104 protein-coding genes, 3 tRNA genes and 1 pseudogene (2 of these 108 cut by a window edge) are annotated in these 114,395 nt (G+C 59.0%); 53 read left to right on the top strand and 55 right to left on the bottom strand.

Annotated elements, in window-relative coordinates:
• Positions 1-480: the 3' portion of a PTS cellobiose/arbutin/salicin transporter subunit IIBC gene (gene ascF / locus ACJ8OK_RS10775; protein WP_099032683.1), read on the top strand. Its footprint begins 963 nt before the window's first position; 480 of the gene's 1,443 nt are visible here — the last part of the coding sequence; its start codon lies beyond the left edge, outside the window; its stop codon occupies positions 478-480.
• 16 nt (positions 481-496) lie between these two features.
• Positions 497-1,927: a 6-phospho-beta-glucosidase gene (locus ACJ8OK_RS10770; RefSeq protein WP_442530579.1), complete on the top strand. Its 1,431-nt coding sequence runs from the start codon at positions 497-499 to the stop codon at positions 1,925-1,927.
• A 42-nt stretch (positions 1,928-1,969) separates the two neighbouring features.
• Here ACJ8OK_RS10770 and ACJ8OK_RS10765 read toward each other — a convergent pair whose 3' ends face one another.
• Positions 1,970-2,428 (bottom strand): very short patch repair endonuclease, encoded by a 459-nt coding sequence (locus ACJ8OK_RS10765; protein WP_071845097.1) that lies wholly within the window; start codon positions 2,426-2,428, stop codon positions 1,970-1,972.
• On the opposite strand from ACJ8OK_RS10765, the gene ACJ8OK_RS10760 reads away from it, so the two are divergent.
• Complete coding sequence (locus ACJ8OK_RS10760) at positions 2,411-4,072, top strand: DNA cytosine methyltransferase (protein ID WP_442530578.1); 1,662 nt, start codon at positions 2,411-2,413, stop codon at positions 4,070-4,072. The genes ACJ8OK_RS10765 and ACJ8OK_RS10760 overlap by 18 nt on opposite strands.
• 505 nt (positions 4,073-4,577) lie before the next feature.
• On the opposite strand, the gene mzaE is transcribed toward ACJ8OK_RS10760, so the two are convergent.
• The 9 genes and pseudogenes from mzaE to lptF all read right to left on the bottom strand — a co-directional run bounded on the left by mzaE (position 4,578) and on the right by lptF (position 17,844).
• Entirely contained in the window at positions 4,578-6,374 is a 1,797-nt protein-coding gene (gene mzaE / locus ACJ8OK_RS10755; RefSeq protein ID WP_131165151.1) for an MZA anti-phage system associated AIPR family protein MzaE, read from the bottom strand.
• A complete protein-coding gene (gene mzaD, locus ACJ8OK_RS10750) occupies positions 6,361-7,389 on the bottom strand; it encodes an MZA anti-phage system associated PD-(D/E)XK motif protein MzaD (RefSeq protein WP_442530577.1) in 1,029 nt (342 codons plus the stop codon). The genes mzaE and mzaD overlap by 14 nt, the downstream gene beginning before the upstream one ends.
• The gene (mzaC, locus tag ACJ8OK_RS10745) at positions 7,373-10,231 is read right to left on the bottom strand and encodes an MZA anti-phage system associated Z1 domain-containing protein MzaC (protein WP_442530576.1); all 2,859 of its coding nucleotides are present in this window, start codon (positions 10,229-10,231) and stop codon (positions 7,373-7,375) included. Before mzaC ends, mzaD begins: the two co-directional genes overlap by 17 nt.
• The gene (gene mzaB, locus ACJ8OK_RS10740) at positions 10,228-11,730 is read right to left on the bottom strand and encodes an MZA anti-phage system associated ATPase MzaB (protein WP_131165148.1); all 1,503 of its coding nucleotides are present in this window, start codon (positions 11,728-11,730) and stop codon (positions 10,228-10,230) included. Before mzaB ends, mzaC begins: the two co-directional genes overlap by 4 nt.
• A complete protein-coding gene (locus ACJ8OK_RS10735) occupies positions 11,727-13,775 on the bottom strand; it encodes a sigma-70 family RNA polymerase sigma factor (protein WP_442530575.1) in 2,049 nt (682 codons plus the stop codon). The genes mzaB and ACJ8OK_RS10735 overlap by 4 nt, the downstream gene beginning before the upstream one ends.
• A 388-nt stretch (positions 13,776-14,163) precedes the next feature.
• Positions 14,164-14,248 (bottom strand) — tRNA-Leu (locus ACJ8OK_RS10730).
• A gap of 1,063 nt (positions 14,249-15,311) precedes the next feature.
• Positions 15,312-15,500 (bottom strand): annotated as a pseudogene (locus ACJ8OK_RS10725) (helix-turn-helix domain-containing protein); the annotation flags it as partial.
• 179 nt (positions 15,501-15,679) lie between these two features.
• Positions 15,680-16,750, bottom strand: a complete 1,071-nt coding sequence (gene lptG, locus ACJ8OK_RS10720) for an LPS export ABC transporter permease LptG (RefSeq protein ID WP_004933350.1) — start codon at positions 16,748-16,750, stop codon at positions 15,680-15,682.
• Positions 16,750-17,844: an LPS export ABC transporter permease LptF gene (lptF, locus tag ACJ8OK_RS10715; protein WP_004933351.1), complete on the bottom strand. Its 1,095-nt coding sequence runs from the start codon at positions 17,842-17,844 to the stop codon at positions 16,750-16,752. The genes lptG and lptF overlap by 1 nt, the downstream gene beginning before the upstream one ends.
• Before the next feature lie 282 nt (positions 17,845-18,126).
• Between lptF and pepA the strand changes: the two genes are divergently transcribed.
• The 5 genes from pepA to ACJ8OK_RS10690 all read left to right on the top strand — a co-directional run bounded on the left by pepA (position 18,127) and on the right by ACJ8OK_RS10690 (position 25,820).
• Positions 18,127-19,638: a leucyl aminopeptidase gene (gene pepA / locus ACJ8OK_RS10710; RefSeq protein ID WP_004933352.1), complete on the top strand. Its 1,512-nt coding sequence runs from the start codon at positions 18,127-18,129 to the stop codon at positions 19,636-19,638.
• A gap of 308 nt (positions 19,639-19,946) precedes the next feature.
• On the top strand, positions 19,947-20,396 hold the full coding sequence (locus ACJ8OK_RS10705) for a DNA polymerase III subunit chi (protein ID WP_004933353.1): 450 nt from the start codon (positions 19,947-19,949) through the stop codon (positions 20,394-20,396).
• A 12-nt stretch (positions 20,397-20,408) separates the two neighbouring features.
• A complete protein-coding gene (locus tag ACJ8OK_RS10700; RefSeq protein ID WP_060558449.1) occupies positions 20,409-23,285 on the top strand; it encodes a valine--tRNA ligase in 2,877 nt (958 codons plus the stop codon).
• Between the two features lie 199 nt (positions 23,286-23,484).
• Positions 23,485-23,988: a GNAT family N-acetyltransferase gene (locus ACJ8OK_RS10695; RefSeq protein ID WP_004933360.1), complete on the top strand. Its 504-nt coding sequence runs from the start codon at positions 23,485-23,487 to the stop codon at positions 23,986-23,988.
• Between the two features lie 224 nt (positions 23,989-24,212).
• Positions 24,213-25,820, top strand: a complete 1,608-nt coding sequence (locus ACJ8OK_RS10690; protein ID WP_082997153.1) for a GMC family oxidoreductase — start codon at positions 24,213-24,215, stop codon at positions 25,818-25,820.
• 15 nt (positions 25,821-25,835) lie between these two features.
• On the opposite strand, the gene miaE is transcribed toward ACJ8OK_RS10690, so the two are convergent.
• Positions 25,836-26,600 (bottom strand): tRNA isopentenyl-2-thiomethyl-A-37 hydroxylase MiaE, encoded by a 765-nt coding sequence (gene miaE / locus ACJ8OK_RS10685; protein ID WP_015376459.1) that lies wholly within the window; start codon positions 26,598-26,600, stop codon positions 25,836-25,838.
• A gap of 54 nt (positions 26,601-26,654) precedes the next feature.
• Positions 26,655-27,080, bottom strand: a complete 426-nt coding sequence (gene rraB, locus ACJ8OK_RS10680) for a ribonuclease E inhibitor RraB (protein WP_004933365.1) — start codon at positions 27,078-27,080, stop codon at positions 26,655-26,657.
• Positions 27,081-27,242: 162 nt separating this feature from the next.
• On the opposite strand from rraB, the gene argF reads away from it, so the two are divergent.
• The 9 genes from argF to ACJ8OK_RS10635 all read left to right on the top strand — a co-directional run bounded on the left by argF (position 27,243) and on the right by ACJ8OK_RS10635 (position 36,435).
• On the top strand, positions 27,243-28,262 hold the full coding sequence (gene argF, locus ACJ8OK_RS10675; protein ID WP_021504215.1) for an ornithine carbamoyltransferase: 1,020 nt from the start codon (positions 27,243-27,245) through the stop codon (positions 28,260-28,262).
• A gap of 196 nt (positions 28,263-28,458) precedes the next feature.
• The gene (locus ACJ8OK_RS10670) at positions 28,459-30,027 is read left to right on the top strand and encodes an ABC transporter substrate-binding protein (protein WP_442530574.1); all 1,569 of its coding nucleotides are present in this window, start codon (positions 28,459-28,461) and stop codon (positions 30,025-30,027) included.
• A 298-nt stretch (positions 30,028-30,325) separates the two neighbouring features.
• The gene (pyrB, locus tag ACJ8OK_RS10665) at positions 30,326-31,261 is read left to right on the top strand and encodes an aspartate carbamoyltransferase (protein WP_019453297.1); all 936 of its coding nucleotides are present in this window, start codon (positions 30,326-30,328) and stop codon (positions 31,259-31,261) included.
• A 12-nt stretch (positions 31,262-31,273) separates the two neighbouring features.
• Positions 31,274-31,738, top strand: a complete 465-nt coding sequence (gene pyrI / locus ACJ8OK_RS10660; protein ID WP_004933377.1) for an aspartate carbamoyltransferase regulatory subunit — start codon at positions 31,274-31,276, stop codon at positions 31,736-31,738.
• Between the two features lie 98 nt (positions 31,739-31,836).
• The gene (gene ridA / locus ACJ8OK_RS10655; RefSeq protein ID WP_004933379.1) at positions 31,837-32,223 is read left to right on the top strand and encodes a 2-iminobutanoate/2-iminopropanoate deaminase; all 387 of its coding nucleotides are present in this window, start codon (positions 31,837-31,839) and stop codon (positions 32,221-32,223) included.
• Positions 32,224-32,483: 260 nt separating this feature from the next.
• The gene (locus ACJ8OK_RS10650) at positions 32,484-33,920 is read left to right on the top strand and encodes a circularly permuted type 2 ATP-grasp protein (RefSeq protein WP_015376454.1); all 1,437 of its coding nucleotides are present in this window, start codon (positions 32,484-32,486) and stop codon (positions 33,918-33,920) included.
• On the top strand, positions 33,914-34,840 hold the full coding sequence (locus ACJ8OK_RS10645; RefSeq protein WP_004933382.1) for an alpha-E domain-containing protein: 927 nt from the start codon (positions 33,914-33,916) through the stop codon (positions 34,838-34,840). Before ACJ8OK_RS10650 ends, ACJ8OK_RS10645 begins: the two co-directional genes overlap by 7 nt.
• Entirely contained in the window at positions 34,837-35,631 is a 795-nt protein-coding gene (locus ACJ8OK_RS10640) for a transglutaminase family protein (RefSeq protein ID WP_004933384.1), read from the top strand. The genes ACJ8OK_RS10645 and ACJ8OK_RS10640 overlap by 4 nt, the downstream gene beginning before the upstream one ends.
• A gap of 75 nt (positions 35,632-35,706) precedes the next feature.
• The gene (locus ACJ8OK_RS10635; RefSeq protein WP_015376453.1) at positions 35,707-36,435 is read left to right on the top strand and encodes a proteasome-type protease; all 729 of its coding nucleotides are present in this window, start codon (positions 35,707-35,709) and stop codon (positions 36,433-36,435) included.
• Between the two features lie 29 nt (positions 36,436-36,464).
• On the opposite strand, the gene ACJ8OK_RS10630 is transcribed toward ACJ8OK_RS10635, so the two are convergent.
• Positions 36,465-38,855: a beta-N-acetylhexosaminidase gene (locus ACJ8OK_RS10630; RefSeq protein WP_135637735.1), complete on the bottom strand. Its 2,391-nt coding sequence runs from the start codon at positions 38,853-38,855 to the stop codon at positions 36,465-36,467.
• Positions 38,856-39,122: 267 nt separating this feature from the next.
• On the bottom strand, positions 39,123-41,831 hold the full coding sequence (gene mgtA / locus ACJ8OK_RS10625) for a magnesium-translocating P-type ATPase (protein ID WP_442530573.1): 2,709 nt from the start codon (positions 41,829-41,831) through the stop codon (positions 39,123-39,125).
• 424 nt (positions 41,832-42,255) lie between these two features.
• Here mgtA and treR point away from each other — a divergent pair, with 424 nt between their 5' ends.
• The 3 genes from treR (at position 42,256) to treC (ending at position 46,488) form a co-directional block, all read left to right on the top strand.
• Positions 42,256-43,203, top strand: a complete 948-nt coding sequence (gene treR, locus ACJ8OK_RS10620; RefSeq protein WP_048325897.1) for a trehalose operon repressor TreR — start codon at positions 42,256-42,258, stop codon at positions 43,201-43,203.
• A 137-nt stretch (positions 43,204-43,340) separates the two neighbouring features.
• A complete protein-coding gene (treB, locus tag ACJ8OK_RS10615; RefSeq protein WP_442530572.1) occupies positions 43,341-44,756 on the top strand; it encodes a PTS trehalose transporter subunit IIBC in 1,416 nt (471 codons plus the stop codon).
• 67 nt (positions 44,757-44,823) lie between these two features.
• The gene (gene treC, locus ACJ8OK_RS10610; protein ID WP_442530571.1) at positions 44,824-46,488 is read left to right on the top strand and encodes an alpha,alpha-phosphotrehalase; all 1,665 of its coding nucleotides are present in this window, start codon (positions 44,824-44,826) and stop codon (positions 46,486-46,488) included.
• Positions 46,489-46,516: 28 nt separating this feature from the next.
• Here treC and ACJ8OK_RS10605 read toward each other — a convergent pair whose 3' ends face one another.
• Positions 46,517-47,041, bottom strand: a complete 525-nt coding sequence (locus tag ACJ8OK_RS10605) for an NAD(P)H-dependent oxidoreductase (protein ID WP_033631652.1) — start codon at positions 47,039-47,041, stop codon at positions 46,517-46,519.
• Positions 47,042-47,146: 105 nt separating this feature from the next.
• Between ACJ8OK_RS10605 and ACJ8OK_RS10600 the strand changes: the two genes are divergently transcribed.
• The 3 genes from ACJ8OK_RS10600 to nrdG all read left to right on the top strand — a co-directional run bounded on the left by ACJ8OK_RS10600 (position 47,147) and on the right by nrdG (position 51,076).
• Positions 47,147-48,061, top strand: a complete 915-nt coding sequence (locus ACJ8OK_RS10600; RefSeq protein ID WP_033631651.1) for a LysR family transcriptional regulator — start codon at positions 47,147-47,149, stop codon at positions 48,059-48,061.
• 244 nt (positions 48,062-48,305) lie between these two features.
• A complete protein-coding gene (gene nrdD / locus ACJ8OK_RS10595) occupies positions 48,306-50,444 on the top strand; it encodes an anaerobic ribonucleoside-triphosphate reductase (RefSeq protein WP_442530570.1) in 2,139 nt (712 codons plus the stop codon).
• Between the two features lie 167 nt (positions 50,445-50,611).
• Complete coding sequence (nrdG, locus tag ACJ8OK_RS10590) at positions 50,612-51,076, top strand: anaerobic ribonucleoside-triphosphate reductase-activating protein (RefSeq protein ID WP_041037638.1); 465 nt, start codon at positions 50,612-50,614, stop codon at positions 51,074-51,076.
• 5 nt (positions 51,077-51,081) lie between these two features.
• Here the strand turns inward: nrdG and ACJ8OK_RS10585 are convergent, their stop codons facing one another.
• From ACJ8OK_RS10585 to ACJ8OK_RS10575, 3 genes are all read right to left on the bottom strand, one after another.
• The gene (locus tag ACJ8OK_RS10585; RefSeq protein WP_033631648.1) at positions 51,082-51,357 is read right to left on the bottom strand and encodes a type II toxin-antitoxin system RelE/ParE family toxin; all 276 of its coding nucleotides are present in this window, start codon (positions 51,355-51,357) and stop codon (positions 51,082-51,084) included.
• An 8-nt stretch (positions 51,358-51,365) separates the two neighbouring features.
• Complete coding sequence (locus ACJ8OK_RS10580; RefSeq protein ID WP_013811307.1) at positions 51,366-51,653, bottom strand: type II toxin-antitoxin system RelB/DinJ family antitoxin; 288 nt, start codon at positions 51,651-51,653, stop codon at positions 51,366-51,368.
• A gap of 105 nt (positions 51,654-51,758) precedes the next feature.
• Positions 51,759-52,814, bottom strand: coding sequence for a permease (locus tag ACJ8OK_RS10575; RefSeq protein WP_060558431.1), 1,056 nt, complete (start codon positions 52,812-52,814; stop codon positions 51,759-51,761).
• 227 nt (positions 52,815-53,041) lie between these two features.
• Here ACJ8OK_RS10575 and phnF point away from each other — a divergent pair, with 227 nt between their 5' ends.
• The 11 genes from phnF to phnP are packed head-to-tail and all read left to right on the top strand — an operon-like array spanning position 53,042 to position 61,345.
• Positions 53,042-53,770 (top strand): phosphonate metabolism transcriptional regulator PhnF, encoded by a 729-nt coding sequence (gene phnF, locus ACJ8OK_RS10570; RefSeq protein ID WP_033633545.1) that lies wholly within the window; start codon positions 53,042-53,044, stop codon positions 53,768-53,770.
• On the top strand, positions 53,771-54,214 hold the full coding sequence (phnG, locus tag ACJ8OK_RS10565; RefSeq protein ID WP_033631646.1) for a phosphonate C-P lyase system protein PhnG: 444 nt from the start codon (positions 53,771-53,773) through the stop codon (positions 54,212-54,214).
• Positions 54,215-54,217: 3 nt separating this feature from the next.
• Entirely contained in the window at positions 54,218-54,799 is a 582-nt protein-coding gene (gene phnH, locus ACJ8OK_RS10560; protein ID WP_033631645.1) for a phosphonate C-P lyase system protein PhnH, read from the top strand.
• Positions 54,799-55,884 (top strand): carbon-phosphorus lyase complex subunit PhnI, encoded by a 1,086-nt coding sequence (locus tag ACJ8OK_RS10555; protein WP_442530569.1) that lies wholly within the window; start codon positions 54,799-54,801, stop codon positions 55,882-55,884. Before phnH ends, ACJ8OK_RS10555 begins: the two co-directional genes overlap by 1 nt.
• Entirely contained in the window at positions 55,877-56,737 is an 861-nt protein-coding gene (locus ACJ8OK_RS10550) for an alpha-D-ribose 1-methylphosphonate 5-phosphate C-P-lyase PhnJ (protein WP_004933420.1), read from the top strand. Before ACJ8OK_RS10555 ends, ACJ8OK_RS10550 begins: the two co-directional genes overlap by 8 nt.
• A complete protein-coding gene (gene phnK / locus ACJ8OK_RS10545; RefSeq protein WP_033631641.1) occupies positions 56,737-57,525 on the top strand; it encodes a phosphonate C-P lyase system protein PhnK in 789 nt (262 codons plus the stop codon). Before ACJ8OK_RS10550 ends, phnK begins: the two co-directional genes overlap by 1 nt.
• 16 nt (positions 57,526-57,541) lie before the next feature.
• The gene (gene phnL / locus ACJ8OK_RS10540; protein ID WP_442530568.1) at positions 57,542-58,246 is read left to right on the top strand and encodes a phosphonate C-P lyase system protein PhnL; all 705 of its coding nucleotides are present in this window, start codon (positions 57,542-57,544) and stop codon (positions 58,244-58,246) included.
• Positions 58,246-59,382: an alpha-D-ribose 1-methylphosphonate 5-triphosphate diphosphatase gene (gene phnM, locus ACJ8OK_RS10535; protein ID WP_442530567.1), complete on the top strand. Its 1,137-nt coding sequence runs from the start codon at positions 58,246-58,248 to the stop codon at positions 59,380-59,382. The genes phnL and phnM overlap by 1 nt, the downstream gene beginning before the upstream one ends.
• Positions 59,382-59,951 carry a ribose 1,5-bisphosphokinase gene (phnN, locus tag ACJ8OK_RS10530; RefSeq protein WP_060558424.1) on the top strand — a complete coding sequence of 190 codons (570 nt, stop codon included), beginning with the start codon at positions 59,382-59,384 and terminating at the stop codon, positions 59,949-59,951. Before phnM ends, phnN begins: the two co-directional genes overlap by 1 nt.
• Positions 59,948-60,550, top strand: a complete 603-nt coding sequence (locus ACJ8OK_RS10525; RefSeq protein ID WP_015376431.1) for a DapH/DapD/GlmU-related protein — start codon at positions 59,948-59,950, stop codon at positions 60,548-60,550. The genes phnN and ACJ8OK_RS10525 overlap by 4 nt, the downstream gene beginning before the upstream one ends.
• A gap of 12 nt (positions 60,551-60,562) precedes the next feature.
• Positions 60,563-61,345 (top strand): phosphonate metabolism protein PhnP, encoded by a 783-nt coding sequence (gene phnP / locus ACJ8OK_RS10520; protein ID WP_166730529.1) that lies wholly within the window; start codon positions 60,563-60,565, stop codon positions 61,343-61,345.
• Here phnP and ACJ8OK_RS10515 read toward each other — a convergent pair.
• Together ACJ8OK_RS10515 and ACJ8OK_RS10510 are read right to left on the bottom strand one after the other, a co-directional pair.
• Positions 61,302-61,934 carry an NAD(P)H-binding protein gene (locus tag ACJ8OK_RS10515; protein WP_261238953.1) on the bottom strand — a complete coding sequence of 211 codons (633 nt, stop codon included), beginning with the start codon at positions 61,932-61,934 and terminating at the stop codon, positions 61,302-61,304. The two genes, phnP and ACJ8OK_RS10515, sit on opposite strands and share 44 nt — an antisense overlap.
• A gap of 30 nt (positions 61,935-61,964) precedes the next feature.
• Positions 61,965-62,405, bottom strand: a complete 441-nt coding sequence (locus ACJ8OK_RS10510; protein WP_442530566.1) for a YhbP family protein — start codon at positions 62,403-62,405, stop codon at positions 61,965-61,967.
• A 433-nt stretch (positions 62,406-62,838) separates the two neighbouring features.
• On the opposite strand from ACJ8OK_RS10510, the gene speFL reads away from it, so the two are divergent.
• From speFL to ACJ8OK_RS10485, 5 genes are all read left to right on the top strand, one after another.
• A complete protein-coding gene (speFL, locus tag ACJ8OK_RS10505; RefSeq protein WP_004933443.1) occupies positions 62,839-62,943 on the top strand; it encodes a leader peptide SpeFL in 105 nt (34 codons plus the stop codon).
• Positions 62,944-63,216: 273 nt separating this feature from the next.
• On the top strand, positions 63,217-65,379 hold the full coding sequence (speF, locus tag ACJ8OK_RS10500) for an ornithine decarboxylase SpeF (RefSeq protein ID WP_015376427.1): 2,163 nt from the start codon (positions 63,217-63,219) through the stop codon (positions 65,377-65,379).
• 62 nt (positions 65,380-65,441) lie between these two features.
• Complete coding sequence (gene potE, locus ACJ8OK_RS10495) at positions 65,442-66,758, top strand: putrescine-ornithine antiporter (RefSeq protein WP_028127578.1); 1,317 nt, start codon at positions 65,442-65,444, stop codon at positions 66,756-66,758.
• A gap of 502 nt (positions 66,759-67,260) precedes the next feature.
• A complete protein-coding gene (locus tag ACJ8OK_RS10490; RefSeq protein WP_004933453.1) occupies positions 67,261-67,779 on the top strand; it encodes a nuclear transport factor 2 family protein in 519 nt (172 codons plus the stop codon).
• A gap of 136 nt (positions 67,780-67,915) precedes the next feature.
• Positions 67,916-68,212 carry a GIY-YIG nuclease family protein gene (locus ACJ8OK_RS10485; RefSeq protein WP_033631635.1) on the top strand — a complete coding sequence of 99 codons (297 nt, stop codon included), beginning with the start codon at positions 67,916-67,918 and terminating at the stop codon, positions 68,210-68,212.
• On the opposite strand, the gene ACJ8OK_RS10480 is transcribed toward ACJ8OK_RS10485, so the two are convergent.
• Complete coding sequence (locus tag ACJ8OK_RS10480; protein ID WP_261238951.1) at positions 68,199-68,702, bottom strand: GNAT family N-acetyltransferase; 504 nt, start codon at positions 68,700-68,702, stop codon at positions 68,199-68,201. The two genes, ACJ8OK_RS10485 and ACJ8OK_RS10480, sit on opposite strands and share 14 nt — an antisense overlap.
• Complete coding sequence (ubiT, locus tag ACJ8OK_RS10475) at positions 68,696-69,217, bottom strand: ubiquinone anaerobic biosynthesis accessory factor UbiT (protein ID WP_049187007.1); 522 nt, start codon at positions 69,215-69,217, stop codon at positions 68,696-68,698. Before ubiT ends, ACJ8OK_RS10480 begins: the two co-directional genes overlap by 7 nt.
• Positions 69,218-69,475: 258 nt before the next feature.
• Between ubiT and ubiU the strand changes: the two genes are divergently transcribed.
• A complete protein-coding gene (ubiU, locus tag ACJ8OK_RS10470) occupies positions 69,476-70,471 on the top strand; it encodes a ubiquinone anaerobic biosynthesis protein UbiU (protein ID WP_015376422.1) in 996 nt (331 codons plus the stop codon).
• Positions 70,472-70,482: 11 nt separating this feature from the next.
• Entirely contained in the window at positions 70,483-71,361 is an 879-nt protein-coding gene (locus ACJ8OK_RS10465; protein ID WP_442530565.1) for a U32 family peptidase, read from the top strand.
• Positions 71,362-71,571: 210 nt separating this feature from the next.
• Here ACJ8OK_RS10465 and ACJ8OK_RS10460 read toward each other — a convergent pair whose 3' ends face one another.
• The 3 genes from ACJ8OK_RS10460 to ACJ8OK_RS10450 are packed head-to-tail and all read right to left on the bottom strand — an operon-like array spanning position 71,572 to position 74,818.
• Positions 71,572-72,714, bottom strand: a complete 1,143-nt coding sequence (locus ACJ8OK_RS10460; protein WP_033631631.1) for an ABC transporter permease — start codon at positions 72,712-72,714, stop codon at positions 71,572-71,574.
• Complete coding sequence (locus ACJ8OK_RS10455; RefSeq protein ID WP_015376418.1) at positions 72,711-73,865, bottom strand: ABC transporter permease; 1,155 nt, start codon at positions 73,863-73,865, stop codon at positions 72,711-72,713. Before ACJ8OK_RS10455 ends, ACJ8OK_RS10460 begins: the two co-directional genes overlap by 4 nt.
• The gene (locus ACJ8OK_RS10450; RefSeq protein ID WP_004933479.1) at positions 73,847-74,818 is read right to left on the bottom strand and encodes an HlyD family secretion protein; all 972 of its coding nucleotides are present in this window, start codon (positions 74,816-74,818) and stop codon (positions 73,847-73,849) included. The genes ACJ8OK_RS10455 and ACJ8OK_RS10450 overlap by 19 nt, the downstream gene beginning before the upstream one ends.
• Positions 74,819-75,049: 231 nt before the next feature.
• On the opposite strand from ACJ8OK_RS10450, the gene ACJ8OK_RS10445 reads away from it, so the two are divergent.
• Positions 75,050-76,063: a luciferase-like monooxygenase gene (locus ACJ8OK_RS10445; RefSeq protein ID WP_033633542.1), complete on the top strand. Its 1,014-nt coding sequence runs from the start codon at positions 75,050-75,052 to the stop codon at positions 76,061-76,063.
• Positions 76,064-76,100: 37 nt separating this feature from the next.
• Here ACJ8OK_RS10445 and yedF read toward each other — a convergent pair whose 3' ends face one another.
• The 19 genes from yedF to rlmE all read right to left on the bottom strand — a co-directional run bounded on the left by yedF (position 76,101) and on the right by rlmE (position 95,660).
• Entirely contained in the window at positions 76,101-76,340 is a 240-nt protein-coding gene (gene yedF / locus ACJ8OK_RS10440) for a sulfurtransferase-like selenium metabolism protein YedF (protein WP_004933486.1), read from the bottom strand.
• Complete coding sequence (gene yedE / locus ACJ8OK_RS10435; protein WP_411750303.1) at positions 76,337-77,551, bottom strand: selenium metabolism membrane protein YedE/FdhT; 1,215 nt, start codon at positions 77,549-77,551, stop codon at positions 76,337-76,339. The genes yedF and yedE overlap by 4 nt, the downstream gene beginning before the upstream one ends.
• A 146-nt stretch (positions 77,552-77,697) precedes the next feature.
• Positions 77,698-79,620, bottom strand: coding sequence for a DEAD/DEAH family ATP-dependent RNA helicase (locus ACJ8OK_RS10430; protein ID WP_004933492.1), 1,923 nt, complete (start codon positions 79,618-79,620; stop codon positions 77,698-77,700).
• A complete protein-coding gene (yrbN, locus tag ACJ8OK_RS10425) occupies positions 79,610-79,684 on the bottom strand; it encodes a protein YrbN (RefSeq protein WP_223182019.1) in 75 nt (24 codons plus the stop codon). Before yrbN ends, ACJ8OK_RS10430 begins: the two co-directional genes overlap by 11 nt.
• A 122-nt stretch (positions 79,685-79,806) precedes the next feature.
• A complete protein-coding gene (gene nlpI, locus ACJ8OK_RS10420; protein WP_004933495.1) occupies positions 79,807-80,691 on the bottom strand; it encodes a lipoprotein NlpI in 885 nt (294 codons plus the stop codon).
• A gap of 128 nt (positions 80,692-80,819) precedes the next feature.
• Positions 80,820-82,937: a polyribonucleotide nucleotidyltransferase gene (pnp, locus tag ACJ8OK_RS10415; RefSeq protein WP_004933498.1), complete on the bottom strand. Its 2,118-nt coding sequence runs from the start codon at positions 82,935-82,937 to the stop codon at positions 80,820-80,822.
• A 256-nt stretch (positions 82,938-83,193) separates the two neighbouring features.
• Positions 83,194-83,463 carry a 30S ribosomal protein S15 gene (gene rpsO / locus ACJ8OK_RS10410; RefSeq protein WP_004933502.1) on the bottom strand — a complete coding sequence of 90 codons (270 nt, stop codon included), beginning with the start codon at positions 83,461-83,463 and terminating at the stop codon, positions 83,194-83,196.
• A 124-nt stretch (positions 83,464-83,587) separates the two neighbouring features.
• Positions 83,588-84,532 carry a tRNA pseudouridine(55) synthase TruB gene (truB, locus tag ACJ8OK_RS10405; protein ID WP_004933505.1) on the bottom strand — a complete coding sequence of 315 codons (945 nt, stop codon included), beginning with the start codon at positions 84,530-84,532 and terminating at the stop codon, positions 83,588-83,590.
• A complete protein-coding gene (gene rbfA, locus ACJ8OK_RS10400; protein WP_004933508.1) occupies positions 84,532-84,942 on the bottom strand; it encodes a 30S ribosome-binding factor RbfA in 411 nt (136 codons plus the stop codon). The genes truB and rbfA overlap by 1 nt, the downstream gene beginning before the upstream one ends.
• Positions 84,943-85,012: 70 nt before the next feature.
• The gene (gene infB, locus ACJ8OK_RS10395) at positions 85,013-87,700 is read right to left on the bottom strand and encodes a translation initiation factor IF-2 (RefSeq protein ID WP_004933511.1); all 2,688 of its coding nucleotides are present in this window, start codon (positions 87,698-87,700) and stop codon (positions 85,013-85,015) included.
• Between the two features lie 23 nt (positions 87,701-87,723).
• Positions 87,724-89,232, bottom strand: a complete 1,509-nt coding sequence (nusA, locus tag ACJ8OK_RS10390) for a transcription termination factor NusA (RefSeq protein WP_004933514.1) — start codon at positions 89,230-89,232, stop codon at positions 87,724-87,726.
• Positions 89,233-89,253: 21 nt separating this feature from the next.
• Positions 89,254-89,706: a ribosome maturation factor RimP gene (gene rimP, locus ACJ8OK_RS10385; protein WP_004933515.1), complete on the bottom strand. Its 453-nt coding sequence runs from the start codon at positions 89,704-89,706 to the stop codon at positions 89,254-89,256.
• A gap of 217 nt (positions 89,707-89,923) precedes the next feature.
• Positions 89,924-90,000: transfer RNA gene (locus ACJ8OK_RS10380), tRNA-Met, on the bottom strand.
• 60 nt (positions 90,001-90,060) lie between these two features.
• Positions 90,061-90,147 (bottom strand) — tRNA-Leu (locus ACJ8OK_RS10375).
• Positions 90,148-90,215: 68 nt separating this feature from the next.
• Positions 90,216-90,551, bottom strand: coding sequence for a preprotein translocase subunit SecG (secG, locus tag ACJ8OK_RS10370; RefSeq protein ID WP_004933519.1), 336 nt, complete (start codon positions 90,549-90,551; stop codon positions 90,216-90,218).
• Between the two features lie 220 nt (positions 90,552-90,771).
• Positions 90,772-92,109, bottom strand: coding sequence for a phosphoglucosamine mutase (glmM, locus tag ACJ8OK_RS10365; protein WP_004933522.1), 1,338 nt, complete (start codon positions 92,107-92,109; stop codon positions 90,772-90,774).
• Between the two features lie 4 nt (positions 92,110-92,113).
• On the bottom strand, positions 92,114-92,950 hold the full coding sequence (gene folP, locus ACJ8OK_RS10360) for a dihydropteroate synthase (RefSeq protein ID WP_021504257.1): 837 nt from the start codon (positions 92,948-92,950) through the stop codon (positions 92,114-92,116).
• A 92-nt stretch (positions 92,951-93,042) separates the two neighbouring features.
• A complete protein-coding gene (gene ftsH / locus ACJ8OK_RS10355) occupies positions 93,043-94,974 on the bottom strand; it encodes an ATP-dependent zinc metalloprotease FtsH (RefSeq protein ID WP_004933529.1) in 1,932 nt (643 codons plus the stop codon).
• Positions 94,975-95,030: 56 nt separating this feature from the next.
• Entirely contained in the window at positions 95,031-95,660 is a 630-nt protein-coding gene (gene rlmE, locus ACJ8OK_RS10350) for a 23S rRNA (uridine(2552)-2'-O)-methyltransferase RlmE (protein WP_004933533.1), read from the bottom strand.
• A 143-nt stretch (positions 95,661-95,803) separates the two neighbouring features.
• Between rlmE and yhbY the strand changes: the two genes are divergently transcribed.
• On the top strand, positions 95,804-96,097 hold the full coding sequence (gene yhbY, locus ACJ8OK_RS10345) for a ribosome assembly RNA-binding protein YhbY (RefSeq protein WP_004933536.1): 294 nt from the start codon (positions 95,804-95,806) through the stop codon (positions 96,095-96,097).
• Positions 96,098-96,209: 112 nt separating this feature from the next.
• Here yhbY and greA read toward each other — a convergent pair whose 3' ends face one another.
• The gene (gene greA / locus ACJ8OK_RS10340; protein ID WP_004933539.1) at positions 96,210-96,686 is read right to left on the bottom strand and encodes a transcription elongation factor GreA; all 477 of its coding nucleotides are present in this window, start codon (positions 96,684-96,686) and stop codon (positions 96,210-96,212) included.
• Between the two features lie 256 nt (positions 96,687-96,942).
• Here greA and dacB point away from each other — a divergent pair, with 256 nt between their 5' ends.
• From dacB to pmrB, 3 genes are read left to right on the top strand one after another with little or no spacing between them, the layout of a single operon-like run.
• The gene (gene dacB / locus ACJ8OK_RS10335; RefSeq protein ID WP_049243030.1) at positions 96,943-98,376 is read left to right on the top strand and encodes a serine-type D-Ala-D-Ala carboxypeptidase; all 1,434 of its coding nucleotides are present in this window, start codon (positions 96,943-96,945) and stop codon (positions 98,374-98,376) included.
• A gap of 8 nt (positions 98,377-98,384) precedes the next feature.
• Positions 98,385-99,047, top strand: coding sequence for a two-component system response regulator PmrA (gene pmrA / locus ACJ8OK_RS10330; RefSeq protein ID WP_033631626.1), 663 nt, complete (start codon positions 98,385-98,387; stop codon positions 99,045-99,047).
• Entirely contained in the window at positions 99,044-100,105 is a 1,062-nt protein-coding gene (gene pmrB, locus ACJ8OK_RS10325; protein ID WP_021504259.1) for a two-component system sensor histidine kinase PmrB, read from the top strand. The genes pmrA and pmrB overlap by 4 nt, the downstream gene beginning before the upstream one ends.
• 36 nt (positions 100,106-100,141) lie before the next feature.
• Here the strand turns inward: pmrB and cgtA are convergent, their stop codons facing one another.
• The 4 genes from cgtA to rplU form a co-directional block, all read right to left on the bottom strand.
• Entirely contained in the window at positions 100,142-101,314 is a 1,173-nt protein-coding gene (gene cgtA / locus ACJ8OK_RS10320) for an Obg family GTPase CgtA (RefSeq protein ID WP_004933553.1), read from the bottom strand.
• Positions 101,315-101,330: 16 nt separating this feature from the next.
• On the bottom strand, positions 101,331-102,302 hold the full coding sequence (locus tag ACJ8OK_RS10315) for a DMT family transporter (RefSeq protein WP_060558411.1): 972 nt from the start codon (positions 102,300-102,302) through the stop codon (positions 101,331-101,333).
• 105 nt (positions 102,303-102,407) lie between these two features.
• Positions 102,408-102,665 (bottom strand): 50S ribosomal protein L27, encoded by a 258-nt coding sequence (gene rpmA / locus ACJ8OK_RS10310; RefSeq protein ID WP_004933559.1) that lies wholly within the window; start codon positions 102,663-102,665, stop codon positions 102,408-102,410.
• 17 nt (positions 102,666-102,682) lie between these two features.
• Entirely contained in the window at positions 102,683-102,994 is a 312-nt protein-coding gene (gene rplU / locus ACJ8OK_RS10305; protein WP_004933561.1) for a 50S ribosomal protein L21, read from the bottom strand.
• Positions 102,995-103,264: 270 nt separating this feature from the next.
• Here rplU and ispB point away from each other — a divergent pair, with 270 nt between their 5' ends.
• Entirely contained in the window at positions 103,265-104,236 is a 972-nt protein-coding gene (gene ispB, locus ACJ8OK_RS10300) for an octaprenyl diphosphate synthase (protein ID WP_016929331.1), read from the top strand.
• Positions 104,237-104,286: 50 nt separating this feature from the next.
• On the opposite strand, the gene ACJ8OK_RS10295 is transcribed toward ispB, so the two are convergent.
• Positions 104,287-104,643 (bottom strand): DNA-binding protein, encoded by a 357-nt coding sequence (locus ACJ8OK_RS10295; RefSeq protein ID WP_033631624.1) that lies wholly within the window; start codon positions 104,641-104,643, stop codon positions 104,287-104,289.
• A gap of 181 nt (positions 104,644-104,824) precedes the next feature.
• Here ACJ8OK_RS10295 and ACJ8OK_RS10290 point away from each other — a divergent pair, with 181 nt between their 5' ends.
• The gene (locus ACJ8OK_RS10290) at positions 104,825-105,085 is read left to right on the top strand and encodes a helix-turn-helix domain-containing protein (protein WP_004933567.1); all 261 of its coding nucleotides are present in this window, start codon (positions 104,825-104,827) and stop codon (positions 105,083-105,085) included.
• A 66-nt stretch (positions 105,086-105,151) separates the two neighbouring features.
• Here the strand turns inward: ACJ8OK_RS10290 and mdh are convergent, their stop codons facing one another.
• Entirely contained in the window at positions 105,152-106,090 is a 939-nt protein-coding gene (mdh, locus tag ACJ8OK_RS10285; protein WP_033631623.1) for a malate dehydrogenase, read from the bottom strand.
• A gap of 464 nt (positions 106,091-106,554) precedes the next feature.
• On the opposite strand from mdh, the gene argR reads away from it, so the two are divergent.
• From argR to yhcN (ACJ8OK_RS10270), 3 genes are all read left to right on the top strand, one after another.
• Complete coding sequence (gene argR / locus ACJ8OK_RS10280) at positions 106,555-107,025, top strand: transcriptional regulator ArgR (protein WP_004933572.1); 471 nt, start codon at positions 106,555-106,557, stop codon at positions 107,023-107,025.
• A 403-nt stretch (positions 107,026-107,428) separates the two neighbouring features.
• Positions 107,429-107,692, top strand: coding sequence for a peroxide/acid stress response protein YhcN (gene yhcN, locus ACJ8OK_RS10275; RefSeq protein WP_004933574.1), 264 nt, complete (start codon positions 107,429-107,431; stop codon positions 107,690-107,692).
• Between the two features lie 120 nt (positions 107,693-107,812).
• Entirely contained in the window at positions 107,813-108,076 is a 264-nt protein-coding gene (yhcN, locus tag ACJ8OK_RS10270; RefSeq protein ID WP_004933578.1) for a peroxide/acid stress response protein YhcN, read from the top strand.
• A 196-nt stretch (positions 108,077-108,272) separates the two neighbouring features.
• Here the strand turns inward: yhcN (ACJ8OK_RS10270) and mpl are convergent, their stop codons facing one another.
• The gene (mpl, locus tag ACJ8OK_RS10265) at positions 108,273-109,652 is read right to left on the bottom strand and encodes a UDP-N-acetylmuramate:L-alanyl-gamma-D-glutamyl-meso-diaminopimelate ligase (protein WP_261440951.1); all 1,380 of its coding nucleotides are present in this window, start codon (positions 109,650-109,652) and stop codon (positions 108,273-108,275) included.
• Between the two features lie 169 nt (positions 109,653-109,821).
• Between mpl and fbp the strand changes: the two genes are divergently transcribed.
• On the top strand, positions 109,822-110,826 hold the full coding sequence (gene fbp, locus ACJ8OK_RS10260; protein WP_004933587.1) for a class 1 fructose-bisphosphatase: 1,005 nt from the start codon (positions 109,822-109,824) through the stop codon (positions 110,824-110,826).
• A gap of 45 nt (positions 110,827-110,871) precedes the next feature.
• On the opposite strand, the gene ACJ8OK_RS10255 is transcribed toward fbp, so the two are convergent.
• Positions 110,872-112,425 (bottom strand): methyl-accepting chemotaxis protein, encoded by a 1,554-nt coding sequence (locus tag ACJ8OK_RS10255; protein WP_260953628.1) that lies wholly within the window; start codon positions 112,423-112,425, stop codon positions 110,872-110,874.
• 260 nt (positions 112,426-112,685) lie between these two features.
• Here ACJ8OK_RS10255 and ppa point away from each other — a divergent pair, with 260 nt between their 5' ends.
• A complete protein-coding gene (gene ppa, locus ACJ8OK_RS10250; RefSeq protein ID WP_004933594.1) occupies positions 112,686-113,216 on the top strand; it encodes an inorganic diphosphatase in 531 nt (176 codons plus the stop codon).
• 52 nt (positions 113,217-113,268) lie between these two features.
• Here the strand turns inward: ppa and ACJ8OK_RS10245 are convergent, their stop codons facing one another.
• Positions 113,269-113,616 (bottom strand): gamma-glutamylcyclotransferase family protein, encoded by a 348-nt coding sequence (locus tag ACJ8OK_RS10245; RefSeq protein ID WP_004933596.1) that lies wholly within the window; start codon positions 113,614-113,616, stop codon positions 113,269-113,271.
• A 2-nt stretch (positions 113,617-113,618) separates the two neighbouring features.
• On the bottom strand, positions 113,619-114,395 hold the end of the coding sequence (tamB, locus tag ACJ8OK_RS10240; protein WP_260953625.1) for an autotransporter assembly complex protein TamB. 3,042 nt of this gene lie beyond the right edge of the window; the window shows 777 of its 3,819 coding nt (coding positions 3,043-3,819); its start codon lies beyond the right edge, outside the window — the gene reads right to left on this strand; it ends in the stop codon at positions 113,619-113,621.

The following is a 114,395-nucleotide window of genomic DNA, read 5'->3' as shown; positions in this document are numbered from 1 at the left end:
GCCGAGACCGGCAAAGAGGGCATGGTGATGCCTTCGGAGATCGGCGCCAATCTGTCGCTGGGCGGCGCTTCGCTGGCGGTGGCGCTGAAAACCAAGAACCGCGAGCTGCGCCAGACCGCGCTGGCCGCCGCCGCCTCCGCCATCGTGGCGGGGATTTCCGAACCGGCGCTGTACGGCGTGGCGGTGCGCCTGAAGCGGCCGCTGATCGCCAGCCTGATCAGCGGCTTCGTCTGCGGCGCGGTCGCCGGCATCGGCGGGCTGGCCAGCCATTCGATGGCCTCGCCCGGGCTGTTCACCAGCGTGCAGTTCTTCGATCCGGCCAACCCAATGAGCATCGTGTGGGTGGTGGCGGTGATGGCGCTCTCGGTAGTGCTGTCGTTCGCACTCACGCTGATGCTGGGCTTCGAGGATCTGCCGGAAAACGCCGCCGCGCCCGGCCAAACCGCACCGGCGGCGAACGCCGCCAGCGCAACGCATTGAGACACCAGAGGATTGCATGTCCGATTCAACATTCCCTAAAGGATTTTTATGGGGCGGCGCTTTGGCCGCCAACCAGGCGGAAGGCGGCTATCGCGAGGGCGGCAAAGGGCTGACCACCGTCGATATGATCCCGCACGGCGCCAACCGCATGGCGGTCAAACTCGGGCTGGAGAAGCGCTTTAGCCTGTGCGACGACGAATTTTATCCCAGCCATGACGCCATCGATTTCTACCACCGCTACCGCGACGACATCGCGCTGATGGCGGAGATGGGCTTTACCGTGTTCCGCACCTCCATCGCCTGGAGCCGCATCTACCCCAACGGTGACGAGCTGACGCCCAACCCCGAGGGCATCGCCTTCTACCGCAGCCTGTTCGAAGAGTGCCGCCAATACGGCATCGAGCCGCTGGTGACCCTGTGCCATTTCGACGTGCCGATGCACCTGGTGACCGAATACGGCTCCTGGCGCAGCCGCAAGATGGTGGAGTTCTTCACCCGCTACGCCCGCACCTGCTTCGAGGCCTTCGACGGGCTGGTGAAATACTGGCTGACCTTCAACGAGATCAACATCCTGCTGCACAGCCCGTTCTCCGGCGCCGGGCTGGTGTTTGAAGCGGACGAGAACCCCGAACAGGTGAAATACCAGGCCGCGCACCACGAACTGGTGGCCAGCGCGCTGGCGACGCGCATCGCCCATGAAGTGAACCCCGCCAACCAGGTGGGCTGCATGCTGGCTGGCGGCAACTTCTACCCGTGGTCCAGCAAGCCGGAAGACGTGTGGGCCGCGCTGGAGAAAGACCGCGAGAACCTGTTCTTTATCGACGTGCAGGCGCGCGGCGCTTACCCCTCCTACGCCGCCCGCGTCTTCCGTGAGAAAGACGTCAGCATCGTCATGGAACCGGAAGACGCCGACATCCTGAAGCACACCGTCGACTTCGTCTCCTTTAGCTACTACGCCTCGCGCTGCGCCTCCGCCGACATGAACGACAACAACAGCAGCGCCGCCAACGTGGTGAAATCGCTGGCGAACCCGCACGTGCCGCGCAGCGACTGGGGCTGGGGCATCGATCCGCTGGGGCTGCGCATCACCATGAACATGATGTACGACCGCTACCAAAAGCCGCTGTTCCTGGTGGAAAACGGCCTGGGCGCACACGACGAGCTCAATGCAGCAGGCGAGATTGAGGACGACTACCGCATCAGCTACCTGCGCGAACACATCCGCGCCATGGCCGACGCCATCGCCGACGGCGTGCCGGTGCTGGGTTACACCACCTGGGGCTGCATCGACCTGGTGGCCGCCTCGACCGGCGAAATGAGCAAGCGCTACGGCTTGGTCTACGTCGACCGCGACGACCAGGGCAACGGCACCCTCGCCCGCACCCGCAAGAAATCGTTCTGGTGGTATAAGAAAGTGATCGCCAGCAATGGGGGGGATTTGGGGTAGTGGGGAAGTTCTAACCAAGAACGAATAGAGCTTGTGGCCTGACTACATATCCCCACTGCAAACATAGTCAGGCCAACTGAGGGTCTGAACATCACTGTTGATAAACTCTGGCAACCAACTTAAGGAATCACCATCTTTCTTTCTAAGACCGCACTCCCAGATTTCGAAGACTCGCCATCCAGCGTCAAGCAGTTGCATCTTGACGCGAATATCGCGTTGTTTATTCGATGCAAGTTTTTTAGTCCAAAACTCTGTGCGAGTAGCCGGAGTCGTAGCATAACGACATCCTTCATGGCGATGCCAAAAACAGCCATGCACAAAGATGCACAATTTGTGCTTGGGAAGAACCAAATCGGGTTTTCCGGGTAAATCTGCAACGTGCAGTCTGAATCGAAAAGCTTTCGCATGTAAGTACTTACGTACGAGCATTTCCGGCCGCGTATTCTTGTTTTTGATGCCTGACATCATTCTAGAGCGTGTTTTTTGGTCGACGACATCCATGATTACTTCCCGTTTGCGCCTCTTCCTGGTATCCTGGTTACCTTATTAAAACTACAAAAAGAACTCATGAGTACAACTTCATTACCGATTCCAATAGTAGATCTTTTTGCCGGACCTGGTGGCTTGGGTGAAGGCTTCTCTTCGTTGAAAAACGGGACCGCGTTCCAGATCGCAGTTTCAGCTGAAAAGGATCCTATTGCTCACCAAACTCTCCGTCTCCGAGCCTTCTATCGATTACTCTGTAGTAGTAGACCAAGCAAACTGGGTGATTACTATCGCTTTTGCAATGGCCAAGCCGAAAAACCATACAGCTGTGAAACAGAAGATCTTTGGCATAAGGCCGGTAAAGAAGCTATGTGCATAGAAATTGGCAGCGTTGATGGAAATGCTACTCTTGATGCTTCAATTAAAGCAGCATTAGATAAACGCCCCACTGAAGAACCCTGGGTGTTAATTGGTGGGCCGCCTTGCCAAGCGTATTCACTGGTAGGTAGAGCCAGAAACAAAGGTAATGCTGATTACAAGGCAGAAGATGACCATCGCCATTTTCTCTATCGTGAATACTTGAGGATCATACAAAACTATCAACCGGATATTTTTGTCATGGAGAACGTTAAAGGAATTCTCTCGTCGACCATAAATGGCCAAAAAATATTCCATGAAATCCTGAAAGACCTTGCCAATCCAAATGCTGCCTTGAGTGCAGAAAAAAAAGGTCAGCGCTATCACATAGTGTCACTCGTCAGCGATCAAGTGTTTAGTGATGGTGATGATCCGAGTCAGCTGGATCTAACGAAATATATCATTCGTGCCGAAGACTTTGGCATACCGCAGGCTCGCCATAGGGTGATTTTGTTAGGGATAAGGGAAGATCGCTATCAAGACAAGTTGCCCAAGTTGTCCTGCCAAAACTCAGTATCAGTCAAAGATGCTATTGGAGGTCTCCCTGCTTTGAGAAGTTTGTTAAGCAAAGAAAAGGACTCCAATACTTTATGGGCGGAATTAGTTGGTAAGGAACTGCAAACACTGGCAGAGGCAGCATCGACATCTGACGATACCGTGAAAAATTTAGCACCTTATCTACAAAAAACCGCTTCCAGCATAGGCTGCGTCCAAGCTACAGGAAGTATAAGGCTACCTAGAAAATCCGGTTATTTAGGACAAACAGGACATGATAACTTAGATGAATGGCTATTAGACTCCTACCTAAATGTCTGGCTTAACCACGAAACTCGTGGTCATCGCATAGATGATCTTGCCCGTTATGGTTATGCCGCAACCTTCGCTTCTGTTCACAAAAGATCGCCAAAGGGACATAAGGAATTTAATTTGCCAAGACTCGCTCCTGCTCATAAGAACTGGGAGTCAGGCAAGTTTTCGGACAGATTTAGGGTTCAAATTAAAGATAACCCGTCGACAACGATTACAAGTCACATATCTAAAGATGGGCACTACTTCATTCATTATGACCCGATACAGTGTAGAAGCCTGACTGTGCGAGAAGCAGCTCGACTACAGACTTTCCCAGACAACTACTTTTTCCAAGGCGGTCGAACCCAACAGTACCACCAGGTTGGGAATGCAGTGCCACCACTGCTAGCAAATAAAATAGCCAAAATAGTTTCTGAAATTCTTCAAAAATGAATGTCTTATAGGTGCAGAAATAAATATTATAGAGCCCTCTAGGCTCTATAATACTGATAAATATCAAACTATTATGTTAAAATCTTAATTTACCCCCCTCATTAATATAATAAATCAGACATACATTATGAAAATGCTTCTACTTCTTATTCTAACATGACTCTGCAATATACTGGTTTAACTTTCCATTTCACGGAAGTCTAAGCATTCCACAATAGTGGATCGGACAATATATCTCACAACCAAACATCTAGCCCTCAACGCTGAAAATTCACGGGAAGTCATGCCATCTTATTATTCTGAAATCATCTCCCAATCAATTATTCAAAAGAAAAGCATCACAAAAAAACCTCGCCATTGCGAGATTTTGTGAATAATTACCGCTGAATTTTAAATTTCTTTGTTAATTATAAGTTAGCATTTCCATTTGGTATATCCTGAAAGAATATCCGCTGTGAGCAACCCACAACACACGCACAGTTTTTATACTAAACTCAATGCCAATTTAATCATGCGAGAGGCCATCCGTTTTTCCAGAAGTGGAGAAATAGATTTTATTGCGCACATAGTCCCAGCATTCAGGCTTCTTCGCCCATTCCGAAATCATCCTGCCGTTCGCGGATTCAGTCAGAAGACTATTCACCCGATGGGCTAAGCTGACAAGGCAGTTACCCATATTTTCCTCAATGCCCTGCTGATTCCAGATCTCTACCAGATCCGTTTGATTGCCGTAAAGATGCGAATAGGCAGCCACAGTATAGGCGGCGATGTTTGCCTTAAATGCGGGGAAAAGTGAATGAATCAACTTATAGGCTTTTTTATAAAGAATGGCCTGTGCGATGTAATTTTTAAAACTCTCAATGCTCAGCTCACCCCCGTAACGCTCAGTATCCTTGTCAATCATCGTCATTAATGCGGCAAAGTTCTTCTGTCCTCCGAGGCTGACTAAATCCGGACGTTGGAGCCAAGCACAGTGATATTTTGCGAAATCCGTTTTCGTTATCCGACGAGATGGTGGAATTGCGTCTTTTAACCGTTTGATTCCCGCTGGGGTTTTACCTTCTCGTTCCAGCATAACCTTATAACTACCGTTTGCTCGCTCGTAAAACCAACGACTGTATCCGTCCGGGCAATACACCGTATTTGCCATTTTTTCCAGTTGTACATGTACCGGTCGATTGGCTGACAGATCGGAAATATTGACCTTATTCTGGCTATTCGAGAAGCGCGAAATATCCGCAATTAACATCTCTTCTTGTGCATTATTCGTCTGTTTCAGCACAATCACTTTTGCGGGTACACGCACGTTGCGCAGATTAGTTGCCGGGAATTTCTTTTTGGTGAAAAACATGGAAGCCGTCGTCTGCCCACCGTTGACGATCTGCATCCCCTGCATCCACGCAATACCAGGGCCACCTCCCGGCGCTTCGCCAAGCCTAATCTGATCGACAACAATCACAATGCCGTTGTTATAAGCCATAAAACGCTCAGGCTGCTCACGTAAGGTGTCGCGAATCCCCTTGTTAACTTTCCCCGTCTGGCTCAAAAATGAGCGAACATTCGCTTCCAGAATCCGGTTGCCATATTTTTCATAGATAAATCGCAGTGTCTCACCTGGAACCACCGTCAGCGCATAATCGTACTCACCCATTTCATCCGGGATCCAGACACAGGGGAGCGCCCCCCCCGCCACCTCATCAAAATTAACCTGCAGTTCATCACGTGGTTTACCTTCCTGCCAGTGGTTAAACAGGCGGACAATGTCCATAACCTCTAACTTAATGGTTTTACCGGCCACGTCACGGGACTGATACCAGCGGTTTTTCACCTGACCATCAGTTAGTACATAAATTCTGATTTGCTCCAGTTCCGTATAGGACTGTTCGATGGTCGTCACCAGTTGCCAGGCATCATTGGATCGATCCAGCGTGGATGATAATTTACCATCAACACATTTCTGCAAAAATTGAATGCAGTGGCCGGCAATCGCTTTTGTCTCGGCATCCGGGACATGACAAAGTTCATCGCTGCCGTGATAAATACTGACAAAAAGGTCAAGTTGATCACTATCTTCTGAGAAGGCATAACCGCTGAGACGCACATTGTGCCCACTGACTTTCGCAATAAAGTGGCACGTTTCGGCATCGTCGAATGTCATGCCGATATCTGCCATGTGACGCATGACGATATCGGTAAAAATCAGTTCCTGAAAAGGCGACTCAACACCTGGCTGAGCCATCTGCTCCTGATATTCCTTTCGAATATCATTCTGCGTTTGACGTAAAAAATCAATAAGTTCCATGTGGTAATCCTGCAAAGTCTGACAAGCAATGGTTAAAATTTTGAGCCTGAGGAATAAGTGTCTTAAGTTCGAGCTGATAGCACGCACTCACCACTGGCAACGGGATGTTGGCATGCGTCAAAGAGGGAAAATCCGCTTCAATGGGTAGTGCGAACGCCTCTGTTAGCAAGAAATGACGTGTATAGAATTCAGCATGTTCAGTGAAATATCCGCCGTGACAAAGCGATCCCTCAAAAAGACAAGCCGCCAGAGAGTTTCCCTCGAACCGCTGACGGAGACGGTGAATGATGTCATTCAGGGTCGCGCCGGTGGGATGCTCGCTGAAGCGCAACCCGCACAATACAAGCGAACCAGTCCGCTGCCAGTCCAGTTGTTCAAGAGAGTGGATAGTTACGCAAAAACCCTGCTCTGCCGTGGTGCTTTTTACCTCAATGGCGCGTTCATCGAGTGCAAAATCCTGTAGGCCATGCTGCGGTCCTACCCATGCTTCGACTGCGATTGACGGCGCAAGACCGCTCTCGATCAACCGTTCCAGACACGTCAATTCGCCGATTAACCCCACTTCTTCTTCGTGACTGAGTGGACGGGTATCGCGCTCCATAAATGCCTGCCATAAACGAATCCGACGGAGCAGGGTTTCAAACAGACGCGGTTTCGAAACGTTCAGGAGCGAATGGAGAATATCCAGAATCATCGTCGTAAAGACATCCGCATTCCCCGTTTGCTGACGACGGATCATCAAACCATTCTGCCGCCCCTCCTCTGTTCCGGTCATCTCAATGCGAAATCCTTTACAGGACGGCAACGACGTCGCCCCCGGCGAAAGAGGATGAGGAAACATGGCAATCAGCATTTCTTCATTATCAGGCTGACGACGCCCGGCATGAAAGCTACAACCCTGGTGCGTAAAAAGCCGAATCCCGCGCCAGCCCTGAGCGCCAGGCTGTTCGTCGATCTGAGATCGATCCAAGGCTTTCCAGGCCGCTAGCAGATCGTCTTTACTCAGCCGCACCATACTCTTGCTCCCACAGTACGTTGTTCACTTTGTACTCCACCGTTACCCCACTGCGACTTCCCGGAAAACTGATGCCAAAAGCCACCACAGGTAAGGCATCGGCCTGATATTCCTCTGCCGACAATGCCTGTTGCGGGTCCAGTAAGTAAATAAGCAGTAGCCCTTTTTGACGCTGTGCTGGGATGTCGTCTATACCAAATCCTTTAATTCGACGCAGTACCACACCTCCCGGAATGACGGGCTCCTCTCTCCCTTCATTGCGTCCGGGATCGGCATGAAAAATACGCTGCGTTTCTTCCAGCGCGGCAAGCCAGGTCGATTCATCACAGTCAATCCCTTCATCGCGTGGGGAAAGTAAACGGCCAATGGAATAGCGGTCAGTGACCCCTTCAGACGCTTTACGCATCATAAGCGGTACGGGAAAGCCGCAAACATCGTGAGGACGATCGATGCCCCCCCCTATCACCGCCACCGTCCATTGGGTGAGTTCATCAACACGATTCATCCGCGTAATGAAATCCGCCAGCAGTTTGCTGTTGGCTTTTCTGGCCTGAACATGGGTCTCATATTCCGTTAAGAAATCGACGATCGGCTCAGGGGAGATATTTTGCCAAATGACCCCACTCCATTTTTCAATCTTCTCTCCGCGTCGCCTCTCAGGGATCTGCGCGCCAGCACCGATGCGCCCGGTCAGACGCTGGAAGGCGACGTAGTTACGCTTGTGATACTCCGGTTCTTTAAACAACGAAATTGTTTCAACCACCGTGCCACTGAAAGAGAGCCATAGTGAGCGCGCGCTACGCATTTTTAAGGGAGAGGTCACCATTAACACGGGGTGTGATTTCACTTTTAGCCCGAAATCACGTGGGGTGCCGCCGCTGGCGACCATATTGTCAAACTCTTCCCGCAGCTCTTCTGACGCATCAGCAATGTGCTCAAACCATTCAATCAGCTCATCGGTGGTATACAGCCGGCATACGTCCAGATATCCCTGGCGATAACCAAACCAGCGCCCCATCTGCATTAACGTGTCATACATGCGGGAGGCGCGTAAAAAATAACTAGTGCATAATCCCTCAAGCGTTAGACCTCGAGCCAGTTTGTCTCCGCCAATCGCAATCACTTTTAAGCCTGTCGCACTGTCCGAATAATCAAGCGCATCCTTCGCCGTTCCGTTTATCATTCGTACCGACACGTTTTCAATCACGGTATACAGCTTGTCGACGATCTCCTGCCACGCGAAGGCGTCGTCCGGAACCTGCTGCGGCATAACGTCACGGATCGTCTGACTCGTCGGCAGAAAATCGGCCAGCCAGAGTGACTCAAGCTGATTTAAAAAAGGTTCGTGTCCAATCCTTCGTGTCAGTCGCTGTCTCACGTCCTGAATGTAGGCATCAATATGCTCATAAACGACCGTTTGCACCTTATTGAAGCGAGTCACATGGACCAGCATCGAACTGTGTTTTTCTCCCTGACCACGTGATTCTCTGACGCAACATGCCAATAAAAAGCTGTCGATGGCGTGTTTTAACGAGTCCGGGAAATGCGTTAGCGTATCCAGTGTGGGATAGTGCGAGCTCTTATGAGAAACCGGCATCCACCCTCTTTTTCCGTCATCGCTACAGTGATCACTCACTCGCCTGATCAAAGGCAACTCTCCGGTCCGGCCTTCCGCGGTGGCCCGACCAAATACCCTCGCAGGGCCGATGTAGTTAGAGGGGGCACCGAGATTAATGATAAAGGCAGAAGGAAACAAATCCGGGCCTTCATCACGCGTTTCATTGCTCTCATGAATAAAAATATTGGCAAAGGGCGTGGCGGTATATCCGACATATGCCTTACGGCTGAACTGCATCAACAGCTTACGAATCAGGCTATTTATTGCCGTTGGCTGATGTTCAGAATCCGGTTTTCCATCGTCATCGTAGACTATTTCCCCCGTATCAACTGAGGCGTTATCCGCTTCATCATCAATCATTAACAGCGGTAATTCCGAAACAAAACGCTTTCCGGTGATGGGGTCAACGCTGGTGGCAACGTAGTTTTCAATCCAGGTATGCAGGCGCTTCAAAATAGACTTATTTTTCTTTACCACGAACAACCAGGGACGTTGCTCGGGGCTAATCCCTAGGTTCTTAGCCACTCCGGCACTGAAATCGCCCTTTTCAGATCGGTTAGTGACGTAATTTGGACGAATGACGGGATCGCTATCAATATCGCCCACCCCAATGATGGTCACCTTTTCTCTGAGTGGACTCGTCTCGTAGCCAAGAAATCCTTCATCAAGACGCATTTGGGTCTGTGAGCGGAGGTTGTTATGCAAACCAGCAAGTACAATGATTATCTTATATCCCGCATCCGCGGCTTTACAGATTAGTCCGGTATAATGGCTGGTTTTCCCCGATTGTACATGGCCGACCACCAGACCACGCCGGTCCCAGCACCCTTCCCGCCCCGGTTGCTCAAGTAATCCCAAGACACGATCCGTTGAACGGTCAAGGGTATCCAGAACTCCCCATGGCATCGTTTTGCCAAGCCATTGTCGATATCGATGCCAGTAGCGCCACTCGCGTTTTGCATCGGCGGTCAACCAAGGTTGATGCCCCTCGTCAGTACTCAGAGAGGTATCTTCTCCCATCCAGATGCTATAACGGCGAATCAACTCTTCGACCAGAATCTCCCGGTTATCAAGGCGGCTCCACTCCGGTTTCATCTGACAAACCATATCAATATGTTGTCGCAGAGTTCCGGGTGTGATAGTGCTTCTATCCAGACCTTGCAGGAGCGTCTGCACAATCTGCAATACACTCAATTGCGTGTCATCTAGGGGATTCAGACTCATAGCGATTTCTCTTGTTGATCGTCGGGGAGTTGTGCAATTAATTCGGGATAATTATCGAAGGGTTCCATATTTTGCAGATGCTGTTTCGCCAGCGCCGATGACATCGCCTGCTGACCAACCAGGGTCTGGTACATGACCTGCAATACAGATAACACCTCTGCGGGCTGTGCGGTTTCAAAGCCTGTCCGCGGCGTCTCTTTTGTCTCAGCCGTATCAAGCCAGATTTGCTGAACCGGAACGGTTTCCTCAATCAGTCTTAGCATGGCCTGAATTTGTGGAGATAACTCACCAGCCTGCGAAAGGACATTGCTGATGACAGGGTGTTGTAACGAAATCTGGTAACGAACACCTGATGACGTCTTCTGCGCCTGCCAGAGATGAACGAGTTCCTCGCCGGGCTTGCGCTTATTCATTTTCCCGCGTTTTGCAAATGTCCGTACCGCACGATCGCGCGTTGATTGCGCCAGTTGGGTTAACCAGGGACGCAACGAAACCGGCGGGCGCGCCATCGACTTACGAATATCAATCTTCCAGTCTATGTCGGCATCATTAGGGATATCCAGACGGATCCGCGCAAGGCGATGGGTTTCATCTTTCGTCCAGGGCCGGGGGCTACCGAGTCCAAGCCAGTTGCCCGCTACCAGCAATCGCTCATTCCGATATACATAGAATCCTTGCTGAGCAGTCCATCCTGCCGGTCCTTGGGACTGTTGATACTCCTGCGTCGTCAGGTGATCCTGATGCGGTAGGACATGACATTCCACCTTCACTGCGGGGGCACCTGGCGCCATTGCCGAAGGCGAATGCCAGGGTTTGGAAGGATGCCCGCTCAGGAAGGGATCCCAAGCTTTAATTTTATGACCATTAAGCGTGAGAGTAAGTCGGGGCCCCCCCCCTTCAAGGAATCGATGAAATACCATCCCCAGATGTTGTTCAACGCCATCCATCAGATTGAGGAAATCTTTCTCCCCGTAGCCGGATGTGACAATTCGGTCTAAAACGTCCCACAGCACCACCGTGCCGTTGGACTCAGGTTCCGCTTGCGCTAACACCTCCTGACTCCTTGGGTCAGCGCCTTCAAGCAAATACCAACCGTCGTCCGTACTTGCGGCGAGAATATCCAAATCCCACCGCAGGATCGTCGTTATCCCCTCTTTCCTGGAGGAGACCGTCAGGCGGCGGCATTGCGAAAAGGAGGCTGTTTTGAGCCCAAGACCGAAGCGGCCCAGATCGTATCCTGAACGCTTTGCCAGCGGATTTTTAACCCCCAAACGCATCGCAACATCCAGTTCAACGGCCGACATGCCGCAACCATTATCCCGGACTACGATATAGCTATCCGACTCGCGCCAGTGAAAGATAACATCGACCTTTCGGGCTCCAGCACTAATGCTGTTGTCGATAATATCAGCCAGTGCGGTGGCCGTGTTGTAACCAAGTCCTCGCAGAGCTTCGATCATAATTGCCGCATTCGGCGGCGCATGGCGCATGGTGGTCATTCTTCTTCCTGCATATCACTTAATGCGGTTGCCCACTGCTCGACGAAGCTGCCTAATTTCGACGCACGACTGTAATGGCGTAGCTTACGGAGCGCTTTGGCTTCAATCTGACGTATCCGTTCTCGCGTTACATCAAATTGTTTACCCACCTCTTCAAGTGTGGACTCTTGCGTCATTCCGATGCCAAAACGCATTTTTATAATCTGTTTTTCACGTGGTAAAAGCGTATCCAGCACCAATGAAATACTTTCTCTTAGCTCCAGATACTGAACGGGAGCGCTGGTGAAATCCTCTCCAGTCAGGATCGCGTCTCCGGACAACGCCGCTTTATTATCGAGAAAGTCCTCATGAAAATCGCCAATCAACACCGTTTGTTCTTCATATTTTGCCATCCGCTTGAGTAGATTTTCTGGAAGTTCAGTTAATGCTTGCAACCGTTTGAGCGTGGGCGTTATCCCTTGGACATACAGCAATTGATCCCGACTATTTCGCCAGCGCCTGAATTGCTCATAGAAGTGAACGGGTAAACGGATAAACTGCGCCCGATCGGCAATCGCGCGGGTGATCTTCTGGCGGATCCACCATGTGGCATACGTGGAGAATTTAAATCCGCGTCGATAGTCGAATTTTTCAACGGCCTTGATCAAACCAATATTGCCTTCCTGGACTAGGTCCTCGACATCTAATCCCCGCCCACGGTATTTATTCGCGATAGTAACGACCAGACGCAAATTAGCGTGAATTAATCCTTCCCAAGCTTCTCTGTAACTGCTGACATACCGACTCATTTTAAGACCTTCCTCAGGAATGAGTGTTCTGGCGCGCTCAACGAGCTCTTGCAGGTCTGCATACTCTGGGCGGGGAATATGATTATCTTGATACTCGTCTGCTTTCCCACTTCTCAGGAGAAATAACAGCTCGGTAAAGCTGATGATGTCATCCTTATCGTCATCGGATACGGGGGGCATTTCCTCATCCGCCCCATCCTCTTCGTCTTGCTCTTCAATAATCTCAGGCGTTGACGCTGGAAGGTGATTCGGATGCAACAGCTGCAAATATTCAGCTTCAGGTAAACCCGCCAGGATTTTCATCAGATTAATTAGCGCCGTATCCATGCGCTGTCCAAGACGTTCTTCTTTAGTCTTATCAATGAGATCCCACTGGCAGATGTCGACAAGATAGCTTTCCACAATGTCGAACAGCCCCAATGCATTGAAAGCATCAAACCAGGGCTCAAGAGGATCACTCGCCGCTAATGCCGCCGGAGCAGCGTCTGGCGGAGTAACATCATCGTCATCCACAATCAGAGGTAAGTCCCTGATCAATGCTTCTACGCTGATCCAGAATTCAGGCCACTGCATACCGAAATCCTCTTCCCCGGCATGCCAGATGTCACGGACAGAGATACGCCCCGTATCCAGTGCGCCAGTGAGCAATGTCGAGATATGAGGGTAATTTTGCGGAGAGTGAGAAACTGGCGTCAATGGTTCAGGAAGTGTGAGTTCAATATCGCGCCACTCAGCGGAGTCATCTTTCGGTCGATAGCGGGATAATAACTGCTGAGCCTCAGCGGAAACGTGCCGTAATGCCAGATTGTCCTCGGTGGGTTCCGATTCGACCTCGGCGTCCCACAGCATGAAATCCATCGCGGCTTCAGTTTCGGGAGGTTCTGTTTCAACATCGTTTTCGGCTTCAACTTCTGCATCATCAGCTGGCCCCCCTGCTGGTTGCTGCCCGGCAGGCGGAAGAGATTGCCGATAATGGGCCAACAGATCAAGCAGCGTTTGCTCCTGCGCGAGGTCACTGGCGCAAAACCCGAGGTTATTTTTATGTTCAACATCGACCCCCGCACGCAACAACATTTCGCAAATTGCGAAATGCCCATTCTGGGCCGCAATCATCAATGGGCTGTTTCCCAGAGAATCTCGTGAATCTTTCGGCAATCCCCTGCTGAGTTGAAACTCCACCACGGATGAGACTCCGCTTTTTAGCGCCCGAATAAGTAAAGGCGGAATGCGATAAAACTCAGAAACAGTGCGATGCATGTTGATAGTCTGTCCTTGTAAACCACACCCGCAGAAATACAATCTATCTTATAGGGAGAAATTCGAATTTGAAACCGTATATAAATAATCTCTCATTTTAGGTGATCTTTATCTCCAGATCTCTGATTTAACACTGTACTGATTTTGGGCCAAGATCACTAGAACTCTCTATTTCCAAGAAGAAACCTAAACAAGACGATCCTTTAACCAGCTGACCTAATAGTTCAACCACTTTATTATTAGCAGTGATAGTTTACTTTTCTTAAAGTGAGAGATACATCAACCAGCGCTGGAGATTAAGGGGGAAATAATAAAAAACAGTTCGTGAGCACCAAATCAGGCACAAAAAAACCACCTCTCGGTGGCTTCTTGTTCGCGCGGTACTTAATGGTGCCGAAGGCCGGACTCGAACCGGCACGTATCTCTACGGTTGATTTTGAATCAACTGCGTCTACCGATTTCGCCACTTCGGCACTGAAGTAGTATGCGGAAAACGGGTGAATTATACCTTCCCGCGACCAGCACGCAACACTTATCCGTTGTTCAATGAGTTAAGTGTCGAAAAAACCGCCGCAACACACGTTTGTCCGCCCCGCCTTACCGCTGCGCGCCCTTCCCAACCACGTTGGTGATGAACATGCTACATCCACAGGCTGTTGCAACGAGCATCCAGGATCAGGCGCCACACTCACGCAATACCATCCGATTCCAGCCTCGTCGCACAGAGCAATGATGATTCATGTGCCGTACATCACTCACACCCACTAGCCAGAACCGCTCACCGCGCTAGCGAGATACGTTCAGGAGTACGCCACGCAACCCGCCCCATCCCCACTGTCTCACTCAGCCCCTATCAAAAATAAAATAATCCCCAGCGGCAATGACAATGCTGCAAATAATTGCATACCCATGTGTCAGACAATAAAGAATGAGGTTGCGTAACATTCCAGGAACAATATTTTTTCATTGCTGAATATCAGGCGGGAAATAAAAATCGAAACGAGGCTATCAAAAGATAGAGGTTATTCACGTTGGATGTACGTTATCTTAAATCACCAGAAAATAGCGCACATACCTAACAAAATGGCTGGTTAATGCCTAAAAACCAGCTGAGATCGCTTGCCTCTGCGGAGTTAATAGCTTTAAGATGGTGCAAGAAAATTTTCCCTGGTGTTGGCCAATATTGGCAACCTGGCCCTACGCGGTCAGGTTTTTTTTTGTATTTTTTATCAAAACATTACCGGGAAAGTGTATCGCCTCAAGGGATGAGAAACTAGTTAGACTAAAGTACAGTCCCTTACTAGACCTTTATAAGTTCAGTGTGGTGATTATTTCATATCGCAGAGATCGGAGCCGATACGCTATTGTGGCCTTCACGTTAATCGCCACGCGGCCAACTCAATACCGATTTAACGCCCGTCATTTCCCGAATCGAAAGACGCTGTTCGCCAGCCGATATTTTCTCCATTTAGACGTATCCCGGCTGATGAGTTCTGCGCAGTCGTTGCCTCAGTATTCCACAGGCTAGCTAGCCCATCACTCCACCGGCTTAATCAGCCGCAGCTCCATCCCCAGACGCACGGCATGTCGGGCATTCGTGACCCCCAACTTTTTGACGACGTTGGACATATGAAACTTGATGGTGCCGGTCTTTATACCGAGGATCATCGCCGTTTCCTGGTAGGTTTTACCTACGCTGGCCCAATAAAGGATCTCGTCCAGGCGCTTGCCGATAATGTTGCTGAGATTATATTCGTCTTCGTCTTCCATTGGCTGCCTGCTCCCTCTCCTGCATTGCTGCTGAAGTGACTATAGCACGACAAAAACCGCAGGCGGGGGCATGCCACACCAACAAAAAAGGCGCGGCCCCGCGGCCACGCCTTTCTTCACTACCGCTTGCCCCGCTACTTGCGTTTGAGCAGCATATACACGCTGATCAGCAGGAACAGCATGCTCGGCAGCAGCGCGCCCAGCACCGGCGGCATGCTGTACACCAGGCTCAGCGGGCCGAAGATCTGATCCAGCACGTAGAACAGGAAGCCGAAGCTGATGCCGGTCACCACGCGGATGCCCATCGGCACGCTGCGCAGCGGGCCGAAGATGAACGACAGCGCCATCAGCATCATCACCGCCACCGACAGCGGCGAGAAGATTTTGCTCCACATGTTGAGCTGGTAACGGCTGGCTTCCTGGCCGCTCTGCTTCAGGTACTTCACGTAGTTGTGCAGCCCGCTGATGGAGAGCGAATCCGGATCCAGCGCCACCACGCCCAGCTTGTCCGGGGTCAGGTTGGTTTTCCATTCGCCGGTCAGCGTCTGGGTGCCGGTCACCTGTTTCGGGTTGGTCAGATCCGAGGTGTCCACCTGCGAAAGCTGCCACAGGCCGTTCTCGAAGCTGGCGGTAGCCGCATAGCGCACCGTCTCCAGGCGACGCTGATCGTTGAAGTGGTAGATGTTCACGCCGGAGAGTTCTTTATCGCCGGAGACGCGCTCGATGTAGATGAAGTCGTTGCCGTCCTTCGCCCACAGCCCGCTCTTGGTGGAGAGCAGCGAGCCGCCGTACATCTGCTGGGCGCGGTAGTTGCGCGCCATCTGCTCGCCCTGCGGCGCCACCCACTCGCCGATCGCCATGGTCAGCAGCACCAGCGGAATGGCGGTTTTCATCACCGAGCCGGCGATCTGCAGGCGGGTAAAGCCGGAAGCCTGCATCACCACCAGTTCGCTGCGCGTCGCCAGTTGGCCCAGGCCGAGCAGCGCGCCGAGCAGCGCCGCCATCGGGAAGAAGATCTCGATGTCTTTCGGCACGCTCAGCAGGGTATACATGCCGGCGCTCAGCGCGGTGTATTCGCCCTGGCCGACCTTGCGCAGCTGATCGACGAACTTGATGATGCCGGACAGCGACACCAGCATGAACAGCGTCATGATGATGGTGTTGAAAATCGTTTTACCGATATACCGGTCTAATACGCCAAACATCAGGCCGCTCCTCTCAGGCGTGCGCGCAGCTTGCGCATCGGCACGGTATCCCACAGGTTCAGCGCCAGTGCGATCGCGAAGTAAACGCCGTTAACCAGCCACAGCCACAGCATCGGATCCAGCTTACCCTTGCCGGCGTTGGAGCGCAGCGAGGTCTGCAGCAGGAAGAAGATCAGATACAGCAGGATGGCTGGCAGCATGCTCAGCACGCGGCCCTGGCGCGGGTTCACCACGCTGAGCGGCACCACCAGCAGCGCCATCAGCGCCACCGACACCACCAGCGTCAGGCGCCAGTGGAACTCGGCGCGCGCGTCCGGATCGTCGGATTCCCACAGCGTCTGCATCGACATCTGTTCGGATTCGGTGTTGTCCGCCGCCACGGTGCGGTGGCCAATCACCGCCTTGTAGTCGGTGAAGTCGGTAATGCGGAAGTCGCGCAGCAGCGCGGTGCCTTCAAAACGCGTGCCCTTGTCGAGCGTCACCACCTGCGAGCCGTCTTTCTGCTGCACGATGTTGCCGTGCTCGGCCACCACCACCGACGGGCGTTGGTTGCCGTTCGGCCGCAGCTGCGCCAGGAACACGTCGTTGAAGGTGCTGCCCTTCACGTTGCCGATAAACAGCACCGCGTTGCCGTCTTGCGAGGGCTTGAACTGCCCTTCCGCCAGCCCAGCGATGCTCGGGTTGGCCTTGGCTTCGTTCACCACCACGTCCTGATAGCGCGAGGCCCAGGGGCCGGCCCAAAACACGTTCACCGCCGCGACCGCAGAGGTGAACAGCGCCAGGATCATGGCGGCAATAATCAGGGTGCGTTTGCCCAGCCCGCAGGCGTGCATGACGGTGATTTCGCTCTCGGTATACAACCGCCCAAGCGTCATCAGCAAGCCGAGAAACAGGCTCAAAGGCAGGATGAGCTGCGCCATCTTCGGCACGCCCAGAGCGAGCAGAGAGAGTACTAAGTTTGTCGGGATATTGCCGTCCACCGCGTCGCCCAACACCCTGACCAGGTTCTGACAAAAGAAGATCAGAAGCAGGATGAACAGGATGGCGATTTGGCTCTTGAGCGTTTCCCGTACCAGATATCTTATGATGATCACGCTTATTACGCCTGTGAAAACTTGTCTTTTTGCAGGAAAATCGATAATTTCATCGCTAATCCGCCATTTATTCTCATCATATGGCAACCTTCACAGCTAAAATAGTATTACAACATCAAGCCGTTTGGGTGTCCTATAGGAACTTGCTTATAGTCGCCAAAACAGAGCAATTTACGCCGTTCAGGTTAACATAATCCGTTAACTCAAATGGCGGGAGATCGTTACGGAGTCGATTATTCTAGCCGTAGCGTCCGCCTTTGTCTTTAAGATTCAGGAGAGTGCATGGAGTTCAGTGTAAAAAGCGGTAGCCCGGAAAAACAGCGCAGTGCCTGTATTGTAGTCGGCGTTTTCGAACCGCGCCGCCTGTCCCCTATCGCAGAACAACTCGACAAAATCAGTGATGGTTATATCAGCGCATTACTGCGCCGTGGCGAACTGGAAGGCAAGGTCGGGCAGACGCTGCTACTGCACCATGTGCCCAACATTCTCTCCGAGCGCATCCTGCTGATCGGCTGCGGCAAAGAGCGCGAGCTCGATGAGCGCCAATACAAGCAGGTGATCCAGAAAACCATCAATACCCTCAACGACACCGGCTCAATGGAAGCGGTCTGCTTCCTGACCGAGCTGCACGTGAAAGGCCGCAACACCTACTGGAAAGTGCGTCAGGCGGTGGAAACCGCCAAAGAGACGCTCTACACCTTCGATCAGCTGAAAAGTAACAAGGTGGAGCCGCGTCGTCCGCTGCGCAAAATGGTGTTCAACGTGCCGACCCGCCGTGAGCTCACCAGCGGCGAGCGCGCGATTCAGCACGGCCTGGCGGTGGCTTCCGGCATCAAGGCGGCCAAAGATCTCGGCAACATGCCGCCGAACATCTGTAACGCCGGCTACCTGGCCTCGCAGGCCCGTCAGCTGGCGGACGCCTTCAGCACCAACATCACCACCCGCGTCATCGGCGAACAGCAGATGAAAGAGCTGGGCATGAACGCCTATCTGGCGGTCGGCGCCGGTTCGCAGAACGAATCATTGATGTCGGTGATGGAATATAAGGGCAACCCAAATCCGGACGCTAAGCCGATCGTGCTGGTAGGCAAAGGGCTGACCTTCGACTCCGGCGGCATCTCGATCAAACCGGCCGACGGCATGGACGAGATGAAATACGACATGTGCGGCGCGGCGACCGTGTACGGCGTGATGCGCGTGGTGGCGGAGCTGAACCTGCCGCTGAACGTGATCGGCGTGCTGGCCGGCTGTGAAAACATGCCGGGCGGCCGGGCGTACCGTCCGGGCGACGTGCTGACCACCATGTCCGGCCAGACCGTCGAGGTGCTCAACACCGACGCCGAAGGCCGTCTGGTGCTGTGCGACACCCTGACCTACGTCGAGCGCTTCGAGCCGGAGCTGGTGATCGACATCGCCACCCTGACCGGCGCCTGCGTGATCGCTTTGGGCCACCACATCACCGGCCTGATGTCGAACCACAACCCGCTGGCGCACGAGCTGCTGGGCGCTTCCGAGCAGGCCGGCGACCGCGCCTGGCGCCTGCCGATGGCCGACGAGTACTACGAGCAGTTGGACTCCAACTTCGCCGACATGGCGAACATCGGTGGCCGCCCTGGCGGCGCCATCACCGCTGCCTGCTTCCTGTCGCGCTTCACCCGCAAGTACACCTGGGCGCACCTGGATATCGCCGGCACCGCCTGGCGCTCCGGTAAAGCCAAGGGTGCGACCGGCCGCCCGGTGGCGCTGCTGTCGCAGTTCTTACTGAACCGTGCAGGCCTGAACGGCGACGATTAAATACCCTTCATCTTTCAAGCCGCAGCGTTGTTGGCCGCATTTAGTTACATGGCCCATCCATGGGCCATGCCCCGTAAGGGGCCGCTGCAAGCAGCGTTCAAATCTGCTCCCGGCAGATTTGTCACCCCAGTCACTGACTTGATGTCAGCTCCTGGGGATGAACGAACTTGCCGCCTAGCTGCAACTTGAAATCTATTGGGTATATAATCCTCTCAGCAGCGAAGGGGTAGAGTTATCTGCTCCGTTCCCAAAAAGGGCGCAACCTACATGTTGTGCCCTGTTTTTTTATCGGCAGCGGTGGATCCTTAATGAAACAGGCGACGTTTTATTTGCTCGACAACGCGGAACCGTCAGGCGCGCTCAGCGCCCATGAGGCCGTGGCCTGCGCCGTTGCCGCCAACGGCTTCCGCGCCGGCAAGCGGGTGCTGATCGCCTGCGAGAGCCAGGAGCAGGCCCAGCGGCTGGACGAAGCGCTGTGGCAGCGCGAGCCGCATGAATTCGTGCCGCACAACCTGGCCGGCGAAGGGCCGCACTACGGCGCGCCGGTGGAACTGTGCTGGCCCGGCAAGCGCGGCAACGCCCCGCGCGATCTGCTGATCGCCCTGCTGCCGCAGTTTGCCGATTTTGCTACCGCTTTCCATGAAGTGGTAGACTTCGTTCCTTACGAAGACACTCTGAAACAGTTGGCGCGCGACCGTTACAAGGCCTATCGCAGCGTCGGCTTCCATTTGACCACGGCTACGCCGCCAACTCACTGAATACGATAAAGAATGGAAAAGACAAACAGTCAGCTCGATACCGCATACGACCCAAAACAGATCGAACAGAAGCTGTACGATCACTGGGAGAATCAGGGTTACTTCAAGCCGAACGGCGATACCAGCCAGGAAAGCTTCTGCATCATGATCCCGCCGCCGAACGTCACCGGCAGCCTGCACATGGGCCACGCGTTCCAGCAGACCATCATGGACACCATGATTCGCTATCAGCGCATGCAGGGTAAAAACACCCTGTGGCAGGCGGGCACCGACCACGCCGGCATCGCCACCCAGATGGTGGTGGAGCGCAAGATCGCCGCAGAAGAAGGCAAAACCCGCCACGACTACGGCCGTGACGCGTTCATCGACAAGATCTGGCAGTGGAAAGCGGAATCCGGCGGCACCATCACCCGCCAGATGCGCCGTCTGGGCAACTCCGTGGACTGGGAGCGCGAGCGCTTCACCATGGACGAAGGCCTGTCGAACGCGGTGCGCGAAGTGTTTGTCCGTCTGCACAAAGAAGATCTAATCTACCGCGGCAAGCGCCTGGTGAACTGGGATCCGAAGCTGCGCACCGCCATCTCCGATCTGGAAGTGGAAAACCGCGAATCCAAAGGTTCCATGTGGCACCTGCGCTACCCGCTGGCCGACGGCGCGAAAACCGCCGAGGGCAAAGACTATCTGGTGGTCGCCACCACCCGTCCGGAAACCGTGCTGGGCGATACCGGCGTGGCGGTCAACCCGGAAGATCCGCGCTATAAAGACCTGATCGGCAAAGAGATCATTCTGCCGCTGGTCGGCCGCCGCATCCGCATCGTCGGCGACGAACACGCCGATATGGAAAAAGGCACCGGCTGCGTGAAGATCACCCCGGCGCACGATTTCAACGACTACGAAGTCGGCAAACGCCACGGCCTGCCGATGATCAACATTCTGACCTTCGACGGCGACATCCGTCAGGAAGCGGAAGTGTTCAACACCCTGGGCGAAGTCTGCACCGACTACTGCAACGAGATCCCGGCCGAGTTCCGTGGCCTGGAGCGCTTCGCGGCGCGTAAAGCGGTGGTTGCCGCCTTCGAAAATCTGGGCCTGCTGGACGAGATCAAACCGCACGACCTGACGGTGCCTTACGGCGACCGCGGCGGCGTGGTGATCGAGCCGATGCTGACCGACCAATGGTACGTGCGCACCGCGCCGCTGGCCAAAGTGGCGGTGGAAGCGGTCGAACAGGGCCAAATCGAGTTCGTGCCGAAGCAGTACGAAAACATGTACTTCAGTTGGATGCGCGACATTCAGGACTGGTGCATCTCGCGTCAGCTGTGGTGGGGCCACCGCATCCCGGCCTGGTACGACGTGAACGGCAAAGTCTATGTGGGCCGCAGCGAAGAAGAAGTGCGCAGCGAGAACAACCTGGGCGCCGACGTGGCGCTGACCCAGGACGAAGACGTGCTGGACACCTGGTTCTCCTCCGGCCTGTGGACCTTCTCCACCCTGGGTTGGCCGGAGCAGACCGACGCGCTGAAAACCTTCCACCCGACCAGCGTGATGGTCAGCGGCTTCGACATCATCTTCTTCTGGATCGCGCGCATGATCATGCTGACCATGCACTTCATCAAGGATGAAAACGGCAAGCCGCAGGTGCCGTTCAAGACCGTCTACATGACCGGTCTTATCCGCGACGACGAAGGCCAGAAGATGTCCAAGTCGAAAGGCAACGTGATCGACCCGCTGGACATGGTCGACGGCATCTCGCTGGAAGACCTGCTGGAAAAACGCACCGGCAACATGATGCAGCCGCAGCTGGCGGAGAAAATCCGCAAGCGCACCGAGAAGCAATTCCCGAACGGCATCGAGCCGCACGGCACCGACGCCCTGCGCTTCACCCTGGCGGCGCTGGCCTCGACCGGCCGCGACATCAACTGGGACATGAAGCGCCTGGAAGGCTACCGCAACTTCTGTAACAAGCTGTGGAACGCCAGCCGCTTTGTGCTGATGAACACCGAAGCGCACGACTGCGGCTTCAACGGCGGCGAGAAAGTGCTGTCGCTGGCGGATCGCTGGATCCTGGCCGAATTCAACCGCACGGTGAAAGCCTACCGCGAAGCGCTGGATACCTACCGCTTCGATCTGGCTGCCAACATCCTGTACGAATTCACCTGGAACCAGTTCTGCGACTGGTATCTGGAGCTGACCAAGCCTGTCGTGAGCAACGGCAGCGAAGCGGAACAGCGCGGCACCCGCCACACGCTGATCACCGTGCTGGAAGCGCTGCTGCGCCTGGCGCACCCGATCATTCCGTTCATCACTGAAACCATCTGGCAGCGCGTCAAGCCGCTGACCGGCACGACCGCAGACACCATCATGCTGCAGCCGTTCCCGGCCTACGACGCCGCGCTGGAAGACGAGCAGGCGCTGAACGATCTGGAGTGGATCAAGCAAACCATCATCGCCGTGCGCAACATCCGCGCCGAGATGAACATCGCGCCAAGCAAAGCGCTCGACGTGCTGCTGCGCAACTGCAGCGCCGACGCCCAGCGCCGCGTGCAGGAGAACCAAAGCTTTATCGCCCGCCTGGCGCGCCTGGGATCCATCGCGCTGCTGCCGGCCGGTGAGAAAGGCCCGGTCTCCGTCACCAAGCTGGTGGACGGCGCCGAGCTGCTGATCCCGATGGCCGGTTTCATCGACAAGGACGCCGAGATCGCGCGTCTGGCCAAAGAGATGGGCAAACTGGATGCGGAAATCGCTTCGATCGAAGGCAAGCTGGCGAACGAAGGCTTCGTGGCGCGCGCGCCGGAAGCGGTGGTCGCCAAAGAGCGCGATCGCCTGGCGGCCTGCAAAGAAGGCAAAGTGAAGCTGCAGGAACAGCAGGCGACCATCGCCGCGCTGTAATCCACCGGCTCACGCCAACGCCTGAAAACAGCGGGGTCTTCCCCGCTGTTTTTTTATCGCCGTTGCATCCGGGCCGGGTTAGATGTTATTACAAGATATTACTGCTGCAGGGACGCCGCCGGGAAATAATCCCCGGCGCGTTTCGCGCTGCGATAAAAACGAAAAACGAACGTGGTCTCTTTCAATGGCGAGTGTAAACATGACAACAGCAACCCCGGCGCGCCTGCTGGTGCGCCCCATCACGGCGGAAGACAATCCCGCCATTGCTCACGTCATTCGCGAAGTCTCCGCCGAGCACGGCCTGACGGCGGATAAAGGCTATACCGTCTCCGATCCCAACCTGGACGCCCTGTATCAGCTCTACAGCCTGCCGCGCAGCGCTTACTGGGTGATCGAGGTGGACGGCCAGGTCGCCGGCGGCGGCGGCATCGCGCCGCTGCAGGGCGGCGCAGACGATATTTGCGAATTGCAGAAGATGTATTTCCTGCCGGTGTTGCGCGGCAAGGGATTGGCGAAACGCCTGGCGCTGCAGGCGCTGGATTTCGCCCGCCAGCACGGCTTCCGCTGTTGTTACCTCGAGACCACCGCCAGCCTGACGCAGGCCGTCGCGCTGTACGAACATCTGGGCTTCGAACACATCGACCACGCGATGGGCGCCACCGGCCACGTCGATTGTGAAGTCACCATGCTGAAAACGCTGTAATCGCCCCGCCTCTTCATCAGGGCGCAGCTTGCTGCGCCTTTTTATTAATATCGCAATCAATCAGTAAAACTCGCTATAACTCCGTTTTTCAAGCAGATAAACTGACGTTAAAAACCACAATGTAAATTTAATGTGAAGTTCGTTAATAAATTAACGATCGCAAATTGACCGCCTTTTCCCCCGCGTTACTCTGCCAGTATCCCAATCGCGCACGGAGAGCTGTCATGTCGGAAAATACCTTTGATTACATCATCGTCGGCGCCGGTTCCGCCGGCTGCGTGCTGGCGGCGCAGCTGATCCGCCGCACCCAGGCGCGGGTGCTGCTGCTGGAAGCCGGCGGCGACGACAATAACCTGTTCATTAAGATGCCGGCCGGGGTGGCCAAGATCATCGCCAAAAAGAGCTGGCCTTATGAGACGGAGCCGGAACCGCACGCCAATAACCGCCGCATGCAGATCGCGCAGGGCAAGGTGCTGGGCGGCAGCAGTTCGGTCAACGGCATGATCTACCTGCGCGGCCAGCCGCAGGATTACGACGACTGGGCCGAGCGCTACGGCTGCGCCGGCTGGAGCTACCGCGAGGTGCTGCCCTACTTCAAACGCGCCGAGGCCAACGAAAGCCTGTCCGACGACTACCACGGCGCCGACGGGCTGCTGCCGGTCAGCGAGAATCGCTACCGCCACCCGCTCAGCATGGCGTTTATCCGCGCCGGCCAGGAGCTGAACCTGCCCTATCGCAACGACTTCAACGGCGACAGCCAGCACGGCGTCGGCTTTTACCAAACCACCACCCACAACGGCGAGCGCGCCAGCACCGCCCGCACCTACCTGAAGGCGGTGCGCGACGAACGGCGGCTGGTGGTGAAACTGAACGCCCTGGCGCACCGGCTGACCTTCGAGGGCAACGTCGCCACCGGCGTGGTCTATAGCCAGAATGGCGGCGCCGAAGTCACCGCCCGCGCCACCAAAGAGGTGATCGTCAGCGCCGGCGCGGTCGGTTCGCCGAAGCTGCTGATGCTGTCCGGCATCGGCCCGCGCGACCACCTGCAGCAGCTGGGCATCGAGGTGCGGGCGGATCTGCCGGTGGGCAAAAACTTCCACGACCACCTGCACATGTCGATCAACGTCAGTACCCGCGAGCCGATCAGCCTGTTCGGCGCCGATCGCGGCCTGCAGGCGCTGAGCCACGGCGCGCAGTGGCTGGCGTTTCGCAGCGGGGTGCTCTCATCCAACGTGCTGGAAGGCGCCGCCTTCACCGACAGCCAGGGCGACGGCCGGCCGGACGTGCAGATCCACTTCCTGCCGCTGCTGGACAGCTGGGACGACGTGCCCGGCGAGCCGCTGCCGAACATTCACGGCTTCACGCTCAAGGTCGGTTACCTGCAGCCGAAGGCGCGCGGCGAAGTGCTGCTGCGCAGCAGCAACCCGCGCGATCCGGTCAAGCTGCACGCCAACTACCTCGGCCACCCGGACGATCTGGCCGGCAGCGTGCGCGCGGTGAAGTTCGGCCTGGATTTCCTGCAAACCGCGGCGCTGAAGCCGCTGATCAAAGATCTGCTGATGCCGCAGCCGGAGTGGACGCGCGACGAAGCGCAGCTGGAGGAGTTCGTGCGCAACTTCTGCAAGACGGTGTATCACCCGGTGGGCAGTTGCCGCATGGGGCCGTCGCCGCAGGACGCGGTGACCGATCCGCAGCTGCGGGTGCACGGTTTCGAGCAGCTGCGGGTGATCGACTGCTCGGTGATGCCGCAGCTCACCAGCGGCAACACCAATGCGCCGACCATCATGCTGGCGGAAAAGGCGGTGGATCTGCTGCTGGGCGCGCCGCAGTAAGGGCGCGCCTCAACCTCAGGCGGCGGCGGGCACGCCGCTGTGGAAGCGCAGTTCGCTGTCCGGCGACAGGATCAGTTCAGCTTCGAGGCGGCCGAAATGCGCCACCCGTTCGCTGATGTCGCCGCCGGCGATCTGCTCGGCCAGCGTCAGGTAGTCCTGATAATGGCGCGCTTCGGATCGCAGCAGCGAGACGTAAAAGCGGTTCAGCTCGTCGTCCAGATGCGGCGCCAGCTTGGCGAAGCGTTCGCAGGATCGCGCTTCGATGTAGGCGCCACAGATCAGTTTGTCGATCAACGTCGCCGGATCGTGGGTACGGATCTCGCGGATCATGCCCTTGGCGTAGCGGCTGGCGGTGATCTTGCGATACGGGATCCCGCGCGCCTGCATGATCTCCAGCACCTGCGAGAAGTGATGCAGCTCTTCCTTGATCAACAGCACCATGCGATCCGCCAGATCCTGGCCGTAGGCCGAGCCGTTTTTCGGCAGGATCTTGCGGGTGAACTGGCCCTGGCGGAACAGCGTGTCGGGCGCGCCCTGCGCTTCGTGCAGAAACGCCTCGTAGGGCCGCAGCAGCGCCAACAGCGCGTCGCCGCTCTCTTTGTCCGCCACGTAACGGCGGATCAGCCACATGCCGGTCTGCGCGGCTTTCAGCTCGCACACCAGATGGTCGGTCAGCAACAGCTGCAGGTTTTCCGGACGGCGCGCGGCGTCGATCCAGGCGTCGGGGGTTTCACAGTGCAGGAAGCTTAAAATCGGGGCTAACAGGGATTGGTATGTCATGGCGTTTATCAGGGGCCGGCGAGAGCCGGCCCACAGGCATTAATCGGAAAGGAATTAGTGGCGTTTGCCGTCGTCGTCTTCGTCGATGTAATCGCCGTCTTCGTCATCCTCACCGTCTTCACCGTTCGGATCTTCGAAGTAGGTGCCCCAGCCGTCGTAGTTGACGCCGCAGCGTTCCGCCAGCGCCACCAGCTGCTCAACCTGGGCGTCGATCAGTTCGGCGTTCAGGCCGACTTCGCTGATCACGTCGCAGCACATCACCAGCGAACCGTCTTCCACTTCCAGCTCTTCGGCGTCGGTCACTTCGTAGCCCAGCTTGAAGGCTTCAACGGCGGCCTGCTCCAGAACCTCAAATTTCTCGGCGGACAGATGGTGCTCGATGGTGTAGAGCGCGTCCGGATCGCTGCCGTCTTCCAGCAGCTCTTCGATGATCAGGCGGGTCTCTTCACGTTGTTCTTCCAGCAATTCGCGGTTTGCCATGCCTATATCCTCAAGTCAAATGGCCTTCATTCCTTCTATTTTCACACACCGCCGACGTTGCTTCCACGATAAACGTGAAAGATTTCCTCGCTGGGGTTGAAATTGAATATTCATACATATAAAGTGAATTTTAATTCAATTACACAATCAGGGAATCGGACTATGAGCACCGGCAATGCGTTCTACCAACGTCACTTTCTGAGGTTAATGGATTTCACCCCCGCCGAACTGCAGGCGTTGCTGAAGCTGGCGGCCGATCTGAAGCAGGCCAAAAAGCAGGGGCGGGAACAGCGCCGGCTGCAGGGCAAAAACATTGCGCTCATCTTCGAAAAAGACTCGACCCGCACGCGATGCTCTTTCGAAGTTGCCGCATTCGATCAGGGCGCGCAGGTGACCTATCTCGGCCCGAGCGGCAGCCAGATCGGCCATAAAGAGTCGATGAAAGACACCGCCCGGGTGCTGGGCCGCCTGTACGACGGTATTCAGTATCGCGGCTACGGCCAGGCGCTGGTGGAAACCCTGGCGCAGCACGCCGGCGTGCCGGTGTGGAACGGCCTGACCGACGAGTTCCACCCTACTCAGCTGCTGGCGGATCTGCTCACCGTGCAGGAACACCTGCCGGGCAAGGCGCTGAGCGAGGTGAAACTGGCGTACGTCGGCGACGCGCGCAACAACATGGGCAACACGCTGCTGGAAGCCGCCGCGCTGGCGGGCATGGATCTGCGGCTGGTGGCGCCGAAGGCCTGCTGGCCGCAGCCGGAGCTGGTGGCCGAGTGCCAGGCGCTGGCGCAACAAACCGGCGCGAAACTCACCCTGACCGAAGACATCGCCGAAGGGGTGCAAGACGCCGACTTCCTCTACACCGACGTGTGGGTGTCGATGGGCGAACCGAAAGAGACCTGGCAGGAGCGTATTGCGCTGCTGCGGCCGTATCAGGTCAACATGGCGATGCTGAAACTGACCGGCAACCCAAACGTGAAGTTCCTGCACTGCCTGCCGGCGTTCCACGACGACCAAACCACGCTCGGCAAGCAGATGGCGCAGCAGTACGATCTGCACGGCGGCATGGAAGTGACCGACGAGGTGTTCGAGTCGGCGCACAGCGTGGTGTTCGATCAGGCGGAAAACCGGCTGCATACCATCAAGGCGGTGCTGGTCGCCACGCTGAGCGAAACCCTCTGACAATCCTCCTCCACCGCCCTGGCGCCCCCGGCCAGGGCGGCTAATATATTCCTGGAATATCAAATAGCGCATTGACCTTTGCCCACCACCGGTAAAGGTTCTACCGTGACAAGCCGACGGCGCCCGCGCCGTAAAAACCAACGATAACAAACCGTTCTCAGCGCCGCCCTGCGGCGCCTTCAGGGGATATACACCGATGAAAGCCAAACTCTTGCCGCTGTTCCTGCTCGCCGCCCTGCCCGCCGCCGCGTTAGCCGCCACGCCGCCGAATACGCTGGTGGTGGTGCAATCGCTGGATGACATCGTCAGCCTCGATCCGGCGGAAGCCAACGAACTCTCCAGCATCCAGACGGTGCCCAGCCTGTATCAGCGGCTGGTGCAGGCGGATCGCGACGATCCGGCCAAGGTGGCGCCGGTGCTGGCGGAAAGCTGGCAAAGCGATGCGGCGGCCAAAACGCTGACGGTGAAACTGCGGCCGCAGGCGGCGTTCGCCTCCGGCAACCCGCTGACCGCCGACGACGTGATCTTCTCCTACAGCCGCGCGGTCAAGATGAACAAATCGCCGGCGTTCATCCTCAACGTGCTCGGTTGGCAGCCGGACAACATCGACGCGCAGCTCAAGAAGATCGACGAACATACCGTGCAGCTGCGCTGGACGGCGGACGTCAGCCCGGCGGTGGCGCTGAATATCCTCTCGACGCCGATCGCCTCGATCGTCGACAGCAAAGCGGCGCTGGCCAACGTCAAAGACGGCGACTTCGGCAACGCCTGGCTGAAGATTCACTCCGCCGGCAGCGGCCCGTTCAAGATGCGCGTCTATCAGCCGCATCAGGCGATCGTGCTGGACGCCAATCCCACCACGCCGGGCGACAAGCCGCAGCTGAAAAACATCATCATTAAAAACGTGCCGGACCCGGCTACCCGCCGCCTGCTGCTCCAGCAGGGCGACGCCGATATCGCCCGCGAACTGGGCGCCGACCAGACCGACACGCTGAAGAATCAGCCCGGCGTCAAGGTGCTGGAGATCCCGTCCGCCGAGCAAAACTATCTGGTGTTCAACACCGGCAACGGCGCCAATCCGCTGCTGAACAACCCGGCCTTCTGGGAAGCGGCGCGCTACCTGGTGGATTATCAAGGCATCACGAAGGATCTGCTGAAGGGACAATACTTCGTGCACCAGAGCTTCCTGCCGGTCGGGCTGCCGGGCGCGCTGGAGACCAACCCGTTCAGCTACGATCCGGCCAAGGCGAAAGCCATCCTGGCCAAGGCGGGCATCACCCACGCCGCCTTTACGCTGGACGTAGAGAACAAACCGCCGTTCATCACCATCGCGCAGGCGCTGCAGGGCAGCTTCGCCGCCGCCGGCGTGAAGATCGAGCTGCTGCCGGCCGCGGGCAGCCAGGTTTACTCCCGCGTGCGCGCCAGGCAGCATCAGGCGGCAATCCGCCTGTGGATCCCGGATTATTTCGACGCTCACTCCAACGCCAGCGCCTTCGCCTACAACGACGGCAAGAGCAGCACGGTGGCCGGGCTGAACGGCTGGCAGATCCCGCAGCTGAACCAGCAGACGCTGGCGGCGCTGGCCGAAGCCGATCCGGCCAAGCGCCGCGCGCTGTACACCGCCATGCAGCAGGAGCTGCAGCGCAGTTCGCCGTACGTGTTTATCGATCAGGCCAAAACCGAAGTGGTGCTGCGCGACAACGTCAAAGGCTATCAACAAGGGCTGAACGCCGACATGGTCTACTACGATCGCGTCAGCAAATAGCCGGCGGGCGGCCATCGCCGGCCAATCGATTGCGGGGCGGCAAAAAACGGCGTTTTAACGCTTGCAGTGGCGAAAAGCGCGAGTATAATGCGCCACAATTTGCCAGGAGAAAGCATGAAAAACGACGTTTGTTTTGTTAGCCGCAATCGACAAAACCGACTGCCTATCGGCGGCCAGCTGCCGTTGTTTCTCCTGTTGCTAAACCGATCGTTTCAAGCCCCTCATTGAGGGGCTTTTTTTTGCCTTGAGAATATCCCAAAGTCCCGCGCCACGGGCACGCGTCGAGGAGGAGTGAAAAATGGCCAACCCGCTGTATCACAAACACATCATCTCTATTAACGATCTCAGCCGCGAGGATCTGGAGCTGGTGCTGCGCACCGCCGCCGGTCTGAAAGCCAACCCGCAGCCGGAGCTGTTGAAACACAAGGTGATCGCCAGCTGCTTCTTTGAAGCCTCGACCCGTACCCGCCTGTCGTTCGAAACCTCGATGCACCGCCTCGGCGCCTCGGTGGTCGGTTTCGCCGACGGCAGCAACACCTCGCTCGGCAAGAAAGGCGAAACCCTGGCCGACACCATCTCGGTGATCAGCACCTACGTGGACGCCATCGTGATGCGCCACCCGCAGGAAGGCGCGGCGCGCATGGCTTCAGAGTTCTCCGGCAACGTGCCGGTGCTCAACGCCGGCGACGGCGCCAACCAGCACCCGACCCAAACCCTGCTGGATCTGTTCACCATCCAGGAAACCCAGGGCCGCCTGAGCAACCTCAGCATCGCCATGGTCGGCGATCTGAAGTACGGCCGCACCGTGCACTCGCTCACTCAGGCGCTGGCCAAGTTCGAAGGCAACCGCTTCTACTTCATCGCCCCGGACGCGCTGGCGATGCCGGCCTACATCCTGAAAATGCTGGACGAGAAAGGCATCGAGTACAGCCTGCACGGCAGCATTGAAGAAGTGGTGCCGGAGCTGGATATTCTCTACATGACCCGGGTGCAGAAAGAGCGCCTCGATCCGTCCGAGTACGCCAACGTGAAGGCGCAGTTCGTGCTGCGCGCCGCGGATCTGGCCGGCGCGCGCGCCAACCTCAAGGTGCTGCACCCGCTGCCGCGCATCGACGAGATCGCCACCGACGTGGATAAAACGCCGCACGCTTACTACTTCCAACAGGCGGGCAACGGCATCTTCGCCCGCCAGGCGTTGCTGGCGCTGGTGCTCAACGCAGATTTGGCTCTTTAAGGGGGAACCGCCATGACTCATGACAACAAACTGCAGGTCGAAGCGATCAAATGCGGCACGGTGATCGACCACATTCCGGCGCAGATCGGTTTCAAACTGCTGACGCTGTTCAAGCTGACCGCCACCGACCAGCGCATCACCATCGGCCTGAACCTGCCTTCCAACGAGCTGGGCCGCAAGGATCTGATCAAGATCGAGAACACCTTCCTGACCGAGCAGCAGGCCAACCAGCTGGCGATGTACGCGCCGAAGGCCACGGTGAACCGCATCGACAACTATGAAGTGGTGCGCAAGCTGACCCTTAGCCTGCCGGACCACATCGACGGGGTGCTGACCTGCCCGAACGGCAACTGCATCAGCCGCAGCGAGCCGGTGGCGTCGAGCTTCAGCGTCAAATCGCGCGGCGGCGAAGTGCACCTGAAGTGCCGCTACTGCGAAAAAGAGTTCGAGCACCAGGTGGTGCTGCAGGCCGACTAAGCCCGGTATGGGTGCCGGGAGATGGCGCTGTTATTCTCCCGGTGACGCCCTATAATGGGATTTCTGGATAGAACAATCCTCGTTTATCAGGAGAAAACATGTCACGTAACATCAGCACTGAACTCGCCCCGGCAGCCATTGGTCCTTACGTGCAGGGCGTTGATCTGGGCAGCATGATCATCACTTCCGGCCAGATCCCGGTCGATCCGAAAACCGGCGCCGTCGCCGACGACGTGGCCGCTCAGGCGCGCCAGTCGCTGGAAAACGTCAAGGCGATCGTCGAAGCCGCCGGCCTGATCGTTGCCGACATCGTGAAAACCACCGTGTTCGTGAAAGACCTGAACGACTTCGCCACCGTCAACGCCGCGTACGAAGCCTTCTTCACCGAGCACAGCGCGCCGTTCCCGGCCCGTTCCTGCGTGGAAGTGGCGCGTCTGCCGAAAGACGTGAAGATCGAAATCGAAGCCATCGCCGTGCGTCGTTAATCGACGCGCACGCGAATGACGGCCAGTGCAGACTGGCCGTTTTTATTTCTGCTCTGCCCCGACAGCCTGCCGTCCCTGCGCCTTCAGCGCTCACCGCCGCCGCCATTTCGCCCTATATTAAGGCGTCGCTACGCCGCACCTGCACCGCAAACGGGCGTTTTTCATCGCGGCAGCCCCGCTCTGCGCCATTTTCGCCCGTTATCGCCTTGGCACGTTTTATGCTCGATTGATTGACAGCCTGCAATGTCGACGAGGTGACGATGCTGAATATCAATCTTTCCGCTTCACCGTTTTTTGATGAGATGCTTCTGGCTGAGGGAAAACACCGTGGCCACTACGACGCCTACTGGCAATGGCTGCAGCAGGCCGATCACCAGGCCGTGCAACGCAAGCGGGAAGAGGCTGCGCTGTTGTTTCACCGGGTGGGCATCACCTTCAACGTCTACGGCGACGATGACGGCGCCGAGCGGTTGATCCCGTTCGACAGCGTGCCGCGCATTATTCCGGCCGCCGAATGGGCGATGCTCGATCGCGGCATTCGCCAGCGCGTACAGGCGCTCAACGCTTTCCTGCATGACATTTACCACCAGCAGCATATTCTGAAGGCCGGCCTCATTCCGGCGGAGCAGGTGCTGGCCAACGATCAGTATCAACCCTGTATGCAAGGCGTTGATCTGCATCGCGATATCTATGCGCATATCGTCGGCGTGGACATGGTCCGCAACAGCGACGGCCAATACTACGTGCTGGAAGATAACTTGCGCACCCCGTCCGGCGTCTCTTACATGCTGGAAAACCGCAAAATGATGATGCGTCTCTATCCGGAACTGTTCGCCCGGCAACGCATCGCGCCGGTGGAGCGCTACCCGTCGCACCTGCTGCAAACGCTGCGCGAAAGCTCGCCCATCAACGATCCCACCGTGGTGGTGCTGACGCCGGGCCGCTTCAACAGCGCCTATTTTGAGCACAGTTTCCTGGCGCAGCAGATGGGGGTGGAGCTGGTCGAAAGCGCCGATCTGTTCGTCAAGGACGGCGCGGTGTTCATGCGCACCACCGCCGGGCCGTGCAAAGTGGACGTGATCTATCGTCGGGTGGACGACGCCTTCCTCGATCCGCTGGCGTTTCGGCCGGACTCGATGCTCGGCGTACCGGGGCTGCTGTCGGTGTATCGCGCCGGCAATGTGGTGCTGGCCAACGCCATCGGCACCGGCGTGGCCGACGACAAATCGATCTACCCTTACGTGCCGGATATGGTGCGCTTCTACCTGCAAGAGGAACCGATCCTCAACAACGTGCCGACCTGGCAGTGCCGACATAAAAACGAACTGTCGTACGTGCTGGCCAACCTCGAACAGATGGTCGTGAAAGAGGTGCACGGCGCCGGCGGCTACGGCATGTTGATCGGCCCCACGGCGAGCAAGGACGAGCTCGCCCGCTTCCGTGCTCTGCTGCTGGCTCGCCCGCAGAATTACATTGCGCAAAACACGCTGGCGCTGTCCACCTGCCCGACCTTCGTCAACGATGGTCTGGCGCCGCGGCATATCGATCTGCGGCCGTTCGCCCTCAGCGGCGCGGAGATCCGCCTGGTGCCCGGCGGCCTGACCCGGGTGGCGTTGGCGGAAGGTTCGCTGGTGGTGAACTCGTCGCAGGGCGGCGGCACCAAGGACACCTGGGTATTGGAGGACGACCTATGCTGAGCCGCACCGCCAGTGAACTCTATTGGATGGCCCGCTATCTGGAGCGGGCGGAAAGCATCGCCCGGGTGCTGGACGTCACCAACAAGCTGTCGATGATGCCGATCCGCGACGGCGGCGATCAGGATCTGCAGGTGCCGCTCAATCTGACCGGCACCGGCCAGCTGTATGCCGCCGCCTACCCGGAATTGACGATGCCGAATCTGGTCAGTTTCTTCGCGCTCGACAACCGCAACCACAGCAGCATCTTCAGCTGCCTGCAAATGGGCTGGAACAACGCCCACGCGGTGCGCGGCAGCCTGTCGTCCGAAGTCTGGGAGTGCATCAACGCCACCTGGATAGAGATGAAACTGATCCGCCGCCAGGGCATCGGCTCGGTGGGCGCCGATGCCTTCTTCGACTGGGTGAAGGAGCGCGCCCATCTGTTTCGCGGCGCCATGTTCGGCACGCTGCTGCGCAGCGACGCCATGCGCTTTATCCGTCTCGGCACCCTGCTGGAGCGGGCCGACGGCACCGCCCGTCTGCTGGAGGTGAAGAACACGCTGATGGACATCGACGGCGACCCGGTGCGCGAATATTACCGCATGGACACGCTGCTGCGGGCGGTGAGCGCGCGCGAAGCCTACCACAGCATCTACAAGCAGCCGTTGAGCCGCGAGACCATCGCCGAACTGATGATTCTGCGCAATGAAATTCCGCGTTCACTGCTGGCCTGCGTCGGCGACATGGTGCAGCAATTGGAGCTGATCGGCGGCGGCGCCAACCAACCGCGACGTCTGGCGCACACCCTGCATGCCGAGCTGCGCTTCAGCAGCATGAAGGATCTGAACAAGATCGGCCTGGGCGAGTGGTTGAGCGCCTTTCTCGGCCAGGTGAACGGCATCGCCGAAAGCATCCATCACACTTATCTGGAGGCGCAATGAAACTGAATATTGAGCACAACACCCATTATCGCTACGCCCAGCCGGTGCAGCGCAGCACCCAATATCTGCGGCTGACGCCGCAGGATTCGCCGCATCAGCGCATCCTCTCCTGGCAACTGTCGTTGCCGGATGACGCGGTGCGCACCACCGACGCCTTCGGCAACGTACTGCACGTGCTGACGCTCGATGAACCGCATCAGGCCATCACCATTCGGGTGCTCGGGGAAGTGGAAATTGAAGACGGCGTCGAAGATCGGGCGCTCGGGCATCTGTCGCCGCTGGTATTTCTGCGCCATAGCCCGCTGACCCAGCCCGATGACGCCATTCAGGCCTTCGCCCTGCGTTATCATCAACCGCAGGCGGTGCTGAGCGGCCTGGAACATCTGATGGGCGAGCTGCTGCTGAAGATGCCTTACAGCCCAGGCTCCACGCGCGTGACAGACAGCGCCGCCGAGGCGTTCGCCGCCGGCAGCGGCGTGTGTCAGGATCATACGCATGTCTTCCTGAGCTGCTGCCGCAGCCTGAACATCCCGGCGCGCTACGTCAGCGGCTACCTGTACAGCGAAGACTCGACCCATGTCGCCACCCATGCCTGGGCGGAAGTGTGGGTGGAGGAACGCTGGCACAGCTTCGACGTGACCAACAATACGCGCATGCCAAATCAGCACCTTAAGCTGGCGGTTGGCATCGATTATCTGGACGCCTGCCCGGTGCGCGGCATGCGGTTGGGCGGCGGCTGCGAAGACATGAGCGCCATCGCCGCCGTACAAATGATGCCAACCGGCCAGTAGCCGCTTGCCGATGGAAAATGTTTCGGGCACGCTGCGCGTTGGCGGCGTGCCGGTCTTGTTTTGAGGGATTGTAGTATGACCTACTGTGTGGCCATGCGTTTGTCGTCCGGGCTGGTCTTTGCGTCCGATTCGCGCACCAACGCCGGGGTGGATCATATTTCCACCTTCCGCAAACTGCACGTGTTCCAACAGGACGGCGATCGCACGCTGGTGCTGCAAAGCGCCGGCAACCTGGCGACCACCCAGAGCATCATCAGTTTGCTGTTGCACCGCAGCAAGGACGCCGAACGCCCCAACCTGCTCAACGCTCCCAGCCTCTACGACGCCGCCACGCTGGTGGGGGAAACGGTGCGCGAGGTGATCCAGCGCGACAGCGAGGCGCAGCAAAGCGGCAGCACCACCGACTTCAGCTGCAACCTGCTGCTCGGCGGCCAAATTAGCGGGGAAGAGATGCGGCTGTTCCATATCTACCCGCAAGGCAATTTTATCGAAGCCACCCGCGACACGCCCTACTTTCAGATCGGCGAAAGCAAATACGGCAAACCGATCATCGACCGGGTACTGCACTACGACACGCCGCTGGAACAAGCGATGCAATGCGCGCTGATTTCACTGGATTCAACCTTACGCAGCAACCTGTCCGTCGGGCTGCCGCTCGACGTGATGATCTACCCGCGCGACAGCTTCAGTCATGCCCGGCAATACCGCATTACCGAAGATCATCCGTACTTCAGCGCCATCCGCAAGGGCTGGGGCGAAGGGCTGGTCAGCATTTTCACCCAGTTGCCGCCGCTGCAGCTGTAGGGATCCGGGCTCACACGAGCCCGTCCGCTTCATTGCACCTGCATCCCCCGCAGCAACGCCTCCAGCGGGTACACCGCCGCAATCACCACTTCGTCGCGCGTCTGCGCCGCCGCATCCAGCCGGCGCTGCGCTTGTTCTGCCTCGGTTCGGCTCAGCGGTTTATCCTGCTGATACCGCTCCAGCAGCGTTAACCCCAATGCGGCCAGGGCATCGACGTCCTGCGCCACCGGCGCCAGCTCCCGCAGCGCGCGGTTGCCCGCGATCGCCGTCTGCAGCGCAGCGCCGTTCGCCTGCCAGCGCTGCAACCGTTCGCGCAGCGCCTGCGCCGCCGCCTTATCGCGCTTATCCTTCAGCAGAGCCGCGACCTGCGCATGCATCTCGCGCACCGCCTCGCTCTCCGGCGGCAGCGAATCGGCAAAGCGATTCAGCGGTTCGAACTGATGATAGTTGCCGGCCTGGAACTTCAGGTGCTGGCGGGTGTAATACTGCGCTGGCTCCACCGCCTCGGCCAGGATCTGCAGCGGCAGGATCTGCACGCTGTTGCTCAGCCGGGTGAATTCGCGCGCCGTTTCCGCGTGCTGCTGCAGGCCGACCGACACCACCGACCAGGCGTCGATCGCCGCCAGCCGCCGGTACATGTTGCTTTCATCGGTGACGTCCTGCGCCGACCACAGCCGCTCCGCCACTGCAAAAGCGCGCGGCCACAGCTTGAGATCGAGAAGCGGCGCGCGCACGTTTTCCGCCCACAGCGCCGCTTCCCCGCCGAGGATCTTGGCCTGCCCCTTCTCATCCGGCACCACCGGCATCTTGCCCGCCGGCGCCGCCGCCTGTTTCTCGCCCTGGGTGGGGTAACGCACGTTGCCGACCAACGTATAGCCGCTGAGCTTGTCCTGTTGCAGCGTGAACACCGGCCGTGTGTCGCCCATCCAGGTATCTACGCGGAACGTCACCTGCTGCGGCGTGCGCCAGACGATATCGTGCACCGCGCGGCGCGATTTGCCGTTGAAATCGATAAAGCCGCGCCAGCCCTGCTTGCCCTCGATCAGCGTGAAGCTGCCTTCCACCGCGCTGCCCTTCAGGCGCGGCATGCTGAAACGCCAGCTTTGCGCCTGCTCGCCGGGCTGCACCGCCGTCTCGATCCCCAGCGGCTGCGGCAGAATTTCATTGCGGTAGTGATAGGCGGTGCTTTGCGGCTGATCGAGATAGAAACCGGTAGAGAGAATGCCCTGATAGCCATCCTGCGCGCTGGCGCCCAGCGAGTCTTGCCCCTGCCAGGATTGAATGACGATCGAGCGCGGCAGCGACGGATGATAGATCTCGTCCCAGCCGACCATCTGCCGCTGGTGCTTCTCGAGGACTTTTTCCAGCTTCTGGTTGAAGTAGGCCTGCAGCGCATGGGTATCCGCCAGCCCGTTCTGCTGCATAAACGCCTGTATCGACGGCGACGCCCGCCACTGGCTGGCGTCCACTTCGTCGCCGCCGATGTGCAGATAAGGATCGGGGAAGATCGCCGCCAGCTCGCCGACGATCGTGTCGACAAACTGATAAACCTCGTCGCGGGTCGGATCGAGCGTCGGCTTATGCACGCCCCACTCGCGCTCCATGCGATACGGCCCCGGCGCGCTCATCAGATCGGGATAGGCCACCGCGATGCTGGAGGCGTGCCCCGGCATGTCTATCTCCGGCACCACGCGAATGCCGCGCGCCGTGGCGTAAGCCACCACCTGCCGCATCTGCTCGCGGGTGTAGAACTGGCCGTCGCTGGCCTGCTGCTGCAATTTGGGGTAATGCTCGGAGGCGAAGCGCCAGCCCTGATCGTCGGTCAGGTGCCAGTGGAATACGTTGAGCTTGGCCGCCGCCATGCCGTCAAGCTGGCGCAGAATGTCCGGCAGCGGCAGGAAATGGCGCGCCGAATCCAGCAGCACGCCGCGCCACGGAAAACGCGGCACGTCGCGAATATCCACCAATGGCAGGAAAGTGTTTTGCCCGTCGGTCTGCAGCAGCTGCAGCAGGGTCTCCATGCCGCGCAGCGCGCCGAAGCGAGTGTTGGCGGTCAGCGTGGCGCCCTGCGGCGTGACCGCCAGCCGGTAACTCTCATCGCTGCCCGGCAGCGGCTGCGCCGCCACCCGATCCTTGATCACCACCTTGATCGCCGCGCCGTTTGCTTCTTCCCTCGGCGCCAGCGTCCAGCCGGTCTGCAACTCGATGCGCTGGCGCCAGCGCGGCAGCGCGTCGCCCAAATCATCGCCCTGGAGGCTTAACGACAGCCGGTGATCCAAAATCAGTTTGCCCGCCGGTTGCGTCACGTCCACCTGCTGCGGCCAGGGCATCAGCGGCAGATCACCCGCCGGCTGCGCCAGCGCGCCGCAAGAAAACCATAACGATGAAGCCAGTAGCGTATAACGGAAAGGTCTGTGCATCGGAAATTCCTCAGAGGAAAAAAACAAAATATCCCCAATGAATTTCAAACCACCGCTAGGCGGCAAGCGCCCGCATCCCCAGGCGCTTAGGTCTGCTAAGTAACTGGGGGGCGGGCGTACAGCCAACAACGCGGTGGCTTGAAAGGCGCAGGGGAAAACAGCCAACGCTGTAGATAAAGACTCAGCACAGAACAGATGTCCAACCGTTGCGGTGAAAAAGCGGACGGGATCACAGTTGCCCCCTCCCGGCCGGAGGGGGCGAACGGGTTATTGCCAGCCGTAGCGGCGCACGAACCAGCCTTTCACGCACTGGGTCAGCACCATGTAACCGGCGAGGATCAGCACCAGCCACGGGAAGTAGGCGAGCGGCAGCGCCTGCAGCTGCAGGAAGCCGGCCAGCGGCGAGAACACCAGGCCGATGCCGGTGGCGATCACCGCCAGCGTCATGATGCACAGCGGCCAGGACGGGCGGCTCTGGATAAACGGAATTTTGCGCGTGCGGATCATGTGCACGATCAGCGTTTGCGACAGCAGCCCTTCCACGAACCAGCCGGACTGGAACAGCGTCTGCATTTCCGGCGTATTGGCCTTGAACACCCACCACATCAGGCTGAAGGTCAGCACGTCGAAGATTGAACTGATCGGCCCAAAGAACACCATAAACCGCCCCAGATCGGCGGAGTTCCAGCGCTGCGGCTGGGTGATCTGATCGTCGTCGACGTTATCGAACGGGATGGCGATCTGCGAGATGTCGTACATCAGGTTCTGAATCAACAGGTGCAGCGGCAACATCGGCAGGAACGGCAGGAAGGCGCTGGCGATCAGCACGCTGAACACGTTGCCGAAGTTGGAGCTGGCGGTCATCTTGATGTATTTCAGCATGTTGGCGAAGGTGCGGCGCCCTTCGATCACCCCCTGCTCCAGCACCATCAGGCTTTTTTCCAGCAGGATGATGTCCGCCGCTTCCTTGGCGATGTCCACCGCCGAATCGACGGAGATGCCGATGTCGGCCGCGCGCAGCGCCGGCGCGTCATTGATGCCGTCGCCCATAAAGCCCACCACGTGCCCCCGGCGGCGCAGCAGTTTGACGATGCGCTCCTTATGCAGCGGCGTCAGCTTGGCGAACACCGTGGTGCGCGCCGCCGCCTGCGCCAGCTGCTCGTCGTCCATCTGCTCGATCTCGCTGCCGCGCAGCAGATGATCGGCCTCCAGCCCGACGTCACGGCACACTTTGGCCGCCACCAGCTCGTTGTCGCCGGTGAGGATCTTCACCGTGACGCCGTTCTGTTTCAGCGCCGCCAGCGCCGGTGCGGTGCTTTCCTTCGGCGGATCGAGGAAAGCGACGTAGCCTTCGAGGATCAGATCCGATTCATCCGCCACGCCGTATTCATGGGTTTGCGCCGGCAGGATCTTGTTGGCCACCGCCACCACCCGCAGCCCCTGCTGGTTGAGATCGTCGGTGATGCGGCGGATCCTCGCCAGCAACGCCTCGCTGAGCGGGATCACCTCGTCTTCGTGGCGCACGTGGCTGCAAATCGCCAGCATCTCTTCCAGCGCACCCTTGCACACCAGCTCGTGATACTCGTTGTCTTTGGCCACCACCACCGACATGCGGCGGCGCACGAAATCGAACGGGATCTCATCCACCTTGCGGTAATTTTGCAGCGCCTCCGGCTGCCGATTCTGCTCCGCGCAGCTCAGCACCGCCACGTCGAGCAGATTTTTCAGGCCGGTCTGGTAGAAGCTGTTCAGCCAGGCGTAGCGCAACACCCGCTCGCTGCCGGCGCCGAACGCATCGGTGTGGCGCTCCAGCACGATCTTGTCCTGGGTCAGGGTGCCGGTCTTGTCGGTGCACAGAATATCCATGGCGCCGAAGTTCTGGATGGCGTCCAGCCGTTTGACGATCACCTTCTGGCGCGACAGTTTCACCGCCCCTTTGGCCAGCGTCGAGGTGACGATCATCGGCAGCATTTCCGGCGTCAGCCCGACCGCCACCGACAGCGCGAACAGCGCCGCTTCCCACCAGTCGCCCTTGGTGTAGCCGTTGATCAGCAGCACGATCGGCGTCATCACCAGCATAAAGCGGATCAGCAGCCAGCTGACCTTGCTGATGCCGCTCTGGAAGGCGTTCGGCTGCTCATCCTGGCTGGTGACGCGCTGCGCCAGCTGGCCGAAATAGGTGCTGCCGCCGGTGCCGATCACCATCGCCAGCGCGGTGCCGCTGACCACGTTGGTGCCCATGAAGCACAGGTTCTGGCAGTCGAGCGGATCGGCCGCCGACAATTGCGGCGCGGCGGATTTCTCCACCGGCAGCGATTCGCCGGTCAGCGCCGCCTGGCTGATGAACAGGTCCTTGGCCGATAGCACGCGCAGATCCGCCGGGATCATGTCGCCGGCCGCCAGCTTGATGATGTCGCCCGGCACCAGCTGCGCGATCGGCAGCTCCACGTGTTCGCTCTTGCCGGTGTGCGCGTCGCTGCGGATCACCGTGGCGGTGTTGCTCACCATCGCCTTCAGCGCATCGGCCGCCCGGTTGGAGCGCGCCTCCTGGATGAAGTTCAGCAACGTGGAGATCAGCACCATCAACGCGATCACCAAGGCGCCGGTGAGATCTTCGGTGGCGTAAGAGATCATGCCGAGCGCGGTCAGCAGCAGGTTGAACGGGTTGCGGTAGCAGTGCCACAGGTGCTGCCACCAGGCCTCTTTCTGCTGATCGTCGATGACGTTCTCGCCGCAGCGCTGGCGCACCTGTTCCGCCTCATGGGCGGTGATGCCTTCCGGGTGGCTGTGAAAACGCTCAAACAGCTGCATCGTCTCTGCGGCGGCGCATTCCAGCCGCTGCTGCGCCAGGCCGGCCGGCATATCGCGCGCAGCGCCGCTGACGCCGTCCAGCAGGCTGTCGCGACGCACCAAACGGCGCGGGAGGCCGCGGACGAACAGGCCCAGCAGCTGACGGGGGAGTTTTTTCAGTTTCATGGTTCGCACCTCGTCGCCCGGTGCCTCACGGCAGCGGGTAAACGGGGATCGTCATCGGCCGGGCGGATGGCGGGTGCGCCAAAAAGCCTCTGCCAACGCAGATCCTTATTATTTTTTTCAGCAGCAGGAGCGAACGACGAAGCGCGCGCTACCGGTTACCGTGATGTACTTCACCGGTAAAACAGCAGCGCCAGGCGGAGAGGTTTTACCGGAGAACCGAGTGAGTGTCTAAAGCAGTCGGGTCGGGGTCCATATGGGGTATAACCTCCGGTAAAGGGAAAAACAGAGCGGCAGGAGCGGCCGTTCAGCGCAGTGCAACAATCCCGTTTTGCATCAAGATCCGCGTCGGAAAATGAGCTATGCTGACGGGCATTGTTTTACAGGCCGTTATGTTACGCCTGTCCACTTCAATGAAAAGTAAACCATGCAAAACCGGCTGACCATCAAGGACATCGCGCGCCTGAGCGGCGTAGGCAAATCCACCGTCTCACGCGTGTTGAACAATGAAGGCAGCGTGAGCCCGCAAACCCGTGAACGGGTGGAAGCGGTGATCCGTCAGCAAGGGTTTACCCCCTCCAAGTCGGCGCGCGCCATGCGCGGCCAGAGCGACAAAGTGGTGGGCATCATCGTTTCCCGTCTCGATTCGCCGTCGGAGAACCAGGCGGTGCGCACCATGCTGCCGCTGCTGTATCAGCAGGGCTTCGACCCGATCGTGATGGAGAGCCAGTTCGAAACCCGCCTGGTGCAGGAGCACCTGCACGTGCTGCGCCAGCGCAACGTCGACGGGGTGATCCTGTTCGGCTTCACCGGCCTGACCGCGGCGATGCTCAAACCGTGGCAGGAAAAAATGGTGGTGATGGTGCGCGAATACGACGGCTTCTCGTCCGTCTGCTACGACGACGCCGGCGCGGTGAACCTGTTGATGGATCGTCTGTACCGGCAGGGGCATCGGCATATCGGCTATCTGGGGGTGCAGCTCAGCGACGCCACCACCGGCCAGCGCCGCTATCAGGCCTATCTCGACGCCTGTGAACGCCTCCAGCTCACGCCGCGCGCCACGCTGGGCGAGCTGAGTTACCAGAGCGGTTTCCAGCACGCCGCCGAAGTGATCGATGCGCACACCAGCGCGCTGATCTGCGCCTCCGACAGCATCGCCCTCGGCGCGATCAAGTACCTGCAGCAGCAGCCGGCGCGCGCCATTCAGGTGTGCGCCATCGGCAACACCCCGCTGCTCAGCTTCCTGTTCCCCGACACTCTGTCGGTGGAGTTCGGCTACGGCAGCGCCGGCCTGCTGGCCGCGCAGCAGCTGCTGGCGCAGCTCAGCGGCGAACAGGGGATCCGCCGCCTGGTGGTGCCCAGCAAACTTTCCTGACTCCCTGATTAGAAATTGACCATTTTTTGTCATTTTGTGATCCTCGCCCCAAACCGGGAACGTTCCCATTTCATTCAAAAAGCCGAGTGGCTAAGCTTTGATCATTACTCAGTCAACACCTCTGCAGGTATCCCATAATGAGCAAAGTAAAACAGCAGGATATTGATCGCCTGATTGTTTTGGTCGGCGGCCGCGAGAACATCGCCACCGTCAGCCATTGCATTACCCGGCTGCGTTTCGTCCTCAATGACCCCAGCAAGGCCAGCCCCAAAGAAATCGAAGAGCTGCCGATGGTCAAAGGCTGCTTCACCAACGCCGGGCAGTTCCAGGTGGTGATCGGCACCGACGTCGGCGACTACTATCAGGCGCTGATCGCCAGCACCGGCGTCAACGAGGCCGACAAGGAGCAGGCCAAGGTGGCCGCCCGCCAGAACATGACCTGGACCGAGCGCACCATCTCCCACTTCGCCGAGATCTTCTTCCCGCTGCTGCCGGCGCTGATCAGCGGCGGTCTGATCCTAGGTTTCCGCAACGTGATCGGCGACATCCCGATGTCCGGCGGCCAAACGCTGGCGCAGATGCACCCGGCGTGGAAAACCGTTTACGACTTCCTGTGGCTGCTCGGTGAAGCGATCTTCATGTTCCTGCCGGTGGCCATCTGTTGGTCGACGGTGAAAAAGATGGGCGGCACGCCGGTGCTCGGCATCGTGCTGGGCGTCACCCTGGTGTCGCCGCAGCTGATGAACTCCTACCTGCTCGGCCAGCAAACGCCGGAAGTGTGGAACTTCGGCTGGTTCGTGATCCAGAAAGTCGGCTATCAGGCGCAGGTGATCCCGTCGATCCTAGCGGGCATGGCGCTGGGCTGGATCGAAACCCGGCTGAAAAAGATCGTTCCCGACTATCTCTATCTGGTGGTGGTGCCGGTGGTCTCGCTGCTGCTAGCGGTGTTCCTGGCGCACGCGCTGATCGGGCCGTTCGGCCGCATGATCGGCGACGGCGTCGCCTGGGCGGTGAAAGCGGTGATGACCGGCAGCTTCGCCCCGGTGGGCGCCGCGCTGTTCGGCTTCCTGTATGCGCCGCTGGTGATCACCGGCGTGCACCAGACCACGCTGGCTATCGACATGCAAATGATCCAGAGCATGGGCGGCACCCCGGTATGGCCGCTGATTGCGCTGTCCAACATCGCGCAGGCCTCGGCGGTGCTCGGCATCATCATCATCAGCCGCAAGACCAACGAGCGTGAAATCTCGGTGCCGGCGGCGATCTCCGCCTACCTCGGCGTGACCGAACCGGCGATGTACGGCATCAACCTCAAATACCGCTTCCCGATGCTGTGCGCGATGATCGGCTCCGCCTTCGCCGGCCTTATCTGCGGCCTGGACGGCGTGATGGCCAACGGCATCGGCGTCGGCGGCCTGCCGGGCATCCTGTCTATCAAGCCGCAGTTCTGGCTGATTTACTCGCTGGCGATTCTGGTGGCGATCGTCATCCCGCTGGTGCTGACCATCATGGTCTACAAACGCAAGGCCGCGCGCGGCGAGCTGCCGGTTTGATTGACGCAATATGAATGTAGGAGCCTGCTCGCGCAGGCTCGTTGTCACGATTCAAAGGTATTGAACTATGAGCAACCCAACCCCCTGGTGGCAGAACGGCGTCATCTACCAAATTTATCCGAAGAGTTTTCAGGACAGCACCGGCAACGGCTACGGCGATTTGGCCGGCGTGACGCGGCGGCTGGACTATCTGCAGGAGCTGGGCGTCGACGCCATCTGGCTGACGCCGGTCTACGTATCGCCGCAGGTGGACAATGGCTATGACGTGGCGGACTACTGCGCCATCGATCCGGCTTACGGCACGATGGCGGACTTCGAGCAGCTGGTCGCCGCCGCCCACCAGCGCGGCATCCGCATCGTGATGGACATGGTGTTCAACCACACCTCGACCGAGCACCCGTGGTTCAAGGCCGCGCAGGATCGCCACAGCCCGTATCGCCAGTTTTACGTCTGGCGCGACGGCGACGGGGATACGCCGCCGAACAACTGGCGCTCCAAGTTCGGCGGCAACGCCTGGCAGTGGCACGCCGACAGCGGCCAGTACTATCTGCACCTGTTCGCCGCCGAGCAGGCGGATCTCAACTGGGAACACCCGCCGGTGCGCGAAGAGCTGAAGAAAGTGTGTCAGTTCTGGGCGGATAAAGGCGTCGACGGCCTGCGCCTCGACGTGATCAACCTGGTGTCCAAGCAGCAGGACTTCCCGTCTGACAGCCAGGGCGACGGCCGCCGCTTCTACACCGACGGCCCGCGCATCCACGAGTTCCTGCAGGAGATGAGCCGCGACGTGTTCCAGCCGCGCGGCCTGATGACGGTGGGCGAGATGTCCTCCACCACACTCGAGCATTGCCAGCAATACGCTGCGCAGAGCGGTGAAGAGCTGTCGATGACTTTCAACTTCCACCATCTGAAGGTGGACTACGCGGGCGGCGAAAAATGGACGCGGGCGGCGCCGGATTACGTGGAGCTGAAGCAGATCTTCCGCCACTGGCAGCAAGGGATGCATAACCGCGCCTGGAACGCGCTGTTCTGGTGCAACCACGATCAGCCGCGCATCGTGTCACGCTTCGGCGATGAAGGCACACTGCGAGTGCCGGCCGCCAAAATGCTGGCGATGGTGCTGCACGGCATGCAGGGCACGCCTTATATCTATCAGGGCGAAGAACTCGGCATGACCAACCCCGGCTTCCGCGCCATCGAGCAGTATCGCGACGTGGAAAGCTTGAACATGTACGCCGAACTGCGCGCCCAGGGCCGCAGCGACGCCGAGCTGCTGGCGATCCTGGCCGACAAATCGCGCGACAACGGCCGCACGCCGATGCAGTGGAGCGCCGCGCCGCACGCCGGTTTCACCACCGGCACGCCGTGGATCGGCTGCGCTGAGAACTACCCGCAGATCAACGCCGAAGCGGCGCTGGCCGACCTCGACTCGGTGTTTTACGCCTACCGCCAGCTGATCACCCTGCGCAAGCAATACCCGCTGCTGACCCACGGCGACTATCAGGATCTGGCACCGGAACACCCGGCGCTGTGGTGCTATCAGCGCAGCTGGAACGGCCAGCGCCTGCTGGTAGCGGCCAACCTGAGCCGCGAGCCGCAGGACTGGACGGCGGCGGGCGTGGAGCCTTCCGCCCAGTGGCGCCCGCTGATGAGCAACTACAGCGACTCGGCAGACCAGCCGCAGGCGCTGACGCTACGGCCGTTCGAAGCGGTGTGGTGGCTGCTCGAAGACTAACCCCGCAGGGCGCGGCGAGCGCTGCGCCCTACCATTTCCCCAGCAGTGCCACCACCCCGGCGGCCTCTCGCGCCAGGCGTTCATCACTCATGTCGAATACGCCCTGCACCAGATGCGGCGGCAGATAATCCATGCCGGTCAGGTTGGCCATGGCGTGGAACGGCAGCAGCAGATCCTGCACCGGATAACGGTTGTACCCTTCCGCCGTATAAGCCTGCGCGTCGCCGCCGGTGCTCACCACCAGCTGCAGCGGCTTGCCGTGCAGTTGGGTGCCTTCGCTGCCGTAGGCGAAACCGTAGGTTAATACCGCATCCTGCCATTCGCTGAGGATCGCCGGCGAGCTGTACCAGAAAAACGGGAACAGCATCACCACCGCATCATGGCTCTGCAGCAGCGCCTGTTCGCGCGCCACGTCGATGCGGTAATCCGGGTACGCGCGAATCAGTTCGTGAACGGTCACGTTGGGCAGCGGGCGTACGGCCTCGATCAGCGCCTTATTAATGCGCGACTCGTCGGGGGTGCGGTGGGCGGTTAACACTAAAATGCGCGACATAACGATTCCTCGGTCATAAGAAGATGAGGGCATTTTTCCATTTCCGCCGCTTCGGGTGTAGGCTGTTAAAGGTCACTTCAATTTCAACCAAAAGTATCAACCACTATGTCGCTGCCCTTTGACGTGCACCGCCTGCTGCCGGCCTTCCTCGCCGCCGCGCAGGCGCAAAATTTCTCCGCCGCTGCTCGCCAGCTGGGCGTCACGCCAGCGGCGGTCAGCAAAAACATCCGCACGCTGGAAGAGAAGCTGGCGCTGCGGCTGTTTCAGCGCAACACCCACAACGTGCTGCTGACCGACGAGGGTAAGGCGCTGCTGGCGCAGGTGGCGCCGCTGTGGCAGGCGCTGGCGGCCACGCTGGAGAGCGCCGGCGGCGAACGGCAGGCGCCGGCCGGGGTGGTGCGCGTCAGCATGATCCCCGGCTTCGGCCGCCAGATGCTGATGCCGTTGATCCCGCAATTTCTGGCGCGCTATCCGCAGATCGATCTCGATCTGTCGCTGGACGCCCGGGTGGTGAACCTGGTGGGCGAAGGCTTCGACGTCGGCATCGGCAGCCGGGTCGATCCCGACAGCCGGCTGGTGGCCCGCCCGCTCTACCCGATGCATATGGTGCTGGCGGCCTCGCCCGACTATCTGGCGCGGCGCGGTGAGCCGCAAACGCCGCACGATCTGCTGCGCCACGACTGCCTGCTGCACCGTAACCCGGGCAACGGCCGCCACGTCAAATGGCAGCTGCGCCATCAGGGCGAAACGCTGGCGCTGGATCTGAACGGCCGGCTGGTGGTCAGCCGGCCGGAGATGTTGCTGGATGCGGCGCTGGCCGGGCTGGGCATCGTCAACCTGGCGCGCTGGTACGTCGAGAAACACTTCGAGCAGGGCACGCTGCGGCCGGTGCTGGCGGAATGCTGGCCGCGCCCGGTGCAGCTGTGGCTCTATTACGCCTCAGCGGATCTGCCGCCGCGGGTGCGCGTCTGGGTCGATTTTCTGCTGGAACATTTTCGCGATCGGCCGGCGGGCGATTGACGACTGTTCAGCTTGCACACGCTCTTCCGTTTTCCTTGTTCTACATCAAAAGAATCGCACCAATATCTATATATAGTGCATTAAGAATTGCAAACACCTATATATAGTAGTTATCCACAAAATCATCCACACGTCGCCACAGCCCTTGCGCGCTGCGGCTTTGCCCTGTGGATAAGCGAAATTTGACGGTTGCTCGCCGCGTCAGGCGGGTATGAACGCTCCCTCGGGGAACAAGGAGTACAACGTGAAACCAGTAGTGATTAAGCGGGACGGTTGCCAGGTACCTTTTGACGAAGCGCGCATTGCGCAGGCCATCGAGCGCGCCGCGCTGGCGGTGGGCGTGGTCGACGCCGACTACTGCGCCACCGTCGCCCGCGTGGTCGCTCAGCGCATGGAGCAGCAGCCGCGCGTCGATATCCACGAGATCCAGCAGGCAGTGGAAAACCAGCTGATGGCCGGTGAATACAAACAGCTGGCGCGCGCCTATATCGAATACCGCCACGATCGCGACGTGGCGCGCGAGCTGCGCGGCCGCCTGAATCAGGAAATTCGCGGCCTGGTCGAGCAAAGCAACCGCGCGCTGCTGAACGAAAACGCCAACAAGGACAGCAAGGTGATCCCCACCCAGCGCGACCTGCTGGCGGGCATCGTCGCCAAACACTACGCCAAGCAGCACATCCTGCCGCGCGACGTGGTGCTGGCCCATGAACGCGGCGAAATTCACTACCACGATCTCGACTACTCGCCGTTCTTCCCGATGTTCAACTGCATGCTAATCGATCTGAAAGGCATGCTGACCAACGGCTTCAAGATGGGCAACGCCGAGATCGAGCCGCCGAAGTCGATCTCCACCGCCACCGCCGTGACCGCGCAGATCATCGCCCAGGTCGCCAGCCATATTTATGGCGGCACCACCATCAACCGCATCGATGAAATTCTGGCGCCGTTCGTCGACGAGAGCTTCCGCAAACACCTGCAGGTGGCGGAAGAGTGGCAGATCCCGGACGCCAAAGGCTATGCCATGGCGCGCACCGAGAAAGAGTGTTACGACGCCTTCCAGTCGCTGGAGTACGAAGTCAACACCCTGCACACCGCCAACGGCCAGACGCCGTTCGTCACCTTCGGCTTCGGCCTCGGCACCAGCTGGGAGTCGCGCCTGATCCAGCGCTCGATCCTGAAAAACCGCATCGCCGGGCTGGGCAAAAACCGCAAGACTGCCGTGTTCCCCAAACTGGTGTTCGCCATCCGCGACGGCCTCAACCACCAGTACGGCGACCCGAACTACGACATCAAGCAGCTGGCACTGGAGTGCGCCAGCAAGCGCATGTACCCGGACATCCTCAACTACGATCAAGTGGTGAAGGTCACCGGCTCGTTCAAAACGCCGATGGGCTGCCGCAGCTTCCTCGGCACCTACGAGCAGGACGGCGAGCTGGTGCACGACGGCCGCAACAACATCGGCGTCATCAGCCTCAACCTGCCGCGTATCGCGCTGGAGGCGATGGGCGATGAGTCGCGCTTCTGGGCGCTGCTGGATCAGCGCCTGCAGCTGGCGAAAAAGGCGCTGATGACGCGCATCGCCCGGCTGGAAGGCATCAAGGCGCGGGTGGCGCCAATCTTGTACATGGAAGGCGCCTGCGGCGTGCGGCTCAAGGCCGACGACAATATCGCCGATATCTTCAAGCACGGCCGCGCCTCGATTTCGCTGGGCTACATCGGCCTGCACGAGACCATCAACGCGCTGTTCGGCGGCAAAAACCACGTGTATGACGACGAAGCGCTGCGCGCCAAAGCGGTGGCGATCGTCGCGCGGCTGCGCACCGCCGTCGACGCCTGGAAGGACGAGACCGGCTACGGCTTCAGCCTCTACAGCACGCCGAGCGAGAACCTGTGCGACCGCTTCTGCCGGCTGGACACCGCCGATTTCGGCGTAGTGCCGGGCGTCACCGACAAGGGCTATTACACCAACAGCTTCCACCTTGACGTGGAGAAGAAGGTCAATCCGTACGACAAGCTGGACTTCGAAGCGCCCTACCCGCCGTTGGCCAGCGGCGGCTTCATCTGCTACGGCGAATACCCGAACCTGCAGCACAACCTGAAGGCGCTGGAAGACGTATGGGACTACAGCTACACCCGGGTGCCTTACTACGGCACCAACACGCCGATCGACGAGTGCTACGAATGCGGCTTCACCGGTGAATTCTCCTGCACCAGCAAGGGCTTCACCTGCCCGAAATGCGGCAACCACGACTCGGCCAAGGTCTCGGTCACCCGCCGGGTGTGCGGCTATCTCGGCAGCCCCGATGCCCGGCCGTTCAACGCCGGCAAGCAGGAAGAGGTGAAACGCCGGGTGAAACACCTCGGTAATGGGCAGCTCGGCTGAAAAGCGCCGCGCAGCCTATGCAGAAGCCTGTTCATCAGGCGTGATTGTCGAGCCAGTTTGCCTTCGGCCAGCGCGCACAAACCGCAGCGTACACGCAGTACGTGAGGATTGGCAGCACTGCCCGGAGGCAAGATGGCCAGTAAAATAGCCTGATGGGCAGGCCTCACATGAATTATCACCAGTATTACCCAATCGACGTGGTCAACGGCCCCGGCACCCGCTGCACACTGTTTGTCGCCGGCTGCGTGCACCAGTGCCCCGGTTGCTACAACAAAAGCACCTGGCGGCTCAACTCCGGCCAGCCGTTTACCCCGGCGCTGGAAGACCGCATCATCGCCGATCTGAACGATACGCGCGTGCCGCGCCAGGGGCTGTCGCTCTCCGGCGGCGATCCGCTGCACCCGGCCAACGTGCCGAGTATCTTGCAACTGGTGAAACGGGTGCGCGCCGAGTGCCCCGGCAAGGATATCTGGCTGTGGACCGGCTACCGGCTGGCGGAGCTGGACGCACAGCAAATGCAGGTGGTGGACAGGATCAACGTGCTGATCGACGGCAAGTTCGTGCAGGATTTGAAAGACCCGGCGCTGATCTGGCGCGGCAGCAGCAACCAGGTGGTGCATAGGTTGCGCTGACAACGCTAGTTTGGAAATTTCTCGCGCTGGTGGGCAATCGAGAAAACCTTAATAACATCATCGACGATGATATACACCAGCAACAGGGAGGCCTTGTCAACTAGCAGCTTACGTGCCTTCCCATACCAAGGCTTACCTAATTCAGGATGATCCAGCAGGCGCTTTACCGCTTTATCTATCTCGTTATCAGCCTGCACTGCCGCCTGTGGATTGAAAATATAAAGAAACTCAAAAATACGTTCCCTGTCCCGTAGCGCTGCATTATCCCATTCGATACGCATAACGATCCCTATTTTCGGTCGTATTTCGCTCTAATTTTTGCCTTAAAGGCATCCATGCTTTCTTCTACTTCTTGTTGGCTAAGGTAGACAGCATTACCCTCATGCAGACGGGAAAAAGCTGCATCCACCTTATCTTTCAACCAATTTTCGTGCTCCTCCGCGGCCCGTTGCTCATCAGCCATTTGCTCCGCCAAGCGGCGGCAGGCTTCACTCAATGTCGTTCCTTTAGCTTCCGCGGCCTTTTGCGCCAAACGCTTGGTTTCATCTTCGATGCGAAACTGGATGCGACTTTCCATCTTTGCTCCTCCTGCAATCGCACGATGGCGACACTAAATCTTGAACAGAAACGTTAGCACATTTGTGACAACGACATCGAGGTAAACGGTCGTTTTTCGAACATTTTACACCAACCCCATCCCCACCACGCCGGTCAGTGCGCCGCATAGCGCCACCAGCGCCGCCGTCAGGCACAGCGCCCGGGCGGAGAAGGCCTTGTTGAGCATCAGCAGCGAAGGCAGGCTGACCGCCGGCAAGGTCATCAGCAGCGCCAGCGCCGGGCCGGCGCCCATGCCCGCCAGCATCATGGTCTGCACGATCGGGATTTCCGCCGCGGTGGGGATAACAAACAGGCAGCCGACGATCGCCAGGCCGATGATCCACAGCAGGCTATTGTCGACGGCGCCGTCGGCGTGCGGGAACAGCCAGACCCGCGCCGCGCCTAGCGCCAGCACAGCCAGCACGTAGATCGGGATGGTCGACCAAAACAGCGCCCACAGCGCTTTGCCCCAGCGGGCGAGGAACGGCTGCTCGTCGCTCTGCGTCGTCAGCACCAACGGCTGCGGCGCGACGGGCTGCGGATCGTTGGCGGTCACGCGCTGCACCAGCCAGGCGATGCCCAGCACCATCACCACGCCCGCCACCAGGCGGATGGCGGCGAACGGCCAACCGAGCACAAACCCCATGAACACCAGCGTCGCCGGGTTCAGTACCGGGTTGGCGAGCCAAAAGGCCAGCGCGGCGCCGCTGGACACCGACTGGCGGCGCATGCCGGCGGCAACCGGCGCGGCGCAGCAGGTGCACATCATGCCCGGCAGCGCGATCAGCGCCCCCAGCACGGTGCCGGAAAAACGCCGGTGGCCAAGCGTGCGCGCCAGCCAGTCGCGCGGGATCAGCACCTGCACCAGCGAACCTAACAACACCCCGAGCAGCGCCGCCTTCCACACCGCGGTGAAGTAGACCAGCGCGTACTGCCAGGCCGCCAGCCAGGGGCTCGCGGCGCCGTCGGCCAGGATCGATTTGCCGATCGAGTGGCTGTCCGCCGCTACGAACGCCTTGCCGTAGTAAGGCTGCCATTTGACGTAGTAGAGGCCGACGGCCACCACCAGCAGAAACAGGATCGGTTTCCACAGCGGCCAGGCGCGTGGGGCGTGTTCAGGGGCGTTCAGAGGTTGCGGCATGGTAGCGGCCAGAGTGAGTCAACAGTGGCGCCAGCATAGCGCGCCGCCGCCGCCCGTGCACGCCCGGGCTGTCCAAAATAGTTCATCTGTTCGCCACCGACGCGTAACGCGATTGTCATCTGCGCCCGGCACCATGATGCCAACTTGAAAACCACAGGGTAGACGCCCGATGAAACGCATTGCTTTCGCCTTCATCGCACAGCCATCGGCATGACGAGGTTTTTATTATGATGGAGTTATCTAGACATCCGACCACTTACCCCACCCGCTATCAGCAGATCGCCGCACAGCTGGAACAGGAGCTGCGCACGCAGTACCGCTGCGGCGACTACCTGCCTTCGGAACAGCAGCTGGCCGAGCGCTATCAGGTCAATCGCCACACCCTGCGCCGCGCGGTGGATCAGCTGGTGGAGCGCGGCTGGCTGCAGCGCCGCCACGGCGTCGGCATTCTGGTGCTGATGCGGCCTTATGACTACCCGCTGCACGCCAACACCCGCTTCAGCCAGAACCTGTTCGAGCAGGGCAGCCACCCCACCAGTGAGCGCTTACTCGCTGTCTTGCGCCCGTGCAATGGGCATGTCGCCAGCGCGCTCTCGCGTGAAGAAGGCGAAATGGTGATCCACCTGCGCACCCTGCGCCGGGTCAACGGCGTGCCGATGAGCGTGATCGACCACTATCTGCCCGATCTGGAGTGGTGGCCGGTGCTGCAGCAGTTCCACAGCGGTTCGCTGCACCAGTTTATCGAACAGCACCTCCGGCAGCCGCTGGCCCGCCGCCAGACGCGCATCAGCGCGCGCCGCGCGCAGGCCAAAGAGAGCCGGCTGCTGGAGATCGCCACCCACGCACCGCTGCTGTGCGTGCGCACCCTTAACGTCCGCAGCGGCGGCGAAGACGTGGCGGAATACTCCGTCAGCCTGGCCCGCGCCGACATGATTGAACTGACGATGGAGCACTGAATGCACGCCTTAGAGTCGAGACAACGCTGGATGTCGGTGCTGGCGCACAGCCGGCCCGAGCAGCTGCGCAGCCACTGGCTGGCGCTGAACCTCAGCCCGGGTTACCGCAGCATCCGCGCGCCGGAGATCGGCCTGGCCCAGCTGCAGGGGCGCATGGGCGCCACCGGCCGCCGCTTCGTGCTGGGGGACATGACGGTCACCCGCGCGGTGGTGCAGCTGGACAACGGCGGCTACGGCTACAGCTATATCGCCGGGCGCGACAAGGCGCACGCCGAGCTGTGCGCGCTGGCCGATGCGCTGCTGCAACAGCCGGAACACGGCGAACGCCTGCAACAACAGCTGATCGCGCCGCTGGCCGCGCTGCAGCACGAACAGCGCCAGCTGCGCGCCCGGGCGATCGCCGCCAGCCGGGTGGACTTCTTTACGCTGGTGCGAGGGGATTAAGCCATGAGTTTATTGACCGGTTTTGAGCAACCGATAGACCAATCGCAGCACGCTTTCCGTTTGATTCTTAAAGCCTTGAGCGAACCGGGCCACCGGGTGACGCTGCCGGCCGGCCCGGCCTGGGCGCCGCTGAACGCCGCCAGCACCGCCGCGCTGCTGACGCTGGCCGATCAGGAAACGCCGCTGCAGCTGTGCGCTGCGCTTAAAAGTGAGCAAGTGCTAACAAACATTCGTTTTCACAGCGGCGCGCCGCTGGCCGCCACGGCGCAGGAGGTCTGCTTTGCCCTGTTCGATGAGCACGTTCAGGCCGCCGATCTGCAGGCGTTGCCGCACGGCACTGAAATCTCGCCGGAATGCGGCGCCACGGTCATCGTGCAGCTCGCCGAGCTGGAGAACGGCGCCGCGCTGCGCCTGACCGGCCCCGGCATCGAGAGCCAACGCCTGATAGCGCCGCGCCTGCCGCCGGCGCTGCTGGATTATCTCGTCAACCGCCCGCAGCACTTCCCGCTGGGGCTGGATGTCTTGCTGACCTGCGGCGATCGCCTGCTGGCGATCCCGCGGACCACCCGCGTGGAGGTGTGCTGATGTACGTAGCGGTAAAAGGGGGCGAAAAAGCCATTGAGGCCGCCCACCAGCTGCAGGAACAGCTGCGGCGCGGCGACGAGGCGCTGCCGGCGCTCGGCGCGGAACAAATCGAACAGCAGCTGGGGCTGGCGGTGGATCGGGTGATGACCGAAGGCGGCATCTACGATCGCGAGCTGGCGGCGCTGGCCATCAAACAGGCCAGCGGCGATCTGGTGGAGGCGATTTTCCTGCTGCGCGCCTATCGCACCACCCTGCCGCGCCTGGCGGTCAGCGAGCCGCTGGCCAGCGAAAACATGCGGCTGGAGCGGCGCATCTCGGCGGTTTACAAGGACTTGCCCGGCGGGCAGGTGCTGGGGCCGACCTACGACTACACCCACCGGCTGCTGGACTTCGCGCTGCTGGCGGAAGGTGAAGCGCCGCGCGCGCCGCAGGCCGACGAACCGCTGCCGGACAACTGCAGCCACGTGTTCGATCTGTTGTGTCGCCAGCAGCTGGCGCGCGAGGAACAGGACGACGGCAGCGCGCCGGACGACATCACCCGCAACCCGCCGGTTTACCCCTGCTCGCGCTCGGCGCGCCTGCAGCAGCTGGTGCGCGGCGACGAAGGTTTTCTGCTGGCGCTCGGCTACGCTACCCAGCGCGGCTACGGCCGCAACCACCCGTTCGCCGGCGAGATCCGCACCGGCCACGTTTCGGTGGAGATCGTGCCGGAAGAGCTCGGTTTCGCTATCGATATCGGCGAAATCCTGCTGACCGAATGCGAAATGGTCAACGGCTTCGTCGATCCAAAAGATCATCCGCCGCACTTCACCCGCGGTTACGGGCTGGTGTTCGGCCGCGCCGAACGCAAGGCGATGGCGATGGCGCTGGTGGACCGCGCATTGCAAAGCCCAGACTACGGCGAAGGCGTCGCCGGCCCGGCGCAGGACGAAGAGTTCGTGCTGGCCCACGCCGACAACGTCGAGGCCGCCGGCTTCGTCTCCCATCTCAAGCTGCCGCACTACGTCGACTTCCAGGCCGAACTGGCGCTGCTCAAGCGGCTGCGGCAGGAATACAGCGAGCGTCAGGAGGCCCGCGATGAGTGAAGTATTAACCGGTTATAACCTCGGTTATCTGGACGAGCAGACCAAGCGCATGATCCGCCGCGCCATCCTCAAGGCGGTGGCGATCCCCGGCTATCAGGTGCCGTTCGGCGGCCGCGAGATGCCGATGCCCTACGGCTGGGGCACCGGCGGCATTCAGCTCACCGCCAGCGTCATCGGCCGCGCCGACGTGCTGAAGGTGATCGACCAGGGCGCCGACGACACCACCAACGCGGTGTCGATCCGCCGCTTCTTCCAGCGCGTCGCCGGGGTGGAAACCACTGAACGCACGCCGGAGGCCACGCTGATCCAGACCCGTCACCGCATTCCGGAAACCGCGCTGCGCGAAGATCAGATCCTGATCTATCAGGTGCCGATCCCGGAGCCGCTGCGCTTTATCGAACCGCGCGAAACCGAGACCCGCAAAATGCACGCGCTGGAGGAGTACGGCGTGATGCAGGTGAAGCTGTACGAAGACATCGCGCGCTACGGCCATATCGCCACCACCTACGCCTACCCGGTGAAGGTCAACGATCGCTACGTGATGGATCCGTCGCCGATCCCGAAATTCGACAACCCAAAAATGCACATGATGCCGGCGCTGCAGCTGTTCGGCGCCGGGCGCGAGAAACGCATCTATGCCCTGCCGCCGTTCACCAAGGTGGAGAGCCTGGACTTCGACGACCATCCGTTCAGCGTGCAGCAGTGGGACGAACCCTGCGCGCTGTGCGGCTCGCGCCACAGCTATCTCGACGAGGTGGTGCTCGACGATCGGGGCAACCGCATGTTCGTCTGTTCGGACACCGACTACTGCCGGCAGCAGCTGGCGCAATCTTCGCAAGAGGCGCAGCACTGATGACTTCCCCCCTTTTGAGCACCACCCCGCTGCTGTCGGTGAACCGGCTCACCCACCTGTACGCCCCCGGCAAGGGCTTCAGCGACGTGTCGTTCGACATCTACCCCGGTGAAGTGCTGGGCATCGTCGGCGAATCCGGCTCCGGCAAAACCACGCTGCTGAAGTCGATCTCGGCGCGGCTGGCGCCGCAGCATGGGCAGATCCTTTACCGCCCGCAGGCGGGCCAGGAACACGATCTATACGCCATGGCGGAGAGCGATCGCCGCCGCCTGCTGCGCACCGACTGGGGCGTGGTGCATCAGCACCCGCTCGACGGGCTGCGGCCGCAGGTCTCCGCCGGCGGCAACATCGGCGAGCGGCTGATGGCCATCGGCCAGCGCCACTATGGCGACATTCGCCGCCAGGCCGGCCAGTGGCTGGAAGACGTCGAAATCCCGCTGTCGCGCCTCGACGATCTGCCGACCACCTTCTCCGGCGGCATGCAGCAGCGGCTGCAGATCGCCCGCAATCTGGTCACCCACCCCAGGCTGGTGTTTATGGATGAGCCGACCGGCGGGCTGGACGTATCGGTGCAGGCGCGCCTGCTCGATCTGCTGCGTAATCTGGTGGTAGAGATGCAGCTGGCGGCGGTGATCGTCACTCACGATCTCGGCGTGGCGCGGCTGCTGGCCCACCGCCTGCTGGTGATGAAACAGGGCGAAGTGGTGGAGAGCGGCCTGACCGACCGGGTGCTGGACGATCCGCACCATCCTTACACCCAGCTGCTGGTTTCTTCGGTGCTGTCGTAACCCAAGGCGATAACAGATGACTATGCAAATCCGAGTTGAACATCTCAGTAAAACCTTTGTGCTGCATCAGCAGTACGGCACCCGCCTGCCGGTGCTGCACGACGCCAACCTGACGGTCCACGGCGGCGAATGCGTGGTGCTGCACGGCCACTCCGGCAGCGGCAAATCCACCCTGCTGCGCTCGCTGTACGCCAACTACCTGCCGGACAGCGGCCATATCTGGATCAACCACCAGGGCGACTGGCTGGGCATGGTCAGCGCCGACGCGCGCCAGATTCTGGCGGTACGCCGCCATACGCTGGGCTGGGTCAGCCAGTTCCTGCGGGTGATCCCGCGCATCAGCGCGCTGGAGGTGGTGATGCAGCCGCTGCTGGAACAGGGGGTCGAGCGCGCCGAGTGCCGCGAACGCGCCGAAGCGCTGCTCGCTGCGCTCAACGTGCCGCCGCGCCTGTGGCCGCTGGCGCCGTCCACCTTCTCCGGCGGCGAACAGCAACGGGTGAACATCGCGCGCGGCTTTATCGTCGACTACCCCATTCTGTTGCTGGACGAACCGACCGCCTCGCTCGACAGCCGCAACAGCGCGGCGGTGGTGCAGCTTATCGAACGCGCCAAGGCGCGCGGCGCGGCGATCGTCGGCATTTTTCACGATGAAGGCGTCCGCCGACAGGTCGCCGACCGGCTTTATGACATGCAGGCGCCACAGGCGCTGGAGGCCCTCTGATGATCGTCAATAACGTTAAGCTGGTGCTGGATGACCAGGTGGTGCAAGGCTCGCTGGAGATGCAGGATGGCGTGATCCGCAGCTTCGCCGACGGCCCGAGCCGGCTGCCGCAGGCGCTGGACGGCGACGGCGGCTGGCTGCTGCCGGGGCTGATCGAGCTGCATACCGACAACCTGGACAAGTTTTTCACCCCGCGCCCGAACGTCGACTGGCCGGCCCATTCGGCGATGAGCAGCCACGATGCGCTGATGGTGGCCAACGGCATCACCACGGTGCTGGACGCGGTGGCGATCGGCGACGTGCGCGACGGCGGCCACCGGCTGGAAAACCTGCAGAAGATGATCGATGCGGTGATCCACAGCCAGCGCGCCGGGGTGAACCGCGCCGAGCATCGGCTGCACCTGCGCTGCGAGCTGCCGCACGAGAGCACCCTGCCGCTGTTCGAACAGCTGATGGACAAGCCGGGCGTGTCGCTGGTGTCGCTGATGGACCATTCGCCGGGCCAGCGCCAGTTCGCCTCGCGCGAAAAGTATCACGAATATTATCAGGGCAAATACCACCTCAACGACCAGCAGATGAGCGAGTACGAGGAGCAGCAGGTTGCCCTGTCCGCCCGCTGGGCCGCGCCGAACCGCGAGGCGATCGCCGCCCACTGCCGCGCGCGCCGTATCTCGCTGGCCAGCCATGACGACGCCACCGCCGCGCACGTGGCCGAATCCTGCGCGCTGGGCAGCGCCATCGCCGAGTTCCCCACCACCGAGGCGGCCGCCCGCGCCTCGCACCAGCAGGGCCTGCAGGTGCTGATGGGCGCGCCAAACATCGTGCGCGGCGGCTCCCACTCCGGCAACGTGGCGGCGCACCACCTGGCGGCGCTGGGGGTGCTGGACATTCTCTCTTCCGATTATTACCCGGCCAGCCTGCTGGACGCGGCGTTTCGCCTCGCGGCGGACGAACGCAACGCCTACGATCTGCCCCAGGCGGTGCGCATGATCACCCGCAACCCGGCGCGGGCGCTGGATCTGCAGGATCGCGGCACCATCGCCGAAGGATTGCGGGCGGATCTGGTGCTGGCGCGGCCGCACGGCGAGCACGTTTATGTGCAGAACGTGTGGCGCCAGGGCAGGCAGGTGTTCTGATGGCGCGGCTCATCTATCTGATGGGGCCTTCCGGCGCAGGCAAGGACAGCCTGCTGGCCGCGCTGCGGGCCGACGCCGACCGCGCGCCGCTGGTGGCGCACCGCTACATCACCCGGCCGGCGGACGCCGGCTGCGAGAATCACATCGCGCTGAGCGAACCCGAATTTCTGCGCCGCCGCGCCAAGGGGCTGTTTGCGCTCGACTGGCAGGCGCACCAGCAGCGCTACGCGTTCGGGATCGAAGTGGATCTTTGGCTGCTGCAGGGGATCGACGTGGCGGTCAACGGTTCGCGCGCCCACCTGCCGCAGGCGCAGCAGCGCTACGGTGAGCAGCTGCTGCCGGTGTGCCTGCAGGTCAGCGCCGCGATCCTGCGCCGGCGCCTGCAGGATCGCGGGCGGGAAAGCGCCGAACAGATCGAGCAGCGGCTGGCGCGGGCGGCGGAATATCAGCAGAGCCTGCCCGCCGGCTGCCGGGTGCTGCACAACGACGGTCCACTCGACGACACCCTGGCGGCGCTGCTGGCGCTGCTGCCGACCTCTACCCGACAAACTCAGGACGCGACGCCATGAACGACTTCGCCCAGCCGAAAATCGGCGACAACGTGACCCTTAACCGCACCCGGCTCGGCCAGTATGTGCATCTGGCCGACGATGCGATCCTGGAAGAGGTGGAGATGGGGGACTACTCCTACACCGCCGGACACAACCAGATCTTTTACGCCACTATCGGCAAGTTCGTCTCCATCGCCTCCTATGCGCGCATCAATCCCGGCAACCACCCGACCTACCAGCGCATCGCGCAGCACCACTTCACCTACCGCGCTTCCGAATACGGGCTGGGGGAAGATGACGCAGCGTTCTTCGACTGGCGGCGCGAGCACCACGTCACCGTCGGCCACGACGTGTGGATCGGCCATAACGCCATTCTGATGCCGGGCGTCAGCGTCGGCAACGGCGCGGTGATCGGCAGCGCGGCGGTGGTCACCAAAGACGTGGAACCCTACAGCATCGTCGCCGGCGTGGCGGCCAAAAAGATCGGCATGCGCTTTGACGATGCGCTGATAGAGCGTATCGAACGCAGCCAGTGGTGGCACTGGGATCACGCCACGCTGCAGGCGCGGCTGGCGGATTTTCGCGACATCAACCGCTTTGCGCAGAAGTACCTTTAACGGAGGGGAGCGATGCAACTGACCTTTCTCGGCACCGGCGGCGCGCAGCAGGTGCCGGTGTTCGGCTGCGACTGCCCGATCTGCCAACGGGCGCGGCGCGAGCCGGCATTTCGGCGGCGGGCGTGCAGCGCCATGCTCAACTATCAGGGGGAAACGACCTTATTGGATGCGGGATTGCCGACTTTGGAGCGGCGATTTTCGGCGGGGCAAATTCAACGTTTTTTACTGACACATTACCACATGGATCACGTTCAGGGGTTATTTCCTTTGCGTTGGGGGTGCGGAAATTCCATTCCGGTGTATGGCCCGCCGGATGAACAGGGCTGCGACGATCTGTTCAAACACCCCGGCATTCTGGCGTTTCAGCCGCCGCTGGCGCCCTTCGCCACCGTCGAACTGGGCGGCATGCGCATCACCCCGCTGCCGCTGCAACACTCCAAACTGACCCACGGTTATCTGATCCAGGCGGCGGGCGCTGCGCTGGCCTACCTGACCGACACCGTCGGCCTGCCGCCGGCCACCGCCGACTATCTGCAGAACGTGGCGCTGGATCTGCTGGTGCTCGACTGCAGCCTGCCGCCTCAGCCGCAGGCGCCGCGCAACCACAACGATCTGACCCGTGCGCAGGAGACGCAGCGGTTGCTGCAGCCCAAACGCACGCTGTTGACGCACATCAGCCATCATCTCGATCGGTGGCTGCTGGACAATGAACTGCCCGCCGGGCTAGAGCTGGCGTTCGATCACCTCAGCGTCAGTCTCGGTAGCAGTGCAGCCGATCCGACTCCAGCACCCTGACCCCTTCGCCCGGCGTGAACGCCTGCTGCAGCAGCGTTTGCGCCACGTCTTTGGCGGCGACCGCGCGCCATTTGCCGGGCAGCAGCCTGAACAGCGGCAGCGTGAGGCGCTCCATCAGGCGCGGCGCCGGGCGCTCTCCCACCAGCATGGAAGGCCGCACCAGCGTCAGGCGCGGCCAGCGCTGTTCGCGCAGCGCCTGCTCCATTTCGCCTTTGGTGCGGTTATACAGGAAGGTAGAATCCGCATTGGCGCCCAACGCGCTCACCACCAGACAGTGCTGCGCCCCCAACCGGCGGCCGGTCAGCGCGCTCTCCACCACCAGTTGATAATCGACGTAGCGGAAGGCATCGGCGCTGCCCGCCGCCCGGCGGGTGGTGCCCAGGCAGCAGAACACCAGATCGACCGGTTGCTGCAGGCTACTCAGCAGCTCGAACAGCGCATCGCCGACCGGATTGGTCAGCTTGCCGTGCGGCGGCAGCGGCGTGCGCGTCGGCGCCACGATGGCCGTTACCTGCGGATCGCTTTGCAACAGCTGCAGCAACTCGCGCCCCACCAGCCCGGTTGCGCCGACTAACAGTGCTCGCGCCATGCGATCTCCCGTTGTAATGGCTATGTCGACTTAAAGTATAGACCGCGCCCAGTGCAGCTTCTTGCCGAAGCCGAGGGTGTTGTCGGTCATCTTCACCTCGTGCAGATCCAGCCGCCAAACCGAGGCCTTCATCGCCCTGGCGATCGGGAAGCGCTTGCAGTAACGTGCGCGCGCCGCCTCGGCCTCTTCGCCGCTCAGCAGCGCCGCCTCGGCGCGGTACTGCACGCCGCGGATCAGCGCGATGCTTTTCGGCTTCGGCGCGATGGTGCCGACCACCCGGCCGTTGTTCAGCATCAGCCCGCCGTGGCGGGTGTGCGGTTCGGTCATCAGCCACAGCGCCATCGTCGCGGCGTCGAACACGTAAAAACAGTTGGCGCACCACATGTCGAGGCCGTCGCCGGCGCACAGCGTCAAGACGTGTTGTTTACCGATAAAATCCGCAATCTGCTGCCGTTGTTCTGGGGTATTCAAGGTTACTCGCCTCCCTGTTCACTCACTTCATCTTACCCTGCGTTGTTGAGGCGAGTCACAAATAACGATAATCACCAAAAAACAAAAGTGAATATAAAAACAAAGATAGTGAATTTTTATTTATTTTAGCATAAAGCAGGTTGATAACATAAATAACACAATGCGGATTTATTTGATCGTTATGCAGCCGGTTATTTGACCGCTTTTTTTATTCCTTCTCGAGCGGCATCAAAATTAAGCGCTCAAGGCCCGAGAACATTAGCAATTCATTTACATGCCAACCTCTGCGTCTGGATGATACTTATGCAACACATTGCATAACCGGTGAATAGTTATTTATAAAAACCGGCATTTATGTGATTCTAATCACAAATTTTAGTGCATCTTGCGCTAAAATAGCGCCATCTTTTCACTCAGCAAGGTGGATTAGAAAATGGAAAACAATAACCGAAAAATGGCGCACATCAGGCGTACAACCCATATTATGATGATGGCTCATCGCAGCTGCTTTAGCTTCGCATTCTTCAACTACAGATAACCCTCCCCCTCGCTCTTACGCCGTTGTTAAGAGTGTCTTTGCGTTTCACTTTATTCTCCGCACTCCGGTGATAATGTCTTTTTCTCGCTAAGCGGGAAGGACACGCAACACATTTTTAATTTCGGCCAAGCGCATCCAGGATAAATAAAACAGCGAACACAGTTAATGCCTTTCGGCATCACTGGGTTCTCGCACACCTTTATTTTCGTGAAGGCGTTAACGGCAAATGAAATTATTTGCCGGCGGAATGCCTTTGCCTGAAGAATGAGAAAAATGAAAAAATTAAAAATTGCCGCCAACACCCAAACCCTCGGCTGCTTTGAAACTGAACGCGACATCGTCGATGTGCATCACAGCGATTTCAATGACGTCGCCGCCATCGTGCTGTCGGTAGACGACGTCGCGCAAGGCATGGTGGCGCGCATCGAAGAACACGGCCTGAACATTCCGCTGTTCGTCGCCGTCTGCTGCGAAGAAGAGCTGGATAACGCCGTACTGCCGGCGCTGCACGGCGTGTTTGAACTGTGCGGCAAGAATACCCAGTTCTACGGCAAACAGCTGGAGGCCGCCGCCGCCAAATATGAGAGCGAGCTGCTGCCGCCGTTCTTCAACACGCTGACGCAGTATGTGGAAATGGGCAACGCCACCTTCGCCTGCCCCGGCCACCAGGGCGGCGAGTTCTTCCGCAAACACCCGGCGGGCCGCCAGTTCTTCGACTTCTACGGCGAAACGCTTTTCCGCTCCGACATGTGCAACGCCGACGTCAAACTGGGCGATCTGTTGATCCACGAAGGCGCGCCTTGCGCCGCGCAGCAGCACGCCGCCAAGGTGTTCAACGCCGACAAGACCTACTTCGTGCTCAACGGCACCTCGGCCTCGAACAAGGTGGCGACCAACGCCCTGCTGACGCGCGGCGACCTGGTGCTGTTCGACCGCAACAACCATAAATCCAACCACCACGGCGCGTTGATCCAGGCCGGCGCTACGCCGGTTTACCTGGAAACCGCCCGCAACCCGTTCGGCTTTATCGGCGGCATCGACGCGCACTGCTTCGACGAACGCTACCTGCGCCAACAGATCCGCGAAGTGGCGCCGGAACGCGCCAACGAAGCCCGCCCGTTCCGCCTGGCGATCATCCAGCTCGGCACCTACGACGGCACCATCTACAACGCCCGCCAGGTGGTCGACAAAATTGGCCACCTGTGCGACTACATCCTGTTCGACTCCGCCTGGGTGGGCTATGAGCAGTTCATTCCGATGATGAAAGACTGCTCGCCGCTGCTGCTGGAGCTGAACGAAAACGATCCCGGCATCATCGTCACCCAGTCGGTGCACAAACAGCAGGCCGGTTTCTCGCAGACCTCGCAGATCCACAAAAAAGACAAGCATATCAAGGGGCAGAGCCGCTACTGCAACCACAAGCGCTTCAACAACGCCTTTATGCTGCACGCCTCCACTAGCCCGTTCTACCCGCTGTTCGCCGCGCTGGACGTCAACGCCAAGATGCACGAGGGCAAGAGCGGCCAGCGCCTGTGGCAAGAATGTGTGCGCGTGGGCATCGAAGCGCGCAAAATGCTGCTGGATACCTGCACGATGATCAAACCGTTCGTGCCGGATCAGATCGACGGCAAGCCTTGGCAGGCCTATGACACCGCGGCGATGGCCAACGATCTGCGCTTCTTCAACTTCGTGCCCGGCGAAAAATGGCACGCTTTTGAGGGCTATGCCGAATCGCAGTACTTCGTCGATCCGTGCAAACTGCTGCTCACCACGCCGGGCATCGATACCGCGACCGGCAGCTACAGCGAGTTCGGCATCCCGGCGACCATTCTGGCCAACTACCTGCGTGAAAACGGCATCGTGCCGGAAAAATGCGATCTCAACTCGATCCTGTTCCTGCTGACGCCGGCGGAAGACATCGCCAAGATGCAGCACCTGGTGGCCCTGATCGCCCGCTTCGAGAAGCACATCGAGCAAAACTCATTGCTCAGCGAGGTGCTGCCTGCGGTCTATAAAAACCACCAGCAGCGCTACAAAAACTACACCATCCGCCAGTTGTGCCAGGAAATGCACGACCTTTACGTCAGCTATGACGTTAAAGAACTGCAAAAAGAGATGTTCCGCAAAAGCTATTTCCCACGCGTGGTGATGAACCCGCAGGACGCCAATACCGAGTTCGTGCGCGGCAATGTGGAATTGGTCTCGCTGGCCAAGGCCGAGGGCCGCATCGCCGCCGAAGGCGCCCTGCCTTACCCACCAGGCGTGCTGTGCGTGGTGCCCGGCGAAATTTGGGGCGGCGCCGCGCAGCGTTATTTCCTGGCACTGGAAGAAGGCATCAACTTATTGCCTGGATTCGCACCGGAATTGCAGGGCGTTTATATCCAACAGGATGAGGACGGCTGGAACCGCGCTTACGGCTACGTCATGAAAAATTAATCACCTTACGGGGCGGCGATTATTCTCGCCGCCCGGATCGCATCCTAAAAGAGAAAATGATCATGAGTAAGTCCAATAATAAAATGGGGGTCGTGCAATTAACGATCCTGACCGCCGTGAATATGATGGGTTCCGGCATAATTATGCTGCCAACCAAGCTGGCCGAAGTGGGCACGATTTCGATCGTTTCCTGGCTGGTGACCGCCGTCGGCTCGATGGCGCTGGCCTACGCCTTCGCCAAATGCGGCATGTTCAGCCGTAAATCCGGCGGCATGGGCGGCTACGCCGAATACGCCTTCGGTAAATCAGGCAACTTTATGGCGAACTACACCTATGGCGTTTCGCTGCTGATCGCCAATATCGCCATCGCCATTTCCGCCGTCGGCTACGGCACCGAGCTGTTTGGCGCTACGCTCAGCCCACTGGGGATCTGCATCGCCACCATCGGCGTGCTGTGGCTTGCGACCGTCGCCAACTTCGGCGGTGCGCGCATTACCGGCAAAATCAGCGGCATCACCGTCTGGGGCGTGATCATTCCGGTGGTGGGCATCTCGGTCATCGGCTGGTACTGGTTCAGCGGCAGCGCCTACGTCGCCGCCTGGAACCCGCATCAGGTGCCGACCTTCGAAGCCATCGGCGCCTCGATCTCGATGACCTTGTGGGCATTCCTGGGGCTGGAATCCGCCTGCGCCAATACCGACGTGGTGGAAAATCCGGAGCGCAACGTGCCGATCGCCGTACTGGGCGGCACCCTCAGCGCGGCGGTGATCTATATCGTTTCGACCAACGTGATCGCCGGCATCGTGCCGAACATGGATCTGGCCAACTCCACCGCCCCGTTCGGGCTGGCGTTCTCCCACATGTTCAACCCGACAGTCGGCAAGATCATCATGGCGTTGATGGTGATGTCCTGCGTCGGCTCGCTGCTCGGCTGGCAGTTCACCATCGCGCAGGTGTTCAAATCCTCCGCCGACAGCGGCTTCTTCCCGAAAATCTTCTCCAAGCTGAGCAAGGCCGACGCGCCGGTTAAAGGCATGCTGACCATCGTCGTCATCCAGAGCGGTTTGTCGCTGATGACCATCAGCCCATCGTTGAACAAGCAGTTCAACGTGCTGGTGAACCTGGCGGTGGTGACCAACATCATCCCGTACATCCTGTCGATGGCGGCGTTGGTCATTATTCAGAAAGTGGCGAAGGTGCCGGACAACAAGGCGCGCATCGCCAATATCATCGCCGGCATCGGCGCGCTGTACAGCTTCTACGCGCTCTACAGCTCCGGTGAGGAAGCGATGATGTGGGGCGCCATCGCCACCTTCCTCGGCTGGACGCTGTACGGCATCGTCTCGCCGCGCTTCGAGCTGGCGGGAAAAAAGGGGTAAAGCGGTAAGGCTCCGGCGGCCGGGGATGGGATTGTGATGGGGCGCAATATCACCTCATCGCAACCCTGGCCAGCCGACGCTCTCTGTCGCCCACGCCGCTCTAGTGACTGGAATGACTCACTCTCTTTCTTACTCTCGGGCTTTATTATCAGTAAATCCAAGCCACCAAGCATAATTCCTGTTCACTACCGCCATTCATAAATAAAAAGCATCAAAACATCATTGATACCGCTTATATAAATCCATTTAAAACAGCGTTCTCGCTTCGTCACCCCATGTGCGCCAACGCCTTCACCGTAAATAAAAACCATTATTTAATATGGTGTTATGATGATTAATGCCGTTTTACAGAGACTTTATTTCCCGAACGCCTAAGCACTTTCTATCATCTGCACTGCTTTCCGGCGGTGCTATGATCATCGTTGATTTACAACCAATCACCGGCTCATCATCGGAATAAACGGCCAATTATTCACCCCGGAAGTCACGTGACGAGGTTTATATGAAAAACAATGAAAAACTCATTGTGAAAGCAGAAGAGACTCAACTGCCAAAAGATGTGGTTTATGCATTCTTGATGAACACGGCAAAGGAAGACGTCACCAATGCCGCCATGCGTCTTATCGATGAAAACGCGGTTTATACTTCCTTGAACTTTGAAAACAAAGAGCTCAAACAGATCGAGCCCTGGGCGGGCACTTCTCAAGGGCGACAGGTTTACATCGATACCTTTTCAAATGTCGGAACTTACTGGGAAATAAACGACTTCACGATCGGTGACATTCTTGCCGACGGAGGCACCGTGGCCGTATTTGGTCAATTCACCTATACCTCAGTAGCGCTAGGCCATCAGTTCACCTCTCCTTTCGCAATAAAAGCGCAGGTCAAAGACGGAAAAATCGTTTATTTCCAGTTTATGGAAGACACCTATGCTTCCGCGGCTTCATTCCGCGTCAGTGGCGAGTGGACAATTCAGCATCATAAAGGGGAAGAAAACAAATTTACCGTGGGTGTAAAATAATCCCTTATCGTCAAGACGGAATAAACAAACCGTTCCGCCAGTGGTGAAATCCATCGTTAAATCGTGACAAAATAGAGATGCCGCGCTTAGCTATGGCGGCCTGATGTCATCTCTACCCTTGCACAGGACCCCAATGATGGACTTACCCCACTGGTATCTCTATATGCTGCGTTTACCGAGCGGCATGCTGTATACCGGCATCACCACCGACGTGGCGCGCCGCCTGGCGCAACATCAGGCCGGCAAAGGCGCCAAGGCGCTGCGCGGTAAAGGGGAGCTGACATTGGCGTTTCACTGCCAGGTGGGGGATCGCTCAACGGCGCTGAAGCTGGAATACCGCGTCAAACAGCTGAGCAAAATACAAAAAGAGCGGCTGGTGAATCACCCGCCGCTGTCATTGGAGGATTTGTTGCCGGTGGTTAAAAGCGATTAAACGGCGCCGAAAAAGCCACTTCGCCGCTGACGCCATTCAGAGCGTCTTCCGCCAGCGGATACACCTGGAATGCGCTTTCCATGTCCGGCCAGCGACAATTCAGGCCATAGGCGGCTGCCGGTTTGAAGCCGAAGCGGCCGTAATAGGCCGGATCGCCCAGCACTACCACCGCGGCGTAGCTGAATTCGTTCAGCGAGTCCAAGCCTTCGTACACCAGCTTTTCAGCCAGCCCCTGACGGCGCAGGCTTTCGTCAACCGCCAGCGGCGCCAGCGCCACCCATTGGCGGTCTTCGCCGGCCACGTCTACCGGGCTGAACGCGGCATAACCCACTACGCCGCCTTCGTCGTCAGTGGCGACCACGCCCAGCGTCAGCAGGCCGTCTTCGCGCAGCTGTTGCACCAGGTCTGCTTCGTCGTCGCGGCCAAAGGCGCGGCGCAGCAAGGCGTCGATGCCCGCCGCGTCTACCGGGATCTCTACGCGGATCAGCATGATACCGCCACACGGGAAGCCGACGCCGTGCCCTCCTGCAGCCCTGCTTCGACAAAATCAGCCAACTGCAGCAGCCCCATGCGCAGCGGCGCAGGCATGCTTTCCAGCTCGATGGCGTCCATCAAATTTTTCACATACAGGCCCAATTCGGTATCCCCTTCAATCTGCAGCCGACGCTGAAAGAACAGCGTATCCGGATCTTGCTTGCGCGCCGCGATCAGGATCAGATCGTTGGCGTCGCCGCTGAAGCTGACGTCCGCTTCGGCGTGCTGGCTGACCACCAGTTTGTCGTTTTCTACCGTCATAAACCAGTGTAGCGCCAGATCGCGAACTTCGATCTTTAACCAGCGCGATTCGAGAAATTCCAGTTCGCCATCCGCCAACGCCTGGCGGAACTGCCAGCTCAGCACCTGTTGCAGCAGCTGGCGCTGCAGGGCGAACGGCGTGAATTTCAGCGGGATGCGCAGCAGCGACGGCCCCTGGCGCACAAGGCGTGCTCGTAGTTGTTCCAACACGGTCATCCACTCCTTTCAATACGGACTACCGCTATTTTGCCACACTGGCGCGCGGCTTCAGCGGTCTATATCAACAAATAGTGCATTTCACCGCCATGTTTATCAATACGCCATAAGCTGCCCCAAATCAAAACCTGTGCGTGCTCCTTTGCCTAAAATGGCCTCCCCGATTCGCGTTTGCCGGCGGAACACCGCCGCCGGCAACCTTTAAAGACAGCGTGCGCCCGGCCGGGCGCACGGCTAAGCCAGGATAAATCTATGGAGCTGCTTTGCCCCGCCGGCAACCTGCCGGCCCTGAAGGCCGCGGTAGATAACGGCGCCGACGCCGTTTACATCGGGCTGAAAGACGATACCAACGCGCGCCACTTCGCCGGCCTCAACTTCACCGAGAAAAAGCTGCAGGAAGCGGTCGATTACGTGCATCGCCACGGCCGTAAACTGCATATCGCCATCAACACCTTCGCCCATCCCGACGGCTACGCCCGCTGGCAGCGCGCGGTGGATATGGCCGCCCAGCTGGGCGCCGACGCGCTGATTCTGGCGGATCTGGCGATGCTGGAATACGCCGCCCAGCGCTACCCTCAGCTGGAGCGCCACGTTTCGGTGCAGGCCTCCGCCACCAACGAAGAGGCGATCCGTTTCTACCAGCGCAACTTCGAGGTGGGCCGGGTGGTGCTGCCGCGCGTGCTGTCGATGCATCAGGTGAAACAGCTGGCGCGCACCAGCCCGGTGCCGCTGGAAGTGTTCGCCTTCGGCAGCCTGTGCATCATGGCCGAAGGACGCTGCTATCTCTCTTCCTACCTGACCGGCGAGTCGCCGAACACCGTCGGCGCCTGTTCGCCGGCGCGTTTCGTGCGCTGGCAGCAAACCCCGCAGGGCATGGAGTCGCGCCTGAACGACGTGCTGATCGACCGCTACCAGGACCATGAAAACGCCGGTTACCCGACGCTGTGCAAGGGCCGCTATCTGGTGGACGACGTGCGCTACCACGCGCTGGAAGAGCCCACCAGCCTCAATACGCTGGAGCTGCTGCCGGAGCTGCTGGCCGCCAACATCGCCTCGGTGAAGATCGAAGGCCGCCAGCGCAGCCCGGCTTACGTCAGCCAGGTGGCGCGCGTCTGGCGCCAGGCGATCGACCGTTGCCAGGCCGATCCGGCCGCCTACCGCGCCGACGCCGCCTGGATGGAGACGCTGGGCGCGATGTCCGAGGGCACCCAGACCACGCTGGGCGCCTATCACCGCAAATGGCAGTAGCCGGAGGAAACATGAAATACGCACTGGGGCCGGTACTCTACTACTGGCCGAAAACCGACATCACGGCGTTCTATCAACAGGCGGCGGAGAGCAGCGCCGACATCATTTACCTTGGCGAGAGCGTCTGCACCAAACGGCGCGAGATGAAGGTCAGCGATTGGCTGGCGCTGGCGCGCGAGATCGCCCGCAGCGGCAAACAGGTGGTTATCTCCACGCTGGCGCTGCTGCAGGCGCCGTCCGAGCTGAATGAGCTGAAACGCTATGTGGAGAACGGCGAGTTCCTGCTGGAAGCCAACGATCTGGGCGCGGTGAACATGGCGGCGGAACGCGGCTTGCCGTTCGTCGCCGGCCATGCGCTGAACTGCTACAACGCCTATACCCTGCGCCTGCTGCGCCGCCAGGGCATGGTGCGCTGGTGCATGCCGGTCGAGCTGTCGCGCGACTGGCTGGCCAACCTGCTGACGCAGTGCGACGAGCTGGGCTTCCGCCACGATTTCGAGGTGGAGGTGCTGAGCTACGGCCACCTGCCGTTGGCCTACTCGGCGCGCTGCTTCACCGCCCGCTCGGAGAACCGCGGCAAGGACGAGTGCGAAACCTGCTGCATCAAATATCCGCAGGGCCGCATGATGCGCTCCCAGGAGCAACAGCAGGTGTTCGTGCTCAACGGCATCCAGACCATGAGCGGTTACTGCTACAACCTCGGCAACGAGCTGCCGAGCATGCAGGAGCTGGTGGACATCGTGCGGCTGTCGCCGCAGGGCGCCGAGACGCTGGCGCAGATCGACGCCTTCCGCGCCAACGAGCGCGGCGAGCAGCCGCTGAACTTGATCGACCGCGCCGACTGCAACGGCTACTGGCGCCGCGTGGCGGGGCTGGAGTTGGTGGGGTGAAGCCCCCTTGCATTCAACAAATGGGCACCCATTGTGGTGCTCATTAGATCTGCCTGTACGGCAGTGAACAGTTAGTAAGTGATCCTAACCTACTGAGAGCAAAAGGTAATAGCCTTTACTCACCCCACCCCCCTTTTTCCGGCAAAGAATGCATTTTATTGAAATTAAAAGCATTAATTATAGTCGCCAAAAAAAGGGTCAATGAGGGGATCAACTCGCCCGCCGTTTCCTGAACATCCCGCGCAGCGCCACGCTGTTGCGCAAGAAACCGACGCCGAAGCCCAGCAGGGTATAGACCACGCCGAGCACCAGCATCATGGCGACGTCGCCCCACACCTCATTCAGCGACAGCCCCATCTGGTTGACGCCGGCGATCGCCTTGGTGCCCCAGGTGGAGGGAATGCTGTACGAGATGGCACGCACCCAGGCCGGCATCGACTGCAGCGGCCAGATAGTGCCGGACAGGTAGAAGATCGGCGTGGTGATGAACGCCAGCGTCAGGTAGATCATCTCGACGCTGCGCAGACATTCTGTCACCAGCTTGCCCAGCCCCAATACCGCCAGCAGGAACGGGAAGGTCAGCAGCAGCAGCTCGGCGATGTTCGCCGTCTGCCTATAGCCCAATACCCACGGCCACAGCACGAACAACACGATCGACAGGAACAGCCAGATCGGCAGCAGCGCCGTCAGCCCGCCGAGGTGCGCCGCCAGCGGCGCCTTGCCGCCGGGCATGCTCTTCATGGCGATATTGACGCGGATACAGGCGATCAGCAGCGAGTGCTGCAACAGCATCACCAGCAGGCCGGGGAAGATGATCGCCGCAAAGCTGATGCCGGGGTTGAACACGTCCAGCGTTTGCCCCAGTATCGGCGTCAGCAGTATCTGCGCCTGCCGTTCGCTGAAGCCGCTGCGCAGCAGCAGCCCGTTGTTGTATTGCGTCAGCAGCTGCTGATAGGCCGCCACCACGTCCTGCTGGATCTGGCCGTTGGCCAGGCGGTTGGTGGCGTCGCCGTACATCGGCACCACGATGTTCTGCCCGCTGAGGATCTTCTTCTCCAGATCCACCGGCATGATGATCACCGCAAACAGCTTGCGCCAGCTGAGATCGCGCTGTGCCTGTTCCAGGCTATCGTAGGTTTCAATCGCGATCTTGGAGGTAGCGTCCAGTTGGCGGATCAGCTGCCGGCTGGCGGTGCTGTGATCCTGATCGATCACGCCCACCGGCAGATCCCACACCGTGCGGTTGGCGTACACCAGGCTCATGATGCACAGCGACAGGATCAGCATCAGCCACACCGGCCGCTCCAGCATGCCGAGCAGCACCTTAACGAAGGTTTGCCAATAAAGCTTCATCCGGCGCTCCCCTCTTTTGCCAGCCGCGCCGGCAGGCGATTGCGCACCAGCAGCGCGGCCACCAGCGGATAGACCGCCAGCAGCGCGCACACGCTGAAGATGGCGCTGGCGTGCACCTGCCGCAGGAACACGTCAAACATCGCGTACAGCGCGTGGGTCAGCGGTTCGATGTTGGAAATGATGCGCGCCGGCAGCGGCATCGACAGCTCAGGCACCGCCATGCCGGAGAAGGTCATCGCGATACTGACCAAAATACCGATCAGGCTGTAGGCGGTGATGGTGCTGCCGGTAAAGGTGTACAGCAGCAGGCCGATGCTCTGCGCCGCCATCACATAGAACAGGCCGATCATCAGCATAAACAGCGGGTTGCCGCTGACGCGGGCGTCAAAGATGCCCACCAGCGCCGCGATCTCCACCATCAGCAGGGTGGTGAAACACAGCGTGTACGGCGCCAGCTTGCCGAGCAGCGCCAGGCTGAACGGCTTGGCCTGCAGCAGCGACTTGCTGCGTGCCAGCACATAGATCATGCAGGTCACCGCGAACAGCTGCAGCAGGTGGATGGTGGCGGCGAACTGCTGGTAATAGATATAGCTGCCGCTGGCGTTGAACAGGCTGCCGTAGGAGAGCGTCACGTCCGCCAACGGCGGCAGCGTCTTGCCCATCTCGGTGGCGATGATGCTGCGGGTGCTGGCGTTGATTTCGTTCATCAGGCCGCCGAAGTCCTGGGTGGAGTACAGCCCGGCGCCGTAAAACAGCGCATTGTAGTACATCACCACGCTCGGCTGTTTGCCCGACAGCGCATTGGCCTCAAAGTCCGGCGGGATATACAGCAACGCGTAATCCTGCGCGCTGCGCAGGCGGCTCAGCGACTCCGGCAGCCCGCCGCCGTATGCCTCGACGTGGGCGTGCGAACCGGCGTCCAGCCGGCGCGTCAGCGATTTGGACAGCGGGCTGTGATCGCTGTCCACCACCGAGACCGGCAGATCGAGCAGCGTGCCTTCGGAGAAGTTGCTGCTGATCAGCGCAAACAGGATCAGCGGAAAGATCCAGCTCAGCCAGTGCACCACCGGGCTGCGAAAGGCGACGCGACACTCTTTGTCGAACGCGTGACTGAAGCAGCGCCAGCCGGCCCTTACTCTTTCCATTGCCATAAGGTGCTCATCCCCGGACGCAGGCCGTCCACCGGCTGTGACGGATACAGGCGCACTTCGAAGGTTTTCAGGTCGAAGTCGCCGGTGGCGCGGGTGGCGCGTTTGGTGGCGTAATCCCCCAGCGGCGCGATGTAGCGCACCTCGGTGTCGATCATTTTGTCCTTCAGCGCCGGCACCCGCAGCTTGACCTTGTCGCCTTTGCGCACGTGGGCCAGGATGTCTTCACGCAGGTTAAACACGAAGTAAGCGTCCGGCACCCGGATCAACGTCACCAGCGGGCTGCCGGCGTTCAGCAATTCGCCCACTTCGGCCGGGATCGGCCCCACTTCGCCGTCCACCGGCGCTTTCACCTGCAGATCGTCGCTCTGCGCCTGGATCTGCAGCAGGTTCTCTTCCGCCGCCCGCAGCGCCGCCGCATATTGCTGCCGCTGCTCGACGCGGTCGCCGTTGATGCCTTCATCCAGGTTGGCCTTGGCGGCCTGCACCTGCTGGAAGGCGGTGTCGCGCGACCGGCGCGAAGCGTCCAGCTCGGACTTCGAGATATAGCCCTTGCCGGCCACGCTCAGGTTACGGTTGTAGTCGTTTTGCGCATTGCGGTACTGCGCCTCGGCCTGCGCCAGGTTGGCGCGCAGGTTGCGGATGCTCTCTTCACGGGTGCCGTGCAGCGACAGCTCGAGCTGCGCTTTGGCCTCGTCGCGCGTCGCCTGCGCGGAACGCAGTTGCGCCATTAGTTCGGGGCTGTCGAGTTGGATGATCAGCTGGCCGCTTTTCACGTCATCGCCGCGTTCGATCAGGCGTTCAACAACCCGGCCTTTCGCCTTGGATGCGACGATCACTTCGGGGGCATCCACTTCACCCTGCAGTAACAGATCCTGATTGTGCGCGCGGAACAGGATCGCCAATGCGATCGCCACCATCATCAGCAACAGGGTAAACAGCGTCTTTTTTTTCATTATATCGGCTCCCGGAACGGTAAGCGGCGGGCGGGGATCATCATTTCCATGTCTCAAATTGCTCCAAAAAACACCATTGCACTCATGAGGATATCACAAGCACATATCTCCTCTTTTATAACTATAAATTGGATTATGCTTTTAACACTAAAAAGCATCTTTTTTCGGCCTTTTAGTATGCAGATCCCTGCAATCGCCCTTTAAGCGATCCACTCTCTGATGGACGATGTCATGACTGAACACACTGCCGTACCGCTTTCGGTACTGGATTTATCGCCAATCCCGCAAGGGGCCAAGGCGCGCGACGCTTTCCACTGTTCGCTGGATCTGGCGCAACACGCCGAACGCTGGGGCTACCAGCGCTACTGGCTGGCCGAGCACCACAATATGACCGGCATCGGCAGCGCCGCCACCTCGGTGCTGCTGGGCTATCTGGCCGCCGGCACCCAGAGCATTCGCCTCGGCTCCGGCGGCGTAATGCTGCCGAACCATGCGCCGCTGGTGATCGCTGAACAGTTCGGCACCCTGGAATCGCTCTACCCCGGCCGCATCGATCTGGGGCTGGGCCGCGCGCCCGGCACCGATCAACGCACCATGATGGCGCTGCGCCGCCACCTGTCCGGCGATGTGGATACCTTCCCGCGCGACGTGCAGGAACTGCAAAACTACTTCTGCGACGCGCAGCCCGGCCAGCCGGTGCAGGCAGTGCCGGGCCAGGGGCTGCATGTGCCGCTCTGGCTGCTCGGCTCCAGCCTCTACAGCGCACAGCTGGCGGCGCAGCTCGGCCTGCCGTTCGCCTTCGCTTCGCACTTCGCCCCGGATATGCTGTTCCAGGCGCTGCAGCTGTACCGCGAGAACTTCAAACCCTCCAAACAGCTGGCGCAGCCGCACGCCATGGTGTGCGTCAACGTGATCGCCGCCGACAGCGACCGCGACGCGCGCTTCCTGTTCAGCTCGATGCAGCAGCAGTTCATCAATCTGCGCCGCGGTTCGCCCGGCCCGCTGCCGCCGCCGGTGGATAACATCCACGCGCTGTGGACCGCCGGTGAGCAATACGGCGTCGAACAGGCGCTGCGGATGTCGATCGTCGGCGATGAAAAAACGGTGCGTCACGGGCTGCAAACGCTGCTGCGTGAAACCGATGCCGACGAGATCATGGTCAACGGCCAGATCTTCGATCATCAGGCGCGGCTGCGTTCGTTCGAGATCGTCGCCGGCGTGAAAGGCGACATCGTGAAGGGCTAAAAAGCGAAAAGGCGGTGGGAACCCCACCGCCTCGGCGTTAACGCTGGATCAGATAGCGGATGGTCGGCCCGTCCTGCTGGATATCCAGCACCTTGTAGCCGTGATTGCGCGCATCGAGCGGGATGTTGTTGATCGACTGCGGGCAATCACTGATCACCTCCAGGATCTCCCCCGGCTTCAGCTGCGGCATCGCCTCCAGCGTCGCCACCGCCGGGTACGGGCAAGGCTCACCCAGCATGTCCAGCCGGTAGTCCGGCACTATCGTCGTCTCTTTCATGGCATGCTCCTCAAATTCACCACCTGCGCCTCAGGCAGGGCGCGGAAAAAGCGTTTCTCCCACCACAGCATGGCGGCGAAGGCCAGCGCCAGCAGCAGGTAAGTCACCAGCAGGCCGCCGATCGGGCCGAAGGTGTCGAGCAGGTTGATCTTGTCGTAGTCGGTCGCCAGCGCCGGCGCCAGGTCGTCCCAGTAATAGGCCAGCAGCGTAGCGCCGATGATGTTGCCCAACCCCACCCACCAGTAGTGCACCTGCCCTTCCACGGCGCGGTACATCCAGCCGGTCTCGCAGCCGCCGGCCAGCACGATGCCGAAGCCGAACAGCAAACCGCCCAGCACCGCATTCGGGCCGGCCCACATGATCTTCGGCGCCACACCGAGCTGCACATAGCTGAAGATGCCGATGGCGCTCACCGCCATGCCGATGATGATGGCTTTCGCCATGTGGGTGCGGCCGGTGATCCACAGATCGCGGAACGCCGAAGTAAAGCAGATCTGCGCGCGCTCGATCAGCAGGCCAAAGCCGATGCCGAACAACATGGCGATGCCAAGCTTCGGCGCATCGAACAGCGTCCACAGCGACCAGGCCACCGCCAGACCGAAGATCGCCATGCCCAACCGGAAGCGGCGGCGCGCCTGCTCAGGCTTCTGCGTCAGCGGCGCGGCGGCCTTCACCTTTTGCAATTTGACCGGAATGCGGAACATCGGCAGCAGCGTGAATTTGGCGCCGAAGTAGGAGCCGGCGGCGGTCGCCAGCGCGAAGAACCAGGCGTGCAACGAGAACTGCGGAATGCCGGTGAAGAACGCCGCCAGGTTGCAGCCCATCGCCAGGCGTGCGCCGAAGCCGGCGATAATGCCGCCCAGCAGCGCCTGCACGATGCGAATGCGGTGCTGCGGCTGACGCAGTTTGATGTTGTTGGCCCACAGCGCGGCGGCGATGCAGCCGGCGAACATGCCGATGATCATGCGCCCGTCGATGCGCTCCAGCGGCGTGCCCTGCAGGCCGATGACCTTGAAATAGCCCCATTGCTCGGGGTGCAGGCCGAACCACTGCAGCACATGGCCGCCCCAGCGGGTGAATTCGCCGGTCACCGCCCAGAAGGTGCCGGTCATGCCGAAGTAGTAGGTAGAGAGGATCCCGGCGGCGATCACCGCCGGCAGCGGCGCCCAAAAGCGCACCAGGTATTGAGATTTAAACTGCTGCCAACTCATGGCATCTCCCGTGCATATCATCCGTAAGAAAAAACCTTATGAATGATACGCCATTCAGGGGCGTTTGACGGCAACTTTCAGGCATAAAAAAACCAGCCCGCAGGCTGGTTTTTCAGAGCGCTTCACCGCGAACGGTGAATCGGCGATTACGCGTCGCCGAAACGACGACGTGGTGCTGCCGGTGCGCCGTCATCACGGCGTGGCGCCGGCTTGCCGTCACGGTTGTAGTTACCGCCACGACGCTCGCCGCCGTTACCGCCTTCACGACGTTCGCCGAAGGAGCGACGCGGGCCGCCTTCGCGACGTTCGCCGTTGAACGGACGACCGTTGCCGCGACGCTCGCCACCGTTGCCACCGTCACGACGCTCGCGACGTTCGAACGGCTGTGCATCGCCCAGCAGCTGCATGTTCATCGGCTTGTTCAGGATGCGGGTGCGAGTGAAGTGATTCAGGATCTCGCCCGGCATGCCTTTTGGCAGCTCGATGGTGGAGTGGGAAGCGAACAGCTTGATGTTACCGATGTAACGGCTGCTGATGTCGCCTTCGTTAGCGATAGCGCCAACGATGTGACGCACTTCTACGCCATCGTCACGGCCCACTTCGATGCGGTACAGTTGCATTTCGCCAACGTCACGACGTTCGCGACGCGGACGGTCGCCGTCACGGCTATCGCGACGGTCGCCACGGTCACCGCGGCGATCGTCACGGTCGTTGAACTCGCGGCGCTGGCGCGGTTTGAAGACCGGATCCGGCGGCAGGATCAGCGGACGTTCGCCCTGAGCCATTTTCAGCAGCGCTGCGGCCAGGGTTTCCATATCCAGCTCTTCTTCCGGCTGCAGTTTGGTCAGCAGTGCGCGGTACAGATCCAGATCGCTACTTTCCAGCTGCTGCTGAACTTTCGCCGCGAACTTGGCCAGACGACGCTCGCCCAGCAGTTCTGCGTTTGGCAGCTCCACTTCAGGGATGGTCAGCTTCATGGTGCGTTCGATGTTGCGCAGCAGGCGGCGTTCGCGGTTTTCCACGAACAGCAGCGCACGGCCGGCGCGACCCGCACGGCCGGTACGGCCGATACGGTGAACGTAAGACTCGGAGTCCATCGGGATGTCATAGTTGACAACCAGGCTGATGCGCTCAACGTCCAGGCCACGGGCCGCAACGTCGGTCGCGATCAGGATATCCAGACGACCGTCTTTCAGGCGCTCCAGGGTCTGCTCACGCAGCGCCTGATTCATGTCGCCGTTCAGCGCGGCGCTGCTGTAACCGCTGCGCTCCAGCGCTTCGGCCACTTCTAGGGTCGCGTTCTTGGTACGGACGAAGATGATCGCCGCGTCAAAGTCTTCGGCTTCCAGGAAACGCACCAGCGCTTCGTTTTTACGCATGCCGTAGACCGACCAGTAGCTCTGGCTGATGTCCGGACGGGTAGTCACGCTGGACTGGATGCGCACTTCCTGCGGCTCTTTCATGAAGCGGCGGGTAATGCGACGGATCGCTTCCGGCATGGTAGCGGAGAACAGCGCGGTCTGATGTTCAGCCGGGATCTCAGCCATGATGGTTTCTACGTCTTCGATAAAGCCCATGCGCAGCATTTCGTCGGCTTCATCCAGCACCAGGCCGCTCAGGTTAGAGAGGTTCAGGGTGCCGCGCTTCAGGTGGTCCAGCAGACGACCTGGGGTACCCACAACGATTTGCGGGCCCTGGCGCAGAGCGCGCAGCTGCACGTCGTAACGCTGGCCGCCGTACAGGGCTACCACGTTGACGCCGTTCATGTGTTTGGAGAAATCGGTCATCGCTTCGGCAACCTGAACCGCCAGTTCGCGGGTCGGCGCCAGCACCAGGATCTGAGGTGCTTTCAAATCTGCCTGCAGGTTGTGCAGCAGCGGCAGCGAGAACGCTGCAGTTTTACCACTACCGGTCTGTGCCATGCCCAGCACGTCGCGGCCGTTCAACAGGTGAGGAATACACTCAGCCTGGATCGGAGATGGTTTTTCATAGCCCAGATCGTTCAGGGCGGAAATGATTGGAGCAGACAGCCCCAGATCGGCAAAAGAGGTTTCAAACTCAGTCGTCATGTACACGTGCCTCATTAATAATGGCAGCCAGTCTACATAACTCGTCGAGAAAATTTTCAGTCATTTTCATTGAAAAGTGTGAACCGGCTCAAATTAGATTATAAAACGAACAAAAAAGCCCTCGCCCGTTAAGGCGATAACTTTGGTTAAAAACCAATGTCCATCAGGCTGATAGGTGTTCGTCAGCTATTGCTGGTCCGATTCCGATAGGTCGTCTTGCTCTTGGCCCAAAAGCGCCAATTCCAACAATGCATAGCGGTGCTCAACGAAGTTGTGAACGTTGTTAGACACCGTCAGTTTGAACAGCGCCGAAGCGGTGTCCTTGTCCCCCAGACTCAGGTAGTGTTTACCCAAATAGAAGTCAGTTTCACTGAGATGCTCAGCGAGCGAAGTGTTATCCGTTGCATCTGCCTTGAGGCGTTCCATCAGCGTTTTTTCGCTGATCTTGCCCAGGTAGAATTCGACAATATTCCATCCCCATTGCCCTCTGTCCGCTTTGTCATAGCGCTGCTGAAGCGCTACCTCGGCCTTCTTGGGATCGATTTCTCGCTCCACCAGATACAGCCATAACGAACGGAAGGGATCGTTTGGGTCGTCTTGATAAAACGCCTGCAGATCATCCTGCGCCAACGGGAAGCGGCCGCCATAATACAGTGCGATGCCCCGGTTTAAACGCGCGTAATTGTAAGTTGGATCAAGCTCTAGTACAGAATCAAACGCTTCATAGGCAGCATCAAAATTGCCTGCCTGCGTTAAGTAAATGCCCAGGTAGTTGAAAACTTCCGGCATGTCGGGACGTATCGCCAGCGCCTGCGAGAAATCATTGCGCGCTAATGCACGTAACCCGAGGCTATCATACAGCACACCGCGCTCATATAAAAGCTGTGCGCGTTCGTCATCCGTCAGTGCCCGGCTGGCAAGAATTTGTTCCATGCGCGCCAGGATCACTTCCTGCTGCAACGTTGGCTGCAACGGGATTGCCAAAACTTCGTCTTTACGCCAATCATGGTTGCTGCATCCTGCCAGCATGAGTGCTGTCGCAACGTAACACCAGCGCAAGAAAGGCTTCATTTCCCACTCCCGAAGACAAACATTGGATGAACGTCCTGTCCTCCGTTTGCTAAAACGCGGGCATCCTACCCGCGCGATACGAACAGCCCCCAACCCCGTGGCGGGGAGCTGTAAAACTATCTATACAGTTATTCTGCTTCAGGCGCAGGTGAACCCGCTTCCGGCGCCATCGCTTCTTTGATGCTCAGACGCACGCGGCCCTGACGGTCAACTTCCAGTACCTTAACCGGCACTTCCTGACCCATCTGCAGATAGTCGGTCACTTTCTCAACGCGCTTGTCGGCGATCTGAGAAATGTGCACCAGACCTTCTTTACCACCGCCGATAGCGACGAATGCGCCGAAATCAACGATACGGGTCACTTTACCCTGGTAGATACGGCCCACTTCGATCTCTGCCGTGATCTCTTCGATGCGACGGATAGCGAATTTCGCTTTCTCACCGTCGGTCGCAGCGATTTTAACTGTACCATCATCTTCGATTTCGATGGTAGTGCCAGTCTCTTCGGTCAGTGCACGGATAACGGAACCGCCCTTACCGATCACGTCTTTGATTTTATCCGGGTTGATGCGGATAGTATGAATGCGTGGTGCGAATTCGGAGATATCGCCGCGCGGAGTGCTGATAGCCTGTTCCATTACGCCCAGGATGTGCAGACGCGCGCCCTTGGCCTGGTTCAGAGCCACCTGCATGATTTCGCGGGTGATGCCTTCGATTTTGATGTCCATCTGCAGCGCGGTGATACCGTCGCGGCTACCGGCCACTTTGAAGTCCATGTCGCCCAGGTGATCTTCGTCACCCAGAATGTCGGACAGAACCACATAGTTGTCGGCTTCTTTCACCAGGCCCATCGCGATGCCCGCAACGGCAGCCTTGATTGGCACACCGGCGTCCATCAGCGCCAGAGACGCGCCGCACACGGAAGCCATGGAAGAAGAACCGTTGGATTCGGTGATTTCAGACACCACGCGAACCGTGTACGGGAAATCTTCCGGTTTAGGCATCATAGCCAATACGCCGCGTTTCGCCAGGCGACCGTGACCGATTTCACGACGCTTAGGAGAACCGACCATGCCGGTTTCGCCTACGGAGTACGGAGGGAAGTTGTAGTGGAACAGGAAGCTGTCAGTCTTCTCGCCCATCAGCTCGTCCAGGTTCTGTGCGTCGCGCGCGGTGCCCAGGGTCGCGGTAACCAGCGCCTGAGTTTCGCCACGGGTGAACAGCGCGGAACCGTGGGTGCGCGGCAGTACGCCGGTGCGCACGTCCAGGCCACGGATCATGTCTTTTTCACGACCGTCGATACGCGGCTCGCCACGCAGTACGCGGCTGCGCACCACGTTTTTCTCCAGGTTGCCCAAGATGTCCTGGATCTCACCGGCGTCCAGCGTTTCGTCCTGAGCCAGCAGGGTTTCAACCACGCTGTCTTTGATCGCGTCAACCTGAGCGTAACGCTCTTGTTTTTCGGTGATGTGGTACGCGTCGCCCAGGCGAGCTTCGGCCAGTTCAGCCACGCGCGCGTGCAGCGCTTCGTTGACCGCAGGCGCCTGCCAATCCCACTTCGGTTTGCCGGCTTCGGCAACCAGCGCGTTGATGTTTTCGATAACCACTTGCTGCTGGTCGTGGCCGAACACCACGGCACCCAGCATCTGATCTTCGCTCAGCACGTCCGCTTCGGATTCAACCATCAGCACCGCACCGGCAGTACCGGCAACCACCAGATCCAGACGGCTTTCTTTCAGCTCGTCGGTCGTCGGGTTCAGCACGTACTGATCGTTGATGTAACCCACGCGCGCGGCGCCGATTGGGCCGTTGAACGGAATACCGGACAGGCTCAGGGCGGCAGAGGCACCGATCATCGCAACGATGTCCGGATTCACCTGCGGGTTAACGGAAACCACGGTCGCGATCACCTGAACTTCGTTCAGGAAGCTGTCCGGGAACAGTGGACGGATCGGACGGTCAATCAGACGGGAAGTCAGGGTCTCGCCTTCGCTCGGACGGCCTTCGCGACGGAAGAAGCTGCCCGGGATGCGGCCGGCGGCGTAGGTACGCTCTTGGTAGTTAACGGTCAGCGGGAAGAAGCTCTGGCCCGGCTTGGCTTTTTTCTGGCCAACGACGGTAACGAATACGGCGGTGTCATCCATGCTCACCATAACGGCGGCGGTGGCCTGACGAGCCATCATACCGGTTTCGATGGTGACGGTATGCTGGCCATACTGGAATTTGCGAATGATCGGTGTCAGCAAAATTATATCCTTGATTAGCGGCGCGCAATCGCATTGACGACTCGACACGCCTGTGACTCGATTTGCCTTCTCACTACATCCTCGCGACTAATGACAATCCTTATCTCAGGCGGGAGATAAAGCCTCTCATTAGCCGCGCGAACCTCTGTAACGGAAGAACCTGTTTGGAAACATCAGTAATACATTAACCTGATTTGCTTATGCTTCCTAGAAGAAAGGGGCCAAAATAGGCCCCTTTCCACTGAAACTTGCTAGATTAGCGACGCAGACCCAGACGCTCGATCAGGCTGGTGTAACGTGCTACATCTTTACGCTTCAGGTAGTCCAGCAGCTTACGACGCTGAGAAACCATACGCAGCAGACCACGACGGCTGTGGTGATCTTTTTTGTGCTCGGAGAAGTGGCCTTGCAGATGGTTGATCTGCGCAGTCAGCAGGGCAACCTGAACTTCGGTAGAACCGCTGTCGTTAGTACCACGACCGAAATCAGCTACGATTTGAGCTTTAGCTTCAACACTTAGAGACATTGTAATACTCCAGATTATAGATAATAAAAACAGGCGCCGATCTCTAATTCAGCAACCCAATGCATAAGCTGCGCCATTCTACTCTTAGCGCAGTGCGATCGCAAGGCGACGCAGTGCCCCGCCGTCAGTCGAAATGTTCGACCACTAGGCGGCGCGGCGCCACGCGACCATCCTCGGCGATGTCGCCAACGCCGATGAATTTCCGCTCTTCACCCTCGGTGATACGCACCATGCCGGAGGCCGGCGCACCGGCCACCTGCACTGGCTGCCCTTGCTTGACGTAGCCCGCCACCACCGGCAGCAAATTCACTTCCGGATAGTTCTCAACCGGGCTGTCCATCGGCATCAGCAGCGGATCGAGCAGCTCGCCGGGCGCGATCGCTTGTTCCTGCGCCTGCGCCAGCAAAGCATTCAGCTGTTCCAGCGTCACCATGCGCGCGATCGGATAAGTCGCCACCTGCAGGCGGCGCAGATAAATCACGTGCGCGCCGCAGCCCAGCAGCTCGCCGAGATCGTCGGTGATGGTGCGGATGTAGGTGCCTTTTGAGCAGTGGATCTCCAGCTCCAGCTCATCCCCTTCCCAGCGGATAAACTGCAGCTCGTACACCGTGATGCTGCGCGCTTCGCGCGGCACTTCAATCCCCTGGCGCGCATACTCGTAGAGTTTCTTGCCCTGGTATTTCAGCGCCGAATACATCGACGGCACCTGCTGGATGTCACCGCGGAAGGTGTCCAGCGCCGCGTCGAGCTGCGCCTGGGTAAAGTTCACCGGGCGCTCCTGCACGATCTGACCGTCGGCGTCGGAGGTATCGGTACGCTGCCCCAGTTTGGCGATCACCCGATAACGTTTATCGGAATCGAGCAGATATTGCGAAAACTTGGTCGCTTCACCCAGGCAGATAGGCAGCATGCCGGTCGCCAACGGATCGAGCGCGCCGGTATGGCCCGCCCGGTTGGCGTTGTACAGGCGTTTTACTTTTTGCAGCGCATCGTTGGACGACAACCCTTGCGGCTTGTCCAGCAACAGCACGCCGTGGATGTCACGGCCGCGGCGACGAGGGCGACTCATCAGTCCTCCTTGTCATCGCCTGAGGCGGAACGGCGCTCGGCGTCGTTCTTCACCACGTTGGTCACCAGGTTGGACATGCGCATGCCTTCCACCAGGGAGTTGTCGTAAGCGAAGGTCAGCTCCGGCACCACGCGCAGGCGCATCGCTTTGCCCAGCAGGGTGCGGATGTAACCGGAAGCGTCCTGCAACGCTTTGATGCCGTTGGTGACCAGATCCGGATCGTGGTTCTCGGTCAGCACGTTCAGGAAGGTGACGTAAACCTTGGCGTACGCCAGGTCACGGGACACTTCCACGCCGGAAACGGTCGCCATGCCGACGCGCGGATCTTTCACTTCACGCTGCAGAATGATCGCAATCTCTTTCTGCATCTCTTGCGCCACGCGTTGACCGCGGCTGAATTCTTTTGCCATTTTGGATTCTCCAGACAAATCGGGGGGCACAAAGGCCCCCCGTAAACAGATATAAGCAGATGTGCAATCGTTAAGCGATGGTGCGTTGGATCTCAATGATTTCGAACACTTCGATCATGTCGCCGACGCGCACGTCGTTATAGTTCTTAACGCCGATACCACATTCCATGCCGTTACGGACTTCGTTAACGTCATCTTTGAAGCGACGCAGGGATTCCAGCTCGCCTTCATAGATAACCACGTTGTCGCGCAGTACGCGGATTGGGTTGTGACGCTTGATGGTCCCTTCGGTAACCATACAGCCGGCGATAGCGCCGAACTTAGGCGATTTGAACACGTCGCGCACTTCGGCCAGGCCGATGATCTGCTGCTTGTATTCCGGCGCCAGCATGCCGCTCATCGCCTGCTTCACTTCGTCGATCAGGTTATAGATCACGGAGTAGTAACGCAGATCCAGGCTTTCCGCTTCGATCACGCGGCGCGCAGAAGCGTCGGCACGCACGTTGAAGCCCAGGATGATGGCGTTGGAAGCCGCAGCCAGCGTCGCATCGGTTTCGGTGATACCACCTACGCCGGAGCCGACAATCTTCACCTTCACTTCGTCGGTGGAGAGTTTCAGCAGCGAGTCGCTGATCGCTTCGCAAGAACCCTGAACGTCGGATTTCAGTACGATGTTCAGCTCGGACACTTCGCCGTCGGTCATGTTGGCGAACATGTTTTCCAGCTTGGACTTCTGCTGACGCGCCAGTTTGACTTCGCGGAACTTGCCCTGACGGTACAGCGCCACTTCACGCGCTTTCTTCTCGTCACGCACCACGGTCGCTTCGTCACCCGCTGCAGGCACGCTGGACAGACCCAGGATTTCCACAGGGATGGACGGACCGGCGGAGGTCACTTCACGGCCCAGCTCGTCGCGCATCGCACGCACACGGCCGTATTCGAAGCCGCACAGGACGATGTCGCCCTTGTTCAGCGTACCTTCCTGAACCAGCACGGTAGCCACCGGGCCACGGCCTTTATCCAGGAAGGACTCGATCACCACGCCGCTCGCCATGCCGCTGCGTACCGCTTTCAGTTCCAGAACTTCGGCCTGCAGCAGGATAGCCTGCAGCAGCTCGTCGATACCGGTACCGGCTTTCGCGGACACGTGGACGAACTGCGCTTCGCCGCCCCACTCTTCCGGCATCACGCCGTACTGGGACAGTTCCTGCTTAACGCGGTCCGGATCGGCTTCCGGCTTGTCGATTTTGTTCACCGCAACCACCAACGGCACCTGCGCCGCTTTCGCGTGCTGGATAGCTTCGATGGTCTGTGGCATCACGCCGTCGTCGGCCGCCACCACCAGAACCACGATGTCAGTCGCCTGAGCACCGCGAGCACGCATCGAGGTAAACGCGGCGTGGCCCGGGGTGTCCAGGAAGGTGATCATGCCGTTCTCGGTTTCTACGTGGTAGGCACCGATGTGCTGGGTAATGCCGCCGGCTTCGCCCGCCGCCACTTTGGTGGAGCGGATGTAGTCCAGCAGAGAGGTTTTACCGTGGTCAACGTGGCCCATGATGGTCACGACCGGCGCGCGCGGCTCGGCTGCAGCGCCCGTATCACGGTCGCTCATCAGCGCTTCTTCCAGCTCGTTTTCACGACGCAGGATAACTTTGTGGCCCATCTCTTCGGCAACCAGCTGCGCGGTTTCCTGGTCGATAACCTGGTTGATGGTGGCCATGGCGCCCAGCTTCATCATCACTTTGATGACCTGAGAACCTTTTACCGCCATCTTGTTGGCCAGCTCGGCCACGGTGATGGTTTCGCCGATCACCACGTCGCGGTTAACCACCTGCGCCGGCTTGTTGAAGCCCTGCTGCAGAGCGCTAGGCTTGCGTTTGCCTTTACCGCCACGGGTAACGGCGCGCGCTTCTTCGCGATCCGCTTTGGATTCGGACAGCTTGTTGCCTTTCTTCTGCTTGGTGGCTTTGCCGCCGCGGGTGCGGCTGCGACGATCGCCTTCAACTTTGGCGTCGTTTTCATCTTCCGCGGCACGGGCGTGCTGAGAGGTGGTCACGTGATAGTCGGCGCTTTCAACCGCGGCGCTTGCCGCGTCTGCCTGGGCCCACTTCTCGCCGTTCTCTTCGGCCATGCGACGGGCTTCTTCCGCCACGCGCTTGGCTTCCTCTTCAACCTTGCGGCGCACTTCCTCTTCCGCTTTGCGTTTCAGTTCAGCGGCTTCGGCTTCACGGCGTGCTTTTTCCGCCTGAGCTGGCTTGGTCATTTCGTCGGTATGTTGATTGGTCACTTTTTCTTTTTCCGCTGAATTACGCTTAGCAATCTCCGCGGCCTCACGTTTGGCTTGCTCTTCGGCTGCGCGCTTCGCTTCCGCTTCGCGTTTTGCGAGCTCTTCCGCTTCGCGCCGTGCCTGCTCTTCCGCTTCACGCTGTGCCTGCTCTGCCGCTTCAGCCAACTGGGCTTCCTGCGTATCGCGATTTACATAAGTGCGTTTCTTGCGGACCTCAATTTGCACCGATTTACTTTTACCGCCGGTGCTCGGGATATTCAAGGTGCTGCGCGTTTTGCGCTGCAAAGTGAGTTTACCCGGCGCGCTGCCGTGTTCACGGTTCAGGTGCGCCAGCAATGTTTCTTTTTCTTGCTGGGTAACAGAGTCCGACTCGGACTTGTTGATCCCTGCATCAGCAAACTGCTGTACCAGGCGATCAACCGGAGTCTGAATCTCTGCTGCCAGCGATTTTACGGTTACATCTGTCGTCATGCTGTTCCTTCCTGCTACAGTTATTACGCGTTGTCGCCAAACCAACAGATATTGCGCGCAGCCATGATCAGCTCGCCGGCTTGCTCGTCGCTAAGCCCTTCAATATCAGCCAGATCGTCAACACCCTGCTCGGCAAGATCTTCCAGCGTACAAACCCCACGCGCGGCCAGTTTAAAGGCCATGCTGCGCTCAAGACCCGGCAGGTTGAGCAAATCGTCGGCCGGTTTGTTGTCGCCCAGGCTTTCTTCTTGTGCCAGGGCCAGCGTGGTCAATGCAGCTTTGGCGCGTTCGCGCAATGCTTCAACCGTATCTTCATCCAGACCGTCGATTTCCAACAGCTCTTTGATCGGCACGTAGGCCAGCTCTTCCAGCGTGGAGAAGCCTTCTTCAACCAGTACGGTGGCGAAATCTTCGTCGATATCAAGATACTTGGTGAAGGTATCAATAGCGGCATGAGCCTCGGCCTGGTGCTTGGCCTGCAGGTCGTCCGCCGTCATCACGTTCAGTTCCCAACGATCGTCGCCGCGGTGTTGTTTCAGCAGCTGGGAAGCCAAACGCACGTTTTGGCCGTTACGGCCGATCGCCTGTGCCAGGTTGCTGGCTTCAACGGCGATATCCATGGTGCAGTTATCTTCATCTACCACGATCGACGCGACGTCGGCCGGCGCCATGGCGTTGATGACGAATTGCGCTGGATTATCATCCCACAGGATGATGTCGATGCGTTCGCCGCCGAGCTCGCTCGACACGGCCTGAACGCGCGCACCGCGCATACCTACGCAGGCGCCGACCGGGTCGATGCGCTTGTCGTTGGTTTTCACTGCAATTTTCGCACGGGAGCCAGGATCGCGGGCTGCCGCTTTAATTTCAATCACTTCTTCGCCGATTTCCGGCACTTCGATGCGGAACAGTTCTTTCAGCATTTCCGGGCTGGAACGGCTGACGAACAGCTGCGCGCCGCGGGCTTCAGGACGCACGGCGTACAGTACGCCGCGAATGCGGTCGCCCGGACGGAAGTTTTCGCGCGGCAACATGTCTTCACGGCCAATCACCGCTTCGGCGTTGTTGCCCAGATCCAGCGCGATGCTGTCACGGTTCACTTTCTTCACCACGCCGGTGACGATCTCGCCTTCATGTTCACGGAAAGCGTCAACCACCATCGCGCGCTCGGCCTCGCGCACTTTCTGCACGATAACCTGCTTGGCGGTTTGGGTGGTGATACGGTCGAAGGTCACGGATTCGATCTGATCTTCGACGTAGCCGCCGAGCTCGATGCTCGGATCTTCAAACTGAGCGGCTTCCAGCGTGATTTCACGCGTCGGCTGCGTCACTTCGTCTACGGCGACCCAACGGCGGAAGGTATCGAAATCGCCGGTTCTGCGGTCAATGCTGACGCGCACGTCGATTTCCTGCTCGTATTTTTTCTTGGTTGCGGTGGCTAATGCAGTTTCCAGCGCTTCGAAAATCTTCTCGCGCGGAAGGGATTTTTCATTGGAAACTGCTTCAACAACAGCCAGAATCTCTTTGTTCATCCTAGTTGCCTCTTCCAAACTTTAAAAGTGGGGTACCAGGTTCGCTTTCTGGATGTTGCTCAGCGCGAACACTTCATCTTTCCCTTCCACAGTAACCGTGATCATCTCGCCTTCGACAGACTTGATAATACCCTGCCACTTGCGACGGTTTTGTACCGCCATGCGCAGGACCAGGCTGACTTCTTCACCGAGGTAACGCGTATAGTGTTCTGCGGTGAACATCGGGCGATCAAGGCCAGGAGAGGAGACTTCCAAGTTGTAAGCGACCGTGATTGGATCTTCGACGTCCAATACAGCGCTGACCTGGTGGCTGACATCAGCGCAATCATCAACATTGATGCCGTTGTCACTATCAATATAGATGCGGAGCGTCGATTGGCGCGCACGAATGAATTCGATGCCTACAAGCTCAAAGCCCAACGCTTCTACGGGTGCCGAAAGCATCTCTGTTAACTGTTGCTCTAATGTGGACAAGCCCACCCCCAAGACATAAAAAAAGGGCTAAATAGCCCAGTGATTCTGTTGCCAAATAACAAAAAACCCCGAAAAATCGGGGCTTTATGCAACTGGACCCTGTTTGCCGCTAGGCGGCCTCGGTACAACTTTCGAGCAAGTGTCATTTTCAAATGTTGATCGAGAAAAGCGGGTTTCAATCGAAAAGTGTATTTGAAAATAAACACTTAAAGGAAAGTGGTTGCGGGGGCCGGATTTGAACCGACGACCTTCGGGTTATGAGCCCGACGAGCTACCAGGCTGCTCCACCCCGCGTCCGAAAACGTGGCAAATACTACGCCGATAATCGCAAAATTGCAAGTTATCTCTGGGATTTGGTACCGAGGATGGGACTCGAACCCACAAGCCCGTTAGGGCACTACCACCTCAAGGTAGCGTGTCTACCAATTCCACCACCTCGGTACTGATTCTTACTGCTAACGGCCGTTGTTCTTTCGAGTTCACAACCACCGTTTACAAACTTTTGCGGCTTACTGCGGGATGTCGCTGCTCGGCTTGGCAGGTGCTGCCGGCGCGGTTGTCTGCTCAGTTTTCACCGGCTGACCGAGGTTTTCCCACTCGCTGCCTTTCTTGCTTTGGTTGCTGCTGAGGTTGCCCAGAATCAGGCTGATGACGAAGAACAGCGTCGCCAATACAGCAGTCATGCGGGTCATAAAGTTACCGGAACCACTCGAACCGAACAACGTGCCTGATGCACCTGCTCCGAAAGAGGCTCCCATATCAGCGCCTTTACCTTGCTGCAACATAATCAGAGCAACCAGCCCGATTGAAATCAGCAGGAAAATTACCAGAAGAGCTTCGTACATAGTAGTACCCGTATCCTTGCGGCCTCACCGCATGCCAAATGCTTCACACTCATCAAGCAGGCGTGTTTATAAACTGCCTACTGAAGCGGGTGTGAATACTAACCAAAGCCGCCAACCCGCGCAAGGGCAATTTGCAGCCGCCGGCGCGTTTGCGGAAAAAAACGCCAACAATCGCCTGTTCGGGCTCAGCGATGCCAAGCCCGGCGGCTAACTGTCTGTTTTAACCTGCGGATTTCACCGCATCGGCGATGCGATGTGCCAGCGCGGTCACCTGCTGCTCGTCCTCACCCTCCACCATCACGCGGATCAGCGGTTCAGTGCCCGATTTGCGCAGCAGCACCCGGCCGCGGCCGGCCAGCTCGGCTTCCACCTGTTCGGTGACCTTGCGCACCGCTTCAGATTCCAGCGGATTGTGATCGCCGGCGAAACGCACGTTGACCAGGATCTGCGGCAACAGCTTCATACCGCTGCACAGGTCATGCAGGCTCATGTGGTTGCGCACCATGGCGGTCAGCACCTGCAACCCGGCCACTATGCCGTCGCCGGTGGTGGTTTTGTCCAGCAAGATCACATGGCCGGAGTTTTCCGCACCGATGCGCCAGCCTAACTCCTGCAGCTTCTCCAGCACGTAACGGTCGCCCACTTTGGCGCGAGCGAACGGAATGCCCAGCTGCTTCAGCGCCAGCTCCAGCCCCATATTGCTCATCAGGGTGCCGACCGCGCCGCCGCGCAGCTGCCCCTGACGCAGGCCTTCGCGGGCGATGATGTACAGGATCTGATCGCCGTCCACCTTGTTGCCCAGGTGATCCACCATCATCACGCGGTCGCCGTCGCCGTCGAACGCCAGGCCAACGTGCGCTTTTTCCTGCAGCACGCGCTCCTGCAACTGACGCACATCGGTAGCGCCGCATTTCTCGTTGATGTTCATGCCGTCCGGCTCAACGCCGATGGCGATCACCGTAGCGCCCAGTTCGCGCAGCACGCTCGGCGCGATGTGGTAAGTCGCGCCGTTGGCGCAGTCGACCACGATTTTCAGCCCTTTCAGGCTCAGCTCGCTCGGGAAGGTGCCTTTGCAGAATTCGATATAGCGGCCGGCGGCGTCGATGATGCGGCTGGCTTTACCCAGCTCCGAGGACTCCACGCAGGTCAGCGGTTTTTCCATCTCGGCTTCAATTGCCTCTTCGACGTTGTCCGGCAGCTTGGCGCCGTCGATCGAGAAGAACTTGATGCCGTTGTCATAGAACGGGTTATGCGAAGCGGAAATGACAATGCCCGCTTCAGCACGGAAGGTGCGCGTCAGATAGGCCACCGCCGGCGTGGGCATCGGCCCGGTGAAGGAGGCGGACAATCCGGCTGCCGCCAGACCGGCTTCCAGAGCGGACTCCAGCATATAACCGGAGATGCGCGTATCCTTACCGATGATGATCTTGCGGGAACCGTGACGCGCCAGCACTTTACCGGCCGCCCAGCCCAGCTTCAGCACGAAGTCCGGCGTGATGGGGCTGTCCCCGACCTTGCCACGGATGCCGTCGGTGCCAAAATATTTGCGCTCGCTCATGTCTCTACTGTCCCTTAGCTGAAAGTGTTGCCTCGACGACACGCATCGCCTCGACGGTTTCTTTAACGTCATGCACTCTGACAATCTGCGCACCCTGCATCGCCGCGATCACCGCGCAGGCCACGCTGCCGATAACCCGTTGATCCGGCGGCACGTTCAGCAGTTGTCCAATCATCGATTTGCGCGACATGCCGACCAACAGCGGCAAACCAAAACGATGAAACTCCGACAACCGAGCCAGAAGCTGATAGTTGTGCGCCAAATTTTTACCGAAACCGAAGCCGGGGTCGAGCAGCAATTTCTGATTTGTTATCCCTGCCTCGTTACAGCGCCGGATATGGTGTTCGAAAAACGCCTGGACGTCGGCGATCAGATCGTCGTAGTGCGGCGCCTGCTGCATGGTGCGCGGCTGCCCCTGCATGTGCATCAGACAGACCGGCAGGCCGCTTTCCGCCGCCGCCGCCAGGGCGCCCGGCTCCTGCAGCGAACGGATGTCGTTGATCAGATGGGCGCCGGCCTGCGCCGATTCGCGGATCACGCCCGCCTTCGAGGTATCGACCGAGATAAAGACCTCGAAGCGCTGCGCCAGCGCTTCCACCACCGGCACGACCCGTTCCAATTCTTCCTCTTCACTCACCTCCGCCGCCCCCGGCCTTGTCGATTCGCCGCCGATATCAATCATCGTGGCGCCGGCCGAAATCAGCGCATGCGCATGCACCAGCGCCTGGTTCAGGGTGTTGTGGCGGCCGCCGTCGGAAAACGAATCCGGCGTCACGTTGAGGATGCCCATCACCTGCGGATGGGAGAGATTGAGCGTCATGTCGCGCACGGTTAACTGCATGGTTGGTCCACCTTACTGTTGCCTGGTTCACTGCCCGCCGGGCAAAAAAAAACCCCGGCGTACCGGGGTTTGATGTTATTACACAGCCGTTCTTACTTGTCGAGCTGTTCGGACATGGTGTTGCCCGGCGTTGGGGTGCGCGGCTCATCTACCGGCGTCGGGGCTTTCGGGGTGCCGCCGTTGTCGGAGCTGTTGCCTTTGTTCGCATCGTCCCAGCCCGCCGGCGGACGCACGTCTTTGCGGTTCATCAGATCGTCGATCTGCGGCGCATCGATGGTTTCATACTTCATCAGCGCATCCTTCATCGAGTGCAGGATGTCCATGTTTTCCATCAGCAGCGAGCGAGCACGCGTGTAGTTACGTTCGATCAGCGACTTCACTTCCTGGTCGATGATACGCGCGGTTTCATCCGACATGTGCTTCGCCTTGGCCACGGAGCGGCCCAGGAACACTTCACCCTCTTCTTCCGCATACAGCAGCGGCCCCAGCTTCTCGGAGAAGCCCCATTGGGTCACCATGTTGCGGGCGATGGAGGTCGCCACTTTGATGTCGTTCGACGCACCGGTAGAGACTTTCTCCGGCCCGTAGATGATCTCTTCCGCCAGACGGCCGCCGTACAGGGTGGAGATTTGGCTCTCCAGCTTCTGACGGCTGGCGCTGATCGCATCCCCTTCCGGCAGGAAGAAGGTCACGCCAAGCGCACGGCCACGAGGAATGATCGTCACTTTATGTACCGGATCATGTTCAGGAACCAGGCGGCCAATGATGGCGTGGCCCGCTTCGTGATACGCGGTCGACTCTTTCTGCGCTTCGGTCATTACCATGGAGCGGCGTTCCGCACCCATCATGATCTTGTCTTTGGCTTTCTCGAACTCCACCATCGACACCACGCGCTTGTTGCCGCGGGCGGCGAACAGCGCCGCTTCGTTGACCAGGTTGGCCAGATCGGCACCGGAGAAGCCCGGCGTACCGCGCGCAATGACGGAGGCGTCGATGTCGGCAGCCAACGGCACGCGGCGCATGTGCACCTTCAGGATCTGCTCACGGCCACGCACATCCGGCAGCCCGACCACGACCTGACGGTCGAAACGGCCCGGGCGCAGCAGCGCGGGGTCAAGCACGTCCGGACGGTTGGTAGCCGCGATGACGATGATGCCCTCGTTGCCTTCGAAACCGTCCATCTCAACCAGCATCTGGTTCAGGGTCTGCTCGCGCTCATCGTGACCGCCACCCAGGCCGGCACCACGCTGGCGGCCGACGGCGTCGATTTCATCGATGAAGATGATGCACGGCGCGGCTTTCTTCGCTTGTTCGAACATGTCACGCACGCGGGATGCGCCCACGCCGACGAACATTTCGACGAAGTCGGAACCGGAAATGGTGAAGAACGGCACCTTCGCTTCGCCGGCGATCGCTTTCGCCAACAGCGTTTTACCGGTCCCCGGCGGGCCAACCATCAGCACGCCTTTCGGGATCTTGCCGCCCAGCTTCTGGAAACGGCTCGGTTCGCGCAGGTATTCCACCAGTTCGCTCACCTCTTCTTTCGCTTCGTCACACCCGGCGACATCGGCGAAAGTGGTCTTGATCTGGTCTTCCGTCAGCATGCGGGCCTTGCTCTTGCCGAAGGACATCGCGCCCTTGCCGCCGCCGCCCTGCATTTGCCGCATAAAGAAGATCCAGACCCCGATCAGCAACAGCATCGGGAACCAGGAGATAAAGATAGAAGCCAGCAGGCTCGGCTCTTCAGGCGGCTCGCCGACAACTTTCACATTCTTCGTTAACAACGTATCCAGCAACTTAGGATCGTTGACAGGGATGTAGGTCGTGTATTTGTTACTGTCTTTCTTGGTAACGTTAATTTCACGTCCGTTGATTCGCGCTTCGCGAACCTGGTCCTGGGTCAGTTCGGACATGAAGGTAGAGTAATCCACCCTACGGCCATTCGACTCGCTGGGCCCAAAGCTCTGGAATACAGACATCAACACTACCGCGATGACTAACCAGAGAATTAGGTTTTTCGCCATGTCACTCAAGGGATTAACCTCATCTTACAACTGTGTTAACAAACAGCGTTAGGGTACTACAGTTTGCGCCCTGTCGCTACAATGTACACTTCGCGCGAACGGGCGCGGGAAGCGTCTGGCTTACGAATCTTAACCTTCGTAAACAGGGAGCGAATTTCCCGTAGGTACTCGTCAAAGCCATCTCCCTGGAACACCTTCACCAGGAAACTTCCGCCTGGTGCGAGGACATCACGACACATATCCAGCGCCAACTCCACCAGATACATCGACCTTGGAATATCGACCGCCGGGGTGCCACTCATATTCGGGGCCATATCGGACATGACCACCTGAACCTTACTCTCGCCTACTCGTTCCAACAGTGCCTTCAGCACCAGTTCATCACGAAAATCGCCCTGAAGGAAATCGACGCCAACGATAGGATCCATTGGCAAAATATCACAGGCGATGATGCGCCCGGTACCGCCGATTTGGGTGACCACATACTGCGACCAGCCGCCCGGTGCGGCGCCCAGGTCAACCACGGTCATGCCCGGTTTGAACAGTTTGTCGCTCTGCTGTATTTCATCAAGTTTAAACCAGGCACGGGAACGCAGTCCCTTTTTCTGCGCCTGCTGTACATATTTATCGCTAAAGTGTTCTTGTAACCAGCGACTGGAGCTAGCCGAACGCTTTTTATTAGCCATCTCGTTTTCCAACTATCATAAAAAGAGTCTTATGTCAGGGTCGCTGCTCACGTAGACTCACACCGGTGAAGACCGATTTGGTGATATACATGAGATGGCGGTAGAATGTACCGTTTTCAATCCCAACTTAAGCAAAAAAGACAATGAATCTGAATAATAAACAAAAACAGCACCTGAAAGGCCTGGCGCATCCGTTAAAACCGGTGGTGATGCTGGGCAATAACGGTCTTACCGAAGGGGTGCTGGCTGAAATTGAACAGGCTCTGGAGCATCATGAGCTGATCAAGGTAAAAATCGCCGCTGAAGATCGCGAAACCAAAACCCTGATCGCCGACGCTATCGTGCGTGAAACGGGCGCCTGCAATGTGCAAGTTATCGGCAGTACGCTTATTCTTTACCGCCCGTCGAAAGAGCGCAAGATCAGTCTACCGCGTTAATAACCATCAGGTTAACGAAAAGGTGCCATGCGCCTGACCAAGATAAAAGGCCGCTTGCGGCCTTTTTCCTATCTTTACAAAACGTTGGCGCATTAATGACCAACGGTCCCGATCAGAGATACTCGACCTTCAGGATCTCGTATTCCACGTCGCCGCCTGGGGTTTTGATTACCACCACATCGTCTTGCTCTTTGCCGATCAGGCCGCGCGCCATCGGCGAGTTTACCGAAATCAGATTTTTCTTGAAATCGGCCTCATCGTCGCCAACAATGCGGTAAGTCACTTCTTCTTCACTGTCCAGATTCATCACCGATACGGTGGCGCCGAAGATCACCCGGCCGGTGTTCGGCATCTTGGTGATATCGATCACCTGCGCATTGGACAGTTTGGCTTCGATTTCCTGAATGCGGCCTTCGCAGAAACCCTGCTGCTCGCGGGCGGCATGGTACTCGGCATTTTCTTTCAAGTCGCCGTGTTCACGCGCTTCAGCGATATCCGCAATGATTTTCGGGCGGCGCACGCTTTTCAGATATTCGAGCTCTTCGCGCAGTTTTTCAGCGCCAAACAAGGTCATCGGAATTTGGTTCATCGTATAAATACCTCTAAATCTTTCCTGTTCAAATAACCGTCATCCTGACGTATTCGTATGAAAACACGGTTGGCATACCGCCCCCCGCCTCCAGGCGACAAACAAAAGAAACCTGACTCGGAACGGAGCCCAAGCCAAGATCGGTTTTGCATTTTGATACGCATTTTAGCCTAGAGTTCCTTGAGGGTCATCGTTTACTTTTTCCCTGATTGCACCGTAGTATGACGGCACGTTATCCAGCTGTTATCCCGAGATTATGCGTTTTTCACGAATTGTCAGTGCATTGGCTTGCGCATTTGTTCTGAATGCGAATGCGGCCCCGGTTGAAGAGTACACACAATATCTGCCTGATGGGGCCAACCTTGCCCTGGTCGTTCAGAAGATCGGCGCCAGCGCGCCGACGATCGATTACCACTCTCAGCAGATGGCGCTGCCGGCCAGTACCCAAAAAGTGCTGACGGCGCTGGCTGCGCTATTGCAACTCGGGCCCGATTACCGTTTCACCACCACGCTGGAGAGCCAGGGCGATATCCGCGACGGCGTGCTGCGCGGCAACCTGATTGTCCGCTTCAGCGGCGATCCGACCTTCAAACGCCAGAGCCTGCGCAATATGGTGGCCGTCCTGAAAAAGCAGGGCGTGCGCCAAATCAGCGGCGACGTGCTGGTCGATACCTCGGTCTTCGCCAGCCATGACAAGGCGCCCGGCTGGCCGTGGAACGATCTGACGCAGTGCTTCAGTGCGCCGCCGGCCGCCGCCATTGTCGATCGCAACTGTTTCTCGGTCTCGCTGTACAGCGCGCCGAATCCGGGCGACATGGCGTTTATCCGCGTCGCCTCCTATTATCCGGTCAATATGTTTAGCCAGGTGCGCACCCTGGCGCGCGGCTCCGCAGACGCGCAGTACTGCGAGCTGGACGTGGTGCCGGGCGAGCTGAACCGCTTTACCCTGACCGGCTGTCTGACGCAGCGCAGCGAACCGCTGCCGTTGGCCTTCGCCATCCAGGACGGTGCCAGCTATGCGGGCGCCATCCTGAAAGACGAGCTGAAGCAGGCCGACATCCAGATCGACGGGCATTTGAAACGCCAGACGCGCCCCGGCATCACCGGCACGGTGATCGCGCAAACCCAGTCGGCGCCGCTGCACGATCTGTTGAAAATCATGCTGAAGAAATCGGACAACATGATCGCCGATACCGTCTTCCGCACCATCGGCCACGAACGCTTCGGCGTGCCGGGCACCTGGCGAGCCGGTTCCGATGCGGTACGGCAGGTGCTGCGCCAGAAGGCCGGCATCGATCTGGGCAACACCATCATCGCCGACGGTTCCGGCCTGTCGCGCCACAACCTGCTGGCCCCGGCGACCATGATGCAGGCGCTGCAGTACATCGCGCAGCACGACAACGAGCTGAACTTTATCTCGATGCTGCCGCTGTCCGGCTATGACGGCACCCTGCGCTACCGCGGCGGCCTGCATGAGGCCGGCGTAGACGGCAAGGTGTCGGCCAAGACCGGCGCGCTGCAGGGCGTCTACAACCTGGCGGGCTTCATCACTACCGCCAGCGGCCAGCGCATGGCCTTCGTGCAGTATCTCTCCGGCTACGCCGTGCCGCCGGAAGATCAGAAACAGCGCCGCGCGCCGCTGGTGCGTTTCGAAAGCCGCCTGTATCGGGATATTTACCAAAACAACTGAGGATCGCCATGAAGCTGCTGGTCGTTGAAGATGATGAACTGCTGCAACAAGGGCTGGCGTTGGCGCTGACCGGCGAGGGTTACGTCTGCGACTGTGCCGCCACGGCGGCGGAGGCCGGCAGCCTGCTCATCACCAGCCAATACAGCATGGTGATCCTGGATCTCGGCCTGCCGGACATGGACGGCGCAGCGCTGCTGCGGCAGTGGCGCCGCCAGCAGATCGATCTGCCGGTGCTGATCCTGACCGCCCGCGACGCCCTGGAAGATCGCGTCGATGGGCTGGACGCCGGCGCCGACGACTACCTGGTCAAACCCTTCGCGCTGGTTGAGCTGCAGGCGCGCGTGCGCGCGCTCCTGCGGCGCTACCAGGGCCACAGCGACAATCTGATGCAGGTGGATGACCTGCAGTTGAATCTCTCCAGCCAGCAGGTCTATCTGCAACAGCAGCCGGTGGAGGTCACGCCGAAAGAGTTCGCCATTCTGGCGCGCCTGATCATGCGTGCCGGGCAGACGGTCAACCGCGAACTCCTGCAGCAGGATCTCTACACCTGGCAAGATGATTTAGGTTCCAACACCCTGGAAGTGCATATTCACAACCTGCGCCGCAAACTGGGCAAGGATCGCATTCGCACCGTGCGCGGCATCGGCTACCGCCTGGAACCCTCGTCATGATCAGCATGCGCCGCCGCCTGCTGCTGATGCTGGCGCTGATCCTGCTGGTCACGCAACTCATCAGCGCCTTCTGGCTGTGGCACGAAAGCCAGGAGCAGATCAGCTTCCTGGTGGACGAAACCCTGTCCGCCAAAGTGCGTACCGAACGCGTCGATACCGAGATCGCCGAGGCCATCGCATCGCTGTTGGCGCCTTCGCTGATCATGATGATCGTCACCCTGTTGGCGTCATTCTGGGCTATCAGCTGGATCATCCGCCCACTCAACCAACTGCAGCAGCGGCTGGAAAAGCGCTCTGCCGATAACCTGACGCCGCTGCCGATCACCAGCGATAGCCAGGAAATGGTGGCCGTCACCAATGCGCTCAATCAGCTGTTCTCACGGTTGGACAACACCATTCAACAGGAACGCCTGTTCACCGCCGACGCCGCCCACGAACTGCGCACGCCGCTGGCCGGCATCCGCCTGCATCTGGAATTGATGGAAAAACAAGGCGTCAAGGGCAGCCAGGCGCTGATCGCCCGCATCGATCAGCTGATGCATACCGTCGAGCAGTTGCTGATGCTGTCGCGCGCCGGGCAAGACTTCGCCAGCGGCCATTATCAGCATTTCGATTGGGTGGCCGATGTGATCCAGCCGCTGCGCGAAGAGCTCGACGAAATGGCCGCCCAACGCGGGCAGACGCTGGGCTGGCAATTGCCGGCTGCTGCCACAGTGAACGGCGATCCGGTGTTGCTGCGGCTGCTGCTGCGCAACCTGGTCGAAAACGCTCACCGTTACGGCCCGGAAGGCGGCGCGATACAGGTGCGGTTAACGCCGCAAGACAACGGCTATCTGCTGCAGGTCATCGACGATGGCCCGGGAATCAAGGAAGAAATGGTCGGGGAGCTGACGCAGGCGTTTCGCCGCATGGATCAACGCTACGGCGGCAGCGGACTGGGCCTGAATATCGTGATCCGCATCGCGCAACTGCACCAGGGGCGTTTGACGCTGGAAAACCGCCGCGATGCGCGCGGCCTGAATGCCCAGTGCTGGCTGCCGGAAAAGGCGCTCAAATAATAAGGGCCCAGCGTTGCTGAGCCCTTTATCACCGAATTACTTCTGGTAAATGATTTCGACGCCTTCGTCGTCGTCTTCGTCCCAGTCGTCATCCCAGTCATCTTCCGCTTCGGCTTCCACTTCCGCGATTTGCTCGCGGTGGTAGTCATCCCACATGAATTCGACTTTTTCCGGTGCGCTTTCTTCGATCGCCATCGCTTTCGGCTGGGTGTTGATGAAGTTCATCACGTCCCAGCACAGCGCGTTGACGCCTTCGCGGTTGGCGGCGGAGATCATGTAGTACTTCCCTTCCCAGCCCATGCCTTCCACAATCGCCTTGGCGCGTTCGGCGGCTTCTTCCTCACCAATCACATCAATTTTGTTGAACACCAGCCAGCGCGGCTTCTGCGCCAGATTTTCGCTGTATTGGTTCAACTCGTTAATGATGACTTTGGCGTTTTCCACCGGATCGGATTCGTCGATCGGCGCGATGTCCACCAGGTGCAGCAGCACGCGGCAACGCTCCAGGTGTTTCAGGAAACGAATACCCAGGCCGGCGCCTTCGGAGGCGCCCTCGATCAGCCCCGGAATGTCGGCGACCACAAAGCTCTGCTCGTGATCCATGCGCACCACGCCCAGGCTCGGCACCAGCGTGGTAAACGGATAATCGGCCACCTTCGGCTTGGCGGCGGACACCGCGCGGATGAAGGTCGATTTGCCGGCATTCGGCAGCCCCAGCATGCCCACATCGGCCAGCAGCAACAGCTCCAGCAATAGGTCACGCGCTTCGCCGGCGGTGCCCAGCGTCTTCTGACGCGGCGCGCGGTTGACCGAAGATTTGAAACGGGTGTTGCCCAGACCGTGCCAGCCGCCTTTGGCGACCATCAGCTTCTGCTCGTGGCGGGTCATGTCGCCGAGGATCTCGCCGGTGCCCTGATCCTTCACGCGCGTGCCGACCGGCACCTTGATGATGACGTCTTTACCGCGTTTGCCGGTACAGTCGCGGCTCTGGCCATTCTGGCCGCGTTCGGCGCGGAAAGACTTCTCAAAGCGGTAGTCGATCAGGGTGTTAAGGTTCTCGTCCGCCAGCAGGTAGACGTCGCCGCCGTCGCCGCCGTCACCGCCGTCAGGCCCACCGTTGGGGATATATTTTTCGCGGCGGAAGCTGACGCACCCGTTGCCGCCGTCGCCTGCAACGACCAGAATCGCTGCTTCATCTACAAACTTCATTTACCGTCTCCGTAAATCATTCACCGGGCTGCTTCAAAGGAGCAACCAGGGGGGGGTCTGCCCGTCGCGGCCACCACCGGTGACCAATTGCGGAAAACATGGCGCCCGCCACAACCACAAACGCACCGACATAGCCGACGATGTTCAGCGTCGGCATGGCGAATGCCTGGGGCCAAGCCAGCGCCAATAAATCTGAAAACAGCAGGGTAAACAGCGGGGTCAGCGTAACCAACGCGCTCACCTGCGCCGCCTGCCAGCGCGCCATCGCTTCCGCCAGCGCGCCATAGCCGATCAGCGTGTTGGCGCCGCAAAACAGCAGGCACGCCAATTGCCAGCCGCTAAGCTGGAAAATCACCTCGGGTTTGGCCAGAGGGAACAACGCAACCGCACATAAAGTGTACAACATAACCAGGATCTGCGGCGAAGCCAGCCGGCGCAGCAACACCTTCTGCGCCACGCCATAGCTCACCCAGACCATCGCCGCGCACACGCCCAGCATGACGCCCAGCGTGTAGTCCGTCAGCCGGGTGAAGATCTCTATCAGACTGACGTTGAAAAACAGCATCAGCCCGCAAATCAGCATCAGGGCGCCAATGACCTGGGTGATGCGCATGCGTTCTTTTAAAATCAGCACGCTGGCGAACATCATACCGACTGGCGACAGCTGGCCAATCACCTGCGACGCCGTCGGGCTCAGGTATTGCAGCGAGGAGCTGAAGAACACAAAGTTGCCCAGCAGCCCCGCCGTCGCGATCGCCAACAGCAGCAGCCAACGCGGCTGGCGGAACATCGTCAGCGGCGGCAGCTTGCCGCGCACCGCAAGGATCACGCCCAAACCGATGGCGGCCATGGTAAAGCGATACCAGACAACGGTAAACGGCTCCATCACCACCAACACTTCTTTCATCGCGATCGGCAACGCGCCCCAGCAAACCGCCGTGGTTAACGCCAAAGAAATACCAACGCCGACCTGCTGCTTCGTATCCATATCACCTTCGCCAACGCTGACGGGCCTGCCCTCAGGCAACCCATAAATGTAAAAAGCCCCGCAACGAATTGCGGGGCTTACATCTATTTCGTAAGGCTCGAAAAATTATTCAGCTTCGATGCTGATGAATTTACGATTGCTCGGGCCTTTAACTTCGAATTTGACTTTACCGTCTTTCAAAGCAAACAGAGTGTGGTCTTTGCCGCAACCCACGTTGGTACCAGCGTGGAATTTGGTGCCGCGCTGACGAACGATGATGCTGCCTGCCAGTACTGCTTCGCCGCCAAAGCGTTTTACGCCCAGACGTTTAGCTTCTGAATCGCGACCGTTACGAGTCGAGCCGCCAGCCTTTTTGTGTGCCATTAATCCGCTCTCCTAACTTAAGCGCTGATGCCGGTGATTTTAACGTCAGTGAACCACTGACGGTGGCCCTGCTGCTTACGGTGGTGTTTACGACGACGAAACTTAACGATTTTAATTTTCTCGCCACGACCGTGAGCAACGACTTCAGCTTTGATCTTGCCGCCATCGACGAAAGGAACGCCGATTTTGATATCTTCGCCATTAGCGATCATCAGAATCTGGTCAAACTCAACCGCTTCACCAGTTGCGATGTCCAGCTTTTCCAAGCGAACGGTCTGACCTTCGCTTACTCGGTGTTGTTTACCACCACTTTGGAAAACCGCGTACATATAAAACTCCGCTTTCCGCGTGCCCGACTGTGTTAGTTCAGAGCGCGCTATAAATATTCACAATAGGGCGCGAATTCTACGCAAAAAAGCGGCGCATGACAAGAGCAGAATAAGACCAGAAGGAGAAAAAAGAAGAAAAAAAGCGCAGTTTCTTTCGTGGCGTTTATCTGAACCGTTTTTCAAGTACAATCATAGGGACAGTTACCGCCATGTACCGATGTGAGCAGCGATCTCAACGCGGTGAAGAGAAACACAGCTGAAAAAAACACAATGAACCTAGAGCAAATTACCGAGTTAACCGCGCAAGATATGGCGGCCGTGAACGCAACAATTCTCGAACAGCTGAATTCCGATGTCACGCTCATCAATCAGCTTGGCTATTACATTATCAGCGGTGGCGGTAAGCGCATCCGGCCGATGATCGCCGTCCTGGCGGCGCGGGCGTTGGGCTACGAAGGCAACAAGCACGTCACCGTAGCCGCCCTGATCGAATTCATTCATACCGCCACGTTGTTGCATGACGACGTCGTCGACGAGTCGGACATGCGCCGCGGCAAAGCCACCGCCAACGCGGCGTTCGGCAACGCCGCCAGCGTGCTGGTCGGCGACTTTATCTATACCCGCGCCTTCCAGATGATGACCAGCCTGGAATCCCTGCGCGTGCTGGCGCTGATGTCGGAAGCGGTCAACGTCATCGCCGAAGGTGAAGTGCTGCAGTTGATGAACGTGCACGATCCCGACATCAGCGAAGAAAGTTATATGCGGGTGATCTACAGCAAAACCGCCCGTCTGTTTGAAGCGGCGGCGCAATCGTCGGCGATCCTGTCCGGCGCCAGCGCTGAGCAAGAACAGGCGCTGCAAGATTATGGCCGCTACCTCGGCACCGCTTTCCAGCTGATCGACGATCTGCTCGACTACAGCGCCGACGGCAGCACGCTGGGCAAAAACACCGGCGACGATCTGAACGAAGGGAAACCGACCCTGCCGCTGCTGCACGCGATGCACAACGGCGACGACGCCCAGCGTGACATGATCCGCGGCGCGATTGAGCAAGGTAACGGCCGCCACCTGCTGGAGCCGGTGCTGCAGGCGATGCAGCAATGCGGTTCGCTGGAATACACCCGCAAACGCGCCGAGGAAGAAGCCGATAAGGCGATCGCCGCGCTGCAGGTCTTGCCGGCATCAGAGCACCGTACAGCGCTGGAGGGCTTGGCCCATTTGGCGGTACAACGCGATTTTTAAGAAATTTTAATTTCTTAATACATTCATCAGGCCCGCCCACGCGGGCCTGCCTAGGTATTGCTATCTTCGTCGATACGCGCCAGCAGGCCGCCAATCCCTTCCCGCATCAGGAAAGCCACCATTTTCTCGCGCTCGCTCTCCGTCAAATGGTAGTAATACTCGATCCAGACCGCCAACGGATCCTGGCGTTCTACGTCATATACCGCCCCGTCTTCTTTCAGCGTCAGCAGGTTACGTACGCCTGGAGGCAGGCTGTCGATATGGTACTCCAACGCTTTTCCCTGCACGCCTTTACGCCTGCGGCTGATCCAGCCTTCGCGTCGGGCCATCAGATTGATTCCCTGTGGTGAGGAGGGTAATCCTGCGATGCCTGTCAGTTCCTTGGCGGCAAACCACTCGTTTTTCATAGCCATCATCTCTGGGCAATAGTGGGCAATGTCTTTTTTTGGAAATTACTTGGGTATTTTTTAGGAAATTTAATGGTATTCTTGTTTCCGAATAAGCGTTTCACGTTGTTCAAACGCTTAACCATGACCCGTTAGTTATACCACTAACGCAACTTTGGCTAATCAGAAAAGGAATGTAAACATGAATTCAAGGAACCCAGATTGGCATCCGGCAGATATCATCGCGGCGCTACGTAAGCAGGGCACCACGCTGGCGGCAGTGTCGCGCAAGGCCGGATTAAGCTCATCGACGCTGGCCAATGCGCTGTCGCGCCCGTGGCCAAAGGGGGAATGGCTGATCGCCGAAGCGATAGGCATCCACCCTTCGGAGATCTGGCCAAGCCGCTATTACGATCCGCACAGCGATTGCCTGCTGGATCGCAAAGCACGCATCAAATCGTGAACGCGGGGCAAAAAAAACCGCCGGAACAGCGTCCGGCGGCGTTTATCGGCTGACTATCGGTGTCGATCAGTTATTGATGAACTTCTCGCCCAGTTCGATATCTTTATGCAGCACGTCCAGCATCTCGTTCAGCGCTTTCTGCTCGAAGGCGCTCAGGATGCCGATATCTTTGCGTTCTTCAACGCCGTTCTTGCCCAGCACCAGCGGCTGCGCGAAGAAGCGAGCGTATTTGCCGTCGCCTTCAACGTAAGCGCATTCCACAACGCCTTTCTCGCCCTGCAGCGCACGCACCAGAGACAGACCGAAACGGGCGGCCGCCTGGCCCATGGACAGCGTTGCAGACCCGCCGCCGGCTTTGGCTTCCACCACTTCAGTGCCGGCGTTCTGAATACGTTTGGTCAGATCCGCCACTTCCTGATCGGTGAAGCTCACGCCAGGGATCTGCGACAGCAGAGGCAGGATGGTCACGCCAGAGTGGCCGCCGATCACCGGCACGTTCAGTTCTTCAGGCTGCTTGCCTTTCAGCTCGGCCACGAAGGTATTGGAACGGATGATATCCAGCGAAGTCACGCCGAACAGTTTGTTCTTGTCGTAAACGCCGGCTTTTTTCAGCACTTCCGCCGCGATGGCGACCGTGGTGTTAACCGGGTTGGTGATGATGCCGATACAGGCTTTCGGGCAGGTTTTCGCCACTTGCTCAATCAGGTTACGCACGATGCCGGCGTTAACATTGAACAGGTCAGAGCGATCCATGCCTGGCTTACGGGCCACGCCGGCGGAAATCAGCACCACGTCCGCACCGTGCAGAGCCGGAGTCGCGTCTTCGCCGCTGAAGCCTTTGATTTTAACTGCGGTTGGGATGTGGCTTAAGTCGACGGCAACGCCTGGGGTAACGGGGGCAATGTCGTAGAGAGAGAGTTCAGAACCTGAAGGAAGCTGGGTTTTGAGTAGAAGGGCGAGGGCCTGGCCGATACCGCCAGCAGCACCGAGAACTGCAACTTTCATCCTATACTCCTTTATTATCTTAAATATATAAAGCGCCGTGAATGTGTTGGTTACGGACCTTAAGTTATTACACCTTTCAAAACAATAAATTAGCCAATTCTTGCCTGCAGGTGTAATAAAACGGCCGCTGTCGCGCCCATTTTAGATTAAATCGCTTACGCATGAAGGGCATAGCGCACACTAATCAAAAATAGTGCGAGGTTATTCACGAGCAAGTTAACCGGCCGTTACATTACACCCTTACGCAACATCAGAACAACATCATTTTAATAACATTTTATTTACCACCGCAGGCCGATTTTCCGTCGTCAAAAGGGCATATTCATCGCGGCCGGATTTTGTTAAAATGCCGCCCTTTCCTCGCCGTCCGGTCATTTTTATTTTCTTTGGGGCGGCCTTTGTTGCATAAAAATTCATCTATATGCATAATCATGACTTCCACTATCAACATTCCACGGTGCAAAATGCGTAATCCCGCAAAACAGGAAGATCTGATCAAGACGTTCAAAGCGTTATTGAAAGAAGAAAAATTCAGTTCTCAAGGCGAGATCGTTTTGGCGCTGCAAGAAGAAGGCTTCGAAAACATTAACCAATCCAAAGTATCGCGCATGCTGACCAAGTTCGGCGCGGTACGTACGCGCAATGCCAAAATGGAAATGGTGTATTGCCTTCCTGCCGAACTCGGCGTGCCGACCACCACCAGCCCATTGAAGAATCTGGTGCTCGACGTCGACCATAACGATGCCGTCGTGGTGATCCACACCAGCCCGGGCGCCGCACAGCTGATCGCCCGCCTGCTCGATTCACTGGGTAAATCCCAGGGTATCCTCGGCACAATTGCCGGCGACGACACGATTTTCGTCACCCCGTCCAACGGCTTTACCGCTCAGAAGCTGCATGAAGCGATCTTGGGCGTGTTCGAACAAGAGCTGTGAAACCTGGCGCTAACAAAGTGCGGCTGTAAACCGCATTTTGTTAGCGCTTCTTTAACCCTCGCGTTACCTTCCCAGCCTTCAACCGCGTTTAACACTGCTTTTTTATCCCGCAACAACACATTTCCATGACATCTCCATGTAACCAGCAGTACCCACTGTGATCTTCCGCACTTTTGGTCAAAATCACTTACCTTATTGAAATTACATAAATTTAACATCAAAAGATCGTTTTATGAGCGTTTTTTATTCCTTACGGTTATAAAAAATAAGGATCATGAGGTTAAAGTTTCACTAGCAACTGTTAGCGAACTATTAATTTTTCGCGTTACTAGCTGTATACTCATTTTCGTGAACTGAATCACAGTTCGTTGGAACTGATAAAAGAATACGATGAGGTGAGATGATGAAAATTAAAGCTACCGTTGCAACCCTGAGCGTTCTGTCCATGCTTTCCTTTGGTGCATTCGCAGCACAATCTGTTGATGCAACCCAGGCCGCAAAACTGCAGCCCGCCGGTGTGATCACCGTGAGCGGCGTCGCCGCTGCGCCTTCCGACATTCGCCAGGCACTGTCCGACAAAGCTGACGCCAAAGGGGCGACCGCTTACCGCGTGATCGAAGCGCGCAACGACGGCAACTTCCACGCGACCGCTGAAATCTACAAATAAGTAACGGCATTACCCGGCAACGGGCAATACATCTCTGGAATCAAACGCTGTCATAACGGCCTTCAAGAATAAAAATCGCTGCCAAGCCCTTCCAGGCTGTTATGACCAAGGATCGCTATCATGAACATGAAAACTACTGTTGCTGCACTCGGTTTGCTGTCCGTCATCTCCTTCGGCGCGTCTGCCGCCCAGTTGGTGACTAACGATCAGACCGCCAATCTGCAATCTATCGGCACCATTACCGTCAGCGGCATCGACGGCGCGCCGACCGACATTCGCCAGGCGTTGTCGGAGAAAGCCGACGCGAAAGGCGCGACCGCCTACCGCGTGATCGAAGCGCGTAACGAAGGCAACTACCACGCCACCGCCGAGATTTACAAATAACAACTCTGGGAACGGCTTTGCAGAGCTGATTACCCTCGTCACTGCCACTGCCGAGTTCTGACGCAAACGCCGATTTCCCAGAGACCCTCTCGTCGTCCTATCCGACGAACCCCGTTGCCCTCGCTCGCGAGGGCTTTTTTATGGGCGTAAAAAAGGCCGCGAATGCGGCCCTTTGTTGGCTGATGCGGCTAAGCGATCAGTAGGTCACCTTCGGTTCCTGCTTTTTCGCCAGCGCGTCCAGCAAGCGATCGTGAATACCGCCGAAACCGCCGTTGCTCATCACCAGAATGTGGTCGCCCGGCTGTGCGGTTTTCACCACCATGTCCACCAGCGTGTCGAGATCCGCGCTCCAATGCGCCGGCTGCACGCAGGCATCCGCCACTTCCGCGACCTGCCACGGAATGTGGTGCGGCTGGAACAGGAACACTTCGTCGGCACGGCCGAGCGAAGGCGCCAGATCGTTTTTGCTGATGCCCATTTTCATGGTGTTAGATCGCGGTTCCAGCACCGCCAGAATGCGCGCCGTACCGCCGACCTTGCCGCGCAGCGCGGCCAGAGTGGCCAGGATCGCCGTCGGGTGGTGCGCGAAATCGTCGTAAACCGTGACGCCGTTGGCTTCGCCACGCAGCTCCAGACGGCGACGGGCGTTGATGAAATCGCCCAACGCGCGGCAGGCATCCGCCGGCTGCACGCCGACGTGGCGAGTCGCGGCGATAGCCATCAGGCCGTTATGCATGTTGTGCTCGCCCACCAGCGCCCACTTCACTTCGCCGACCTGCTCACCGTCGAGGAACACCGCGTAATGGCTGGCGTCCGGCGTCAGCTTCTGCGCGCGCCAGACGCCCTCTTCGCCCACCAGCTCCTGTTCGCTCCAGCAGCCCATCGCCATCACCTGCTTCAGGTGGCTGTCGTTGTCCGGCAGGATGATTTTGCCTTTGCCCGGCACCAGACGCACCAGGTGGTGGAACTGTTTCTGGATGGCTTTCAGATCGTCGAAAATATCGGCGTGGTCGAACTCCAGGTTGTTCATGATCAGCGTGCGCGGGCTGTAGTGCACGAACTTGGAGCGTTTGTCGAAGAACGCGCAGTCATACTCGTCGGCCTCGATCACGAAGAACGGGCTGCCGCCGAGGCGGGCCGATACGTCGAAGTTGCCCGGCACGCCGCCGATGACGAAGCCGGGCTGGTAGCCGCAGGCCTCGAGGATCCAGGTCGCCATGCCGGCGGTGGTGGTTTTACCGTGGGTGCCGGCGACCGCCAGTACCCAGCGATCGCGCAACACGGCGTCGTGCAGCCACTGCGGGCCGGAAACGTAAGGGATACCACGCTCCAGCACCGCCTCCACGCACGGGTTGCCGCGCGTCATGGCGTTGCCGATGATCACCAGATCCGGCGCCGGATCCAGCTGGGCGGGATCATAACCCTGAATCAGATCGATCCCCTGGTTCTCCAGCAGCGTGCTCATCGGCGGATAGACGTTGGCGTCCGAACCGGTGACGTCATGCCCCAGTGAACGCGCCAGCATCGCCAGCCCGCCCATAAAGGTGCCACAGATCCCAAGAATGTGAATGCGCATAGGTTTCTCATGTGAGTGCATCGAATGTCGGCATATTCTAACGCTCAGAATCGTCCAGAAGAAATGGATTTGCCTATGAATGGCGCGCATCTTTGGGCTACACTGCACGCGAAAACGTTGGCGGTTTGTTAACAGGCCGCTATCCATCCGTAGATTCAGGGATTGTGTCATGAAAACGTTAGGCGAATTTATCGTCGAGAAACAGCACGACTTCTCTCACGCCACCGGCGAGCTGACCGCGTTACTTTCTGCAATTAAACTGGGCGCCAAAATCATCCACCGCGACATCAACAAGGCCGGCCTGGTTGATATTCTGGGAACCAGCGGGGTGTCCAACGTACAGGGCGAAGTTCAGATGAAACTGGACCTGTACGCGAACGAAAAACTGAAAGCGGCGTTGAAAGCGCGTGGTGAAGTTGCGGGTATCGCTTCCGAAGAAGAAGATGAAATCGTGATATTCGACGGCGAGCGAGCTGAAAATGCCAAGTATGTCGTATTGATGGATCCGTTGGACGGTTCGTCCAACATCGATGTCAACGTCTCGGTCGGTACGATTTTCTCTATCTATCGTCGCATCACGCCGGTCGGCACGCCGGTGACCGAAGAAGACTTCCTGCAGCCGGGCAGCGCCCAGGTCGCAGCGGGTTACGTGGTTTACGGCTCGTCCACCATGCTGGTGTACACCACCGGTTACGGCGTCCACGCCTTCACGTACGATCCGTCTCTGGGCGTGTTCTGTCTCTCTCACGAGAAAGTGCGCTTCCCGGCGAGCGGCAACATGTATTCCATCAACGAAGGCAACTACATCAAGTTCCCTCTCGGCGTGAAGAAATACATCAAGTACTGCCAGGAGCAGGACGAAGCGACGCAGCGCCCTTATACCTCGCGCTACATCGGTTCTCTGGTGGCGGACTTCCACCGTAACCTGCTGAAAGGCGGCATCTACATCTACCCAAGCACCGCCAGCCACCCGCAAGGCAAGCTGCGCCTGCTGTACGAATGCAACCCGATGGCGTTCCTAGCCGAACAGGCCGGCGGTAAGGCCAGCGACGGCAAAAATCGCATTCTGGACATCACGCCGGTGAAACTGCACCAGCGCGCGCCATTCTTCGTCGGCACCAAGTCGATGGTAGAAGACGCAGAACGCTTCATCGCCGAAAACCCGGACGAGTAACGCGTTACTGGCAAGGGTTCGGCGCCGCGCCGAACCCTTATCGCCTTACAGCTTGAACGCCGCCATGCTCTGCGCCAGCAGCTGAGCCTGATCTTCCAGCGAGCGCGTCGCCGCCGCCGACTCTTCCACCAGCGCCGCATTCTGCTGCGCCACCTGATCCATCTGCGCCACCGCCAGATTCACCTGTTCGATACCGCTGCTTTGTTCGCGCGTCGCCGCCGAGATCTCACGCATCAACGCCGTCACCCGGCCCACTTCACCGGTGATACCGCTCATGGTCTGCGCCGCCGACTCCACCATCTGCTCGCCTTCCTGCACCCGGTTCTGCGACGCTTCGATCAACCCTTTGATCTCTTTCGCCGACTGGGCGCTACGCTGCGCCAGATTGCGCACTTCGCCGGCCACCACCGCGAAACCGCGGCCCTGTTCGCCGGCGCGCGCCGCTTCCACCGCTGCGTTCAACGCCAGGATATTGGTCTGGAAGGCGATGCCGTCCATCACGCTGATGATGTCGGCGATACGGCGCGAGCTGTCGGTGATCGCCTGCATCTTGCTCATGACCTGACTGACCACCTCGCTGCCCTGGTTGGCGATATCGGACACGCTCAGCGCCAGCTGATTGGCCTGCTCGCAGTTCTCGGCATTCATTTTCACCGTCGAGGTCAGCTGTTCCATGCTGGCGGCAGTCTCTTCCAGCGAAGCGGCCGATTCTTCGGTGCGCTGCGCCAGATGCAGGTTACCGGCCGCCAGTTCGCGTGAACCGGTGTCGATCTGGCTGCTGGCGTCACGCACTTTGCTGACCGAATTGGCCAGCGCTTGCTGCATGCGCTGCATCGCCCGCACCAGGCGGCCCATCTCGGTATCGCCCTCGCCGCGGATCTCATGGGTCAGATCGCCGCCGGCGATGTGTTCCAACTGCGCGATGGACTCATCCAACGGGCGCAAAATGATCACGCGCAGCGCGAACCAGGCCAGCACCGCCAGCAGCACGCTGAGCAGGCCCGCCACCACGATCAGCGAGATCTTGGTGCTGGCGTTGTTTTCCGCGTCATACACCTGCTTTTCGCCGAGCTTCATGGCGAAGCTGCGGAAATCGCTGAGATCCTTTTCAAACGCGATGCTCAACGCAGAGATGCGGGTCTCCTGAATATGGTAATACTCATCGATTTTACCGGCCTTGATGGCGGCGGCCATCGGCTTCACGCCCTGCTCGAGGTAGGCGCGATAGCTGTTTTGCAGACGATTGGAGAGTTCGCGGCCGCGCTCGGTCACGGTGCCGACGCCGACAAAGCGCGCCATTTCCTTGTTCGACTGCTCGAGGTAGCCGTAGATGCGGCCCACGGTGGCGTCGGAGACATCAGTCTGGCCGATCTCCCGTTGGCGCACCGCCAGCGAGGCGGCGGTTCGGGCGCGCAGCGTCAGGTTGGAGCTGTTGGCCAGCGAGCCCAGCTCTTCGCCGAGGATCTGGTTTAAGGTATGGATCGAGCGCGATCCTTCGTTAATCGCGTTGACGCCAATAACGCTGACCATGATCAGCAGCATGGTCATCAGGCTCAGCAGGGCGATCAGCCCAGCCTTCACCGTAATCTTTTTTAGCATGAGTTCTTCCCGGCTTCAGAATAGTGAGATCAGACGTAGTAGGGGTGGCAAAACGCGGAGCCAGCTTTGCTGGCTCATTATTGTTTGTTGAAGTTATCGGCAGGCGGAGGCAAAACTTCATGCCGCGGCGGGATTAATCTGGAAATTCTCCGCGCGCAGAGACACTGGGTTTTCGACGATGAAAAGGGCAGGAAATCGCAAAAGAGTCCGCTATAATAGCCGCCACTCCATTTCTGGTTTGATGATTAAAGGAAACCGACATGAGCTTGAATCTGGTCCCAGCTGGCAAAGACCTGCCGGAAGACATCTACGTAGTAATCGAAATCCCGGCCAACGCCGATCCAATCAAATACGAAATCGACAAAGAAACCGGCGCGCTGTTCGTTGACCGTTTCATGTCCACCGCGATGTTCTACCCGTGCAACTACGGCTACATCAACCACACTCTGTCTCTTGATGGTGATCCGGTTGACGTGCTGGTCCCAACCCCATATCCGCTGCAGCCGGGCTCCGTGATCCGCTGCCGTCCGGTTGGCGTGCTGAAGATGACCGACGAAGCCGGTGAAGACGCCAAGCTGGTTGCGGTACCGCACAGCAAGCTGACCAAAGAGTATGATCACGTGAAAGACGTGAACGACCTGCCGGAACTGCTGAAAGCCCAGATCGCTCACTTCTTCGAGCACTACAAAGATCTGGAAAAAGGCAAATGGGTGAAAGTGGAAGGCTGGGCAGACGCTGCCGCAGCGAAAGCGGAAATCATCGCTTCCTTCGAACGCGCTGCCAAGAAGTAATTTTCGCCGCCGTCCGATGAAAAAACACCGCTCATTGAGCGGTGTTTTTTTATTACTGATCTTCGAGGCGTTTCAGCCAGTCACCGCTGGTAATTCGCGGGTAACCATCCACGCTGTGTTTATACAGGTAGATCCACGCACTCCCATAAGGCGTCTGAATCAGCTCGCGCTTATAGTCCTTGGTGTTGCTTTTCAGTTCGTCCAGCTCTGCCAGAATCGATGAGTTAATACGATACACTTCGCAATGTATCGTGCCCTCTCCAGGGATCGCCGCCGGGTAATGGCCCAGATTATAAATCTGATAGCCTTCGAGCTCGTGCTCGCCGAGCCATTGGGCGTTGGTCATCCAATGGCTGTTTCCCTGTTTGCGCCGTAAACTGCCGTAGACAATTATTCGCATCGCTAAAACTCAAACTGATAGAGCAAATCTAATGCCTGGTCGAGACCAGACACCGCTTCAAGATACAACTTAGGCATCAGGCGATAACGCAACGTCAGCGTGGCCAGCGAGTCGAAAATGCCCACCCCATATTTTACTTGTAAGCCTGGGAGGACATAGCCGCTCACGACAACCTGGGAATTGTCGCCAACCCCTTGAGTGTCCAGAGCCAAATTACTCACGCCGAATGCCTCGCCGATTTTACCCACAAGTTGACCACTTTGTGCAACCCCCATGCCGATTAACATCGACGTCATGGCGTTGCCGTCGGCGCCGGAACTGCTTAAGCCCTGACCGCGCAGCAGATAAGACAGGGCTTCCTGTTGCGATTTGGCCGGATCGGAGAACACTTCCAGCTTCGGCGCATCCGCCAGGCCGGTCACGCGCACGCCGGCGGTCACGTCGTCCTCGGTGGATTCCGGGTTGCGGATCGCCTCGATATTGAGCAGCGGCTGATCCGGCGGGCCGGAGAACATCAGCTGCCCTTTACGCACGATCAAATCCTGACCATAAGCATGGAAGCGACCGGAAGGGATGTCAATCTGGCCATTGAGGCCCAACCCTTTCTTGTCCTGCACCACTTTCAAATCGCCCTTCAGGCGGGCTTTCAGGCCGAAGGCGTCCAGCCGCACGTCGTTGCCGACGTGGATCATCAGATTGCTGTTGATCGGGATCGAGGCGGTCTTCGGTTGAATCGGCTTCAGCTGATCGTCCAGCATCACCTCGTCGGAAGAGACGCC

It is taken from the genome of Serratia sp. CY71090 (genome assembly GCF_052166845.1).
Lineage (GTDB): Bacteria > Pseudomonadota > Gammaproteobacteria > Enterobacterales > Enterobacteriaceae > Serratia > Serratia nematodiphila.
The sequence above is the reverse complement of the archived record's forward strand: the minus strand, read 5'-3'. Positions and strand labels throughout refer to the sequence as shown.

Excerpts from the sequence above, each read along its gene's own strand:
- ACJ8OK_RS10770 (WP_442530579.1), top strand. The coding sequence starts at position 497 with ATGTCCGATTCAACATTCCCTAAAGGATTTTTATGGGGCGGCGCTTTG.
- ACJ8OK_RS10765 (WP_071845097.1), bottom strand. The coding sequence starts at position 2,428 with ATGGATGTCGTCGACCAAAAAACACGCTCTAGAATGATGTCAGGCATC.
- mzaE (WP_131165151.1), bottom strand. The coding sequence starts at position 6,374 with ATGGAACTTATTGATTTTTTACGTCAAACGCAGAATGATATTCGAAAG.
- mzaD (WP_442530577.1), bottom strand. The coding sequence starts at position 7,389 with ATGGTGCGGCTGAGTAAAGACGATCTGCTAGCGGCCTGGAAAGCCTTG.
- mzaC (WP_442530576.1), bottom strand. The coding sequence starts at position 10,231 with ATGAGTCTGAATCCCCTAGATGACACGCAATTGAGTGTATTGCAGATT.
- mzaB (WP_131165148.1), bottom strand. The coding sequence starts at position 11,730 with ATGACCACCATGCGCCATGCGCCGCCGAATGCGGCAATTATGATCGAA.
- ACJ8OK_RS10735 (WP_442530575.1), bottom strand. The coding sequence starts at position 13,775 with ATGCATCGCACTGTTTCTGAGTTTTATCGCATTCCGCCTTTACTTATT.
- lptG (WP_004933350.1), bottom strand. The coding sequence starts at position 16,750 with ATGTTTGGCGTATTAGACCGGTATATCGGTAAAACGATTTTCAACACC.
- pepA (WP_004933352.1), top strand. The coding sequence starts at position 18,127 with ATGGAGTTCAGTGTAAAAAGCGGTAGCCCGGAAAAACAGCGCAGTGCC.
- ACJ8OK_RS10705 (WP_004933353.1), top strand. The coding sequence starts at position 19,947 with ATGAAACAGGCGACGTTTTATTTGCTCGACAACGCGGAACCGTCAGGC.
- ACJ8OK_RS10700 (WP_060558449.1), top strand. The coding sequence starts at position 20,409 with ATGGAAAAGACAAACAGTCAGCTCGATACCGCATACGACCCAAAACAG.
- ACJ8OK_RS10695 (WP_004933360.1), top strand. The coding sequence starts at position 23,485 with ATGACAACAGCAACCCCGGCGCGCCTGCTGGTGCGCCCCATCACGGCG.
- ACJ8OK_RS10690 (WP_082997153.1), top strand. The coding sequence starts at position 24,213 with ATGTCGGAAAATACCTTTGATTACATCATCGTCGGCGCCGGTTCCGCC.
- miaE (WP_015376459.1), bottom strand. The coding sequence starts at position 26,600 with ATGACATACCAATCCCTGTTAGCCCCGATTTTAAGCTTCCTGCACTGT.
- rraB (WP_004933365.1), bottom strand. The coding sequence starts at position 27,080 with ATGGCAAACCGCGAATTGCTGGAAGAACAACGTGAAGAGACCCGCCTG.
- argF (WP_021504215.1), top strand. The coding sequence starts at position 27,243 with ATGAGCACCGGCAATGCGTTCTACCAACGTCACTTTCTGAGGTTAATG.
- ACJ8OK_RS10670 (WP_442530574.1), top strand. The coding sequence starts at position 28,459 with ATGAAAGCCAAACTCTTGCCGCTGTTCCTGCTCGCCGCCCTGCCCGCC.
- pyrB (WP_019453297.1), top strand. The coding sequence starts at position 30,326 with ATGGCCAACCCGCTGTATCACAAACACATCATCTCTATTAACGATCTC.
- pyrI (WP_004933377.1), top strand. The coding sequence starts at position 31,274 with ATGACTCATGACAACAAACTGCAGGTCGAAGCGATCAAATGCGGCACG.
- ridA (WP_004933379.1), top strand. The coding sequence starts at position 31,837 with ATGTCACGTAACATCAGCACTGAACTCGCCCCGGCAGCCATTGGTCCT.
- ACJ8OK_RS10650 (WP_015376454.1), top strand. The coding sequence starts at position 32,484 with ATGCTGAATATCAATCTTTCCGCTTCACCGTTTTTTGATGAGATGCTT.
- ACJ8OK_RS10645 (WP_004933382.1), top strand. The coding sequence starts at position 33,914 with ATGCTGAGCCGCACCGCCAGTGAACTCTATTGGATGGCCCGCTATCTG.
- ACJ8OK_RS10640 (WP_004933384.1), top strand. The coding sequence starts at position 34,837 with ATGAAACTGAATATTGAGCACAACACCCATTATCGCTACGCCCAGCCG.
- ACJ8OK_RS10635 (WP_015376453.1), top strand. The coding sequence starts at position 35,707 with ATGACCTACTGTGTGGCCATGCGTTTGTCGTCCGGGCTGGTCTTTGCG.
- ACJ8OK_RS10630 (WP_135637735.1), bottom strand. The coding sequence starts at position 38,855 with ATGCACAGACCTTTCCGTTATACGCTACTGGCTTCATCGTTATGGTTT.
- mgtA (WP_442530573.1), bottom strand. The coding sequence starts at position 41,831 with ATGAAACTGAAAAAACTCCCCCGTCAGCTGCTGGGCCTGTTCGTCCGC.
- treR (WP_048325897.1), top strand. The coding sequence starts at position 42,256 with ATGCAAAACCGGCTGACCATCAAGGACATCGCGCGCCTGAGCGGCGTA.
- treB (WP_442530572.1), top strand. The coding sequence starts at position 43,341 with ATGAGCAAAGTAAAACAGCAGGATATTGATCGCCTGATTGTTTTGGTC.
- treC (WP_442530571.1), top strand. The coding sequence starts at position 44,824 with ATGAGCAACCCAACCCCCTGGTGGCAGAACGGCGTCATCTACCAAATT.
- ACJ8OK_RS10605 (WP_033631652.1), bottom strand. The coding sequence starts at position 47,041 with ATGTCGCGCATTTTAGTGTTAACCGCCCACCGCACCCCCGACGAGTCG.
- ACJ8OK_RS10600 (WP_033631651.1), top strand. The coding sequence starts at position 47,147 with ATGTCGCTGCCCTTTGACGTGCACCGCCTGCTGCCGGCCTTCCTCGCC.
- nrdG (WP_041037638.1), top strand. The coding sequence starts at position 50,612 with ATGAATTATCACCAGTATTACCCAATCGACGTGGTCAACGGCCCCGGC.
- ACJ8OK_RS10585 (WP_033631648.1), bottom strand. The coding sequence starts at position 51,357 with ATGCGTATCGAATGGGATAATGCAGCGCTACGGGACAGGGAACGTATT.
- ACJ8OK_RS10580 (WP_013811307.1), bottom strand. The coding sequence starts at position 51,653 with ATGGAAAGTCGCATCCAGTTTCGCATCGAAGATGAAACCAAGCGTTTG.
- ACJ8OK_RS10575 (WP_060558431.1), bottom strand. The coding sequence starts at position 52,814 with ATGCCGCAACCTCTGAACGCCCCTGAACACGCCCCACGCGCCTGGCCG.
- phnF (WP_033633545.1), top strand. The coding sequence starts at position 53,042 with ATGATGGAGTTATCTAGACATCCGACCACTTACCCCACCCGCTATCAG.
- phnG (WP_033631646.1), top strand. The coding sequence starts at position 53,771 with ATGCACGCCTTAGAGTCGAGACAACGCTGGATGTCGGTGCTGGCGCAC.
- phnH (WP_033631645.1), top strand. The coding sequence starts at position 54,218 with ATGAGTTTATTGACCGGTTTTGAGCAACCGATAGACCAATCGCAGCAC.
- ACJ8OK_RS10555 (WP_442530569.1), top strand. The coding sequence starts at position 54,799 with ATGTACGTAGCGGTAAAAGGGGGCGAAAAAGCCATTGAGGCCGCCCAC.
- ACJ8OK_RS10550 (WP_004933420.1), top strand. The coding sequence starts at position 55,877 with ATGAGTGAAGTATTAACCGGTTATAACCTCGGTTATCTGGACGAGCAG.
- phnK (WP_033631641.1), top strand. The coding sequence starts at position 56,737 with ATGACTTCCCCCCTTTTGAGCACCACCCCGCTGCTGTCGGTGAACCGG.
- phnL (WP_442530568.1), top strand. The coding sequence starts at position 57,542 with ATGACTATGCAAATCCGAGTTGAACATCTCAGTAAAACCTTTGTGCTG.
- phnM (WP_442530567.1), top strand. The coding sequence starts at position 58,246 with ATGATCGTCAATAACGTTAAGCTGGTGCTGGATGACCAGGTGGTGCAA.
- phnN (WP_060558424.1), top strand. The coding sequence starts at position 59,382 with ATGGCGCGGCTCATCTATCTGATGGGGCCTTCCGGCGCAGGCAAGGAC.
- ACJ8OK_RS10525 (WP_015376431.1), top strand. The coding sequence starts at position 59,948 with ATGAACGACTTCGCCCAGCCGAAAATCGGCGACAACGTGACCCTTAAC.
- phnP (WP_166730529.1), top strand. The coding sequence starts at position 60,563 with ATGCAACTGACCTTTCTCGGCACCGGCGGCGCGCAGCAGGTGCCGGTG.
- ACJ8OK_RS10515 (WP_261238953.1), bottom strand. The coding sequence starts at position 61,934 with ATGGCGCGAGCACTGTTAGTCGGCGCAACCGGGCTGGTGGGGCGCGAG.
- speFL (WP_004933443.1), top strand. The coding sequence starts at position 62,839 with ATGGAAAACAATAACCGAAAAATGGCGCACATCAGGCGTACAACCCAT.
- speF (WP_015376427.1), top strand. The coding sequence starts at position 63,217 with ATGAAAAAATTAAAAATTGCCGCCAACACCCAAACCCTCGGCTGCTTT.
- potE (WP_028127578.1), top strand. The coding sequence starts at position 65,442 with ATGAGTAAGTCCAATAATAAAATGGGGGTCGTGCAATTAACGATCCTG.
- ACJ8OK_RS10490 (WP_004933453.1), top strand. The coding sequence starts at position 67,261 with ATGAAAAACAATGAAAAACTCATTGTGAAAGCAGAAGAGACTCAACTG.
- ACJ8OK_RS10485 (WP_033631635.1), top strand. The coding sequence starts at position 67,916 with ATGGACTTACCCCACTGGTATCTCTATATGCTGCGTTTACCGAGCGGC.
- ACJ8OK_RS10480 (WP_261238951.1), bottom strand. The coding sequence starts at position 68,702 with ATGCTGATCCGCGTAGAGATCCCGGTAGACGCGGCGGGCATCGACGCC.
- ubiU (WP_015376422.1), top strand. The coding sequence starts at position 69,476 with ATGGAGCTGCTTTGCCCCGCCGGCAACCTGCCGGCCCTGAAGGCCGCG.
- ACJ8OK_RS10465 (WP_442530565.1), top strand. The coding sequence starts at position 70,483 with ATGAAATACGCACTGGGGCCGGTACTCTACTACTGGCCGAAAACCGAC.
- ACJ8OK_RS10460 (WP_033631631.1), bottom strand. The coding sequence starts at position 72,714 with ATGAAGCTTTATTGGCAAACCTTCGTTAAGGTGCTGCTCGGCATGCTG.
- ACJ8OK_RS10455 (WP_015376418.1), bottom strand. The coding sequence starts at position 73,865 with ATGGCAATGGAAAGAGTAAGGGCCGGCTGGCGCTGCTTCAGTCACGCG.
- ACJ8OK_RS10450 (WP_004933479.1), bottom strand. The coding sequence starts at position 74,818 with ATGAAAAAAAAGACGCTGTTTACCCTGTTGCTGATGATGGTGGCGATC.
- ACJ8OK_RS10445 (WP_033633542.1), top strand. The coding sequence starts at position 75,050 with ATGACTGAACACACTGCCGTACCGCTTTCGGTACTGGATTTATCGCCA.
- yedF (WP_004933486.1), bottom strand. The coding sequence starts at position 76,340 with ATGAAAGAGACGACGATAGTGCCGGACTACCGGCTGGACATGCTGGGT.
- yedE (WP_411750303.1), bottom strand. The coding sequence starts at position 77,551 with ATGAGTTGGCAGCAGTTTAAATCTCAATACCTGGTGCGCTTTTGGGCG.
- ACJ8OK_RS10430 (WP_004933492.1), bottom strand. The coding sequence starts at position 79,620 with ATGACGACTGAGTTTGAAACCTCTTTTGCCGATCTGGGGCTGTCTGCT.
- nlpI (WP_004933495.1), bottom strand. The coding sequence starts at position 80,691 with ATGAAGCCTTTCTTGCGCTGGTGTTACGTTGCGACAGCACTCATGCTG.
- rpsO (WP_004933502.1), bottom strand. The coding sequence starts at position 83,463 with ATGTCTCTAAGTGTTGAAGCTAAAGCTCAAATCGTAGCTGATTTCGGT.
- truB (WP_004933505.1), bottom strand. The coding sequence starts at position 84,532 with ATGAGTCGCCCTCGTCGCCGCGGCCGTGACATCCACGGCGTGCTGTTG.
- rbfA (WP_004933508.1), bottom strand. The coding sequence starts at position 84,942 with ATGGCAAAAGAATTCAGCCGCGGTCAACGCGTGGCGCAAGAGATGCAG.
- infB (WP_004933511.1), bottom strand. The coding sequence starts at position 87,700 with ATGACGACAGATGTAACCGTAAAATCGCTGGCAGCAGAGATTCAGACT.
- nusA (WP_004933514.1), bottom strand. The coding sequence starts at position 89,232 with ATGAACAAAGAGATTCTGGCTGTTGTTGAAGCAGTTTCCAATGAAAAA.
- secG (WP_004933519.1), bottom strand. The coding sequence starts at position 90,551 with ATGTACGAAGCTCTTCTGGTAATTTTCCTGCTGATTTCAATCGGGCTG.
- glmM (WP_004933522.1), bottom strand. The coding sequence starts at position 92,109 with ATGAGCGAGCGCAAATATTTTGGCACCGACGGCATCCGTGGCAAGGTC.
- folP (WP_021504257.1), bottom strand. The coding sequence starts at position 92,950 with ATGCAGTTAACCGTGCGCGACATGACGCTCAATCTCTCCCATCCGCAG.
- ftsH (WP_004933529.1), bottom strand. The coding sequence starts at position 94,974 with ATGGCGAAAAACCTAATTCTCTGGTTAGTCATCGCGGTAGTGTTGATG.
- rlmE (WP_004933533.1), bottom strand. The coding sequence starts at position 95,660 with ATGGCTAATAAAAAGCGTTCGGCTAGCTCCAGTCGCTGGTTACAAGAA.
- yhbY (WP_004933536.1), top strand. The coding sequence starts at position 95,804 with ATGAATCTGAATAATAAACAAAAACAGCACCTGAAAGGCCTGGCGCAT.
- greA (WP_004933539.1), bottom strand. The coding sequence starts at position 96,686 with ATGAACCAAATTCCGATGACCTTGTTTGGCGCTGAAAAACTGCGCGAA.
- dacB (WP_049243030.1), top strand. The coding sequence starts at position 96,943 with ATGCGTTTTTCACGAATTGTCAGTGCATTGGCTTGCGCATTTGTTCTG.
- pmrA (WP_033631626.1), top strand. The coding sequence starts at position 98,385 with ATGAAGCTGCTGGTCGTTGAAGATGATGAACTGCTGCAACAAGGGCTG.
- pmrB (WP_021504259.1), top strand. The coding sequence starts at position 99,044 with ATGATCAGCATGCGCCGCCGCCTGCTGCTGATGCTGGCGCTGATCCTG.
- cgtA (WP_004933553.1), bottom strand. The coding sequence starts at position 101,314 with ATGAAGTTTGTAGATGAAGCAGCGATTCTGGTCGTTGCAGGCGACGGC.
- ACJ8OK_RS10315 (WP_060558411.1), bottom strand. The coding sequence starts at position 102,302 with ATGGATACGAAGCAGCAGGTCGGCGTTGGTATTTCTTTGGCGTTAACC.
- rpmA (WP_004933559.1), bottom strand. The coding sequence starts at position 102,665 with ATGGCACACAAAAAGGCTGGCGGCTCGACTCGTAACGGTCGCGATTCA.
- rplU (WP_004933561.1), bottom strand. The coding sequence starts at position 102,994 with ATGTACGCGGTTTTCCAAAGTGGTGGTAAACAACACCGAGTAAGCGAA.
- ispB (WP_016929331.1), top strand. The coding sequence starts at position 103,265 with ATGAACCTAGAGCAAATTACCGAGTTAACCGCGCAAGATATGGCGGCC.
- ACJ8OK_RS10295 (WP_033631624.1), bottom strand. The coding sequence starts at position 104,643 with ATGAAAAACGAGTGGTTTGCCGCCAAGGAACTGACAGGCATCGCAGGA.
- ACJ8OK_RS10290 (WP_004933567.1), top strand. The coding sequence starts at position 104,825 with ATGAATTCAAGGAACCCAGATTGGCATCCGGCAGATATCATCGCGGCG.
- mdh (WP_033631623.1), bottom strand. The coding sequence starts at position 106,090 with ATGAAAGTTGCAGTTCTCGGTGCTGCTGGCGGTATCGGCCAGGCCCTC.
- argR (WP_004933572.1), top strand. The coding sequence starts at position 106,555 with ATGCGTAATCCCGCAAAACAGGAAGATCTGATCAAGACGTTCAAAGCG.
- yhcN (WP_004933574.1), top strand. The coding sequence starts at position 107,429 with ATGAAAATTAAAGCTACCGTTGCAACCCTGAGCGTTCTGTCCATGCTT.
- yhcN (WP_004933578.1), top strand. The coding sequence starts at position 107,813 with ATGAACATGAAAACTACTGTTGCTGCACTCGGTTTGCTGTCCGTCATC.
- mpl (WP_261440951.1), bottom strand. The coding sequence starts at position 109,652 with ATGCGCATTCACATTCTTGGGATCTGTGGCACCTTTATGGGCGGGCTG.
- fbp (WP_004933587.1), top strand. The coding sequence starts at position 109,822 with ATGAAAACGTTAGGCGAATTTATCGTCGAGAAACAGCACGACTTCTCT.
- ACJ8OK_RS10255 (WP_260953628.1), bottom strand. The coding sequence starts at position 112,425 with ATGCTAAAAAAGATTACGGTGAAGGCTGGGCTGATCGCCCTGCTGAGC.
- ppa (WP_004933594.1), top strand. The coding sequence starts at position 112,686 with ATGAGCTTGAATCTGGTCCCAGCTGGCAAAGACCTGCCGGAAGACATC.
- ACJ8OK_RS10245 (WP_004933596.1), bottom strand. The coding sequence starts at position 113,616 with ATGCGAATAATTGTCTACGGCAGTTTACGGCGCAAACAGGGAAACAGC.